A 115,343-nucleotide genomic window follows, 5' to 3' on the forward strand; every position below is an offset into this window, starting at 1 on the left:
CAAAAGGAAATACTTACAGTTGTATCTCAACGAGTTTATTTACAAATTAAACAGACGGTATTTTGGAGACAAACTCTTTGACAGACTAGTAATTGCGAATATAACAGGTGCATAAACGGATAATCAGTAAAACTATGATAGTAATTTTCAATAAATTCAGAATAGGATTGTTTCCACTTCATATTTTGCTGGCAATCCTGATAGGATCAATAACTTTGAGCTCCTGCGATAAAGAAGAGCTGGAAATACAACAAGATTATCCATTTGACGTAAATGTAATGCCAGTTCCTTCTGAAGTAGCGAATGGTCAAACTGTGGAAATCCGTGTTACAATACAGCGTACAGGAAATTACAGAAATAACGCTTACTACATTCGGTATTTTCAGTTTGACGGACAGGGGGCACTTCGTTACTACAATGAACCGCCTTATATGCCTAATGATTTGTACCAATTACCACAAACGCAGTTTCGGTTGTATTATACTTCAGCCTCGACGGTATCCCAATCTTTCGATATATGGATATCTGACAGCTTTGGAAACGAAAAACAGATAAGTTTTCAGTTTAATAGTAGTGATTAAAGGGTTTGTTAACTATTCAATTTACAACGACTTACCTTTCGGTAGGTCGTTTTTTATTTACTGTTAATTTGTATATGGTTTCATCAATATTTGCTAAATTTATCTTCATGATATTGAAATAGATTGATTATGGAAACATTGGTTTTAGGTATAATAGCATTGGTCTTTGGGCTTGGTCTTCGTTACTGGATCAATCGTCGCAAATTTTATAGAAGAAGCTCTACAGGAGCAGAGGGATTCTCAAGTTATGAAAAGTCTGTTGTAATTTCTTTTATTGAACGTATAGGAAAACTAGCAAGCATCGTACTTATCATATTCGGCATTTTATTTCTGTTTACATACTACGGGTCAAAAAAAGATAAAGATAAATCTGAAAGATTAAAATCTAATACTTCTATACAACAGCGATAAGCCAAAATCTACCTCTCATAGCCAAACAAACCTTCCAAAAGTATAAGAGTAATTATCCTTATTAAATTCACTGTTCACAGCAAAATGAAGAACAGTTATGGAAGTAATCGCGATACAAAAATCGGCTTTTAAAAGTCTAACTCAAGAGTTAGATGATATGCTTGAACTTACTCAGACGGTAAGTCAGGCATATGCATCCATTTTCAAAGAAGAAAAGTGGCTGGATAATCAGGAAGTATGTTTGATGCTAAATATCACTAAAAGGTCATTGCAAACTTATAAGGATAAAGGTTTATTACCTTATTCCAAACTCAACAGAAAGAACTATTTCAAGCTGTCAGATGTAAAGGCTTTGCTGGAATTTAATAAAAGCATTAAAGAGGAAAGACATGGAACTACTGACTGATGATGCTATGGAACTGGCATCCCACAGAAAAAAACTGGAAGAGCTTAGGGAAAATATAGAGTTGATACTGCAAAATTTCCGGCCAGTAATGAACGGTGAAATATACCTGTCAGGACAGGACGTGTGTAAGTTACTGCATATAAGTAAACGCACTTTACAACAGTACCGGGACGATAAAATTTTGCCCTTCGTTCAGATTGGGGGCAAAATCATTTTTAAGCAATCGGATATTGCGAACGTATTGGAACAAAACTATGTGATGAATAAATAATAATCTGTAAGCTGAATAAGCATTTTGATAGTTGTATAACATTGTGAACATTATTATCTTTGCTTAGTAAAATATAAAAATCTTAAAGTGTTTTTGCTTTAAGTCTTGGTACTGAAAACTGGTAATTTTTAAGACGACAAGACAATAAGTAGGAACGCTCACGCTATAGGTGTGGGCGCTCGCTTATTCGTTGTCGGGTATACCAGTGCCTCAGTATCGATAAGTTGTAGTGGCCTGCACTTTCTTTTTTTTGCAGTACTCTACTTAATCGAATAAATAATTTGATATGGATACTGACACAAAACAAGACAAAGTTTCGATTGCATTTATCAATGACAAAAGTCCGATAATAGATAAAATATGTACTGATTTATTAAGTGCAAAATTTGAAATTTTATTCCAAACTGAAAACATTGAAAACGCAATATCTGAATTAGAAGTGATCAAAAAATTACCAGAGATCTGTATTATTGATCTTGATTTTTATGATAAGAGTATATTAAAGCAACTTCAAAAATTAAGAAACCTTTATCCAACTATTCAACTGATCGCACATAGTGATATTGATGATGAAAAAATCGCAAAAGATATAATTGATATTGGTTTTTTAAGCTATTTCTTACTTGGTACTGATATAGATGATTTAAAAAAGGCTCTTATTGATTCTGTGTAGACGGTAAAAATGTTTTCAATTCCTTTAAATTAATCGAAAATCTTGGGAACTATCATAATAAAACATCTCAATTTCAGTAGGTTGCACATTAATAGATTGGTAACCGTCCTGATCTAATCTACATGCTTTTGGATTACATAGTGCATGGAATGTAGATACAGCTATTTTGCCCCATGGATATTCATAGAATGTATTTATCTTATTTGGGTTTAGTGTGCATTTAAGAATCATGGGAATTCCTAAATTATTTATTTTAGCAGAAATAGAATCCATCTCGAAAATTGGCATATAAATTTGTTCTCCTCCAAAATTCACCAGCAATGGTTCTGCACCGCCATTGTAAAGAGCAGAAGTTGTGAAATTAAAGAATAAATAATTATCTCTTGACTCTTTTTGTCTATAATCAAAGTGCTTGTTCCAAGCTTGTAGTACAGTTTCCAGTTCATTACTTGAAAGTAAGTTGCCGTGATTATTGATAAAGCATTGTCTTATCTCCTCGCCGGTTCTACACCTAAGCCCCTGTTCAATAATATGCTCTGGAATTGCTCTCGTGTAATGAAAACCATAAATACTCGCTTTAAGGCAAACTTCATTGATTTCCTTTACCAGCTGATTGATCTCTTTACCTTCTAAGATATGCTCCAAGAACTCGTTGTCTAAAAAGGTTTTTTTATGTTTTTCAAGCTTATCTATATAAATCTTAGGAATGCCTATTAGATTATTGAGATTTATATTTTTTTTCATAAACGGAACTTATTATTAAAACGTCAACCAGTTCAATTTCCATAAAAAAGAAAATAATTCTACCTGCAAATAGTCTTTAGTTTCTCGATAGTTTTCAACATCATATTGGTAGATGAAATCATCAAGTAATTCATTTTCATATGCAAATTGTGTTGCGAGAAAACTACCAGATTGAATTTCGGCCACATTCCTAACAGCACGTGACAATTTACTCAGATTAGACAAAGCTCCTTCAGAAACAAATTGTCCCTTCTGTATTCTCATATCTTCAATTTGTGATAAAAGATCCTCCTGATCAAAGCTTTCATACTCAGGATTTGCTACACCTTTTATACCACCTCTGTCAAAGTACCATTTTTTATGACCTCTAAGTAAGGATACTTTTGGAAATGTAGAATTTGCTACAATAGTCTGCCCAGAAGTATGATTGTAAAGATCTTGCTGTTTGTGGAATACTGGAGCTGCATATATAACTAAGGCATCCGTACCAAGTTCCTTCTCTAACAATTCTAGAGCAGTCTGTTGGTGAGGTGTAATTTCAAAATACCAGTGTGCTCCTTTAATGTGCGGTTTAAGACCTTTTTTTGATCTCGATGAATAATCGGAACGCTTTGCTTGTATGAAGAGATTTAGATTGAAATCAGGTAATATTTTTTTAGGTTTTGATGTATTCCAAATATATCTAAACTTTCTTCTGTGAAGTGATAAACCACCTAGGGGAGAGCTAAATCCATGTAAGTTCCATAAATAATCGTTAATACATAGCGAGGCTCTATCAATGCCTACTATTTTTTCAAAGACCTGTCCTGGTTCCCATAATAGATTACTACCTTTTTCAAGCTGGTTGAATAATGGGCCTCTAAATTCGCCCTCTTCAAATTCTGTCATATATTGTATGTAGATTATAACTGATTTAACTCTTCTTCTTTTATTATCCTGATTTCGTTGCCGAACTTCTGTTTGAGTTCATTATCTGTTACTGAATGTGGGAAAGCCATTGCTAATAGATGTCTTGGTCGAGATAATGCCACATATATTAATCTTTTGGTTTCATCAGGAAAGCCATTGTCAATATTTGATATGTTATCAAATGTGATATTATCTTTATGTTTCCTTTCGTTGAAAAAAACAAGAATAGAATCCAAAGTTTGTCCCTTTACTTGGTGTATCGTAGTGATGGGGATATTGAACGTAGAAAAAGATTTTTTAAAATGTTGGCTTACAGTTTCAGCAAGCGTAGATTTTTCTAAATATTTCGATTTTCGACTCCGTAGATTAAAATCTACTTCATGGCTAAGGCCTAATTTACTTTTTAAAAACTGCTGAGTAGCAGCTGTCCAATCTTGAATTGTTTTACTAAAAGCTGGTAATTCATCTAAAATAGTAATCATCAATGAATTAAAGTAAGGATCTATACTTTTTTCTTTCTCAATCTCTTTCAATAAATGATAATCAGCCTCATCAGAATGCATTAGGGGTATACAAATGGTTCTGATTTCTTTTATTGCATTTTTAATATCACCACTTGTGTAAAGATTTTTAGCATATATAATTTGTTTTGGCAAGTCTATACCCCAAGGTCTCTGTTCTGTTTTTGCTCCTAACAATGCGTCTTTCAACGAATTTCCTCGAACAACAATACAGCTACTGATGTATTTTTTCATTGAACAAGAGTCATCATAATGTTTAATAATTAATTGATGATTCACGTTTGAATATTTATAAATTACAATCGAATCCGTTATATTTTCACAATCTACGCTATTGATTTTTAAATCATCTGATCGACGAACTTTTGAAAATATATCAATTATACTTTGAGGTGATCGTCGGTTATCAGTTAAGTCGTAAGAGTTCCATGTTGCGTCATTTTCGTACTTTCTTAAAAATTCAGAAGGCTTTGCATCTCGCCACTCATATAAGCTTTGGTAAGGATCTCCTATCAGTTCAATATTGTTAAGGCCTTGCTTCACTAATTCTTCAAATATGGCATGCTGCATTAGTGAATTGTCCTGAGCCTCGTCTATAATAATAAAAGGAAATCTTAAACTAAGCCATCTGCAAATTTTAGGATTATTTTTCAGTAGGTGAAGGGCTATAAATGCTGAATCTCCAGTTGAAATTAATCCTTTTCGAAATTGAGCATTCTTGATGAGTTTACAGTAGTTGTCAAAATTAACTTTTTCAACTTTATCAGATGATGGTTGATTTCCATTAATAGAAAAAGATCCATTTGGCTCAATTCTAATTTCACTGGGAGGATATAGATGATAAATACTTCGATTATTCTTTGCCTTGTATTCTGGATTATTAAGTGGTCTTAGTAAGCCTTCAAGTGTTTTGCCATTTTTAACATAAGTGGTCTTCCACATATCATCTAAGATCGTTGTGTGGTCGAGTATTTTTGGTCTATTAAAGTCTCGATTAAGTAGGTTATAAAATGGAAGAGTAATATACTTATTTATAAAACTATCAATAGTTGATACATGATTAGGGAATTGAAGTGATTTACCCGCCAGTTTCCTATAGGCTTCATTGATTTCATCTTTAGCAGAGTTAGTAAATGATAAACAAGCTACTCCCGAATGCCCTCCAACTTCTTTTAAATTCTCTAAATTTAATATCTTCTTTGCGATAGTAGTTGTTTTTCCGCTTCCAGGACAGGCATTTAAAATAACTTTTCCTCTAGCTTGTAAGTAAGCCAGTCTTTCTTCATTTTCATAATACATTACAATCCATTTTTTAAATGAGTTAACGCGTTCAATATATATACCGGAACTATAAATGAGGCTTTTGCCTCTTCCAAATTATCAATTAAATGAATTGAGAAATCCTGTGCAAATTCAGCTTTGTCAGGGAACGTTTTCCATAAGAGAATCGCAACTTTTCTTTTTTCCTGTTCAGACATCAAATCTGCTGGAAACGTTGACATGTATGTGACTATATTGCTGATTTTATCACTTACTATCATGTCAAGATACTTCACTAAAAAGTTGTCCTTAAAAGCACTTCTGTCATTGTTTACGTTATGCGATGCTATTTCATATTCCAAAGTTTTAAATGACTCAAAAATCTTTATATTTTCAGCCTTGTTTTTAACAGAGTTTAAATTCCTAATTCTTGATACAGCGTTACCTTTTTGGATACAATCATCTAAAAGATCTAGCACGGTGGTATCATTTATCAAATTCTTAAAGCTATAATCAGATTTTTTTGAGTCAGTAAACCTGTCATCGTCTGTAATGATGGAAATAGGCTTGTTTATTCGTTTCAGTACATCTGAGTGATTAAAAAGGTAAAGGAAGGGATAAAATGAAGTTCCTTTTACGTTTACAATTTCCGTCCGGTAATCTTCAAGTTTATAGTCCTCTAAAAGAGTAAATGCTGATATCAAAAGTTCCTCTGATATTCCCTCAATGAATAAAATGGATTTTGCGAATAGAAGCTGAGATTTGGTTACGTCAATGTACCTCTGAAGTTTCTTCATTCTATTCTCAAAATCTGTATCCAACAATTCTTTGCTTTTAGTAGTATCTTCAATTATTTTTTCAGATTCTCTATTTTGAAATTGTTTATCCAGTTTTGTTGCTTTACCACAATCTAATAAAATAAGATTTTTAAGGGGTACTTTTGAAGTCAACGTTGGTGAATGGGTAGTTATAAATAGCTGGCTGTTTTCAGTCGCATTTGCATTATTTAAAAAGTTATAAAGGCTTAGCTGTAATTGTGGGTGAAGGTGAGATTCGGGTTCTTCGATTAGAAGTGCAAAATGAGGTAGGCCATTATCCTTAATCTGTTCTTTTATATCACCTAGAACAACTGCTATATAGATTAGATTGTTCAATCCTAAACTATTTTGCCATAAATGAAACCCCTCATCCATCAAAGTAGCTCTATTATGTGGAAGATAAGGTTTGATTGCATTAACTATATATTCTGTTTTTGCTTCCTCAATTCTGACGCCGATTTTATTGTCAATAACTCTCTTAAAAATACTTTCGAGATTCGTGTTAACACCATCTCGCGTATTTTTAACTTCATCACGTTCTAACAGCTGAGAATTTGCATCTTTTATTATCTGTTCTATTTGCAATTCCGACTTTTCTCTCTTTACAAATCGTCTTATAACTTTGCCCAAAATATTATTTCTAGTACTCAACAGATCCTTGGTACTATCCCTTAAAGCTCCTAAATAATAATGCTGAAAAAGTTCGAAGGTTTTATAGTCTGCTTTTTGACCATCAATATTTCCGGTATTATAAGTGAAATATGGATATTTTCCGTCTTTTTCTTCATAAGAGATGGATATTTTAGCATAATCTTCCTCAATATTATTGGGATCAATTACCATATATTCATAAAACCCTCCTTTTTGAGCGGTAGATAATCCTTTAAAAATATAAGTAATGGTTATTAGGGTAGATTTATTAAGTGTTTTATGACCATCATTGTCGATTGCTTTTTGATGGAAATCATCGGATGAAACTGATAACTCCCTTATAGGTTCTCCAATATTGTATAGTAAACGTATGGCATCAATAACAGCTGATTTACCGCATCCATTTTCACCAATAATAATATTTAGTTTTGGATCAAATTCGGTTTCAATTACCTCAATTCCTTTGTAGTTTTCAATCTTTATATAAGCTAAATGCATTTTTTACGTTAATTTGGTTTAATCTAATAAAAGATCGACAAGCTATTAACGCATCAATTTAACTGAAACATAGATAGCATTTTAATGCCTTAGGCTAATTTAAAAAAAAACAATAAGGAATAATGCATTAAGTAGAAAAATTGAACAAGATTTTAAATTCCCACAGTAGATTACTGAATTTACTTCTTTCCACATCTGGACTAGCACCGATGTATTCTTGGGATATGCTCTTATTATCTCTGTAATATATTCTTAATAATTAGTTGGATGAGAAAAATGTTGAAGTGTTAATGTTTCTGTACTATTACATATCTCACAATTATTTTTAATGAATTCAATTCTTCTTTCTCTCCAATCTTTAGAATGCCACAATCGCTGTCCACCTTTGAAATCAATCCAGTATTGTGATTTTGCAATTTCTAATGTGATTTCATTATTTTCCAACTTGTCTTTTAATTGGATAATTTCGTTATATGTCAGCATGATATTTTGGATTTATTACTCGACGAATATAACTAATACTAAAGCCCGTACTGTGAGAATTGGTGGTTAAAAAAGCACTGTTATCTGTATTACTTACGCAAAATTAAATAACACTAACTCAACCAATATTTTCTTATTTGGATCATCCGGATTTTTAAACGAGAAAGTGAAATTTGTTTGTGCTCTTTGATTAACCAAACCTTCACACAGTTCATGTGCTAATATTGCGTTTCTCGATTTTTCTATTACATCGGTAAAATTCTTAGTATCACGATTGAAAATTACCAAAGCAACTTTTTCATCTCTCCAATTCACATAATTTGATAGTAACTGATTTAACCCATCAATTAGGTACTTTTCACCTTTCCATAATTTACACTCTGCAATAAAAAGATTATTCCCATTATTGTCGAACATTAAAATATCTGTTTTTCCGTTTCTATTAAAAACTTCACCTTTAGCAGAATGATTCTTTGAAATAGAGTTTAAGAAAGGAATAAAGTAATCTCTGTATCTTTCTTCATCAAAACGAACATTAAGAGATTTGAAACCTTCTAAATTTTTACCGAGAATATTCATATAATCAATAACTTGGTAAAATGCTTTTTCACTGACGCCAGTAACGGTTTGGTCAACGAATTGCGGATCAACAGGAGAACCATTAAAATAGTTTTCAAGTGTTAGAGCGACTTCATCTTGTGTTTCTTCTATTTCGTATAATTTTGATGGATATATTGTTAAGTCAATATTACCACTTTTTTGCTTCGTAACATTTGACTTATGTACTGAGGCTAATTGTTGTAAATGATTAGCAATATTTTCAGGATCAATTCCATCTTTTAGAAATACTTTTAAATATTTCTTTCCAAAAGTTTCTCTAATTTCAAATGTATAATTTTTGGGCATATCGTTAAAAATAGTATTGAAGGGAACTAGCCATAGCCTTGCAAAAGAGTGAACTTTATAAGATCGAACGTTCAATTTTGCACTTGCGTTAGCAGAACCATTTTTCGTTTTTGCTAAAATACAAAAAAGAGGAACCGAAAATGGTTTTTACGGATAAAAATCATGAATCATGATTCATGAATCTTGAATTAAAAAAAGAAAAACAAAAAGCAAGTGGTTTTTTCGAAATAGGGAGCCGAATCGTTTAAATTGCTCTTAACTTTGCTCTTTTGCCAAATTGCATGTTAGTAGCTGGAATGCTTATAATCTTCGTCTACGCTTTCTATATCCAATAATTGGAATTCCTCTCCATGAATATATTCCTCTATTTGATGAGTACAATGTTTGTCGATTTTCTCTTTCTTTTATTTGGTCTTGCTTTCTAAATTCATTTATGAATTCCTGAACTCTCAAAGTCCATTCACCATTTGTGGTTGTATTCAAAAAAGCTTTACGTGAGATTTCTGCAACTTTTGCATGTCTACCAACCTGTGGAAATAAACAGTAAAGATTATTTCGTAAATCTTCTGTATCATCTATTGAACTGTTTCCTCGAAAATCAAAGATTACAGGTACAGAACTTTTAAGCCAAGCTTCTGGAAAACAAAACTCTGGAAAACAAACCTCAAAAATCCCCGACTTTTCAGTTTGATGCACTTCACTAATTCCGTCTCTTTTCCATTCCTTTAAAAAACGAGGATAATCTCTTTTTAGTCGCGTGCCATCCACTATCCAAACCATGTTTTTATAAAACTGTTCTCGTGCAGTTCGCTCTTGAGGATTAATGTTCGAATGTTGAAACTCTATTACGAGGCTATGAGCGGTACGAACATCAGCAATATGTTTTTCTTTTGTTCCATTATCAAACAAAGATATTTCTTGCCAATCGGATGGATAATTGTTTTTCCAAGTTCGGTGCCACTCTGTTTCTGGTTCCCACCAATTGTCACAATCCGTTTTGCTTTTATGTGCCCAATGCCATATTTTTCGTGTACCACATTTTGCAATAACTGGCTTCGAACAACAACAACACAATCCGTTAAGTTTCGGTTGAGCTTCTGTCCGATTATTATCTATTAAAGCAAAGCGCATTTTTTATAGTCAGCTATCAATACATTGTTTTCACTTGCAAATTTACTCAAATAAAAATATCCTTAGGAATCGTTAAGGTAAAAACCAATAATAGCCAAGCGACTTTCTTTTGCTTCTTTTCTTTGGTCGCAGATGTGGAAAGAAAAAAAGTATTTACAAGGCAAAAGAAAATTTGATTTGCATCTTTATCAAACAAAATATAGTAATTATAATTTATTTAATACTTGCAGTCGGTGTATTAAATGCTCAAATAATTCTTTTGTAATGTCAAACTTTGACACATGTGGCAAATATTTATTTCTTATTAAGACTTCTGTAAATCCATCATTATTAGATTTAGTATCATCATTAATATTTCTAATACAGGCGTCTAAACAGTCAACAGCTTTAGCAAATTCAGCTTCTCGTGTGGCTCTTTTTTCATATTCACTGACAATTTTTTCAAATCTTAATTTATTAGGAATAAGTGTTTTGATTTTTTCTAATGCTTGTTCTTCTTTTTGATGTTTGAGTTTCATTTCCTCTGGATTATTGAATTTGGCATCTCCTGCATAAACTTCAACAATATCATGGTAAATTAAATACTCAATAACTTTTAATCTGTTTAATGGTTCTTCAACATAATCGATTAGAATATCCGCAATCAGCAAACAACTCCAAGAGTGTTCTGCTGTACTTTCTTTTCTTCCCTTTACATTGGTACCACGTTCAACATATTTTAACTTTTCTAATTCGGTTAATGCTATAATCAATTTTTCCATTCAATGTAAATTATCTATTAAATATCCTTTTATTACAAAAATATAAATTAAAGTTGCCTAACAGACACTGCTTAAACTAAACTGTAAAAATAACAAAAGGGATATTGTCGTCCATTTTTCTAACGGTTCAGATTGGTACGGTCACTGTTAAGATTATGCTTAACTCTAAAGCGAACGCAATGAGCATTCTTTATAGCCAGTTATTCATACATTGTATTTACTAGCAAATTTACTCAAATAAAAATATCACTAGGAATCGTTAAGGTAAAAACCAATAATAACCAAGCGGCGTTCTTTTGCTTCTTTTCTTTGGTCGCAGATGTGGAAAGAAAAGAAGTTCGCTAAAACAACGAAAGGGATACTGGAATATCCCTTCAAAAACAGATCGCAACCTGTTTGATAAAATGTGAAGTGAGGACGGTGCGTAGCCTTACATTTTGGCAAAGGGGTTGTACCGCTTAAATGCAAAAAGACTGCCCCGACCATCGGAGGGAGTGTCTTTTTGCGGCCCGATTTTGGCTATCGGGCGACTGGAATAGGCTGTGACCTAAAATCTTTCAGATTGAGAAAAAAACCTCTGTATTCGGTCAATCCATTACGAAATAAACCCCATAACAAAGAACTACCCATTTGAGCCAATGACGAATTGATATATAAATCCTGTTTTTCCAATGCTTCAGCTAAACTGCAACTTGGTGTATCGTCTTGCTGTTCGGACTGCTTTAACAAAGCACCAAATTCATCTGTAACCATTGGCAGATTAGCTACCGTTTCATATATATCGGAATTGGGTTGTTTTATATCTCCAATAGTTGATAACAATACTTGTCCTGTATATTGGCTGTTACCATAATCCAACCAGTATTTTGGTTTATGATGATAATATTTTCCGTTATCCAGTGCTTTTAATATTTCAGCAATACCAAATCTTGCCTTTACACTATCTACACAGGTAATAAAGATAGTAGCCTGTGCGTTTTCGGGAAGTTTGCCCAAACTGTCCTTTTCAAACTTCTGCGTTTCGGCTTTCCAATTTGTACCTGAAAAGCGGTTGGCTCGGTTGATTAGAGCAGCAGATTTATACAATCCTACTTCGCATTCTGCAAAACGCTGTCTGCCCAAATTAGCTTCCGTAATAACATCATCATCCCAAAGGCGAACGGACAATCCTGCGTGACCTAACGCAATCAAACTATGGTTCATTTCCATTAAGGCGGTCAAAACCTTTGAGCCTGTACCACCTGCACCGATAAGGTTTACCGATATAGGATTGGTTGCATTTATTAAACTATTGTCCGTAAAATGGACTTTTATTTTTTCGGTATTCATCGCAATATGTCTTTTAAGGTTAGATTACTTTTTGTCAATACTTCCATTGGAAAAGCTTCGCCTGTGGCAATTAAATTTTCCCAAAGGCTTACGCAATTTCCTTTTATCGGGTTATGACCGTGCATTAAATGACTGAAATAACTGTTAAAGAAAAAGCCTTCCCATTTGTTTGTAAATTCTTCCAATGAAGCGGTTTTCTTTATGCGTACATCTACTGTACCCATACATACATTGCCGTCCTCGTACACATTAAAAAAAGGAGCGTTGTAAAGCTTTGTTTTTATCGTAGGTCTTCTGCCATTTATTAAAGCGAAAACGGCTAAACCGCTTCGGTTCGCTACCCACAGCATAGGCGGTACATTGGCTTTGCCTTTGGGTATTCCCAGACTTTCAATAAAATACATTTCCCTTTGTGTGGCTTTGGTAAACCAAACCACTTTGTTTCCTGTCGGCTCAAAGTATAAAACCTGATTGCTCAATACTCCCTGCGGTTTCAATAGCGGTTCTTTTTCCTCTTTGGCGGTCTTCAAAGCCTTTGCCAATTGGTTCGCTTCTTTTACGGTCAAAGGGTGTGCATTAATGGGCATACCGTTTTTATCCATATCAAAATGCTCTACATAAGTATCGTTACCCTTTCCAGTAGTCTGATAAAATACCAATGCTGATTTTGGATAGTACAGCATTCCGAAATCCTGTGTTATATCGTTCATAGTTTTGTTTTTAAAAATTATTTAAAATGTAGGTCAGTTCGTTTATCATCGGTAACAAACGGTTTTCAAACTCCAATGTATTGGCGGTTATATCGCTTCCGTCAAACCGTTTGATAATAATCGGTTCTTCCATCTGTCCGTATTCCTGTAATTCGTTATTTACAGATTCTACTACATTATCCATTAGCCACCCTGTACCATCTGCACAGAAGGAAACATATTTCTCCATAGATATAATGTTTTCCATATCTTCTTCGTTGGCTTCGCCATTTGGTCGGGCATTGCGGAAGACGGTTGCATTGGGGTACTGCTCATAAATTGCATAGGCTTCCTGTGCTACTTTATAGCAATCAGCATCAATCTTATCTTTTGGTTTAAAGCGGTTTAAACGGTCTTTAAAGAGCCTTAAATTGGCTTCGTTATATATCTTCTGTTCCATACGGTCGCCAATCCATTCCGCTTGTGCAAATTCACTAAGATAGGTTTCTGTGTCTTCTCCATAATCGTCCTCTGTTACCCAATCTTTATGCATCTCATACATCCAGTACAGATAACTGCTTTCCTGTCTGTAATAGGGAATGTCGGCAATGTGGTACAGATAACTACAAACCGATATAAGCAGTTGAGCGGTATGTTTTCGCTTTGGGTCTTTCAACCAACGAAATAAGGGTACTACAGGAATATAATACAGCGTTGCACCTGTATTATATCTTTCCTCACTTGTAAAAAACACTTTCTTACTATCCTGTATCAGTTTGATTTCTTCCCAATCGCTTACTTTAAGTTTTAACTGTTCTTCTATATCTTTTAAAGCCAATGCGATATTGTACGGATATCCTAAAGCCTGCGTTGGTTTCGGAATGATACCGTAATGCTCTGCTAATTGAGAAAGGGAACGATAAAAATCCCTTTCCATTTTGATATTATCCCTGCAAGCCTGTACAGTTTCCGTTTCTTCCAGTCTTGGGAGAAACGAAGTTCTTAGAAAACCATTGGCAACATAGTTACTGGTACAGACTTTTGTTTGTCCTTTTGGATTTCGTTTGCGTCTTTCGGTCGTTGCATCCAGTTTGCGAACTCGCTCAACTGACGATGTAATTGCTTTTGCTTGGGTTCTTGGGGCATTTGGAATGTTCCCGATACGGTATGTCGTTGCATAAGTCATTGTTTTACTGTTTTGGTTTAACCTTTTGTTCCCATAGCACTTTCAAAGCGGTACTGTACGGTATCGTCTTTGATTTGTGGTGCTGATACTTTTGCGGTGGTCAGAATGGGGTATGTATTGGAATAAAAATTCATTACTGCCTGTACACTCCATTGCGGTTCGGGGTCGTTCAGTTTAATTTCCTGCCCCTTGTTATTTAATATGAAAACTCGTTGTAATTGCGTTGCTAATAACATAACATTTAATTTTTTGGTTAACACTTTTATTCTTCTTCACCTGCTTCATCAATGGGGTAATCCTCTGTAACTACAGTCGATTGTATCGGTTCGGGTGTTGTTTCTTCTGTTGCACCGAAAAGGCTCGGTGTGGCAAATTTGTCCGATAGTGAAGTTTTGCGTTTGCGTATGGCATCGGCATAGTCGGGAAAATCGGCAGGGTTCGGCACTTTCATCCACGCTTCACGGAATTTGCCCTCTTTTTCCAATTCGTCAGCCTTTGCCATAGCTTCTTTATACTTCTTGTCCCTGGCTTCTTTTTCTTTCTTCTCCTTATCGGCTTTTTCCTTTTCCATTGCCGATTGCTTTTTGACTTCCTCCATTTGTTTTAGAAACTTTTCCATATCTACCATCATGCCCGAAACGGTTTGTACTGGTGCGGTTATCTGCTCAAAAAATCCCTCGTCAAACTCCTGTGCGGTAGCATTGAATGTAAGGGGTGGAATAAGGTTTTTGGCGTTATCTCCGCACTCATCATTGTTAAGCATAACCGATACTATTAGCTTGGTTTCTGTTCCCTTTGAAATGTTCAGTTGCAATACTCCTGTAAAGTCCAACTGCTGTATCTGATTGAAAAAATTTGTATTCATCGTTCTAATTTTTTTGTTTGTCCTCTAATCGTTTTTTCTTTGCTGTCAGTTTATTGTACATATCTGTCCAATAAGCGTTCTGTCTTTTGTCGAACTCGGAGAAACTTTCGTCCTCGTGTCTGTAACCAGTGTACCGTTTGCTAATCTTTATGGCTTCATCAAGGTCAGTGACTTCGATAGAGCATCCGTTCAAATCCGTTACTTTCATGTTTAATAATATAAGGCTACCACCGTTTGCAAGGCGGTAGCCTGTGGTGTAATTAATTAAGTTGAAAAACCTCTTCACCGACTTTCTGAAAAGAGGTACACAGTTCAAATGCTTTCTGTGATTTGAGTTGAGCAGTACCGCCCATTACAATACTCTGTAACTTGGCTTCGTTGTCTTTGTAGCTTCTTACGTTCTGATAGTAGCCTGTTACTGCATTATATGCCCCGAACAATGTGCCTTTGGTGGTGTCCATTTGTTGGGTATCGCTTACCATTGCATAAGCAAAAGCATCTTCAACCACGTTTTTGAATACGGTGGAAACTTCATCTTCCGCACCTTTTTTCAGTAATTCCAATGTTTCCTTATTCGGACAAAGTGCCAGTTGGATTAGCTTTTTAACCTCTTGGTCTGATACTTTGACTTTCGTCCACTCATTGAAAATACCCTCTAACTGGTCGCTAAACTGGTTAGCCAATCCCATAACTTTATGAGCATTGTCCAAACGTTGTTTTGCTCCTGCGGTGTGCTTGATGCGTACCACATTGCTCATATTACGCAAAGAAGCGTTTAAGGTATTTTGGCAAACGATACGGATAGGTGTAAAAGCGGCTGTAATACTTCCGCTACCGTCGTGCGAAGTTGTTAGGAAGATGTATTTTTCTGTCACATCATCGCCATTGCCCACACGGATATAACTCGGCAATTTGGCTGTAATAAAAATGCGTTCCCCATTACCTAAAGCTCCTGCGGTTTCGTATAAAATACCGTCTGTACCGCCTACAATACTGTCAAAGAATGAAAAAGCATCCCTGTTTTGTACGATATGGTAGTCTTTACCCACCACACCCAATACGGCATTGTTATCGGTGCGTATGTTGGCGAAATAGTTATGTACTTCCAGTTCGCTACTGCCTATCTCTATGCCGTTAGTGGTTTCGATAATACCCGAACCTTTGGTAAAGAGTGGAGATTTTACCACTTCATAATCTAACCCTGCGTGTCTGATAGCCTGCTCGCTTGTCGGATAATCCTGTACGATTTGCCCCAAACCGTGCCACGCTTTTTCCTTTACACTAAAGAATGAGTAACGTCCTGTCTTGCTGTTGAAATTGATATTATGTGCCATGATATTGAAATTTTAAAAGTTTGAAAAATGAATATTTGATTGTTGTTAAAATGGTAGGTCGTCTTTGGTCTGCTCCGCTGTAACCTTACCTTTGTTATTATTAGTAGCCTGTACGGTTTCTGTTTTCCTGCTACCTCCGTGCAGTTTGATTTGTGAGGTATGAAAATTCAGTCCTGCTTTTGGCTCTCCGTCATTTCCTGTCCACGCTCTTGTACTTACTCTGCCTGTTAGTTCTACCAGTGTGCCTTTTGTGAGTAGTCTGGCTACGTTGGGAGTTATCCAGTACGAGCAGTCGAAATAGGTGGTTTGCTCTATGCGTTCGCCCTGCTTGTTTTTGTAGCTGTCGTTTGTTGCTACTGAAAAGTTTACTACTTGTTTGTCCTGTGACGTTGTGCGTACTTCCGCATCCCTTGTCAATCTTCCTGTGATGTTCATGATTTTCGATTTTTACGTTGTTAAATTCCTGTTTGATTTTTTTTGATTTGATTTATTCGGCAATGAGAGGAGGTGCTTGTTTTCGTTTCACTTTTTCCATTTCCAATGCTGATATTTTTCATTTCTGACATTTTTTTTATTCGTGTAAAGAGCCGGAGTATGCTTTGTTTCGTTTCACGAGCATAAAAGGTTAGTGTTTAGCAGCAGCAAGGTTTTGTCAAAAAAATACGACCCGTATGGGTGGAGATTATTTTGCAAACCCGGAGGGCATGATCTTGCTGTTGCGTTAAGAACACTGAAATACCTTTGCTCTTGAAATGGGACAAAAACAGCATACCGGTTCTTGGATAAAAAATAATGTGGAAGCCATTGGAAAAGGCATTGAGCAAATGGCTGATTAGATTAGAATACAGGCATCACCTGCACGAATTTTAAACTGTTTTCTTAAAACTCGTGGCTCCTAAGAGTCACTTAAAAGAGAGATGGAAAAACAATGTTTTGGAAGTAGACAGGCATTTTGGAATTTGTCTTTTTCAAGAATATCCAGTGAAGCTCTTTTATGGTAGGATATGGGGAGGGTAAATGTGCTTTACGGATTTGTAGAGGAAAAAAAACCGAGGTTTATCGACCTCGGCTCAGTTATAATAGGTAATGTTTACACAAACTTGAAAATGTGTTCATGAATAAGATTTGTTTGCCCTACACTATGTAAATTTTGGTACGCATAAATAATAGCAGCAAGATGGTCTTTATTACAGCAGACGACATACTTTTTTGCCTGATGAAACATTGCTAAATCTTTATTTACATAAAAAGCTATACTGTTGACCTTCTTGTTACCCGAGTCACTGCAAATGAAAGTTTCTTTATTACCTAGAGGTAAAATGAAGTTCCCAAAATCTTCTATATCGGAACGTTTGCTTTCAATAATTGGTGAATCTCCTAGGATAGATGTAATTATCTCATTTGAATCAATATAGCTGTTCTGATGTAATTTTGATAATTTATCTTCTGCTATTTCATAATTATTATAGAATGGTAAGAACGGAAAGATTAGTCGTTTTGTACGGTTGAAAATTTCAGAATTGAGTAGATGCTCGATAGCCTCCGTATTTTGAGAGCCATCATCATTTATGGCCTTTATCGAGATCGGTAATTTATCGTATGTATACTGTCTATCTTTATCATAGAACAGTTCATCATTAACGGGTAATCGCCATTTTAATGAAGAAACCATTACAAGTAAAGAAGTAAGCCCTTCTTCAGTGATATTTTTAGTCGCAATTATTTCTGTCAGATCACGGGAAAATTTTTCGTCAAGTTCAGCATACAACTTTTCAAGATTATCGTTTGCTGTTCCGCCAAAATCAAGGATATTCCTATTCATCTCAAAGAATATAGATTTGGGGCTTCTCTTTTCCTTTGCAAAGGTTTTTTTTTCTTTATCATACAGATAAAGCATATTGTCCGAATCAGCAAATTTCTTGATAAGGAACTGCGGAATATAATGATGACGTCTTGAAATACCCATATCTAACTATTCTTTTGTTTAAGGTCATCCAACTCTTTAAGATATGGGCCATATAGGTTCAATTCGTTAAGAGCAAGCCTGAATACTATACCGTTAATAGGGGGTGGAGTAAATTTTTCAAGATTGTCGCACTCAGGATCGCCGTCAGGGAAGCTATATTTTGCTTTCTGGTGTGCAGGTCTTGATGCGATTCGGTTTGTCCTTATACTTTCAAAAATTTCATAGGTAGCCAATATCAATACGGTAGCTTCACCGAAAGTGGTCAATTTATCAATATAAAAAAACTGCTTGTCTTTTAGTATAACAGGAGGTGTAAAAAGGTTTATTATTCTTGAAAGTTCAAGAAGAAACTTTTGTTTGTAACTAATAGTATCCTTACCGTTGGCAAAGAAGGGTCTAACAAAATAAAAGAAGTCATTTTCTTTTAGTTTTTGTGCCATATAAAATTTATCGTAATAATATTTCAATGCCTGTGAGATATGTATACGTCCTTGTTCGTATGTTAGATCGGCAAAGTCCTTAATGTTTTTAAGAACATCATTGTACTGAGGTACTTCTAAAAAATTAGTAAGCAAATATATTTCGGGATTCTCCTGAAATTGTTCATAGCCACCATCTTTTAATTTTTCAAGTATATCAATTAAAATCACTGGCGGGTTTGATGAGTTCAAGGCAAAGTATGCAATAAGAATTTTCTCAAATGCCGGGGCCCTTTTAATCCCGTAAAACGAAAGCAATTCATCAAAGAAACCATAAGGATAAAAGGGTCTTCGACTAAGCATACTTGGGTTAATATCCGATAAATTGTTCTCATACATATACTCGTCAATTGTAGAACTCAGAAACTCATCAATAGCACCAAATGTTAAGTAAAAGCTATTAATATTAATAAGTTCTGTTGTATATATCTTAATCAGAATCCTCGCTCCACTATACTTAACACCATTTACAACGACTTCCATTGGTTTTTCGGTTCGTTCTATCGATGCTATACCAAATTTTTTACTAGGCGTTTTATCAGTTTCTTCGACCACATTATAGTCAATATCATCCTCATTCAATATGGCTGTTATCTCGTTCCAATAATCTACCATATTCTTACAGCTTTCAAAGGTGTTACTGTTTATTGGATAAGCGTTAAGCCCTTCTTTTGACGTCAAGATGGTTGATGCTCGGAACCTATCACAAAAATTAAGGTTAAATTGACGTATTCCAGAGAATGTAGCAATGTTGGTAAGGTAGTGGTAGTATTCATGAATGAATATAGATTGCTCTTGACCGATTTGTAGGTCAGTTATAAAAGTGGTTAAGTTATCAATATCAAATCCATCTAGGCAGATATAAAATCTGTCAGGGTAGTATTTTATTTTAGTCAAGTCAATTTCTGCCATTTTATAAGGATTTTTTAACGACACTATAGGTCAAGTTTGTTTTGTAAATATAAAAAATAACAGGTGGCTTTAATTTGCATAAAGAGGTAAATAAAAAAGCAGAATTATAAAATCCTGCTTTTCAATAAATATTACACCATTAAGTGACCAGTTCTAATTCATCTTCAACTATTATGAAATCGGGCTGTGAAGGCGTATCTGGTTCCATTGAAATGAATGCTGTTTCCAGAGAAGCAAATTTCGGAGAAACCAAATCCATATCCTTGCTGATCTTCTGACTTGTAATCTTAGCATAAATCTGAGTGGTAGAAATATTCTTATGTCCCATCATCTTACTAAGGCTTTCAAGAGGTACTCCCTCTGTTAAAAACATTGTTGCAAAAGTATGTCGTGCCGTATGGAACGTCACTTTTTGTTCAGTGACAATTTCAGCTTCTTCAATCAGTTTAGCTACATGATTATTACATGTTGCATTGGATGGAACTGGAAATATGAAATCATTTCTTGTAATACCTCTGTATTTTTCAATGATCCGTTTGGGAATTTCCATCAAACGAACATTTGATGCAACATCCGATTTCTTTCTTCGGCTGATAATCCATTGATGACCGTCAAAGAAGGATTGAATGTTGCTCCACTTTAGCTTTTTAACGTCAATGTAAGACAACCCTGTAAAGCAACTAAAAATGAAAATGTCTTTAACCAGTTCATATTTCGGCTTAGAGGGTTTTAAGAATAACAATTTTTCCACAGCCTCCTTCAAAAGATAGCTACGATCAGTTTCCTGCATGCTTATTTCGTAATCCTCAAATGGATTTTGACGTATCAATCCTTTTTTAATAGCTAGGTCAGCTAAAGCTATAACAGGCATTGTATAAACCCATACCGTATTGTGTGTACATTCTTTATCAATGCGAAGGAAAAAATCGAACTCCCTGATAAAATCAGATGTAAGCTCACGAAAAGCCATATCATCCCGATGATACCTAGCTTTTATAAATTCCGTCAGATGATTGAAAACAACTTTGTACTTATAATAAGTGTTTGACGAGCGCTTACCTTTTGCCACCATTTTTTCAAAATCCTCATTTTGTTCTTTGAAAACTTTGAGTACTGCATCATCCATCACACCGACACCTAAAAAAGAGAGCTTAACTTTCTGTGAAGTAGCAAAACCTTCATCTTTAAGCATATCATCATAAATCTTATTGATACGTACACGAATTTTATCCAATTTTTGATTGGTAGTTAGTGCTGTTGTGCTTTTTCCCTGTACGCGTCCGTGTTTTAAATCCCAAGTATTGGGATCAATTTCCAGTTTGGTTCCAAAAGTTTTTGGTGTACCATCAATAGTAATACGTCCCATTACAGGTACATTACCATTTTTTTTGGGTTCATTTTTCTTCAAGTAAAACAATAGCTTGAAAGTGGATCTTTTAACTGTCTCCATAACTCAAAATTTTAATGTTTAAAATTAAATTTTAGCGAGTTACAAGGAAAGATAAAAAAGAGTGCAAAATGCTGAAATATAGCTAATTATACTATCTTGTACAATCCAAAACAGGTAATGATTTAGTAACCTATCTCTGTCTTTTTAAGCCCAAAACCTGATGTACACTACCTTCCAAATTCAGACCGTCAATTTATAAACTACTGCATAGTAACGGTTTTAACCGTTTTTCTTAATTTTACTTTTGTTCAATCTTTTTTATTAAAAAATCTACAGCGGCAGCAATATCCTCTGCATAATTCGCTGAAGTATCATTGATATTTCCTTCGCTGGAACTGCCAACTCCACGGTCATCTAGTCTTAAAGTTCCAATTCCTTTTTTCGCAAAATCATCAGCAATAACAGCAAAAGGCTTATGTCCGAATAGTTCTTCATCTCTATTTTGTTTTCCAGAACCAGTTATTAAAACAACGATAGGGAAGTTTTTTTTGTCTTTTGGGAGGATTAAAGTCCCTGCTAAAATATTTTTATCATTTGGGTTTACAAAACTTACTTCTTCCATAGGATAATCAAATGGAGGTTTTGGAGTTTGTGGACGGTTAAAAACAGAAGTGTTTTTAGTGTCAAATGGGGTTAATATAAGATCAAAACTCAATCCACTTTGCATAAACTTCCCATAGATTTTATTGTCTTTTAAAATTCCTAAATACGTAATGCCTAGGTTTTCTGCATTAATATTAAGTTGTTTACCAATAAAACTTGCTTTTTGTATTGGGATATCTTTTGCTCTTTGCATTGGGCTGTCCATAGTAGCTTTTAGATTGTCTGGACTTCCTGTTAGATTGAAAATTAAGGTTAATTTTTGTCCAGAAAATTCAATTTCCCCTTTCCAGCTACCAATAATATTTTGGGCATTTATAAAAAACACCGTCAATAAAAATGCTAATATTAAAAATTGTTTTTTCATAATTCTGAATTTATAAAAAAGAATGAATGATGAATTTGCTTAAAATCTCGCAAAGGATAAATACACCAACAAAAGCCAAATAATGCCAAGCTTTTTTAGCATTAGTCGCTGTTTTGAATCCCATAAATAAAATTGCAATCGCATATGCAAGAATGGCAAGGCTGATGCAGGAGAAAATAATAAGCATTGTCATTTCGTCGGATGAAAACTGAAGATCTTTGATGCTCATCATTGGTTCATTAATCTTAGCTTCGATGCTTTTCATGCTTGGAAAACTTGTAACAAACGGAATAATATAAATTGGAATTCTGTACAGGAAAGAAGTGTTAAGAATATCAATCATTCTAGTTTTTGGATTGATAAATCGCCCCAGAATAAATAAAAACACACAAGGCAAAATAATATTGACCAAATTAGCTGTAATGGCTTGCGCATAAGTAAGTAAATGATAGGTATGCGCATCAATTAACCCATCAAATATTGTGTGATTGAATTGGGAAATAAATGAGCCAATAACGGCACTAATAATTCCAACAAGAAGAACGGGTTTTGCCGGAAGTTTTGCTAAAGGGTTGAAGAGTATTGTCCAATTCATGGTTTTAAGATTTTAATGAATTTATTTTTTCGATAAGGTCGTCCAATTTGTTGCGCATTGTAGGGTAGGAGATATTGGCTTGTTTCGCCATTTCTTTAATGCTGCCGCTGCTCAAGAAAAATTCTAAGATGAAATTTTGCTCTTCTCTATTAAGTTTTAGATACAAAGGCAAATCAAAATCGCCATTCACAGTGGTTGGACAATTATTACAAGTCATTTGAGAAACCCGTAATGCAGATTCGCAACTGGGACAAAAAATAGGAAGTTTCATTTCCATAGTTTGATTTTTACTTTAACAAAGTTAAAAAATATTTTAATTAAATTAAACCTTTAATTAATAAAGTTTAATTAATATTATAAAAAAAAGCCTTTCGCGATGGAAAGGCTTTGATAAGCTTCTATTGATTTTGTTGCCAGAATTCTTCTTTATAAGTTCTGATGGACAGTTTTGTACACTTCTTAGAAGATAAAACCAACTGGATTGTTTCTATTGGATTTTCATCCGAATAGGAAAACTGAGGATTTTTCTCCTTAGATTCTATTTTTTCAGCATTTTTTAGTGTGCTAATCCAAGTGTAAGAAAAGTCGGGATTGTCTTGCTCGGGTATCAAAATAAGTTTTCCCAAAGCATATTTTACTTCTGTGTAATTTAGGTTTGGTATATCACAAGTCTTTTCATCAATAGGTTCTGGATGTTCATCAAACACTTTGTGATCCGCGACAGCGATGTCAATGTGACGGCTGCATTGCTCAATGCCAGATGTTGTTAAAACCGCTAAAGATAAAACAACATTCGCTTCTCTATTTGCTACAATATCGATTGCGCTCTTTCGTGCGTCACCCTTAATGAAATCCTTATTTTCTTGGATTGCCCATTTGTAGCAATTCGTACATTGTGCATTTTCGGTTTCGATGCGATAGCTGGCTTTCTCATTTGTTTTGATGATACCAGGACCAATGATATTACATTGTGCAAAAGCAAAGAGGCTTAGGTTAATACAAACCAAGCTTAAAGTTTTTTTCATATTGTGTTTTTTATTGTTGTTGTGTTATTCCTAAACTTGTATCACACCTAGATTGAATTTTTCTGTTATTGGTGCATGGTTAGCGGCTTCTATACCCATGCTTATCCATTTTCTGGTGTCTATTGGGTTGATGATTGCGTCTGTCCATAATCTTGCTGCTGCATATTTTGGATCAATTTGTTTGTTGTAGTTAGCAACAATTTTGTCTAAAATCTCTTTGCGTTCTTCTTCTGTAATCTGTTTTCCTTGTTTTTTAAGTGCAGATTCTTGGATCTGGAGAAGAACAGTTCCTGCCTGTTGTCCGCCCATAACAGCTAGCTCTGCCCAAGGCCAAGCAACGATTAATCTAGGATCGTAAGCTTTTCCACACATGGCATAGTTTCCTGCGCCGTAAGAATTTCCTGTGATGACGGTGAATTTCGGAACCACAGAGTTGGAAACGGCGTTCACCATTTTCGCACCATCTTTAATAATCCCGCCATGCTCAGATTTAGAACCTACCATAAAACCCGTAACGTCTTGTAAGAATACCAAAGGAATTTTTCGCTGGTTACAGTTGGCGATAAAACGCGTTGCTTTATCTGCAGAGTCCGAATAAATGACACCTCCAAACTGCATTTCGCCTTTACCGCTTTTTACTAATTTTCTTTGATTGGCGACAATGCCTACACTCCAGCCATCGATTCTTGCGGTACAACAGATAATGCTTTTCCCATAGTCTGGTTTGTATTCTTCGTATTCGGAATTGTCAACAAGGCATTTGATAATATCAAACGTGTCGTATTGCTCAGAACGACCAACAGGCATAATGCCAAAAATGTTGTCTGGGTTTTCTTTTGGTGGAAAGCTTTCGCATCTGTCAAAACCAGCTTTGTCGTAGCTGCCAATAGATTTCATAATCGTTTTGATACGGTCCAAAGCGTCTTTGTCGTCTTTAGCTTTGTAGTCTGTAACGCCAGAAATAGAGCAATGTGTCGTTGCGCCGCCTAGGCTTTCGTTGTCTATGGATTCGCCAATTGCGGCTTTTACAAGATAGCTTCCCGCTAAAAAAATACTTCCTGTACCATCAACAATCATGGCTTCGTCACTCATTATCGGAAGGTAAGCGCCACCTGCAACACAACTTCCCATAATCGCCGAAATCTGTACAATGCCTGCAGAACTCATTTTTGCATTGTTGCGGAAAATCCGCCCGAACATCTCTTTGTCAGGGAAAATCTCGTCTTGCATAGGAAGATATACACCTGCAGAATCTACAAGATAGATAATTGGCAATCTGTTTTCCATAGCGATTTCTTGTGCACGAAGGTTTTTCTTTCCTGTTATCGGGAACCAAGCGCCTGCTTTTACGGTAGCATCGTTGGCAACCACGATACATTGTTTTCCAGACACATAACCTATTACCACGACAACGCCAGCAGAAGGGCATCCGCCGTGTTCTTCATACATATCATAGCCAGCAAAAGCACCTACTTCTATGCTGTCTGTGTTTTTGTCCAAAAGATAGTCGATACGTTCGCGGGCTGTTAATTTGCCTTGGTCGTGTTGCTTTTGTAAAGCCTTGTCACCGCCACCTTTTTTGATTTTATTATAGTGCCTGTTTATTTCTGAAAGTTTCAGCTTGTTTTGGTCTTCTCGTTTATTGAATTCTAAATCCATTATTTATTTTTATTGCTTTAAAAATACTCGTTTTTATAGATACGGACAAAATTTGAAGCTTTAATTAAAATTTATTGCTTATAATTTGGGCTTATATACGTGATTTTTGTGGTTGAGAACATATCCGTTGTGGTTATAGATAGATGTGTTGGCGTAAAAAATACAAGCCTTTGGCTTTGTGAACTCAAAATTTGGGGTTCTGGACCAGAAATTTTGGTTTATGAAGCCTGAATTTAAGCTTACTTACCCAAAAATTAAACGCTATTAAGCGCAAGTTTTCGGTTATTAACCTATAATTTTCATTAATTAACAGCAAGGCTTCTATTTTGAACCTAAATCTAAAGGTCGGCGAGTCCAAGATTTGGGTTGGAGGATTTTTTAAACTTTTAAAAACAACAAGAAATTTAATTAATATCTAGATCGAATTCCTTAAAATTAAAATTATGTGGTTCTGTATTTTTCAAATTGACATTACATGATTGTTGAACGTAGAGCTTATAAAAAAAGTCCCCACTTGTCAACGGAGAAAGTGGGGACTATGCTTTGATTTTAAATTTAAGCTTTTTTCTTACGCATTCTCATGTTGAGGAATTCGACAACGAGAGAGAAGAATATGGCAAAATACAAATAGCCTTTTGGCACTGCGCCAACTTCTTGTCCGCCAAGAATAGCGCCTGATAGGTGCATACTTTCTGTTAAAAGCATAAAACCAATCAAAATTAAAAAGGCCAAACCTAATATCTGGATAGATGGATTTTGATTAACAAAATTACCGACTGGCACCGCGAACAACATCATAACACCAACGGAAATGACAACTGCAGTTATCATAATAGGTAGTGCGCCCTGTACGCCATTGGTCATCCCGACTGCCGTTAAGATGCTATCAACCGAGAATACCAAGTCGATTAAAAGGATTTGGAAAATGATATTTGCGAAAGATTTTGCGCCAGAACCTGTGGCTAATTCTTTTTCATGTTCGCCTTTGTTGTCCACTTTTTCGTGGATTTCTTTGGTGCTTTTATAAATCAGGAATATACCACCGGCAAAAAGTATCAGGGCTTGTCCCGTGAAGTCTGCGCTGAACCAACCCCAATTGATGCTAAAGAGCGATGCTTTCATAGCGATGAGCCAAGTGATCCCAAATAATAAAGCGATACGCATAAACATGGCAAGGAAAAGTCCTATTCTGGTTGCACGCTTGCGTTGGTCTTGTGGTAATTTTCCAGTAACTATTGAGATGAAAATAATGTTGTCTATCCCGAGGATTATCTCGAGAAAAGTTAAGGTGAGTAGTGCGATGAGCGCATCTACTGAGGCGAATATTTGTAGAAATTCCATACTTTTATTTTTGCAAAAATACTTTTATTATTTATAAGTTTGCATTAAGTTTTTACAATACTTTTATATAATGTTAAGTTCGCATCTCGTTAGATTACACCTCATTGTTTTTTTGTGGGGATTCACTGCTATTTTAGGAAAATTAATTCAGATAGATGCTGCGTTATTGGTATTTTATAGGATGCTTTTTACAGCATTTTTTTTATTTATTTATTTAAGATTTATTAAAAAAGAAAGTCTGAAAGTCGATCGCAAAAACTTGCTGAGGTTAATTGGTATTGGTAGCGTAATGGCGGCACATTGGTTTTTCTTTTTCGAGTCGATAAAGGTGTCGAATGTTTCTATAGCCTTGTCGTGTTTGTCCTTATCAACATTGTTTGCCGCTTTTATTGAGCCTATTGTATTTCGTAGAAAAATAGATTGGCTGGAAATATTGATTGGGATTGTTATTGTTGGCTGTATTTTGCTCATTTTCAATGCGGAAATGAAATACAAATTGGGAATTTTCTACGGTATTATTTGTGCTTTGTGTGGAACTGTTTTTTCTGTTTTTAATGGTAAAATGTATGGCAAAGTATCGTCTGGCAATATTATTTTCTATGAGATATTTGGTGGATGGGCGATTATTTCATTGTTTTTTTTGCTAACAGGACAATTATCTTTCCTTAACGAAATAAGTATGCATGATTATGCGTTAGTAATTTTATTGGCGAGTTTGTTTACGGCGTATCCGATGTTTGAAAGTATTAAACTGATGAAGTATATTTCACCATTTACGTTGATATTAACAGTTAATCTTGAACCGGTCTATGGGATTATATTAGCTTTTTTTATCTTTGGCGCGTCAGAACATATGAGTCCGATATTTTATATCGCTTCTGCTGTTATGATTTTATCCATCGTAGTTAATGGTTTGATAAAGTCCAAAAGAAGAAAAAAACTAGCAACAGTCGAAGCCAACAAGACAATAGATTAATGAAGAAACATTTATTTTTTATATGCCTTTTGCTTATTAGTTTGTCGAATGCCCAAATCATTCGTAAGTACTCTAATGAATTTTTAAACATTGGCGCTGGCGCACGTGGTCTTGGTATGGGCGGTGCGGTAATCTCAAATCAAGAAGATGTCTATGCGCCGATGTGGAATCCCGCAGGGCTTAATGGCGTAGAACGCGATTGGCAAGCCTCCGCAATGCATGCCGAGTATTTTGAATCGATTGCCAAATACGATTATGTTGCTTTTGCCAAATCTGTTGAGAATGGTGTTTTTGGGATTTCTTTGGTACGTTTAGGGGTTGATAATATTCTTAACACAACCCAAATGATCGATCCAGAAGGCAATATCGATTATGATAAAATTTCATCTTTTTCGACTGCAGACTACGCCGCGATTTTGTCTTATGCGTTTAATCCATCTGGAAATCACCGATTGAATATCGGGGTTAATGCAAAAGTCGTGTATCGTAATATCGGAAAATTCGCGAGTGGCTATGGATTCGGGTTCGATCTTGGTGCAATTTATAAAACAGATAATGGTTGGAACTATGGTGCAATGTTGCGCGATGCCACGACAACAGTCAATTTCTGGACGATTAACGAAAAAGAATTGTCAACTATTGTCAATGGGGAAGAATTTAACCCAGCGCCAGCCGACAAGTTGGAAATTACAATGCCAAAGCTGAATGTCGGAGCGAGTCGCCTTTTTGAAATCAACCGAGATTTGAAACTTTTGCCAGAAGCTGGACTTAATATTGATTTTGCTAAAACGCCTTCTTTAATATCAACAGATTTTGCAAGTATTACACCTTATGCTGGTGCAGAGCTGGCATTCCAAGATATGGTTTTTGTGAGATTGGGTGTTAATCAGTTCAGTAATATTACAGATATTGAAAGTTTAAAAAGGAAAGTTTCTTTTCAGCCAAGTGCTGGTATAGGTATTAAATATAAAGGCCTTACTTTGGACTATGCGATTACGAATTCCGGAATTGGAGGTTCCAATTTTTATTCAAACTTCTTTTCTCTAAAGCTTGATATGCAAGCTTTCCGAAACTAATTTTTCGAGTTTTCATATTTTATTTTATTCTCAATAGTTTTTGTTGAGAAATATCATGTTTTGTTTGTGTTTGAAAATCAACTACTTGCGTTGTTGTCTGTGTTTTTATTTAGAATTGTTAAAAATAAATTTGTCTAAAAGTTAATAATTCCTAAATTCGCATTGTTATTTTAACTCTTTCTAAATAAGTATAACAATGAATAAGAATATAATTGCATTAGGTTTAATCACAATTTCTGGTTTCGCATTTGGCCAGATGAAATATGAAGCGGTAAGCGATACAGCAAGGATTCAACAGATTGAAGATGTGCTTTTACATAAAACAGGTAATCCAAACAAAGCAAAACCATTATCATCGAAGGCTAATCTTACGATGATGGAAACGCCACAACCTATTGCAATTGTAACCCATGAAGTTATTGAAGAACAACAAGCTAAACAGTTAAGCGATGTCTTACAAAATGTAAATGGCGTTTATATCACATCATCTCGTGGTAATGCACAAGATAGTTTTGGTGGGCGAGGTTTTATTTTAGGAAACGACAATATTTTCAAAAACGGAAGTCGCGTTAACAGTGGTGTTTTTCCAGAGGTTTCTGGATTAGAGCGTGTTGAGGTTCTTAAAGGTGCCAACGCGATGATGTACGGCAATACCGCTGCTGGTGGTGTTATTAATATGATTACTAAAAAACCTCGTTTCCACTTTGGAGGAAGTGCTAGTATGAACGTGGGAAGTTGGAATAGCTACAAGCCAACCGTCGATGTCTATGGACCACTTTCTAAAAATGTTGCTGCGAGAATCAATATGGCGTATGAACATGCTGATAGTTTCAGAGATATTGTTAGTTCGGATAAATTCTATGTTAATCCATCATTTATATTTAATCTTGGAGAGAAATCCCAATTGATTGTTGAAGCGGATTATCTTAAAAATGATTCAACGCCTGATTTCGGAATCGGAAGTATCATTAATACCGATAAGAGTTATAAACTGAATGATATGCTTCCTATAAATGCTTTTTTGGGAACACCTTGGCAGTATCAAAATGTTCAACAAACGTCAACCACTGTTACTTACAAACGCCAGTTAAGCGATAAGTGGACGATAGATGCAATTGCATCTTACCAAAATTATACGAAAGACTATTTCTCAACAGAGCGGGTTTCTTGGGAAACAACGGCTGATAACAGATATAGATATAAAAGAAATCTTTCCAAAACATATAGCGAACAAAACTACGGATCTGTTCAGGTTAACCTAAATGGAGAATTTAATACAGGAAAAATTGGGCACAAAGTTCTAATAGGTGCCGATGGCGACTTTGGACAATCGGATTCGTTTACGTTCTTTAATCCTGCTAATAATAAAGAATACGGAACATCCTATATCTACGGGAATAACGGAAGCCCAACAGACTTGCTGTATCTGGATGATCCATCAACTTGGGTTTCTGGAACCATGCCAGACTCAAAAACTTTTGGCAAAACCAGAACAACATCAAGAAGACTCGGTGTTTATGCACAAGATTTCATTAGCCTTAGCAAAACCTTCAAAGTTATTGCAGGACTTCGTTGGTCGTATGTTGAAAACATGCCGTCTTTAAAAACACAATATGCCGCAGCAGGAAAGGCGTATGGTAAGACAATTGTCAAAAATTCACAAACCTCCGACCAGGCTATTTCTCCTAAACTAGGACTTGTATATATGCCGAATGATAACTTGTCCATTTTTGCAACTTATACCAATTCCTTTTCAAATAATGTTGGGATAGATATTAATAATGAAGGTTTGAAACCTACCAATATCGATCAGTACGAAGTAGGCGCGAAAAAGAATTTTTGGAACAATGCAGTAGCGCTCAACCTTTCTGTTTATCAAATTATTTATCAAAATTATTATCAAAATGCTTTGGATGAAAATGGCAACCAAATTGATCCATCGGGCATGTTAAAAGAATACTCAGGCAAAATGAGAAGCCGCGGTGTAGAACTGGATATTACAGGTAACCCAACAGCCAATCTTTCAATAATAGGAGGTTTCTCCTACAACAACGCTGTCTATCTGGATACGCCCGAAGCAACAGGCTATGTCGAAAAACAAAGATTGGTGAGAACACCAGCTACGACAGCCAATTTGTCGGTGTTTTATAAATTCACAGACCAGCTAAAAGGACTTAAACTGGGTGCAGGAGCCTATTATATCGGTGATCGTCTTGCCGGGTGGAACGATACCAAAAACGGTGGCTCTTCTAGCCTGGATGGCCGTAATGGTGTAAGTCGCATTTTTGAACTGAAAGACTATACGACGGTCTATTTCTCAGCAGGCTACGAGTGGAAGAAATTCATGATTCAGGCCAAAGTTAATAACATTTTTGATGTCGTTAATTATAACGTACACGAGAACTACTCGGTTAATCCAATTGCACCACGTAATTTCTATGTTAGCTTGACGTATAAGCTTTAATATTTACTATATCTACACTATATTTATAAACCTCAAAGTTCTCTTAAAAGCTTTGAGGTTTTATTTTTTTTAAGCCTAAAAATATGTCATTAAATTGTTTTTTAAAATCAAAAATTAGCCCTTCTGTAAAGCCCTGCTAGAGCGGCTTTGCGAGGGTCAAAAAATAGCAAGCTTGTCATGACCCGATGACAAGCTTGCTATTGCCCATTAACAAGCTTGCTTTTGATGGATACCAAGCTTGCTATTTTCGCATCTCAAGCGTTTGTTGTTAAAAAAAGCTGACAGCAGTGATTAATTTATTGAATAAAAAACTTTTTTATATAGCTTAAAAAGTAATACTTTTGGCGCATAAAAGAAGTGCGGCTTGTTGAGAATCCTTCGGGAGGCTAGGAAAGTCCGGACACCACAGAGCAGCATAGCGGATAACATCCGTCACGCGCGAGCGTAGGACAAGTGCAACAGAAAGCAGGTACAGTTCGGCTGTAGTGAAACCAGGTAAACTCTATGCGGTGCAATGCTAAGTATATCGCCAGTTAAGGTCGGCTCGGTCGTTGGCGAGGGGTAAGCAGCTAAAGTTGCAGAGTAATTTGCAAATCAGATAAATAACAAGCACCCTCTTTTGGGAGGGCACAGAATCCGGCTTATAGCGCTTCTTTTATTTTTTTGTTAAGAATTAAATTCTCTTTCCCACTCTTCGGCAGCGTACGTTAGGTTTTGATAAAACTCGGTGCCATATTTTCTTGTCAAAGGTTCTTTAAGGAACTGATAAATTTTAACCTTTAATTCTTTTCCTAGTGTACAAGCGTCGTTACAAATAGGCCACTCGTGGTAGTTAAGTGCTGTGAAGGTTTTGTAATTGGTAACACGTATGGGATAGAGGTGACAGGAGATCGGCTTTTTCCAATCGATAATCCCGTCTTCATAAGCTTTTTCGATGCCGCATTTTGTCCAGCCTTTTTCATCAAAAATAACATAAGCACATTCTGCATTGTTAACCAATGGCGTTACAAGATCGCCTTCGTTATCGATAACATGCGTGCCTTGTTCTTCTATTGCCAAAACGCCTTCTGGTCGTAGATAAGATTTTATCTTCGGGAAAATCTCTTTTAAAATAGGAAGTTCGTCTTCATCAAGCGGTGCGCCAGTGTCACCATCTACACAACATGCACCTTTGCATTTGGAAAGGTTGCATACAAATTCCTCAGAAAAAATATCTTCGGAAATTAATTTATCATCTAACTGAATCATATCTAAATTTGAAATATATAAGGTGCTATTTTAAACAAAAACAGCGACATAATTATGGTCCAAAGTCCAAGTTCTTGCATCCAATATTTAGGAAAAAACCTTAGCATTCGGCTTAAAATAATACTTACAGGAAGACCTAGTACCAATAGCATTTCGTAATAAGTTCCCATGTACAAAATTATGGATATTAAAAATGCGGAGGAAAAAAGCAGCAAAAAAGTATATTTATATTTGCTGGTAGGACTTTTCTCATTGAAATGTCTGAAGTGGTCCAACACCGCATAGATTATCATTAAAATAATAGGCGTTATAAAATAGAGATTCGAAAACTCGTTCACCATTTTGAAATTGGCGCTCAAAGGCCAATATTTATTATCCCAACTTTCGTAATCCATCCAGTACATCACGCTGAAATAGATGATTAGAATCAACAAAGCTCCAAAAAATAAGCGAAACAAATTGGCCAAAGCCTTTCCAGAAGTTACAAAAATATGGATGATGACAAAGAAGATTAAAGGCCAAAAAATGGGTAGAAACAAATAGTTGATGCACAACAAGGCGCCAACCAGAAGATAAGAGCCTTTTCTGAGCTTGTCGCTGGTTGAGGTTAATATTAAAAGTAAAAAAGAGTTGATCAAAAGTGTGATAGCCAGACCAATGCTGAGGTCTCCTGGATAAAAGGCAAACACATAAAAAGTGTAAAGGAATAAAGGTAAATGTGTCTGATAGGTAAGGTCCAGCTTGTTAAATAAAAAATATCCCAACGAAATCCCAGCAAATGTAATAACAGCGGACATGATGTCTAGTCTGCTGATATCCATAGCGTTAAACGCGATAATGATAAGCAGTAGAAAACCGATATAAACGGGAATTGAAAAAATATTGCTTTCTTTAGAAAGTAATCGAAACATTTTTTATAAATTTGTGCAAAGTTAATTTAAAAAAAGAAAAGCAATGACATCTTTCTGGTTGTTCTTAGGTAGTGTTTTCACATGGACTTTCGGGTTCTTTGATTTTGCAGGTAATTTCCTAAACTGGGTACTATTTATCGTAGCATCTGGATTTTTCATTTATTGGTGCTACATTTTGGTAGTTACTTTAGGTGGTGATAAGGATAAAGAGTATCATTCTGAAACAGAAGGCAAATTCCCTTACTACGATCCCAAACTTTACAAAAACGAAGGTTAAATAAATTGATTATATTAAATATAAGCCTACATTATTAATAATGTAGGCTTTGTTTTATCTATTAGGAATATGGTTTTAGTAGCACTATTTTTCTTTTCGACATGGGACAACAACGACAGGGATGTTTGCGTTTTTAGTTAGATCTTTTGTTAATGAACCTACAAAAACATCATAAATCCCACTTCTTCCATGAGAACCCATGACAATATAATCTCCATTTTTTTCTTTGACATAATCCATAATAACTTCCGCTGCATTACCTTGTTTTAGAATATGGGTTGCATCAATATCTTGTGCAATTACATATTGTTCTAGTCGGTTGAGTTCTTTTAATTCGTATTTCAACTCGTTTTCCTCAACCTCGGGGAAGTATTGATAGCCCATGTCGCTTATTACAAATCCAATATCAGTTGGACTTACGTGGATAAGATGGATTTTTGCAGTCACATCTTTAGCAAAAGAAATAGCATAATCTATAAGCTTGTCGGTGCTATCAGAAAAATCGATTGGAAGAATAATATTTTTCATGGTGAAATATTTTTCAAGGTTATAACTATTTGAAATATTTGATGTTAATTGCGAATTAATAATTTAATACTATTAATTTTTAATTAATCATTTTCTCTTTATAAAGATAGTAATTCTTTATTAAATAATTATTGGATACGAAGTGATATAAGTTTTTTGTGTTCTAGAAAACCTTCTAAAATATCGTTTTCTTCAACTTTTCCGACACCTTTTGGTGTTCCTGTAAAGATAAGGTCGCCCACGCGTAATGTGAAATATTGAGAAGCAAATGCAATAATGCTGTCGATATCAAAAATCATATCACTCGTGTTGCCATCTTGGACTTTTTCGCCGTTTTTCGATAAAGAGAATTGAAGCGATTCTAGATCAAAATCCTCTTTATTCAGAAATTCAGACACAACAGCAGAACCATCAAAAGCTTTTGAAAGTTCCCAAGGAAGACCTTTTGCTTTCAGTTGACTTTGGAGATCACGCGCTGTAAAATCGATGCCCAATCCTATTTCATCATAATGTTTGGAAGCATTATTTTTTTGGATATATTTTCCGCCTTTTGAGATTTTAACAACCACTTCCAATTCGTAATGCACATCGTTGCTGAATTCGGGAATATAGAAGTCTGTATCTTTTTTAAGAACCGCTGTGTCGGGTTTTATAAAGATGACAGGATTCTCAGGAACTTCGTTTCCTAGCTCTTTGGCGTGTTCAGAATAGTTGCGGCCTATGCAGATTATTTTCATGATTGGATTTTAAAATTTGCTCATCAATTGGATTTTTGTCCATATCTTTTTCGTGTACAATGGGAAGTCCGCATTTTGCAACCAACCGTAATAGCCATGGTCTTTTTGGAAAACGCTTTTTACCGTTTGTCCTTTGTATTTTCCGAAGTTGAAAGTTTCCTCATTTTTATCATTATAACCGATAAAACCAGCTAAGTCAGCATTTTTTTGATGGAAAGAATATTCGCTGAGACCTTGGATGTCATTTGGAAGATCCTCGTATTTTGCGATTTGAGCATCTAAAACTTCGAAAGTTGCTAAAGTATCCGCCTCGGCAGAATGTGCATTTTCTAAAGTTTTTCCACAATAGAATTGATAAGCTGCGCCAAGATTACGTGGTTCTTTTTTAAAGAAAATCGTTTGTGCATCAACAAATTTGTGCTTGTTAAGGTCAAAATCCATTCCTGCACGAAGTAATTCTTCAGCCAAAACTGGAATATCAAAACGGTTAGAGTTGAAACCACCCAAATCCGAATCTTTTATCATTTCTAAAATTTTTGGAGCGATATCTTTGAAGCTAGGCGCATTCATCACATCTTTGTCATAGATGCCGTGTACCAAGCTTGAAGCTTCCGGAATTGGCATTCCAGGATTTACCAACCACGTTTTGGTTTCTTTAGAAGCGTCTGGATTAACTTTTAGAATAGACATTTCAACAATTCTGTCGGTAGAAACATTGGTTCCTGTTGTTTCTAAATCGAAAACGCAAAGGGGTTTATATAATTTGAGATTCATTCTTTTTTAGTTATGAATTATGAATTAATTTTTTTAGACTTTAGATCTATTTAAGTTGTTTTTGAAATACTAACGAAATGAGAATATAATAAATCACCAAAAACGGAATAGCATTGACGCCTAATGCAATTAACAAGATGATTCCGCCAATTAATAAAGCCAATTTTGGATGGTTGTCTTCCAATTTCATCGACTTGAATTTCATTGAAATCATTTTAATAGGACTTACCAAAAGCCAGCTACAAATGATGGTTAAAACGATTAATATCTCTGCATTTAGAATATTATTTAATTCTAAAAAGGATGCTGTGTTGCTTGCGATTTGATTTTGATTTAAAAAGTATAAACCAAATAAAAATACAGTATTAGTCGGCGTATTAAGACCTTTGAAATAATAGGTTTGCTCTTCGTCCAGATTGAAAATAGCCAATCGTAAACACGAAAATAAAGTCACAAAAAATCCTAGATATTTGATCTCAAAAGGAAAATCGATTCCGAAAGCTGTGTGACCGTAGACTTCCAAAAATTTGTAAAGGACAACACCCGGGAAAAATCCGAAACTCACCATGTCCGCTAACGAGTCCAGTTGTACGCCAAGATTGCTGTTGGATTTTAACGCACGCGCTACAAATCCATCGAAAAAATCAAGCACCAAAGACAGGATTAGACAAAAGCCTGCTGTTTTGTAATCGTTGTTTAATAAATGGATGACACCTACGCAACCAGAAAATAAATTGGCAAGCGTAAAAGCGTTGGCTAGGTTGTTTTTAATGAAATTCATGCGACAAAAATACAAAATATTGAGTTCGGCCATCTAAGAATTCTGTAAAGAAAATAGATGATTCTGTTTCTAAAATACTAAAATCTGTATTTTTGCAAGATGAAAGATGTTAGATGGCAGGAATTTTTGGTCCTGATATATCGCCTTGCGTTAGTGTTTTTTTTCTATCAAATCGCAAGATTTTTGTTTTGGATTTTTAATAAAGATTTGTTGCCGATAGATAGTATTGGCGATTATTTTAGCATTTCATATTACGGTACGGCATTCGATACAACAGCGATTTTCTATGTCAATTCGGTGTTTGTCTTGCTGAGTTTGGTTCCTATTGTTGTCAATACAAAAGCTGGATATCAAAAATTTTTGTGTTGGTGGTATTTTATCACAAACGGAATTGCATATTCTTTCAACTTTGGTGATTTTGTTTATTTTAAATTCAGTCAATCACGTTTAACATCGTCGGTTTTGTCTGTTGTAGAACACGAGTCAAATCTTTGGAAAGTTTTTTTCAATGGGATTTTGCAAAGTCCGCTTGTGCCGATAAGTTTTATAGTTTGTATGGTGCTTTGGGTGTTTTTGTATAAACGTGTTAAAGTCAATTATCGAAAGCCTCAGAATTTAGTTGTTTATTTTGTGTCAAGCATTTTGATGTTGTGTGTAACGGCGACTTTGGTTGTTGGTGGTATTCGCGGCGATTTTAAACACAGTACAAGACCCATTAATCTGGTTGATGCTAACAAACATGTCAAAAATCCAACTTTAGCAAATGTTGTTCTCAATAGTGTTTTTTCGTTTTTTAGAACTATAAATACCAATAGTTTTAAGCTCGTACATTTTGTTGATGAAGCGTTTATTACTGAGGAGATTCAGCCATATAAACATTATGAACGCGAAGTTGAGGAAAAGCCGAATATTGTTATTTTTATTGTAGAAAGTTTTGGAAAAGAATATTCTGGCGCTTTTAATAAAGAATCAAATATTAAAAATTATGTGTCTTACACGCCGTTTGTGGATAGTTTGGCGCAGCATAGTTTAATTTTCACTAATGCTTTTGCTAATGGTCGTCAATCCATTCATGGGATGAGTTCTATTTTGGCAGGTATTCCTAGTTTGACGGACGCTTTTACGTCTTCGCCTTATTCCAATCAAAAAATTCAATCTATCGTTTCTGTAGCGAATGATATGGGGTATGACACGAGTTTTTATCATGGTGCGCCCAATGGCAGTATGGGATTCCAAGGTTTTGGAAATATTCTTGGTTTCAAACATTATTTTGGGAAAGACGAGTATAATAATGATGAGGATTTTGATGGGATTTGGGCTATTTGGGACGAGCCTTTCTTCCAGTATTTCGCAAATAATATTGGGAAAACGCAACCATTTATGTCAACGATTTTCACAGCATCTTCTCATGATCCATTCAAGATTCCGGAACAATATAATGGGAAGTTTAAAAAAGGACCTTTGGCAATTCATGAGCCGATGCAATATACCGATATGGCTTTGAAGAGATTTTTTGAAACGGCTTCTAAAAAACCTTGGTTCCAAAACACAATTTTTGTGATAACCGCGGACCATACCAATATGATACATTATGATGAATATCAAAAAGCAATGAACCGTTTTGCAATTCCGATGTTGTTTTATTCCCCAAATCCGAAATATAAACTAGAAGGTGTTGACAAGCGTTTTGTACAACAAATTGATATTTACCCAACTTTAGCAGATTTGATGGGGTATAAAAAATCAATACGAAGTTGGGGAAGAAGTTTGGTGTCCGATAAAGAAGAGCCAAATATTATTGTGAACTCTAATTCGATACAAGAACAAATGATTATCGGCGATTACATTTATGCTTTCGATGGCAAAGATGTAATTGGTATTTATCAAAAAGAAGATTTGGGATTAACAAAAAATCTGATTAATCAGCCAAGGTCTAAACAGCAAGAGTTTGATCTGTTAAAGGTAAAAGCTTGGTATCAAGATTATATGGATCGTGTTATCAATCGAAAATTGTATTAGTAGCATATCATTTTTAGATTCTATAATTAAAAAAAGCTTGTAGGTATAGAATATTTATTTATTTTTATCCAAAGTTAATTTAACTTTAACAAGATCCCTTTATCATAACATTGTTATAAAATTTAAAATTATGAAAAAAATCATGCTTGCTTTCGCAACAATATTCATTAGCGCAATGTCTTTTGCGCAAATCGAAGGAAAATGGAAAACGATTGATGACGAAACAGGAAAGGCAAAATCCTATGTTGAGATTTTTAAAAAATCCGATGGAAAGTATTACGGAAAAGTTGTACAGTTGCTGATAAAACCTGCAGATCCTAATTGTACAGGTTGTAAAGATGACAGAAAAGGAAAACCAATTTTAGGTATGGAAGTTGTCCGCGGTTTATCAAAAGATGGAAGCGAGTTCACAGGAGGAACAATTACAGATCCTAAAAATGGAAAAACCTATAAGTGCACGATTACAAGAGATGGCGATAAGCTTAATGTAAGAGGTTATATGGGGATTTCTTTATTAGGAAGAACTCAAACTTGGCAAAAAGCAGATTAATATTGCGTTTTATAGAAATTTAGCAAGCTCTTTTTGGGCTTGCTTTTTTATGTTAGGTGAATAATAAAAAAAAATCTATATTTTTGTAGTCTAAATTTTTCAATACATGAAAGAATATACTTTTCGTGAAGTCATTGCTCAAGCTATGAGCGAAGAAATGCGCAAGGACGAATCCATATATTTAGTAGGAGAGGAAGTAGCCGAATACAACGGAGCTTACAAGGCTTCAAAAGGTATGCTGGACGAGTTTGGTCCAAAAAGAGTTATCGATGCGCCAATTGCGGAACTTGGTTTTACTGGTATTGCAGTAGGTTCTGCGATGAATGGTAATAGACCAATTGTGGAATATATGACCTTCAACTTCTCTATGGTTGCGATTGACCAAATTATCAATAACGCTGCTAAAATGTACCAAATGAGTGGTGGACAATGGAATATCCCAATTGTTTTCCGTGGGCCCACTGCTTCTGCAGGACAATTAGGAGCAACGCACTCTCAGGCTTTTGAAAGTTGGTATGCCAACTGTCCAGGTCTTAAAGTTGTGGTGCCATCTAATCCCTACGATGCAAAAGGACTTTTGAAAACAGCAATCCAGGATAACGATCCCGTTATTTTTATGGAGTCAGAACAGATGTATGGTGACAAAATGGAAATTCCAGAAGAAGAATACTACATCCCAATTGGAAAAGCAGATGTCAAAAAAGAAGGTAAGGATGTAACTTTGGTGTCTTTCGGAAAAATTATGAAGTTGGCGATGCAAGCTGCTGCAGATTTAGAGAAAGATGGAGTTTCTGTAGAAGTTATCGACCTTAGAACAGTAAGACCTTTGGATTATGATACTATTTTAGAATCTGTGAAAAAGACGAACAGATTGGTGATTTTGGAAGAAGCTTGGCCATTTGCGTCCGTAGCATCAGAAATTACCTATATGGTTCAGCAGAAAGCCTTCGATTATTTGGATGCGCCGATTAAGAGAATTACCACGCCAGATGCTCCAGCACCATATTCTGCAGCTTTGTTTGCGGAGTGGTTTCCAAAACTTGAAAAAGTTAAAGAAGAAATAAAAAAAGCGATGTACATCAAAGCATAAAGTCAATAAAAACTCTTGAGAAATCAGGAGTTTTTTTATGGCGTGTCCCTTTGTTATCCTTAGCAAAGCCTTTGGCTTCCTAAGCAGTTAACATGCGGGTCGCTACGTTCGCTACAATCTTTTGGGGTGACGCTCGGACGGCTCCGCTACGCTCCGCCGCCTCGCGCCACCCCCCAAAGGATTTTCGCTAGCATCGCTCACGCAATTTGCAGATAATTATAGAAAATACTCAAAAAAATAAAATAAAATTTGTAAAGTCAAAAAATATTAATACTTTTGCAACTCAAAATGAGATGTAAAATATGTTAATAATTCCAGTAAAAGACGGAGAGTCTATCGACAGAGCTTTAAAGAAGTACAAAAGAAAATTTGATAAAACAGGTGTTGTTCGTAAACTAAGAGCAAGACAACAATTTATTAAACCTTCTGTATTGAACAGACAAGCACTACAAAAAGCAGCTCACAAACAAAGAGAACAAAGCAAAGAAGAACAAGCTTAAAACTTCTTTAGCTACGCATATTAATCACTCTCAAATTCGTATATTTGAGAGTGATTTTTGTATTTATACCCATCACATATTCTCATGTTAGAAAAATTTATCGACTACATTTGTGTCGAAAAACGATATTCGCCTCATACCATAACTTCTTATCAAAAAGATTTAGAGGATTTTTTCAATTTTGTTTTAGAAACAGAAGCAACAACAGAGTTGCAGCATGTTGACAAAAAAGTTATCCGAAATTTTATTGTCCGGCTTAGTGAAGTGCAACTCAGCAAACGAAGCATTAATAGGAAATTGTCATCATTGCGAAGTTTTTATCTCTATTTATTAAGAATCGGTGAGATCGATATTTCACCTATGGAAAGTATCTCATCCTTGAAGTTTTATGCAGAAAAACAAAGCCCTTTTTCTCTGGAGGAAATGCAAACTTTAAAAACAGAAATAGAAGATAAAACAACAATTCCCCTTTTAGACAAGTTAATTATAGAAACGTTGTACCAAACAGGAATGCGGAAGGCAGAATTGTGTAATCTTTTATTTTTAAATGTAGATCTTACGGCTTTAGCGTTTAAAGTAACGGGTAAAGGGAATAAGCAACGCATAATCCCTATTTCTGAAGAATTAAAAAAAGAGCTTTTAAATTATCTACAAATTCGTCGACCAAATGCCGAACATCAGGATTATTTTTTTGTTAATAAAAAGGGCAAAAAACTCGGAGAAAGATTTGTTTATTCAGTCGTAAATAAGTACCTTAGTCTTGTTACTACAAAGGAGAAAAGAAGTCCTCATATTTTGCGACATAGCTTTGCTACACATGTTCTTAATAACGGGGCAGAGATTTCGAAAGTAAAAAAACTCTTGGGACACTCAAGTTTAGCATCGACACAAGTCTATACTAATGCTAATATTGAACAGCTGAAGAAGGTCTTTAATAATGCGCACCCAAGAGCGCTCAAAAAACAGGGAGAAAGTGATACACCCTCACATCCATAATATTAATTTTTAAAACAAATGTTGTTATGAAAATCACAGTTCAAGCAATGGGGTTGACACCTCACGAACCATTAGAAGAAAGAATTGAGAAAAAATTAAACAAACTAGATACGTTTTATGACAAGATTGTCGAGTGTCAAGTGTTCTTAAAAGTTGAAAATACCTCCGACAAAGAAAACAAAACAACAGAACTTATTGTAAAAGTTCCAGGAGATGATATCGTTGTTAAGAAGACTTGCGCTAGTTTTGAAGAGAGTCTAGACCTGTGTGCAGAAACAGCTAAGAAATTGTTAATCAAGAAAAAAGAATTAGCTTAGAAAAAAAGTTTGAAAAAACTTAAGAAAAAATTTGGGGATTTCAAGAAATCTATGTTATATTTGCACTCGCAAAACAGAACATAAGATCTTTTGGAATCCTCAGTTTTATTAGCTTTTAGAACGATTTCTAAAAAATAATAAATAAAAAAACTTTAAAAATTTTTTGGAAATAAGAAAATAAGTTTTTATATTTGCAACCGCTTAACCAAAGCAAGATAAGAGTTCTTAAAAATAAAATGCCTCCATAGCTCAGTTGGCCAGAGCACGTGATTTGTAATCTCGGGGTCGTGGGTTCGAATCCCTCTGGAGGCTCTAATAAAAATAACGCGGGGAGATTCCAGAGCGGTCAAATGGGACTGACTGTAACTCAGTTGCTTCGGCTTCGCAGGTTCGAATCCTGCTCTCCCCACATTTTTATTAAGTTTGCAAATTAAAAATTTTATTTTAAATTTGCAGCGTTACCAACATTTTTGGAAACAAAATTGCGGAAGTAGCTCAGTTGGTAGAGCGTCAGCCTTCCAAGCTGAATGTCGCGGGTTCGACCCCCGTCTTCCGCTCCATAATCACAAACCTTTCAGGAATGTGATTTTTTTTTACCCAATCGCCGATATAGCTCAGGGGTAGAGCGCTTCCTTGGTAAGGAAGAGGTCTCGGGTTCAATTCCCGATATTGGCTCTCAAAATCCTAAATTTTTATTTAGGATTTTTTTTATGCGCTTATTTTTGTTAATTTGAAGAAAATTTTTTGGATGAAAGTATTGATATTAGAAGACGATTTGGTTTTATCAGAAGAACTTTGCAAATTTTTGACGTCGCATAATTTTGTCTGTGACAAAGTCTATGATGGCGAATCTTTTTTAGCGGAAGCTCAAAATGAAAACTACGACTTGTATTTGCTTGATATTAATGTTCCCAAAATTAATGGTCTTGAAGTTTGTGAGATAATTCGTAAAGCCGATATAAAAACGCCAATAATTATTTTGTCCGCTTATGGTGATCTTTCTGATAAGAAGGAAGCTTATGCTAGGTTAGCAGACGATTATTTGGTGAAACCCTTTCAGTTTGAGGAATTGTTGATGAGGATCAATTCTTTGTTGAGACGACAGATTGCCACTGTTACCCCTGCGGAAGAAATTATTACAATAGGTGATCTTAAAATTAATAAGACGGATCATAAAGTTTTCCGTGGAGATCAGGAAATTATTTTAACGGTGAAAGAATTCCAATTGTTGGTTTTTCTTGCAGAAGCGCAAGGTCGTACAGTGTCGAAACAGCAAATTACGGAAGAGGTGTGGGAGCATAATTTTAGTACCAATACCAATACTGTAGAAGTGTATATTAATTTCCTACGCAAGAAGATTGATAAGGCTTTTCCTGTGAAGCTTATCCATACCAGATCTGGATTTGGGTATTACCTTAGCTTGGTGCAATAGATGACGTTAAAAAGGAAAATAGCGTTTAATCTAAGTTTTGCCTTTTCAATATTATTTGGATTGGTAATGGTGATTATTTATATTCTTTTTAATGGTTTTAGAAAAGACGAGTTCAAAGATAGATTCAGAAAAAGATTAGATTTCACAGTAACTTTTATTGAAAAATCAAAAAATTTTGAAGAAGAAGCCCCTTTGTTTTTTGATGAAAATTCTGATAATGTCCTGCTCAATGAGAAAATTTTGATTTTTGATGCTAATAAAAAATTGATTTATAGTACAATTAAAGATCAAAATGTCGAATGGAACGAATCGCTTCTCGATGATTTGGATCAAAAAAAAGTGGTATATGACGAATCATCTCATCCTGAAATTTATGCGGTGCTTAGCAACATCAATAGCAAAAATTATTATATTGTAACAACTGCAATTGACGTTAACGGAAATTCTAAATTACAGTTTTTAAAATACCTCCTTATTTTCTCGTATTGCTTGAGTTGTCTTTTGCTTTGGTTATTCTGCTATTATATTGTTGGACGACTTCTGCGCCCTTTGGAGGATCTTAATGAGCAAGTTTCTGATATAACAGCACACAAATTAACAACGCAAATTCCAGAGCAAAATTCTAAAGACGAAATCGGTGTTTTGACAAAATCTTTTAACACCATGATTGCACGACTTAATGATGTTTTCCAGTCTCAAAAAGATTTTACAGCAAGTGCCTCACACGAGATTCGCACACCATTGACGAGAATGTCTTTTCAGTTAGAAAATCTATTGCGACAGGACATACAAGATCAAGAGGTAACGCAATCTCTGAAGCAGATGCAAAAAGATGTACACCAATTGTCCGATTTGACAAAATCGCTTTTGTTATTAACCAGGTTTGATAAAAAAAATATCAGTTCAATTTATGAATTGATAAGAGTTGATGAAGTTATATTCGAATCTTTCGAAAAAGTAGAAAAGAATTTTCCTGAACTTCAAATGGATTTTCAAATTTCTAATACAATTTCCGAATTAGATATTCTGGAAATTAGAGGGGTTAAGTCTTTGTTAGAAATTGTTTTCATTAATCTTTTAAAAAATGCAGCCATTTATTCCATAAATCACAAAGTTGAACTTCTTATTTTAGAAATAGAGGGCAGATTGGTGGTTGATGTTTGTTCTAAAGGAAAAACGCTCAGCAAAGACGAACAACAAAGACTTTATGAGGCTTTTATGCGTGGTGATAATTCTCAAAATACCATTGGCTCTGGACTCGGACTGCGTATTACCAAACGAATTTTGGAATACCATAATGCGGATATTGTCTATAAAGTAAAATCGCACAATGAAAACTTATTCAGATTGATGTTTTAAGTGGCTGTAATATAGTTGTTTGCCTTTGTCTGCTTTCTGTTTTTAATCTTATTTTAATTTGTTTTTAAGGCGCTTTTAAGATTATAAGTGCTTTTTTGTCTCAAAAGAGATGAAATGAAACGGGTAAAATACCTTTTGTTTGTAGTCAGTACAACGCTGCTTGCTCAGCAAAACATGACAATTCGAGATTGCGAGGCTTCTTTCGAAAAGAATAATTTGCAATTGTTAGCGCAACAATATAATATTAGCATGAGCGATGCCGATATTATACAGGCCAAAATCTGGGAACTCCCACAAGCTAGCGTTCAGTTTAATGCTATAAATCCAGAGGATAAAAAGATTTTTGATGTTGGACGTTCCAAAGAGGCGCAAATTTCTCAACTTATTTATCTCGGTGGAAAGAAAAAGAACGAAATAGCTTTTGCAAAATCCAATAAAGAGCTTGCGCAATTGCAATTTACCCAACTTTTAGTTGATTTAAGAACTCAACTTCGAACCAATTTTTACAATCTTTATTTCGAAAAACTGAAGCTCGACAATATTACCAGGCATTTAGGTTATATGAATGATTTGCTTTCGGCTTATAAAATTCAGACTAAAAAAGGGAATATTTCTTTAAAAGACGAGGTTCGTTTACAAACTGAAGTCATACAATTAAGAAGTGATAAAGTTTCTAGCAACAATTCCATTTTAGAATATCAACAAAATTTAAAACTTTTAACGGGCATCACAGAAAATATAGATCCCGAAATTTCGGAAACCGAAGCGCAAAATTCCTTACTAGTAGAACCCATCGGCGATATTGAAGATCTAAAAAGAAAAGCACTTGAGTACAATGTCGACTACCTTTATAATCTAAAATTGATAGACAACGGAAGGTTATACGCACATTGGCAAAAATCATTGAACACACCTGATATTAACCTCGGTATGGCGTACAGTCAAAACGGAGGAACTTTCAAAAATGAAGTTGATATGGTGGTTGGGATGCCAATTCCGTTGTGGAAAAGCAATAAAGGGAATGTAGAAAAAGCAAAATTTGCCATAGAGCAACATCAAAAAAATGCAGAATTGCAAAAATTCTCTATTGAAAATCAAGTAGAATCTGCTTACCAAACCTGGAAGAATAACTACCAACAGTATTTTCAGTTGAGTATTCAGGATTTGGATGATTTAAACATGGTGTATAACGGTATGCTGAAAAATTTCAGAAATGGAAATGTTAGCCTGATCGATTTTACAGATTTTATGGACAGTTACCGAAAAACTATTCTCCAAGTTTATGAAATGAAGAAGCAGATCATCATTTCCAAAGAACAGCTCAACCAACTGGTACAAACTCAAATATTCTACTAAAAAATGAAATCAAATTACTTTTATATAATCTTTGCACTTTTAACTATATTTTCTTGTTCCCAAAAAGAAGAAGCCAAACCCGATAAAACCAAATCAAAAGGTTTTGAACTTAGCAATACTATGCTTCAAACAATGACTTTTGCTGATGTTGAGAAAAAATATGTTGAGGATGAGTTTAGTTTTTATGGAAAAATTAGCGCCGATAAAAATTCTTATATCGATGTTTACCCTTTGGTGGGTGGAAATGTATTGAGCGTAAATGTAGAACTCGGCGATTATGTGCATAAAGGTCAGGTCTTGGCAACCATTAGAAGTACGGAGTTGGCGGGAGTTCAACAGGATGTGAGTAACGCCAAAACAGATCTAGCGGTAGCCAGAAATAACCTTCGCGTGGCAAAAGAAATGTATGCAGGAAAATTAAATACCGAAAAAGACGTCATCGAAGCGCAAAGTCAAGTTACAAAAGCAGAAGATCAATTGCAGAGAGCATTAGCAGTAAGTACTGTTTACAATGTTAAAAAAGGAAATGTGTACAGTGTTCTCGCTCCAATTAACGGATATATAGTTCAAAAAAATATCAACAAAGATATGCAACTAAGAAGTGATCGCTCCGATAATATTTTCGATGTTGCTAATACTAAAAACGTTTGGGCAATTTTAAATGTTAATGAAGCCGATATCGATAAAATAAGTCTAGGTATGGAAGCTGAAGTTACAACCTTAACTTACCCCGACAAGGTTTTTTACGGAAAAATAGATAAAATTTTCAAAATCATAGATCCGCACACCAATGCCATGCAGGCGAGGCTAGTTTTGGATAACTCAAATGGACTTCTCGTTCCCGATAGTAAAGCTACCATAAAAGTTAAAAGACAAGAAAACAATCAATCTCTTACGGTGCCTTCCAATGCGGTAATTTTCGATGACAACAGAAATTTTGTAGTGGTTTTTAAATCACGAACAGATGTAAAAGTTCGAGAAATTAAAGTTTTAAAGCAAGTTGGAGAGGTTACTTATGTTTCCGAAGGCCTTCAAGAAGGTGAAAAAGTCATTACCACCAATCAATTGTTAATTTATAAATCTTTAACCAGTTAATTTTTTGAGTAATAAGACATGAATAAGTTTATTAAAAATATTATTGCATTTTCGCTCAAGAATAAAGTCTTCACCTTTATTTGGGTGGGTTTGTTAGCTGTTGCAGGATTCATAAGTTTTAAAAACATGCCCATTGAGGCATTTCCAGATGTTACCAATACTCAAATTGTCATTATCACCCAATGGAATGGCAGAAGTGCAGAGGAAGTTGAACGTTTTGTAACAACACCCATAGAACTTGCGATGAGTCCCGTTCAGAAGAAAACAAGTGTTCGAAGCACCACAATGTTCGGACTTTCAATCGTGAAAATATTGTTCGATGATGGTGTAGAAGATACTTTCGCAAGAAATCAAGTCAATAACCAACTTCGAACTGTCAATTTACCTGATGGTGCAGAACCAGAAGTTCAACCACCTTATGGTCCAACAGGCGAGATTTTTAGATATACTTTAGAAAGTAAAACTAAAGATTCTAGAGAGCTATTAACGATTCAGAATTGGATAGTTGATCGAGCTTTGCGTGGCGTTCCTGGTGTGGCAGATATTAATGTTTTTGGTGGACAAGATCGTATTTTCGAGTTGAGTATAGACCCGCGAAGATTAGATAAATACAACCTTACGCCACTACAAGTGTATGATGCGGTTACAAAAAGTAACCTCAATGTTGGTGGAGATGTTATCGAAAAAAACGGACAAGCCTATGTTGTTCGCGGAATTGGTTTATTAAAATCGATAAGCGACATCGGTAATATTACGATAGAAAATGATAACGGAAACCCTATTCTCGTAAAAAATGTTGCAGATGTTATAGAAAGCGCAATGCCTAGAGTAGGCCAGGCTTCATTAAATAATCAACCCGATGTTGTGGAAGGTATTGTCGTGATGAGAAAAGGAGAAAATCCCAGAGAAGTTCTTGTAGGTGTAAAAACAAAAATTAAAGAACTAAACGAAAAAATACTTCCAAAAGGTGTTAAGATGGTGACTTTCTATGACAGAGATACCTTAATGGATTTCACAACGCATACAGTGATGCACAATCTAATAGAAGGTATCGTTCTTGTAACCCTTATCGTTCTTATTTTTATGGCAGATTGGCGTACTACAGTTACGGTGTCCATCGTTATTCCACTGTCACTTCTTTTTGCATTTTTGTGTTTGAAGCTTGCGGGGATGAGTGCTAACTTACTATCTTTGGGCGCTGTAGATTTCGGAATTATCATCGATGGTGCCGTGGTTATGGTAGAAGGTATTTTTGTGATGCTGGACCATAAAGCCAAAAAATATGGTATGGAACGCTTCAACAAAATGGCCAAAGGCGGTTGGATTAAGCAAACCAGTACAGGATTAGGAAAATCAATTTTCTTTTCAAAACTTATTATCATTACTTCCCTGATTCCCATCTTCTCTTTTCAAAAGGTTGAAGGTAAAATGTTTTCGCCATTAGCGTTTACATTGGGCTTTGCATTGTTGGGTGCTCTTATTTTCACACTTACTTTAGTTCCTGTTCTCGCACATTTGTTATTGAATAAAAATGTAAAAGAAAAACATAACGTTTTTGTGAATTTTTGGGACAGAGTTGTTTTAAAAGGTTTCAATAGTGCCTTCAAGAATAAAAGAACGAGTTTAATTATAGCGATTTCCACTTTAGGTCTAAGCTTGTTTTCGGGTAAATTTTTGGGGACAGAATTTTTACCACAGCTTAATGAAGGTTCACTTTGGGTAACCGCCGAAATGCCGATGAGCACTTCTTTAAAAGAATCTTTGAAAATGGCTGATGAACTTAAAAAGGAAATTATGAGCTTCCCCGAAGTTACGGGAGTTCTTGCCCAAACGGGTAGAAGTAATGATGGTACAGATCCCAACGGTTTTGGTTTCGTGCAATTTGCTGTTGCTTTACAACCTCACGATGAATGGAAAAGGAAGATAACTTATGATGAACTCATCGAGGAAATAGACAAAAAACTAAGAAACTATCAGGGGATAACGTTCAATTATTCTCAACCTATTTCCGATAACGTTGCCGAAGCTGTGGCAGGTTTTAAAGCAGAAAACGGAATAAAAATCTACGGAGATAATCTACAAACGCTAGATGAGTTGGCAGAAAAAGTAATAACCAATATTAAAAATGTAGAAGGAGTAAAAGATGCCGGAATTATTAAAAATATTGGTCAACCAGAAGTAAGCGTAGTTTTGGATCGAGATAAAATGGCAGCTTACGGCGTAATGCCCGTAGATGCACAAGCTGTTTTAGAAATGGCTTTCGGAGGAAAAACGGCTTCAGAAATGTATGACGGTGAAAGAAAATTCCCTATTCGTTTAAGATATGCTCAAGAGTATAGAAAAGACGAAAACGATATTGCCGCTTTAATGGTTCCTACAGAAGACGGAACGAAAATTCCGCTTAAAGAAATTTCGAATATTGTAAAAGATAATGGTGCTGCCTTTATTTACAGAGACGATATAAAACGATATATAGGTATTAAGTTTTCCGTTAGAGATCGAGATTTAGGAAGTACAATTGCCGATGCTCAAAAACAAGTCGCAAAAATGAAAATGCCAGATGGATATTCCGTGGGCTGGACAGGGCAGTTCGAAAATCAAGAAAGAGCCACTCATCGTTTAGTACAGGTTGTTCCCATCAGCGTTTTAATGATTTTCTTTTTACTATTCATCCTTTTTGGTAATATGAAAGACGCTCTGCTAGTTCTTGCAAATGTTCCGTTTGCACTTATCGGCGCAATCATAGCCTTGCATGTCACAAGAACGAATTTTGGTATTTCGGCAGGAGTAGGGGTAATCGCCTTAATGGGGATTTGTATTCAGAATGGCGTAATCCTTATCACAGAATTTCATCAAAACATTAAAAAAGGCTTGCCTTTAGACAATTCTATTTATGAAGGAGTTAAAGTGAGAACCCGACCTGTAATTATGACAGCCTTGATGGCTTCCATAGGATTAATGCCAGCAGCACTTTCCACAGGTATTGGTTCAGAATCTCAGAAACCCTTGGCCATAGTAATTATAGGAGGATTAATTACCGCAACACTTTTAACATTATTGGTATTTCCAATTATATTTTGGTTGTTTTATAAAAGTCCAAAAACAACGTCTTTTAATTAATTTTGAAGTAATTAATAATAAGTTTTTGAAAATGGAATTTTTTTGTAAATTTGCATCTGAAAAATGAATAGGAAAAAATATTGAGGGATTTTTTTAAAAAAATATCAAAAAATATTTTGGTATTGAAAAAATTGCTATATTTGCACACCTAAAAATTGAATTGTAAATAATTAAATATTAAAGTCATGGCAAAGGAAACGTTTAATCGTAACAAACCACACTTGAACATTGGTACTATTGGTCACGTTGACCATGGTAAAACTACTTTAACTGCTGCGATCAGTAAAGTATTATCTGATAAAGGTCTTGCTGAGAAAAGAGATTTCTCTGCGATTGACTCTGCACCAGAAGAAAAAGAAAGAGGTATTACTATTAATACTTCACACATCGAATACGAAACTGAAAACCGTCACTACGCTCACGTAGACTGTCCAGGTCACGCCGATTATGTTAAGAACATGGTAACTGGTGCTGCTCAAATGGATGGTGCTATCTTGGTGTGTGCTGCAACAGATGGTCCTATGCCTCAAACAAGAGAGCATATCCTACTTTGTCGTCAGGTAAACGTTCCTAGAATCGTTGTATTCATGAACAAAGTTGACATGGTTGACGATGCTGAGCTTTTAGAGCTTGTTGAATTAGAATTAAGAGACTTATTGTCTTCTTACGAATATGATGGTGATAACTCTCCAGTTATCCAAGGTTCTGCTCTAGGTGCACTTAACGGTGAACCAAAATGGGTTGCAACTGTTGAAGAATTAATGGCTGCTGTTGATACTTGGATCGAGCAACCAGTAAGAGATCAAGATAAACCATTCTTGATGCCAATCGAAGATGTGTTCTCAATTACAGGTCGTGGTACTGTAGCTACAGGTAGAATTGAATCAGGTGTTATCAACACTGGTGATCCAGTTGATATCGTAGGTATGGGTGACGAAAAATTAACTTCTACAATTACAGGGGTTGAGATGTTCAGAAAAATCCTAGACAGAGGTGAAGCTGGTGATAACGTAGGTCTATTGTTGAGAGGTATTGAAAAAACTGACATCAAGAGAGGTATGGTAATCGCTAAGAAAGATTCAGTAACACCACACAAAAAATTCAAAGCAGAGGTTTATATCCTTTCTAAAGAAGAAGGTGGTCGTCACACGCCATTCCATAATAAATACCGTCCTCAGTTCTATGTAAGAACAACAGACGTTACAGGTGAGATCTTCTTGCCAGAAGGTGTAGAAATGGTAATGCCAGGTGATAACTTGACAATTACAGTAGAATTGTTACAACCAATCGCTCTTAACGTAGGTCTTAGATTTGCGATTAGAGAAGGTGGTAGAACAGTAGGTGCTGGGCAGGTAACTGAAATTATCGACTAATATCGAAAAATATATAAAAGTTCCGTAAGGAAGCTTACGGAACTTTTTAATCTACGGGCATCGTCCAATGGTAGGATACCGGTCTCCAAAACCGTTGATCAGGGTTCGAATCCTTGTGCCCGTGCTAATAAGAAAATTTTATGAGTTCACTAATCAGTTTTTTAAAAGGTTCTTACACAGAATTTAAAGATAAAGTTGAATGGCCAAAGTGGCCAGACTTGCAATCTTCTACGATTGTTGTTGCTATTGCAACAGTTATTTTATCTTTGTTTACATTCGGTGTTGACTCTTTGTTTAGTGTTACAATTAAGAATTTTGTGTCTTCTTTAATTAATATGTTTAACTAAATTTTCTGCAATGAGTGAGTTGAAATGGTACGTGCTAAAGGCGATCAGTGGGCAGGAAAACAAAGTTAAAAACTACATTGAAAACGAAATGAGACGCCTTAATATGGAGTCTTATGTGACGCAAGTAGTTATCCCTATGGAAAAAGTAATCCAGATAAGAAACGGTAAGAAAGTTCCGAAAGAAAGACCTTACTATCCTGGATATCTAATGGTGGAAGCTAATCTTATCGGTGAAGTTCCACACATTATTAAAAATATCCCAGGGGTTATATCGTTCTTAAGTTTGACAAAAGGCGGTGATCCAGTGCCAATGCGTAAATCTGAAGTTAACAGAATGCTAGGTAAAATGGATGAATTGTCAGAATTTGCTACAGATGTTGAAATTCCTTTTGTAGTTGGAGAAAGCGTAAAAGTTATTGATGGACCATTCAATGGTTTCAATGGAACAATAGAAAAAATTCTTGAAGACAAGAAAAAACTTGAAGTGTCAGTTATGATATTTGGTCGAAAAACACCAATGGAACTTAACTTCATGCAAGTTGAAAAAGTATAAGAAAAATACTCTTTATAGTTAAACCACCTTTTTAGAGTGGTTTTTTTATGCTTTAGTTTTTAGTATTCGATTTAATAAAAACTAAAGTTCTATTTCATATTAATATAAGCTTGGTTTTAATACTTAAATATTTGATTGAGATTAAACCCATGTAAAATAGGTGTTTTTTAATTAACAGTAAAAACTTATTGATTTTTAATAGGTTGTTATTTGTAGATTCAAAAATATTTTATAATTTTGCAAACCAAAATACCATCTTGTTATGTGAGATGATAGGTGGTATGAATAAATAATGCTTCCAAATTCATTAATTATTCAACAAAAAAAACAAATTTAAAATGGCTAAAAAAGTCTTTAAAATGGTTAAACTTCAGGTGAAAGGTGGCGCTGCTAACCCTTCTCCACCAGTAGGTCCAGCTTTGGGTTCTGCAGGGGTGAACATCATGGAGTTTTGTAAACAATTTAACGGAAGAACGCAGGACAAGCCAGGACAAGTTTTACCAGTTGTGATTACAGTTTACGAAGACAAATCTTTCGAATTCGTAATCAAAACACCTCCAGCAGCTATTCAGTTGATGGAAGCATCTAAGGTAAAAAAAGGTTCTGGAGAACCAAACAGAAACAAAGTAGGATCTGTATCTTGGGATCAAGTTAAAAAAATCGCTGAAGATAAAATGGCAGACCTTAACTGCTTTACTATGGATTCAGCTTTAAGTATGGTTGCAGGTACTGCAAGATCTATGGGATTGAAAGTAACAGGAACTAAACCAACAAACGCGTAAGAATTATGGCAACATTAACAAAAAAGCAAAAAGAAGCTTTAGCAAAAGTAGAAAAGAATAAAATTTATTCTTTAGAAGAAGGTTCTGCTTTAGTAAAAGAAGTAAACACTGCAAAGTTTGATGCTTCTGTAGATATCGCTGTAAGATTAGGCGTTGATCCAAGAAAAGCTAACCAAATGGTAAGAGGAGTTGTATCTCTTCCTCATGGTACAGGTAAGGATGTTAAAGTTCTTGCGCTTGTTACTCCAGATAAAGAAGCAGAAGCTAAAGAAGCTGGTGCAGACTACGTAGGTCTTGACGAATATTTACAAAAGATAAAAGATGGTTGGACAGATGTTGACGTTATCGTTACGATGCCAGCAGTTATGGGTAAATTAGGTCCATTAGGGCGTGTATTAGGACCAAGAGGTCTTATGCCAAACCCTAAATCTGGTACTGTTACTATGGAAGTTGGTAAAGCGGTTGCGGAAGTAAAAGCTGGTAAAATTGACTTCAAAGTTGATAAATATGGTATTATCCACGCTGCAATTGGTAAAGTGTCTTTCGATGCTGCTAAAATCAAAGAAAACGCACAGGAATTAATCCAAACTCTTATGAAGTTAAAGCCAACTGCGGCTAAAGGTACTTATGTTAAGTCTATCTACCTTTCTTCTACAATGAGTCCTGGTATTGCCATTGATACTAAATCTGTTAACTAAAATCTGAAAGACAATGACAAAAGAAGAAAAAGTATTAGTAATACAGGAAATTAAGGATTTGTTACAAGATGCAAAAGTAGTTTACGTAGCAGATCTAGAAGGATTAAATGCTGGTCAGGCTTCAGATTTCAGAAGACAGGCTTTCAAGCAAAATATCAAAGTAAAAGTTGTTAAAAATACACTTTTACAAAAAGCTATGGAGCAGATTGAAGGAGTAGATTATTCTGAAATGTTCCCAACTTTTGTTGGTAACTCAGTAGTAATGATCTCTGAGACGGCTAACGCTCCTGCAAAATTAATTCAAGGATTCAGAAAAAAAGCTGAAAAACCAGCTCTTAAATCTGCATTCCTACAAGAAACAATCTATGTTGGTGATAACAACCTAGATGCTCTTGCTAACATCAAGTCTAAGGAGGAGATGATTGGAGAAATCATTGGATTACTTCAATCTCCAATCCAAAGATTGGTTTCTGCATTACAAAACAAAGCAGAAGCTGCTACAGAAGAAGCGACTCCTGCAGTAGAAGAAGTAAAAGCAGAAGAAGCTCCAGCTACTGAAACGCCAGAAGCTAGCGCAGAATAATTAAACTCAAAACAATCAATAAAGTTCAACAAAAAAAACATTAATACAATGTCAGATTTAAAAAATTTAGCGGAAACGCTTGTTAACCTTACAGTAAAAGACGTAAACGAATTAGCAACTATCCTTAAAGATGAGTACGGTATCGAGCCTGCTGCTGCTGCAGTTGTTGTAGCTGCTGGTGGTGCTGGTGATGCTGCAGAAGAAAAAACTGAATTCGACGTAATCTTGAAATCAGCTGGTGCTTCTAAATTAGCAGTTGTTAAATTAGTAAAAGATTTAACTGGGGCTGGTCTTAAAGAAGCTAAAGACATCGTAGATGGTGCTCCTTCTCCAATCAAAGAAGGTGTTTCTAAAGACGAAGCTGAAGCTCTTAAGAAGCAACTTGAAGAAGCTGGTGCTGAAGTAGAATTGAAATAATTCTGGTTTACACTAAATAATATGAATCCCGAGCTTTTGGTCGGGATTTTTTTTGTGCATTTTTCCGATAACATTTCTTTATCTTCGCATTTCTTTAGATTTCAAAATGACAAAACAGCAATACATTCATCAACTTTCACAGATTTCAGAAAAAAATATTCAGTCCACTTTGCAATTGCTTTCCGAGGATTGTACCATTCCATTTATTGCGCGATATCGTAAGGATAAAACAGGAAATTTGGATGAAGTTCAAATTGAGCAAATTGCTAAAACCTCAAAGCAGTTTGATGAATTGGTCAAAAGAAAAGAAAGTATTTTAAAATCTATTGAAGAACAAAATGCTTTGACTCCAGATTTGAAAGAAATAATTGAAAATTCTTTTGATTTGCAGTATTTGGAAGATTTGTATTTGCCGTTCAAAAAGAAGAAAAGTACAAAAGCTGATGTGGCGAGAAAAAAAGGCTTAGAACCCTTGGCGAAAATTATTATCGCTCAAAATGCCAACAATATTGAATCTATTGCTTCAAAATATATTAATTCTGAAATTTTCTCTGAAGAAGAAGCTTTGCAAGGCGCTCGAGATATTATTGCAGAATGGTTGAACGAGCATTTGTACATCAGGAAACAGCTTCGAAATCTTTTCCAACGCAAATCTGTGATAACTTCAAAAGTGGTGAAAGCAAAAAAAGAAGAGGAGTCGGCACAAAAATTCAATCAGTATTTTGATTGGGAAGAAAGTTTGTTCAAAATTCCTTCTCACCGTTTGTTAGCGATGTTAAGAGCGGAAACAGAAGGGTTTGTAAAAGTGAAAATTGAAATCGATAAAGAGGAAGCTCAAAATATTATCGAAAAATCTGTTATAAAATCAAAAAACGAGTGTTCTGAGCAAATTCAAGTTGCTGCCAAGGATTCATTCAAAAGACTTTTAGAACCTGCATTATCTAATGAAGTTTTACAGGAGGCTAAACTCAAAGCCGACATTAAAGCCATTGATGTTTTTTCTGAAAATCTTAAACAGCTTCTTTTGGCTTCTCCGCTCGGGGAAAAACGAATTTTAGCCATCGATCCAGGTTTTAAAACGGGTTGTAAAGTGGTTTGTTTGGACGAAAAAGGAGATTTATTGCACAATGAAAATATTTATCCTCATGCGCCGCAAAACGAGTCTGGAATGGCGATGAAAAAAATTCGTTCCATGGTAAATGCTTATAATATTGAAGCGATTTCTATCGGAAACGGAACGGCTTCCCGCGAAACAGAATTTTTCATCAAGAAAATTGCTTTTGATAAACCGATTCAGGTTTTTGTGGTTTCTGAGGCTGGGGCATCGGTGTATTCTGCGTCTAAAATTGCTCGTGATGAGTTCCCGAATTACGATGTTACGGTTCGTGGTGCAGTTTCTATTGGGAGAAGACTGTCGGATCCATTGGCCGAATTGGTGAAAATTGATGCTAAATCTATTGGAGTAGGGCAATATCAGCATGATGTGGATCAAAGTTTATTGAAAGAAGAATTAGATTCTACGGTTACGAAATGCGTGAATTCTGTTGGGGTAAACTTAAATACGGCAAGTAAATCACTGTTAAGTTATGTTTCTGGAATTGGTGAAAAAATGGCTGAAAACATCGTGAATTTTAGAAGCGAAAATGGAGCATTTACATCAAGGAAAGATTTGAAGAAAGTTCCTCGTTTAGGAGAAAAAGCCTTTCAGCAAGCGGCTGGTTTTTTAAGAATTCGCGATGCTAAAAATCCTTTGGATAATTCTTCGGTTCATCCTGAAGCCTATTCTGTTGTGGAAAAAATGGCTAAAGATTTAAAAATTCCTTTGGAAGATTTAATTTCCAATAAAGACAAAATTGCTCAAATTCAACCTGAAAAATATATTTCCGAAAATGTGGGTGTTTTGGTGATTCAGGATATTTTAAAAGAATTAGAAAAGCCAGGTTTAGACCCTAGAAAAGCAGCAAAAGTTTTTGAATTTGATAGCAATATCCGAAAATTAAGCGATGTGAAAATCGGAATGATTCTTCCTGGAATAGTCAATAATATCACGGCTTTCGGGTGTTTCGTGGATATCGGAATTAAAGAAAGTGGACTGGTTCATATTTCTCAACTCAAAGAAGGTTTCGTTTCGGATGTTAATGAAGTGGTGAAGTTGCATCAACACGTTCAGGTAAAAGTGGTAGAAATAGATGAACAACGAAAAAGAATTCAGCTGAGCATGATTTTATAATATTTTAAGAGTTATTTAAAACATTAATGTTTATTGTTTATAAAATATCTTTGGATGTTTCATTATTAAAAGTATATTTGAATGATTTTTTATTTTGTATCATATATAATAAAAAGTTAAATCTATTAAGTCCTTGCAATTCAATTCAAAAAGATGTATCTTTGCACCTCATTTTGGGCTTAAAAAATAAATTTATTTAGTGACAATTTTTTGTAAAACTCTTGTGTCTTCGGTTACAAGGGATTTTGTCGTTTTTATAAGTTTTTATTTAGTTCCCAAAATTTAATTAGAAAAGAATATTTTGCATTACGCTGTGAAAAGATATACCAGCGTTGCTTAAGGATTTGAAATTAGAAATTAGAAATTAGAAATTAGACCAATTCTGATAGCCCAAAATCATGAGTCTTTTTCTTTTTCTTCTTGTTCTTAACTTCTCATTTCCAATATTTTTGAGATAAACAAAATATTTTTTAACCACTTTTTCTTGTAATTTTATGAGTAAAACACAGGCAAATTCAAAAATTAAAGGGACCGAAAGAATCAACTTTTCTTTAGCGAAAGGTAAGATTGTTACGCCTGACTTTTTGGATATCCAAATCCAGTCTTTCAAGGATTTTTTCCAGCTAGACACGCTTCCTGAACAACGTCTTAATGAATCACTTTATGGTACGTTCCAGGAAAATTTCCCAATTACAGACTCTAGAAACCAATTCGTTTTAGAGTTCTTAGACTATTTAGTGGATTCTCCACGTTATTCTATCGACGAGTGCGTTGAGAGAGGTTTGACGTATAGCGTTCCGTTAAAAGCTAGATTGAAATTGTATTGTACAGATCCAGAACACGAGGATTTCCAAACGGTTGTACAAGACGTTTATCTAGGACCAGTGCCTTATATGACGCCTTCAGGATCTTTCATTATTAATGGTGCTGAGCGTGTTATTGTAACGCAATTGCACAGATCTCCAGGTGTATTCTTTGGTCAAACTTACCACGCGAACGGTACGAAGTTGTATTATTCAAGAATTATCCCTTTCAAAGGATCTTGGATGGAGTTTACAACCGATATCAACAGCGTAATGTATGCGTATATCGACCGTAAGAAAAAGTTACCTTTAACAACTTTACTAAGAGCTATTGGTTACGAATCTGATAAAGAAATTCTTCAGATTTTCGATTTGGCAGAAGAGGTTAAAGTTAACAAAGCAAACCTTAAAAAAGTACAAGGTAGAACTTTGGCAGCGAGAGTTTTGAACACTTGGTTCGAGGATTTCGTAGACGAAGATACAGGTGAGGTTGTTTCTATCGAAAGAAATGAAATTATCTTAGACCGTGAGACTGTTCTAGAAAAAGAACATCTTGATATTATTTTGGAATCTGGCGTTAAGACCATCTTAATCCACAACGAAAATTCTAACGAATTCTCAATCATCCAAAATACATTACAAAAAGACCCAACTAACTCAGAGAAAGAAGCGGTTGAATATATCTACCGTCAACTTCGTAATGCAGATGCACCAGATGAGGAAACAGCAAGAGGAATTATTGAAAAATTATTCTTCTCAGAGCAACGTTATTCTCTAGGTGAAGTTGGTCGTTACAGATTGAACAAAAAATTAGGACTTAATATTGCTGAAGATATTCAGGTTTTAACAAAAGAAGATATCATCTCTATTGTTAAACACTTGATCGAGTTGGTTAACTCAAAAGCAGAAGTTGATGATATTGATCACTTATCTAACAGAAGAATTAAAACTGTTGGTGAGCAATTGTCAGGACAATTCGGTGTTGGTCTTTCAAGAATTGCAAGAACAATTAAAGAAAGAATGAACGTTCGTGATAATGAAATCTTTACACCGCTTGACCTTGTTAATGCTAAAACATTGACATCAGTTATCAATTCATTCTTTGGTACCAACCAGCTTTCTCAGTTCATGGACCAAACTAACCCACTTTCAGAAATCACGCACAAGCGTAGACTTTCTGCACTAGGGCCTGGTGGTTTATCAAGAGAAAGAGCCGGTTTCGAGGTTCGTGACGTTCACCATACGCACTATGGTCGTATTTGTCCTATCGAAACGCCAGAAGGACCAAACATTGGTTTGATCTCTTCATTAGGGATTTATGCGAAAATTAACCAATTAGGTTTCATAGAAACCCCTTATCGTAAAGTAGAAAACGGAAAAGTGGATCTTGATAGCGCTCCAATTTATCTTAATGCTGAAGATGAAGAAGATAAAGTAATTGCGCAGGCTAACGTAGATATGAAGGAGGATGGTGCTATCGCTACAGAAAGAGTTATTGCTCGTCTAGATGGTGACTATCCAGTTGTTGAGCCTCAGCAAGTTGATCTAATCGATGTGGCACCTAACCAGATTTCTGGTATTTCGGCTTCGTTAATTCCATTCTTGGAACATGATGATGCGAACCGTGCGCTGATGGGATCTAACATGATGCGTCAGGCTGTTCCACTTCTTAGAGCCCAAGCGCCAATCGTGGGTACAGGTCTAGAGAAGCAAGTTGCTAGAGATTCTAGAATCTTAATCAATGCGGAAGGTACAGGTGTTGTGGAGTATGTTGATGCTAACAAGATTACAATTAAATATGACAGAAACGAAGATCAAGATTTGGTATCTTTCGATTCTGGAACGAAATCATATAAATTAACTAAGTTTAGAAAAACCAACCAAAGTACAACCATTACTTTGAAGCCAATCGTAAGAGTCGGTGACGTCGTAGAGAAAGGTCAAGTTCTTTGTGAAGGCTACGCAACAGAAAATGGTGAATTAGCACTTGGTAGAAACTTGGTAGTTGCCTTCATGCCTTGGAAAGGTTACAACTTCGAGGATGCCATTGTTATTAATGAAAAAGTAGTTCGTGAGGACTGGTTTACGTCAATCCACGTTGATGAATATTCTCTTGAGGTTCGTGATACCAAATTAGGTATGGAAGAACTGACAGCAGATATCCCGAACGTTTCTGAAGAGGCTACTAAAGACCTTGACGAAAACGGTATGATCCGTATTGGTGCAGAAGTTAAGCCTGGTGACATTTTGATCGGTAAGATTACACCAAAAGGTGAGTCGGATCCTACACCAGAAGAAAAACTGCTTCGTGCCATCTTCGGTGATAAAGCTGGTGATGTTAAAGATGCTTCTCTTAAAGCAGATTCTTCTCTTAGAGGAGTTGTTATCAACAAGAAGTTGTTCGCTAGAAACATCAAAGACAAAAAGAAAAGATCTGAAGAGAAAATTAAACTTGAAGAAATCGAAAATACTTACAAAGCGAAATTCGATGATTTAAGAAATACATTAATCGAAAAACTTAACATTTTAGTATCAGGAAAAACATCTCAAGGTGTTAAAAATGACCTAGAAGAAGAAGTCATCGGTAAAGGTGTTAAATTCACTCAGAAGCTTTTAACAAGTGTTGAGGATTATGTTAACATTAGCGGTTCTGACTGGACAGTTGATGCTGACAAAAATGAATTAATCAAACAATTAATCCACAACTATAAAATTAAGTATAACGATATCCAAGGTGTGAAAAACAGAGAAAAATTCGCACTTTCTATCGGAGACGAGCTTCCTGCAGGTATCATGAAGTTGGCTAAAGTTTACATCGCTAAAAAGCGTAAACTTAATGTTGGTGATAAGATGGCAGGACGTCACGGTAACAAAGGTATCGTATCTAGAATCGTTCGTGAAGAAGATATGCCGTTCTTAGAAGACGGAACACCAGTAGATATCGTATTGAATCCACTTGGGGTACCTTCTCGTATGAACATCGGTCAGATCTATGAAACTGTATTAGGTTGGGCCGGTCAAAAGTTAGGATTGAAATTCGCGACGCCTATCTTCGATGGTGCAGAGCTTGATCAGATTACCGAGTACACAGAAAAAGCAGGACTTCCAGCTTATGGTAATACTTACCTATATGATGGTGGCACAGGTGATAGATTTACACAACCTGCAACAGTTGGGGTAATCTATATGTTGAAGCTGGGACACATGGTTGATGACAAGATGCACGCACGTTCTATCGGACCATACTCACTAATTACGCAACAGCCATTAGGAGGTAAAGCGCAATTCGGTGGTCAGCGTTTCGGAGAGATGGAGGTTTGGGCATTAGAAGCATTCGGTGCATCTAATATCCTTAGAGAAATCTTGACAGTTAAGTCGGATGACGTGATTGGTAGAGCGAAAACGTATGAAGCAATCGCGAAAGGAGAAGCAATGCCAGAACCAGGTATTCCGGAATCTTTCAACGTATTACTTCACGAATTGCAAGGTCTTGGATTAGACGTAAGACTTGAGGAATAAGTTCCATTTGAAATTAATTTATTTGAAATTTGAAATTCTGCTTGCAGATTTCAAACAAAAAATTCAAACCAAAAATTTATGAGGTATTAATCTCAAATTTCAAATGTCAAATCTCAAATTTAAAAACAATGTCAAATAAAAATAAATCAAGTAGATTTAATAAAATCACCATCGGTTTAGCTTCACCAGAATCTATTCTACAAGAATCGAGAGGGGAAGTTCTAAAACCAGAAACTATTAACTACAGAACACATAAGCCAGAAAGAGATGGTTTGTTTTGTGAAAAAATCTTCGGACCTGTAAAAGACTACGAATGTGCTTGTGGAAAATACAAACGTATCCGTTATAAAGGTATCGTTTGTGACCGTTGTGGAGTAGAAGTTACTGAGAAAAAAGTAAGACGTGAGCGTATCGGACATATCGGATTAGTTGTTCCAGTAGCTCATATTTGGTATTTCCGTTCTTTACCGAACAAAATAGGTTATTTATTAGGTATTCCGTCTAAGAAATTAGATATGATTATCTATTATGAAAGATATGTTGTTATTCAACAAGGTATTGCGAAGAAAGCAGACGGTTCAGACTTCGACGACAAAGAATTCCTAACAGAAGAAGAATATCTAGATGTTTTGGAAACACTTCCAATCGAGAACCAATATCTTGACGATTCTGACCCTAACAAATTTGTTGCTAAAATGGGTGCAGAAGCGGTTGAAGAATTGTTGAAAAGAATCGATCTTGACGCATTGTCTTTCGATCTTCGTCACAAAGCGCACAACGAAGGTTCAAAACAAAGAAGAACCGAAGCTCTTAAAAGATTAAATGTTGTTGAAGCCCTTAGAGGTGCTAATACAAGAATGATCAACCGTCCAGAGTGGATGGTAATGCGTGTACTTCCAGTTATACCACCAGAACTAAGACCATTAGTTCCGTTGGATGGTGGACGTTTTGCAACTTCAGATTTGAATGACCTTTACCGTCGTGTAATCATCAGAAACAATCGTCTTAAGAGATTATTGGAGATTAAAGCTCCTGAAGTAATCTTGAGAAACGAAAAGCGTATGCTTCAAGAATCTGTAGATTCATTATTCGATAACACAAGAAAATCTTCTGCTGTTAAATCGGAATCTAACAGACCATTGAAATCGCTTTCAGATTCATTGAAAGGTAAACAAGGTCGTTTCCGTCAAAACTTATTAGGTAAGCGTGTTGACTACTCAGCTCGTTCGGTAATTGTTGTAGGTCCAAGCCTTCAGTTACACGAGTGTGGTCTTCCAAAAGATATGGCAGCAGAACTTTACAAACCATTCATTATTAGAAAACTAATTGAAAGAGGTATTGTAAAAACTGTAAAATCTGCTAAAAGAATCATCGATAGAAAAGAGCCTGTAGTTTATGATATCCTAGAAAACGTAATGAAAGGTCACCCTGTTCTATTGAACCGTGCACCTACGCTTCACCGTTTGGGTATCCAAGCTTTCCAGCCTAAGATGATCGAAGGTAAAGCAATCCAACTTCACCCATTGGTAACAACGGCATTCAACGCCGATTTCGATGGTGACCAGATGGCGGTACACTTACCTTTAGGTCCAGAAGCAATTTTGGAAGCTCAGTTATTGATGTTAGGTTCTCAAAACATCCTAAACCCTGCGAATGGTTCTCCAATTACGGTACCTTCTCAGGACATGGTTTTGGGTCTTTACTTCATGACAAAACAATTAGACTCTACAGATACCATGAAAGTAAAAGGCGAAGGTCTTGCTTTCTATTCTCCAGAAGAAGTAGAAATCGCTTATGCAGAAGGACAAGTTTCTCTTAATGCTAAAGTAAGATGTCGTCTTCCTATTAAAGAAAATGGAGAATTGGTTACAAAACTTATCCCGACAACAGTAGGTAGAGTTTTGTTCAATCAAATTGTTCCTAAAGAAGTTGGTTATATCGATGAATTGTTGACTAAGAAATCTCTTAGAAATGTTATTGGTAGAATCCTTGCAGATACAGATTTCCCGACGACGGTTAAGTTCTTGGATGATATGAAAGACTTAGGTTATTCAAACGCATTCAAAGGAGGTCTTTCGTTCTCATTAGGGGATATCGTAGTTCCTGAAGAGAAGAAAACAATGATTGCTACGGCTATCGAATCTGTTGACGAAATTAAGGCTAACTATAACATGGGTCTTATTACCGATACAGAACGTTATAACCAAGTTATTGACGTTTGGACAAATACCAATGCGTCTTTAACAGAAATGATTATGAGCAGAATGAAAACCGACCAAGGTGGTTTCAACTCTGTATATATGATGCTTGACTCTGGTGCGAGGGGTTCTAAAGAACAGATTCGTCAGCTATCAGGGATGAGAGGTTTGATGGCAAAACCACAAAAAGCAGGTTCTGTTGGTGCCGAGATTATTGAAAACCCAATTATCGCGAACTTTAAAGAAGGCCTTTCGATTTTGGAATACTTTATCTCTACCCACGGTGCTCGTAAAGGTCTTGCGGATACCGCTCTTAAAACGGCCGATGCGGGTTACTTAACTCGTCGTTTGGTAGACGTTGCACAAGATGTTATCGTAACAGAAGAAGATTGTGGAACACTTAGAGGTACAGAAGTTACACCACTTAAGAAAAATGATGAAGTTGTTGAAAAGATTTCTGAAAGAATTTTAGGTAGAGTATCTCTTCATGATATTTATGATCCAGAGACTGATGAAGTTATCGCAGAAGCTGGTGAGTTGATTAACGAAGCATTAGCAAAAGCTATCGAAACTGCTGGTATTGAGTCTGTAGAAGTACGTTCTCCATTGACTTGTGAAGCCAAAAAAGGTATCTGTGCTAAATGTTACGGTAGAAACTTAGCAACAGGTAAGATGATTCACATGGGTGAAGCTGTTGGTGTTATTGCGGCGCAATCTATTGGTGAGCCTGGTACACAGTTAACCCTAAGAACTTTCCACCAAGGGGGTACTGCAGGTAACATTTCAGAGAATCCATCTATCGTAGCTAAGAGAGACGGTATTGTTGAAATGGACGAAGTTAGAACGATTCAATCGGAAGATGAAAACGGAAATATAGCAAACATCGTTGTATCACGTTCAACAGAATTCCGTTTGGTAATGGATAATGAAGCGCGTACGCCAATCATGGTAGCTAACATTCCTTACGGTTCATCTCTTGCAGTGAAACCAGGCGAGAAAGTTGCTAAAGGTACATTGATCGCTAAATGGGATCCATATAACGCCGTTATTATTGCAGAAACAGCAGGTAAAGTAGAATACGAAGATATTGTCCAAGGGGTTTCTTTCCAATTGGAAATCGATGAACAAACTGGTTTCGAAGAAAAAGTTATCTCTGAATCAAGAAACAAAAAAGCAGTACCAACGCTTAAAGTGGTAGACTCCAAAGGTGTTGAGCAAAAAGCATATAACCTTCCAGTAGGTGCCCACCTTATGGTTAACGATGGTGAAAAAATTAAGTCTGGTAAAGTCTTGGTTAAAATCCCAAGAAAATCTGCTAAAGCAGGGGATATCACAGGAGGTCTTCCAAGAGTTACCGAATTATTCGAAGCTCGTAATCCATCCAACCCAGCGGTTGTTACAGAAATCGATGGTGTAGTATCTTACGGTAAGATTAAGAGAGGTAACCGAGAATTGGTTGTAGAAGCCAAAACTGGTGAAATCAAGAAATACTTGGTGAAACTTTCTAATCAAATTTTGGTTCAGGAAAATGACTTCGTTACGGCAGGATCACCGTTGTCAGACGGATCTGTTACACCAGACGATATCCTTCACATCAAAGGACCAACTGCGGTACAAGAATACTTAGTAAACGAGATCCAAGAAGTTTACCGTTTACAAGGTGTAAAAATCGATGACAAACACTTCGAGATTATCGTTCGTCAGATGATGACAAAAGTATCAATCGTAGATGGTGGAGATACACAGTTCCTAGAAGCTGCACTTGAGCACAAATACGACTTCTTAGAAGAAAACAACAGAGTATTTGGTCTTAAAGTAGTTGTTGATGCTGGAGATTCTAAAGACTTGAAACCAGGTCAGATGATTACAGCAAGAGAACTTCGTGACGAAAATTCTAAGTTGAAGCGTGAAGACCTAGCTTTAGTACAAGTTAGAGAAGCACTTCCTGCAACAGCAACTCCAGTATTACAAGGTATTACAAGAGCAGCCTTACAGACGAAATCCTTCATGTCTGCAGCATCCTTCCAGGAAACGACGAAGGTACTTAACGAGGCAGCTGTGTCTGGTAAAGTAGACTTCTTAGGCGGTCTGAAAGAAAACGTTATCGTTGGTCACAGAATCCCTGCTGGTACAGGTCTTAAAGAGTATCAAAATGTTATCGTAGGTTCTACCAAAGAATTCGAAGATATTAACTAAATTCACTATTTGAAATTTGAGATTCGAAATTATTTTCCTATTTTCACCATCTCAAATTTCAAATTTTAAAAACAAAATAATTAAAAATGGACAACAATCAAAACCAAGATCCTAACAACATCAACATCCAATTGAACGAAATGATCGCTGCAGGCGTATATTGTAACCTTGCACTAGTTAACCATTCGCCATCAGAGTTCGTTGTAGACTTCATTCAATTAATGCCAGGTGTACAACAAGCTAACGTAAGATCAAGAGTTATCCTTGCACCTCTTCACGCTAAGAGAGTATTGGCTGCTCTTCAACAAAACGTAGCTAACTACGAGCAACAATTTGGAGAAATCAAAGAAGTTGAGCCTTTCGTATTAGGAGGTAACAACGTACAAGCTTAAGATTTTTCTTAACATACGCAAAGTCCTGACTCTTAGTAGAGTCAGGACTTTTTTATTTTAGGCGTGCCGCTACGGAGACTTGTTAACGCGCTCACTTCGTTCGCGCGCAACGCGTCACCTTGCGTCGGTCTTCGCGCAGTCGCTGTTTTTATGAGGTGTCAGCGGAGCTCCGCTCCGCTGACACCTCAAAAAAACGAGCTCCAACAATGCGCTTCGCCCTCACGCATATAGTAAGAGATTAAGACAATCAAAAGAAAAAAAACTCACATACATGAAGCTTCTATAAGTTTTAATCTTTTATTTTAGACCTGAATTTTCGTTGATAATCATCCCATTGCTGACGCGTCTTTATATTTTTATAATTCTGCGAGGTAATCATGGAGAAATAAGGCTCAACATCTTTTGCAGACAAAGCGCCCATAAGACTGATAATTGGCGAAGATTGTTCATCCAAAAATATTAATGCGGGCACTTTAGAAATGTTCATATACTTTGCAAAGGGATGGAGAGTAGATTTCAGACTATCTTTCCATTCGAAGATACGACCATGGAAGTTGACTTTTTCTTTGCTATCTGTAAAAAATTTGACAGGATAAAAGTTTTCAGAAATAATTTTAGCAATAATAGGATTTTCAAAAGTTTGGTTTTCCATCTTTTGACAAGTATCACAATTGCTCTCTGTAAAAGAGATGAAGATTTTTTTCGGGACTTTTTTTTGAGCTTCTAAAGCTTCGCCAATTGTCATCCAATGTACTTGTGCAAAGGAAAAGTTAGACATTAGTATAAAAAGTACTTGGAAAAAAATCTTCATCATCTGTATAGGTTTTATGAAGAAATAGAAAAATATTATTTCACTTCTTGCATTAATTTTTTAATAAGAGGAGATATCAAAATTAATACCACACCAGCAATTAACGCATAGACACCCAATTGTTTGTAACCATCTGTATAAGTTAATAATGATTCTGCTGCGCCTGCATTTTCTCTTGCTTCAGCCATATTGGCACCAATTAGTCCTGCAACATATTGTCCATAAGCAGAGGCTAAAAACCACATTCCCATCATAATTCCTTGAAGTTTTGCAGGTGAAAGTTTGGTCATAATGGATAAACCAATGGGTGATAAGCAGAGCTCACCAATGGTGATAACAAGCAAAGCTGTTGTGAAAATATCTAAAGACGACACGCCGTCTGTTGCAAAAAATCGTGTTGCAAACAAAACATAATAACCCAAGCCTAGAAAGATAAATCCTAAACCAAATTTAATAATCGTATTGGGTTCTAATTTTCGTTTTCCTAACCAAATCCATAACAATCCAAATAAAGGTGCTAAAAGAATAATGAAAAATGCGCCTCCAGAGTTATTGACGCCGTTGGGATCAACTGTTAATCCTAATAAAGAATCATTTAGATTCTTTGCGGCAAAGATGCTTAGTGAGCCTCCACTTTGTTCATAGATTCCCCAAAAAACAATCGAGAAAATAATGAATACCAAAGCAGCAATCAGTTTTTTACGTTCTGCAACCGAAACTTTTGACATCTCGTAGAATAAATAGACTAAAGTTGCTGGACCAATGATGTACATGAAATAATCGGTGTATTCTGTTTTAGAAACCATCACTTGGATTAACGGAATCAAAAGCAATGTGCCCGCATACACCGCGTATTCTGCCCATTTTGGAAGAGCTTTGGCTTTTACAATCGCTTCTGGATGTCCAGGCTGTAGGCCAATAGGTCCTAAAGATTTTTTAGTAAAATGAAAATTAATAAGACTTACCAACATCCCCACAGCTGCCAACCCGAATGCGACATTCCAACGATGTGCCTCATCAATAACTGAAGAAAGCATGTATCCTTTACCAATGGCAACACAAATGTAACCTCCTAAAAATGCTCCTAGATTAATCCCTGCATAAAACAGAGAGAATCCTGCATCGGTTCTGTTATCGCCTTCTTTGTAAAGCTCGCCGACCATAGTGGAAATATTAGGTTTGAAAAAGCCTGTTCCAATAATGATAAAGGCTAAACCGAAATAAAAGAAATCGTGCGGATCTGTTGCCAACAAGCCACTTCCGACAATCATTAATAATCCACCCCAGAAAAGTGATTTTCGGAAACCTAAAATTTTATCAGCGAAAAGTCCTCCAATAAAAGTAAAAGCATACACAAATGCCTGTGTTGCACCGTATTGTAAATTGGCTTCTTTTTCCTGAAAGTTAAGTTGATGAATCATGAAAAACACCAGCATTCCACGCATTCCGTAGAAGCAAAAACGTTCCCACATTTCAGAGAAAAATAAACTCCAAATTTGTTTGGGATACTTTCCTTTAAAATCTTGTATTTGTTCTAATGTGTACATAAAATAAGAAGCTGCTTCTACTAATGAAACAGCTTCGCTAATGTATAAAAAAACCTCTGAAATGTCAGAGGTTTTATTGTTTTATTTGAGTGGATACTCAATGTAATTATTTAACACCGTGCATCATTCTGCTGATATATTTACTTAAAAGTAAAAGTAATAAACCGCAGACAATTACAAATCCAGAGATGTATGTAAATACTTCACCTGCTCCTAAAGTTTCAACAATTGAAGCTACAAATCCACCGATAAAGTTAGCTACGGAAGATGAAAGCATCCAAACTGCCATTAAGATAGATGCTAATTTTGGAGGTGAAAGTTTAGTAACAACTGACAAACCAACTGGGGATAAACAAAGTTCGCCAATAGTGTGTAGTAAGTAAGTCATAATCAACCACATCATCCCAGCTTTGTTAGCGATATCTGCGATGTCACCGTTAGAATTACGTTCAGCAACTGCTCCAAGCATAAACCAGAATCCGATACCTAAAATAATCATACCCACACCCATTTTAACAGGGGTAGAAAGTTTTTTACCTAGTTTAGAACTCCAGAACATGGCGAATAAAGGCGCTAATGTTACAATGAATATTGGGTTGACAGATTGGAACCATGAGGTTGGAATTTCAAATCCGAAAACCGTTCTATTAATAAATTTATCGGTATATAAAGATAAGGACGAACCTGCTTGCTCAAATCCTGCCCAGAAAAATACTGCAAACAAGAATAAAATAAAGATAACAGAAATTCTTTGCTTTTCTTGAGGTTTTGTTAAAGCTTCTCCAGTTTCTGGATTAATGGATTGTAAATGTTCCTCAGTATTTTCGTTGTTAGAAATAGCACCAATAGGTTTTTTACCTAAATCGCCTAGATATTTTTGAGCTAAAACATTAAATACCAATTGTCCCAATAACATACCAACACCTGCTGCAAGGAAACCATATCTGTATCCAAATGCTACTGTACCATCAGCATTTGTGGTAGCGAATAAATTATCTGTAAAATAACCTACAATGAAAGGCGCAATTAATGCTCCTAGGTTAATCCCCATATAGAAAATAGAGAATGCAGAGTCTCTACGGTCGTCTCCATCCGCATACAGTCCACCAACCAAGGTTGATATATTTGGTTTAAAGAATCCGTTACCAATAATTAGTAAGAGTAGGCCGATATAAAGCCCCGTCATGTTGTTCATTCCGAACAGTACAAACTGCCCAATCATCATGGTAATACCTCCTATGGTAATCGCTAATCTTTTGCCTAGGAATTTATCTGCAAGCCATCCACCAATAAGTGGTGTGAAGTAAACAAGACCTGTGAAATAGCCATATAACAAAGTTGCATTTTGTTCGTCCATTCCTAATCCGCCTTCTACCAATTTTTTTGTAAGGTAAAGGATAAGGATTGCACGCATTCCATAGTAAGAAAAACGCTCCCACATCTCAGTGAAGAACAAAAGGTATAATCCTTTAGGATGCCCTTTCTGTTGTACTGTATTCATATTTATTAATGTTAATTTTTTGTTAAGACTCACAAATATAGTTTTTTTTGATGTTTTAGCAAGTTTTTCGACTATTAAAAACAAAAAAACCACATCCTAAGATGTGGCTTTATATTATTTAAAAATAAATTACTTAATTCCGTGCATTAATTTTTTAATTAATGGATTCAAAAGCATTACCAATAAACCTGCTCCTACTGGAATTGCTGTGAACAAAAAGAAGAAATGGCTTAATGAATACTGGGCTTGGATTGTTTCTACTTGTCCACCCAAAACGGCAGCTAACTTTTGTGCAATGGCGATGGCTAAATACCAAATTCCAAACATAAATGCCAACATACGTGCGGGAACCAGTTTAGAAACATAAGATAATCCTACTGGTGAAATAAATAATTCTCCTAAAGTGTGGAATAAATAAGTTAACACCAAGAAAATCATTGAGATTTTTACCCCTTCTGAAATGCCCATTGATCCTAATCCTAAAATTAAGAAACCAATAGCTACCAAAATAAGTCCAAAACCATATTTGAAGGCCGCAGAAGGATTGTATTTAGATTCCCAAAGTTTTGAAACGGTGGATGCTAAAGCGATAATAAAGAATGAGTTAAGCGTTGAGAACCAAGAAACCGTAATTTCTGAAGCTTCTTTAGAAAACTCATTTTTCAACATCCAAAGTGCTGCTCCCCAAATAAGAACAAAACAAAGAACAAGAATAACATTAGATAATGCAATTCTCTTCCAAGTGTTAGCCGCTAACTTCACCAATACCCAAGAAATAATAGCCAAAGGAACTATTGTAAATGCTGTATTTACCATATTGAAGATGGTTAAGCTAGAACCTGTTAAACTTCTATCAATATAATCTCTTGCTACTAAAACCAAAGAAGTGGCTCCTTGTTCAAAACTCATAAAGAAGAAAATAAGGAAGAATGCCAATAAAACTACGGCAAACATTCTATCACGAACCACTTTATCGTAACGAAGAATACGCGAAACAATAAGATAAATAAAGATGATTAAAGCTAAAATAATCATGATATATTGTCCACGTAGGAAAGGCGTGTCCAAACTTGAGAACATATCAATAATTCCGTTTTTAGACAATGGATCGTTGAAGGCGTACAATAAACCAATTACCCCAACAATTCCGATTAGAATATAATCTAGCGTCGTAAAAGGATTTCTTTTGTCGGTGTCTTCTGTAGATTTTATTTCTTTGGTTTCTACAGTTTCTGGCTCTTCTTTGGATTTATCCAATACGCCTAAATTCCCCATTAAAGGTTTTGCAAAAGCGAATTGCAGCGTTCCCAACAACATGAAAATTCCAGCTAACCCGAATCCCCAATGCCATCCTTGCGTTTCTGCAATATATCCGCAAAGCATCATTCCGAAGAAGGCTCCAGCGTTTACACCCATATAGAAAATGGTGTAGGCACCGTCTTTCTTTTCGGGTAGATCTTTGTACATTTCCCCTAAAATAGAAGGCATATTAGGTTTGAAAAATCCAGTTCCTATTACCAAACACGCCAAACCAATAAAAAACATGGTAGGGGTGTCAAACGCCATGGAAGCATGTCCAATAGTCATAATTGCGGCGCCAATAATTACCGCCATTCTAGAACCAATATATTTATCAGCGATAATTCCCCCAAAAATTGGAGTTAAATAAAGCATCATAGCATAAGTTCCATAAAGAGCTCCTGCTTGTTCTGCGCTCCATGCCCAGCCAGATTTTGGATCACCTGAAATTACTGCTGCTGTTAAAAACTGAATTAAAAGTACACGCATTCCGTAGAAGGAAAAACGTTCCCACATTTCTGTGAAGAAAAGGACAAATAGACCTGATCTTTGTCCTAAAATTTCGGATTTATAAAAATCTTTCTGCGTTGCTTCCGTTGCCATTAATTTAAATTTTACATTTTTTTTGGAGCCGAAAGATAACGAAATTATTCAATTTGGAGGGGTAAATTTTGATGTTTAAAACTAAAAACCCCTTCAAATTTAATATTGAAGAGGTTTTATTTTTATAAAAGTGAATTAAAATTAATGTCCTTTTTCTTTCATGATTTTATTAAGTCGTTTCAGCATGGAAAGACCTAAAAGCGTTGCAAAAATCAACAAAGCAAAATTAACTAAGAAGTAATTGGCCTTGTTTTCGTAACTGTACCAAGTACTTGCTAAAATCCCTGAAAGCTTGTTCCCAACAGAGTTGGCTAAGAAAAATCCACCCATCATTAAAGCAGTGATTCTTGCTGGCGAAAGTTTAGACACGAAAGATAATCCCATTGGTGAAAGGCAAAGTTCGCCCACTGTAATTACACCATAACTCGCTACCAACCACCATGGCGAAACCTTCATACTTCCGTTGTCGCCTGCATGAACCGCCCAAACCATTACTATACAAGAAAGTGCAGAAATAAAAAGTCCCAAAACAATTTTTGATGGAGTGCTAGGTTCTTTTCCTCTTTTTCTTAAAAACATCCAAGCTCCTACAATTATTGGGGTAAGAACGATTACCCAAAAAGGATTTATCGATTGGAAAAGCTCGGTGTTGTAAAGGAATATTTTAGAATCTGGTTTTGCTTCAATTGCAGATTTTTGTTCAGGAGAAATATTATTAAAATATACATTCTTGCCAATGGCTTTTACCGGTTCTCCATTTTCTTTTTTAGCTCTAAATTGATCGTCATAAACAGGAATTGGCTCTTTAGAATCAGCATAATCAATTCCTTCCACCATGTAGATTTTTTCTAAAGGTTTTTCTGCAGCAGCAGGAACACTTCTATCTGTATAATAATTGGCCCATCTTGTTAAAGCTGTTCCATTTTGTTTGAAAACTGCCCAAAAGAACATCGAAATTAAAAAAATGGAAAGTAACGCTCCTATAGAAGGTTTTTCTTCTGGTTTTGATTTAAAATAAAGAGAAACATAGAAATAAATAACCGGAATACACGCAAAAATAAAGGCGTCTGTAGAATCACTTCCTATTAAATTTCCTGGGATAAACCAACCAATAGCTCCGGCAATAATGGCAGGAACAAACACTTTTAATAAAATCTGCGAAAGTTTGGTATCACCTTCTTGTACAGGTTTCATTTCTGCAGCGTGTTTGTAATGTTTTAAACCAATACTGAAAATAACTAAACCTAAAAGCATTCCCACTCCAGCGGTAATAAAGGCTTCTCCCCATCCGAATTTATTACGCATAAAAGCAGCAATAATATTACAAATGAATGCTCCAATATTAATTCCCATATAGAAAATATTGTAACCAGAATCTTTATTGGCCTTGTAAGGTTCCTCTGAATATAGATTTCCTAAAAGGGTAGAAATAGTAGGTTTAAAAAAGCCGTTTCCGACAATTATTAACGCTAAGGAAGCATAAAACAAAGACATCTCTTTGAAAAGTCCCAAACCAATATATCCTGCCGCCATTAAAATTCCACCGAGGTAAATAGATTTGATGTATCCTAAAACTCTATCCGCCAAAAATCCACCAATAAAAGGGGTTAAGTAAGTTAATGCGATATAAGTCCCGAAAATATCATCCGCATTTTTGTCGGTAATTCCTAAACCGCCGCCCATTCCTTGAGGTTCTATAAGGTAAAGAACGAAAATTCCAAGTATTAAATAATAACCAAATCTTTCCCACATTTCTGTGAAAAAAAGATAGGGAAGTCCTTTAGGATGTTTTGATTTCATATTTTTATTTTTCGAATTTTCCAAAAATAATATTTTATTTCAATAGATAAAATAAATAATATTGATGCATCTAGTTTTTTTTGAAAAAAACACCTTTCATGGATAAGAAAGATGTTGGTATGGATTAATTAAAGATTCTCTAAAATAAAATTCGTCATTTTTTCGTAGAGTTGAGGTCTGGTTTGTCCGCCGTAAATACCATGATTTTTGTCTGGATAAGCCATGAATTCAAATTGTTTTTTATTTTGAATTAAAGCTTCAGAAAACTCCATAGAATTTTGGAAATGTACATTGTCATCGGCTGTTCCGTGGATTAATAAAAACTTGCCTTTTAATAATTGAGCATATTCTGTTGGCGAATTTTTATCATATCCGTCAGGATTTTCTTGAGGTGTTTTTAAGAAACGTTCTGTGTAAACGGTGTCATAATATCTCCAGTTGGTTACTGGTGCAACGGCAATTCCCATTTTAAAAGTGTCTGCCCCTTTTGTTAAAGCCAAAGATGACATGTAGCCACCAAAACTCCACCCGAAAATTCCGATTCTAGATTTGTCGATATAAGATTGTTTTCCAAACCATTTTGCAGCAGTTATTTGGTCTTCAATTTCGTATTTTCCTAAATTTAAATAAGTTACTTTTTTGTATTTAGAACCTTTAAAACCAGTTCCTCTTCCGTCAACACAAGCTACGATATATCCTTTTTGAGCCAACATTTCAAACCAAATGGTATTTCCGTTATCCCAAGAATTGGCAACAGATTGTGAGCCAGGTCCCGAATACTGATACATGAATAACGGATATTTTTTAGAAGGATCGAAGTTTTTAGGCTTAATTATCCAAGCGTTCATTTGGTCACCTGCTTCATTCGGAATGGTGATGAATTCTTTATCAACAAAATTATCGGCTTTTAATTTTTGCAGCTGTTCGTTGTTGTTTTGTAATTCTTTAAGCTGCTTTCCGTCATTGTTTTTTAAAACATAAGTGTATGGTTTTGCTGCTGTAGAAGAAGTTTCTATGAAATATTGATAATTTTTACTAAAATTCCCAGAATTATTCCCTTCGAGATTAGAAATAATTTTAGACTTCCCATTGTCGATATTAATTTTTGAAATTACTTTATTAATGCTTCCTTTTTCTGTAGTTTGTACATAAACTTCCTTAGATTTTGGGTTGAAACCGTAATAATCTGTAATCTCCCAATTTCCTTTCGTAATCTGTTTTTTTAGCTTTCCGCTTTCATCATACCAATATAAATGACGGTTTCCATCTCTTTCAGATCCCCATAAGAATGAATTATCCTCCAAGAATTCCAAGGTTACATTATCGGTTTCTATCCAAGCAGGATCTGTTTCTGTGAAAAGTTTTTGTACGTTGCCTGTTTTCGTATTTACTTTTAAAATATCTGAAGCATTTTGAGTTCTTTCAGAAGTGATGAGTACAATTTCGTCCGCTTTTGCTGTTTTGTATACATTTGGAATATAATAATTTTTGAAAGATTTTAAATTTAAAGCTGTTGTTTTAGCATTATCTAAACGGTATAAATTTGCAGAAACAATAGAGTTTTTTTCTCCAGCTTTAGGGTATTTAAATCTCATTTCCTGAGGATAAAGATTTTTCCCGTAAATAGGAATATACATTTCTGGAACTTCGGTTTCATCGGATTTTACAAAAACAATGGCATCGGAATTTTTGGTCCATTCATATTGTTTTGCGTGTCCGAATTCTTCTTCATACACCCAATCTGCTAAACCATTAATTATGGAATTTTTCTTTCCATCATGTGTTATTTGAGTAATTTTTCCTGAATTTAAATCCTGATAAAATAAGTTATTATTTGAAATGAAAGCCACTTTTGTAGCATCTGGAGAAAATGTAGGCTCTTGAACGAAATCCCCATTGTTTAAACTCGTTGTTTTTCCGGATTTTAAATCCTTAATATCGAATTTTCCTAAAAAAGAATGTCTGTAAATGGGCTGACTTTCCTTTAGTAATAAAATTTTGGATTCATCTTCTGAAAACTGATAGCTTTCAAAATTTCCATCCACAATATTTCCCTCTTTTTGAAAGGATTTATAAGAATATTTTGCAATTCCTCCTTGCTCTATCACTGCATAGTTTTCACCGTTTTTTAAAGAGGAGATTCCTGAAATTCCTTTTCCGCGATAGTGGCCGGAATATATTTTGTCTAAAGTAATGTTTTGTGCGCTAACATTGTAAAATGTAGCCATTAATAGACTCGATAGAATTATTTTTTTCATTATAAATTATTAGAATAAACTTTCGTAAAGATACATTTTTTGTGTATAATTTAACGATTTGAACGTAGAATTGCGACTTGCTTGGCAACATTCTTGTATTTATACGATAACACCAAAAATTGTTTACTATGAAAAATACAGATATCAGAAGTCGTTTGACAAAATTTCAATTTGAAAACGATGTGCTTTATACCATGTTTAATTCTTTTGAAGAAGCTGAACAATTTGCAAGAGATAATCATGGTACATTAACAGAAGTCGGTTTTTTGGATGGTAATGATAATCCAGTGTTCGATGATGCAGCGGGGCTAATTGCAAAAAAAAATTATTTTATGGCAAAGTCTAGCTTGGATTATGATATTGTCCATTCTGGAAATCCTTTATTTAAAAGTCTTGTTGCGCAATATATAGAACGCACTGCTGAGATTAAAGAGAAAAGCATCGAAGAAGAATTAATGTCAGATTCTGACGCTTTAATTTCTGAAGACGGTGTTTTTGTGGTTGACAAAAAAGGAGAAATCCAGAGTGTAACCTCGCGCGAGCGTGTCCGCTATTTGATGCATACCAAAGTTTATGAACTTGGTGTTTTAATTCCAAAATCATAAAATAATGACAACAAAAAAATATTCTAAAAAAGCACAGGAAAAGATTGCAGAAGTAATGCATGAGTATAAAGAAGGTGAGCTTAAAACCAGTTCGGGTAAAAAAGTGACCGATAGAAAACAAGCGGTTGCCATTGGGATTTCTGAAGCTAGAGAAAAAGGTTTGAAAGTCCCAAAAGAACCTATTGAAAATAAAAAGCCAACTAAAAAGTCAATTTAATTGGCTTTTTTTGTGTTTAAACTCATTTTGAGATTATTGGATTTTATTAGTAATTTTGCAACCTTATGACAGAACGACAACAACAGCCTAACACGGTGGCTTTCCATACTTTAGGTTGTAAGCTTAATTTTGCAGAAACATCAACTATTGCGCGCCAACTGGTGGATGCAGGTTACGAAAAGGTGGACTTTGACCAGCCTGCAAAGGTTTATATTATCAATACATGTTCGGTTACTGATAATGCTGACAAAGAATGCAAATTTCATGTGAAGCGTGCAATGAAAGCTAATCCAGAAGGTCTAGTGGCTATTATTGGATGTTATGCGCAGTTAAAACCTGAAGAAATCTCAGATATTGAAGGTGTAGATTTGGTGCTTGGTGCCAAAGAAAAATTCAACATTTTAAGTTATCTCAGCGATTTAGAAAAATCAGAAAGCTCGGCAGAAATACATTCTTGTGAAATTGATGAAGCCGATTTTTTTATAGGTTCTTATTCGATTGGCGACCGCACACGTGCTTTTCTTAAAGTTCAGGATGGTTGCGATTACAAATGTACCTATTGCACAATTCCGTTAGCTAGAGGGATTTCGAGAAGTGATACCATCGATAATGTTGTGAAAAACGCACAAGAAATTGCTGCTAAAGATATTAAAGAAATTGTGTTGACGGGTGTCAATATTGGTGATTACGGGAAAGGAGAGTTTGGAAACAAAAAGCATGAACATACTTTTCTGGATTTAATTTCAGAATTGGACAAAGTTGACGGTATCGAAAGAATTCGTATTTCTTCAATTGAACCCAATCTTTTAAAAGACGAAAGCATAGATTTAGTCTCAAAAAGCCAAAGTTTTGTGCCGCATTTTCATATTCCGTTGCAAAGTGGAAGCGATGATCTTTTGAAGCTGATGAAGCGCCGTTACCTTACCAAAATTTACTCGGATCGGGTGTCAAAAATTCGTGACGTTATGCCAGACGCAGCAATTGGTGTCGACGTTATTGTTGGTTTTCCTGGAGAAACGGAAGAACTTTTTATGGAAACTTATAATTACATTAACTCTTTACCCATTTCGTATTTGCATGTTTTTACGTATTCTGAAAGAGAAAATACCGAGGCGGCTGATATGGAAGGCGTTGTGCCAATCCCTGAACGAAAAAAGCGTAACAAAATGTTGAGAATTCTTTCTGAGAAAAAGAAAATGGCTTTTTATCAAACCCAGTTAGGTAAAACTTTGCCTGTACTTTGGGAGCATGAAGACAAGAATGGTTACATGTACGGATTTACAGAGAATTATGTTCGTGTGAAAAAAGTTTTTGACGAGCAGTCGGTTAATCAAATAGAATTATTAAAACTTAATAAAATAGATGAGGACGGCGTCGTGTCTGTTGAGTCGGTTTTTGAAGATTTTTTAGCTAAGATTTAATGATATTTAAACTTCTAGAAACAAAAAAGAGAATCAATACGATTCTCTTTTTTTATATTTTGAAACCAAAAATTAAGGTTTTGGTCTGGTAATGCTTTTGTAAACTTGGAAGTTAAATACGAAAGTTCTGTTTCGTAAAGAATATGTAGGATAAGATGGAGCATGGTAATAATCATCTCTGGCAAAAGCTGCTCTAGAAGGTACAATGATTACACCTTGTAAGTTTGGCGTAACAGAATCCTCTATTTCCCAAGATTTAAAATGTTGCAAAGCTTCTTGGAAACCTTCCATTTGATAATAATTACGGTTTGTATTCTTATTATCGGCCATGAATTTTTCTGTCACATAATAGTAAGGCGGGTCAACTTGTGGATTGCCGCTTCCGTAGATGTCATTAGAAAATACATAACCATAGCGGAATTTAACTTCGCTCTCTTCATCAGTCGCCCAATAAGCAGTTGTTGTACTCATGATTCTTAGACTGTCTGTTGGTGCAATCGTTTTTCCTTCTGTAGGTTGTGCGCCAGGTCTTTTAATAATAATGGTGCCGTTAGCTAAAGTTTCTTTTTCATAGCTAGATAGCTTTGGTTTGTCATCATCGCTATCATCTTTATCGCTAAAAGCTTTGATGTTTCCTTGTGTATCAAAATAATTAGTGTCTAAAAATTTAGATATTGCTATATCGTCATGCTCATTTTGCAGTTCGATCGTTGGTTCGGTATAAACTTCTTCCGCATCATTGTCTTTCTTACAACTTTGTAATGCAAGTGCTAACACTGCAAAACCGAATAATATTTTTTTCATTTTTGATTTAATCTTAAATTGCCGATTATTTAACGGAGCAAAAGTATAAAAAAATATGCGAATTGATAAATTTTTGTGGAGTGTAAGATTTTATAAGACCAGAAGCATTGCTGCAGAAGAGATAAAAAAGAATCGTGTTAGTATAGGTGCATCAACTGTAAAGTCTTCAAAAGAGGTTAAAGTAGGAGATATTATAAAAATCAGAAAAAATCAAATCGATTATAAAATCGAAATTCTGCAAATTCCCAAAAGCCGTATCGGTGCCAAATTGGTTTCTCTACACGTAACAGACAAGACAGATAAAGAGCAATACGAAATCCTGAAAATGCGTCAGAGTTCTCAAAACTATTATAGACAAAGAGGAGAAGGGCGACCAACCAAAAAAGACCGACGAGAAATTGAAGGTTTTCTCGATACCGATGAGGAAAAAGAAACCGCTGGGGTGGGCGATGAGGAATCTTGGGATTTGTACTTTAAAGAGCTTAATGAAGACGAGGAAGATTAATTCCCCCGTCTTTTTTTATTTTAAATCTAAAGCTAACATGATTTCATCAACAATATCTTCTGGGCTTTTATTATTTGTATTAATAATAAATTCTGCACGGTTATAAAAGGCATTTCGCTCAAACAAATGCTTAGCTATAAATTCTGGTAGATCCTCATCAGGCAAGCGGGCTATTAAAGGGCGTTTGGCTTTTTGTCGCAAAAGACGATCTGTCAAAGTGCTAACAGATGCTTGTAAAAATACACTTTTGGATTTCGATTTAATCAAATCCATATTGTTATAATATACAGGTGTGCCGCCGCCAAGGCTCAATACAATGTCGTTATCAAGTTTCAAAATATCTTCCAGAACTGATTTTTCTTCTTTCCTAAAGAAGATTTCGCCATGCTCAGTGAAGATTTCGGAGATTTTTTTTTGATGTTTCAAAATTATTTGATGGTCTAGATCAATTAGTTTGAAGTTAATTTTTTGGCTTAAGAGTTTGGAAATGTGTGATTTTCCGCTTCCCATGTAGCCGATTAGGGAAATTATCATGTTTTTATTTTCAACAAATTTCGAAAAAAAATTTTGAGAATCAAAAAAAAGATATATCTTTGCACCACTAAAAACAAAGGATAATACTTAGAGATAAGAACAAGCTTTGTTAAAGTGGCCGACTCGGTAGCTCAGCTGGTAGAGCAATACACTTTTAATGTATGGGTCCTGGGTTCGAATCCCAGCCGGGTCACTAGCAATAAGATTGAAAGATCTTTTTGCCTGCGTGGTGAAATTGGTAGACACGCCATCTTGAGGGGGTGGTTTCCTAAGGATGTGCTGGTTCGAGTCCAGTCGCAGGCACTGCAAAAAAACTTTGAATGTTACATTCAAGACTCGGTAGCTCAGCTGGTAGAGCAATACACTTTTAATGTATGGGTCCTGGGTTCGAATCCCAGCCGGGTCACAAATTTACCTCATAGTAAATTTTTTTCATATTAATATTTTGTGATTTGGTGTTTAGAAGCCTCCTGAATAAGGAGGCTTCTATGTTTTTGTACATTATGCCAAAAAAAATCTGGATTACTCCAGATGTATATTGTCAATCAATCTTACTTTTCCGACGTTAACAACGATAAAAGCTCTGTAGTTTTTGTCCTTGTAGAAAAAGTCTGTTTCTTTCAGGTTTTCTTCGTCGGCAATAAGAAAATATTCTAATTCCATATTGTCCTGTTTTTCAAAAATTTCGACAACACGCTCCTTAATTTCAGGAATACTAATGACACGGAACCAGTCATTGACTTGTTTTAAAGTTTTGTAAATGATGGTAGAGGCATTTTTTTCTTCGTTGTTAAGTCTTGCGTTTCGCGAGCTCATTGCAAGTCCATCTTCTTGTCTGTGGATGGCGACACCATGGATTTTAACAGAGAGTTTTAAATTTTTAACTAAAGTTTCGATGATTTTTAATTGTTGATAATCTTTTTCGCCAAAATAAGCATCATCTGGTTGTATTTGGCCAAATAAGGCTTCGATGACAGTTCCGACGCCATCGAAATGTCCTGGGCGGGCTGCGCCTTCCATTTCGTTTTCCAAGCCGTTGAAGTTGTATTGTTTGCTCGCTAGCCCATTAGGGTAAATGTCGTTAACAGTTGGTATATAGACTGCATCAACCAATTCAGAATTTTTTAATTTTTCAATGTCATGCGCAATGGTTCGTGGGTATTTTTCTAGATCTTCAAGATTGTTGAACTGCGTGGGATTTACAAAAATGGAAGAGATAACAATGTCATTATTTTCTCTTGCAACTTTATATAAAGATAGATGTCCGTTATGTAAAGCGCCCATAGTTGGCGCGAAACCGATGTTTTTGTTTTGCTTTTTTATGTCAGCGACAAAGTCTAGCAATTCGGCCTTGTTGTTTAAGATTTTCATACTTACATTAAAATAGAATGTAAAGTTAGAAAATGTATTTATAACAATATTTTTATTTGTTAATTATTTGTAAAATAATTTGTTAAAATGTTGATTTTCTGTAAGAATAGTCCGGTTCGAGTCATAAATTTACTTAAAAATTATTAAAACAAAATAAATGCAATAAATTTTTGTAATTTTGCAGAATAAAGTGTTTATACTTTTTAGACAATAAAATATATTATGCCGAATCAAAAGATTTTGTACGTTACGACAGAGATGTATCCTTACCATGAAGGTTCTAACATGGGAAATATGGTCAACCAAATGGCGTTGAAGATGCATCAAGAAGGTAACGATGTGCGGGTTTTCATGCCAAGGTTTGGACAAATAAGCGAAAGAAAATTCCAATTACACGAAGTTATCAGACTATCAGGGATGAATATTATCATCAATGATCTAGATCAACCTTTAATTATTAAAGTGGCGTCTTTGCCAGGAGAAAGACTTCAAGTTTATTTCATCGATAACGAAGAGTATTTCAAAAGAAAGCAATTGTACTTCGATGATGAAGAAAAAGCTTTTGAAGATAACAACGAAAGAGCCGTATTCTTCGCAAGAGGTGTTATAGAAACAATTAAAAAACTTAATTGGGTGCCAGACGTTATTCATATCAACGGTTGGATGGCCTCTTTAATACCAATCTACTTAAAAACGTATTATAAAGATGATACTTATTTTAATGATACAAAATTGGTCTTGTCTCTTTATAATGAAACGGATGCTGAGCTAGGAAGCAACACAAAAGAAATTTTGACTTTTGATAATATTACTGAGTTATCTTCGTTAGATAATCCAAGGTTTTTAGGATTTGTGAACGATGCTATGGCTTATGTTGATACTATTGTTAAAGGTGATGAATTCTTAATAGACTCTTTGGATGCGGCTTATGGTGAAGCTTCAGTAGAAAAGTCAGACTATCTTAGTGTAGATGTTATTTCGCAAGTATATTAAATCGAAAAAACAAGAATGATAAATAAATTTAAAAACCTAATCAAATTAGGTGGGGTGCTAGCTTTGACTCTAGTAGCTGTAAGTTGCGAATCCGAAATGGATAACCTTGGAGAGCAACTTTTCGATGGGAATAGTGCAGAAGGTGTTGAGAAAACTTTTGGTATTGTTGCCTACAATATTAATAACGGTGATGTCATTCGTACCGATGCTAGCCAGCTAGCCTATGCAACTTTAGGAGCTTTTAATGAACCTGCTTTCGGAATGCAAAAATCAAGTTATGTCAGCCAAGTTAGAATGTCAAGCGATAATTTTGATTTCGGGACAAATGCAGTTTTGGATTCTGCAGTTTTGGTTATGACGCCATTATATAACTCAGATTCTCTGGTTACAACAACCAATGAGGATTATATTTATCCAGATGGAAATGTTGCTGCAAAAAAAGTTGTGAAAACTTATCCAGTAACAAAATATGGCAAACTCGAAATCGGTGGTGAAAAAACTAAATTTAATATCAAAGTTAGAGAGGTCGAAGATTTTTTAGGAGCTTATTCAGATAAAGTGAATTCTAACAAAATGGTCAATGTGAACGCTAATGTAATAGGGGCAAAGGTTTTTGATGGGACTATTAATTCTGTAGTGATAACAAAAGATGATGGCGGATCAGAGTTGCTTAATAGAGATGTTAGCCTACGTATTCCTTTAGATAAAGATTTTTTTCAAACTAAAATTATTGCTAAGAATAAACAACCAGAGTTAGCAAACGCAGCTAGTTTTATTCGTTATTTTAAAGGAATTCAGATTTCGGTTGATGAAACAGACGGTTATATCTTCAAATTCACGCCGGCAGGTAATTCAATTAAATTATATTACAAAAAAGATGTTCCACAATCTGACGGAACTGTGAAAAGAGAAAGTTTTGATTATGAGTTAAGCTTGGCTGGCTCCAATGCTAAATTCAATCAAATCGAATATAATAGGTTAGGAACGCCTTATAAGGCAGCCATGGAGACTATTTCACAAGATGGTCAGCCGCAGTTGTTTGCACAAGGTATGGGAGGTAGTAGCTTTGGACTAAAAATACCGGCACAAACTGTTGCCCAATTACGTGACTTGTATAAAAACGATAAAACAGCCATTGTTACTGCTAAAATTAGAATATATACCGATACGTCTATTTGGGCGAATGCTTACGAAAAGCCACGATATTTTACGGTGAAAGAAACTGGTTCTACAGAATTGCTATCTGATATGAGCGTATTGGCTAATACCAATTATTTACTTATTAAATCTTATGATTTGGATAAAGAATTGGCCTATTATGACATCGGAATCACCAAAACGCTTAAAGATATTATTGAACAGGGTAAAGAAGCTAAAGATTTAGTTGTTGATTTAGGGTCGTATCTTAATAGCGCTTCAACAGGAGAAATTCTTGGAGTTGATTACACGGATAGAGCTTATACACCTAATAGAATGATTTTTAAAGGAACGGATTTCGATAATATTGGTAAAGAAATTAGTAATTCGCAATTTGTTCAATTAAAAGTCGCTTATTCAAAAAAACAAACAAATTAATAACACAAATAAATTAAACATATAAAATTATGTGCGGAATTGTTGGATATACTGGTTTTAGAGATGCTTACGATATCGTAATTAGTGGACTAAGACGTTTAGAATATAGAGGTTACGATAGTGCAGGAATTGTACTTGAAAATAAAAATAATGATTTTGAAGTTCAAAAAACCAAAGGAAAAGTTGATGATTTGGTGGCTATTTCAGAATCAATGAAAGGAACTTCCCACATCGGTATGGGGCACACCCGTTGGGCAACACATGGTGTACCTAGTGATAGAAACTCGCATCCTCATTTATCAAACGATGGCAAAATTGCTTTAGTACATAATGGGATCATCGAAAATTATGATACCATCAAAACAATGCTTGTTGGAAATGGTTTTGAATTTAAATCAGAAACGGATACTGAGGTTTTAGTCAACTTAATTCAATATTTCACAGATAAAAATCCTTCAGCTGATTTCGCTTCATCTGTTAGAGCTGCACTTAACGAAGTTTATGGCGCTTATGCAATTACAGTGATGCACGAAGATTTCCCAGGAGAATTAATCGTTGCAAGATTGGGATCACCACTGGCAATAGGGCTCGGAGAAAATGAGTTCTTTATAGCGTCCGATGCTTCACCTTTTGTAGAATATACAAAAGAAGCTGTATATCTTGAAGAAGGACATATGGCAACCATTTCATTGGAAAAAGGTGTGGATATCTACACTATCAAAGACAACGAAAAAATAGAACCCGCTATTCAGGAACTTAGATTAAATCTTGAGCAAATTGAAAAAGGAGGCTATGAACATTTCATGTTAAAAGAAATCTTTGAACAACCAAAATCAATTCTTGATACCATGAGAGGACGACTTTTGGTTAACGAAGGTATTATTAAAATGGCTGGTATCTGGGATCACCTTGATCGTATTAATAAAGCGGAAAGAATTATCATCATTGCTTGTGGTACTTCTTGGCATGCTGGTCTTATTGGTGAATATCTTATCGAAGAGTTTGCAAGAATTCCTGTTGAGGTAGAATATGCATCAGAATTTAGATATAGAAACCCCATTATTGGTCCGAAAGATGTCGTTATAGCGATTTCTCAATCTGGAGAAACAGCCGATACAATGGCGGCTATCAAATTAGCCAAAGAGAAAGGCGCTTTTGTGTATGGTATTTGTAATGTTGTAGATTCTTCTATTGCAAGAGTAACAGATGCAGGATCTTACACGCATGCTGGTCCAGAGATAGGGGTGGCTTCTACAAAAGCCTTCACTGCTCAGTTAACAATTTTGTCTTTAATCGCTCTTAAATTAGGAAAGCATAATGGCAACTTAGGCAATGCAGAGTTTATGCGTTTAATTACAGAATTAGATGCTATCCCAGTTAAAGTTGAAGAAGTATTGCAATCTTCTCACGAGGTTACCAAAAATATTGCTAAACAATTTGTTGATGCGACCAACTTCTTATATTTAGGTAGAGGCTATAACTTCCCATCTGCATTAGAAGGGGCACTTAAACTTAAAGAAATTTCTTACATCCATGCCGAAGGTTATCCTGCAGCTGAGATGAAGCACGGTCCAATTGCGTTGATCGACGAGAACATGCCTATCGTAATTATTGCGCCAAAACAAGGACATTATGATAAAATCGTAAGCAACGTACAAGAAATTAAAGCTAGAAAAGGTAAAGTTATCGCTGTAGTTAACAAAGGCGATCAGCAAGTTGCAGAGATGGCAGATTATGTTATCGAAATGCCAGAAACTTCAGAATGTTTCTCGCCAATAGTAGCTGCAATTCCATTACAATTATTGTCCTATTATGTTGCGGTCTATCGTGGTGCAAATGTTGACCAACCAAGAAATCTTGCAAAATCTGTAACAGTTGAATAAATATTCGTTACATAAACAATATTAATAATTAAAATACGTTAAGGAAAAGTAATAGTAGTTTTAAAAAAAATTATATATTTACCGCTTAATTTCTGAATAGAGAATGAAAAGGATATTTCTAATATTATTGTCTTCTGCAGTTGTTATCTCATGTTCCAAAGGGGGTGGCAAATCCGCAGGTAGACCTGGAGCTAAAACTAAAGGAGAGTTAATCCCTTCAAAAACAGCCAAAACCTTTACTGCTGAAAGACCTTATGGAATGGTTCCTATTCCAGGGGGATCTTATGTTATGGGTATGACAGATATGGATTTTACAGGGATGCCCGAAAAAGCTAATCCTAAAACTGTAACAGTGTCTTCATTCTTTATGGACGAAACGGAGGTGACCAACGGAGAGTATAGAGAGTTTATCAACTATGTGAGAGACTCTATAGCAAGAACACTTTTAGCAGAAGCTGCTGGAACAGGAGGCTCAGATAGCTCTACTGGAGCTAGCATTTCAGATTATGCCTATGCTGCGCAGAAAGGAGGAGATGATGTTACACCATATCAAACTTATCTGGAATCGCAAGGCGGGAGAGATGGCTACAGCGAAGCAAAAAAATTAGATTGGAATGTTCCATTGCATTGGAATACTTCAGCATATCCCGATGAACAATACGCAGAGGTTTTAGAGTCGATGTATATCGCTCCCGACAAAAGGATTAATAACGAAAGATTATTAGATGCTAACAAACTTCAGTATTCTTACCAATGGGAAGATGTAGCCTCTGCTGTGAGAGATAAAAATAGAGATGCTTCTTATCTTAAAAAAGAAAGTATTAAAGTTTATCCAGATACAACCGTATGGGTAAGAGATTTTAACTATGCTTATAATGAGCCCTTGTTTGATCAATATTTTTGGCATCAAGCTTATAAAAACTATCCTGTTGTTGGGGTGACTTGGGATCAAGCCAGAGCTTTTTGTAATTTTAAAACTAAAATTAAAAAAGACTTCAACAGTAGCTTGAAAAAGAAAAAGCAAAAACCTATGAACTTCCGTCTGCCAACTGAAGCAGAATGGGAATTTGCAGCCAAAGGAGGTATCGAAAATGGAGCATATCCCTGGGGAGGACCGAATCTTCAAGACGATAGAGGTTGTTATTTAGCAAACTTCAAACCGAAGAGAGGTAACTATATAGAAGATGATAAAAAAGGAGATTATGTATATACAGCTCCAGTTAAAAAGTTCCCAAGAAATGGTTACGGTCTTTACGATATGGCGGGTAACGTTTCAGAATGGACAGAATCACCATTTAATAATTCGACTTATCAATTTTCTTCTACGTTAAATCCAAATTTATCAAATCAAGCCTATAGAGAACTTAAAAAAACTGTAAGAGGTGGTTCTTGGAAAGATGCAGGTTATTTGTTAATGACAGGTTATAGAGACTGGGAAAGAAAAGACTCTGCAAGAAGTTATATTGGATTTAGAACAGTACAAGATATTGCGGCTGGCTCTGCTAAATTCAAAAAGAAAGCGACTAACTAACAAAGAAAATAAACTAACTATTACTAACTTAAATTTTTTTAAAACGCATGTTTAAAACTAAAGAAGCCAAGATGAATTTCTTCTATTCTATTGGCGCAGCTATCGTAATCTTGGGTGCATTATTTAAAATGACACATTGGAGTCTAGGTCCTATTTCTGGTAACGTTGCATTAGCTGCGGGGCTTATTATGGAAGCGATTGTATTTATCGTATTCGCATTTGATCCACCAAAAACTGAAGAAAACTATCATTGGGAAAATGTATATCCAGAATTATTAGACGAATCTGCTGAAAGAAAATCAAGAAAAGTTGTTAATCAAATTGCTGAAAACAAGGATTTAGAACTTTCTTTGTCAGACAAACTAGACAAAATGCTTGCTGACGCAAAACTTGACGTTAACTTATTTGAAAGACTAAGAGGCGGTATCGAAAAATTCGGAACTTCTGTTGACCAAATCAACCAAACTGTTGACGTATCTGCTTCAACACAAAAATATAACGAGCAGATGAATCTTGCTGCTAGCCATTTAGAAAGTATGAATGCGCTTTATGCTTTGCAATTAGAGCACGGAAAAAAACAGTCAGAATTCAGTAAAAAATATGTTGAAGATATTCAGAAGTCAGCAGCACAATCTGAAAAATTCAACGAAGAATTACAAGGTTTAACTTCTAACTTATCTAGTCTTAATAGAGTATATGGCGGAATGTTGTCTGCTATGAAGTCTTAATTTCCAGTACATTTTATTTATTTTATTTAATTATTAAAAATTTTTAAGAATGGCACAAGGAAAACAGACGCCTCGTCAGAAGATGATTAACCTGATGTATTTGGTTTTCATCGCAATGCTTGCGATGCAGATTGACCAAGAAATCATCAGGTCATATAAAGATACCAACCAGTCTCTTACTGATACAAGAGTTATGGTGGAAGAAAAGAATGACAAAATCTTCGAAAAAACATTACAAGCAAAAGCCACAGCTTCTCCAGAAGTGTATGGTCCTCTACAAGACCAATACAAAGGACTAGAAGCTAAGACTGATGATCTTGTTAGTTTTATCGATGGATTAAAAAGTAAAATGAGTACTGAAGCTGAGTATAACCCAGAACTACCTTCAGAAGAAAGTTTCACAGCACTTAATAACACAGAGCCTGCAACAAAATTATTTTTTAATGATGGAGATGAAAAGAATCCATCTAAAACAGCTGCAGAGTTAAAAACGAAAATGGATGATCTAAGAAATTATATCACCACAACTTTCGCTTCTAACCAACAATTTGCTGATATCGCAAAAAGAGCTTCTAAAACTTTAGTTCCTGATTTTGCGAAAGGAGATAAAAGAGCTCAAGGCGGAAAGAATTGGATTCAGTATAAGTTTTATAATCAGCCTTTGATTGCTGCTTTGTCTAACTTAGAAGTTATCCAGTCAGAAGCTAGAAATCTTCAGTCTGATGCAATTTCTTCTATGTTGCAAGAGAAAGTGGACGCAGATATCAAGTTTGATGCTTATGAAGCTCTAGTACAAGGACCAAAGCAAGTTCTTCAAGGACAACCTCAAGAAGTTAAAGTGGCAATTGGTACAAGAGCTAGTGCTATTCCAGGATTAGAAATTACTGGTGTTAGTAGAGTAGAAAATGGTCAAGGTATCGCTACCCTTAATGCTGGAGCGGTTGGACCACAAGCTTTAAGAGGAGAAATTAAATTTACTGATAAAAATGGAAAAGTTCATTCTTTACCATACGAGCATACTTATGATGTAATCGCAGGCGTACAAGAACTTAAAGCTCAAAAAGGTGCTTTACTTTCTGCTGATAAAATGAATGTTTTATATAGAGGATTACCTAACCCTGTTTCGGGATCTATCTTAGGTGCTTCGGGTAATATTTCACTTTCTGCTTCTGGTGCTTCTGTTGGTGGAGGTAATGGTAAATGGACGGTAACACCTTCTTCAGGAAACGAAGTGACTTTAACAATTTCTGGAAAAGATCCAAAAGGGGCAACAATTTCTCAACCTTTCAAATTTAGAGTTAAGAATGTACCGCCACCAGTTGGACAAATTAGAGGTAAAAATGTTGTGGCAATGCCAGCAAGTTCAATCCCTAACCAAACAGTATCTGTGTCGATGCCAGACTTCGACTTCCCAGTTAGCTTTAGTGTTAATAGCTTTATGTTTAAAGTTCCAGGAAAAGCAGCTATGAGAGTTAATGGTAGTTCACTTAGCGCTGTCGAAGGTTTAACAAAAGGCCTTAGATCAGGTGATATTGCAATTGTATTCGATATCCAAGCTACTGCAACCGGATTAGGAGGACAGGTTCTTCAAAACATTCCAGGTATTGCAATAAATGTTCAATAAAAACGTTATTTTAAAATAGTATTTGATTGGTTTTTAATCAATATTAATGATTTATATGAAAAAGATAGTTTTAAATTTTCTATTATTATCCTCAGGATTTGCTTTTGCACAGACGAATGTACTTAATGCAACATCGCCAGAAAAGTTTCGTGAAGAGCGCGAAGCTAGAAAAGACAGCGTGGCTGCACCTATTAAATATGGCTTTATAGAGGATAAAGATGTTCTTAAAAGTATGGTTGTATGGGAAATCATTGATATGAATGATAAAATCAACCAACCATTCTACCACAATAATGATGGTCTTGTATCTCAAAATCATTCTTTGTATCAGATTTTGATCGATGCTGTGACTTCTGGTAAAATTGAAGAAGTATATTCTGATGAGAATTTTACAACGAGATTAACACCAGAAGGAATTGCCGCTTCGACTTCCGCTATTAACGTTGATAACTATTTTGTTCAACTGATGAACGAAGGCAAAATCGATGATAAAGCGGTTACAAAATCTTTAAAAGGTTACAAATCTGTAATCAATGAAGAGGACAAAAGTATCAACGCGCTGAAAGGTTATTACGGTGCAAGATTACAAGATGTCTATAAAGATAACAAAGACAACGTTATTGTTAAATTAGATGGAAGTCACTTTAGAGTAACTCAAAATGATATCGTGGCAAACGTTGACCAGATTAAAACAAGTACAGAAAATGTAAAGTTGTTGAAAATTATGGGACAATGGTATATCGACAAACGTGATACACAGCTTAAATATAGACTTCTGGGTCTTTGTGCAATGGGTCCCGACCTGAATGGTGCAAAAGCGCAAGCTTCTATTGCAAGTTCTCAAATAGAGAGTGGTATTACGCCAGAAGCTGCTACACCCGATTCTATCGACTTATTTTGGATTTTCTATCCAGATGCTAGAAAAGTATTAACAAGCAATTATATTTTTAATTCTAAAAATACAAGTTCTGATATTACTTTTGATGACGTGCTTAATGCGAGAAGATTTTCTTCAATCATTTACAAGTCAGACAATGGTCAAGGTAGAGGCGGTAGTGGTATAATCGACGATTACGTGCCAGAAGATGCTGATGGTCAACTAGACGAAAGCGACAGAATTAAGGCTCAAATCCTGCAAATGGAAAATGACCTTTGGAATTATTAGAAAAATATTCGTTCCTATACACAAAACCTGAGTATCTTTACTCAGGTTTTTTTATTTATGAAGTTAGATTATATCATTGTTGGTGGCGGTTATGCAGGACTCATGTTTGCGCACCAACTTATTAAACATAAGAAGTCATTTGTTATTATAACAGATGGGAGAAAATCGGCATCCGAAATCTCTGCAGGCGTTTGTAATCCTGTTGTATTAAAACGTTTTACAAGTGTTTGGAATGCGCAGAATGAGATTGATGCTGTCCTTGATAATTTTAAAGAAATAAAATCTTATCTCGGCGAAAATTTTGTAATTAACGAACATCTTGTTCGGATTTTTCATGATAAAACCGAGCAAGAACTTTGGCTGAAAAAATCCAATAAAGACGATTTAAAGGAATTCTTAAATACAGATTTAATTAAATTAAAATCCGTTAAAAATGAGTTTTTGTCAGCTAAGGTAAATCACAGCCTTAGAATTAACGTCCCATCTTTTTTCAACGCTTTTTATGAATATTTTGAAGAACATCATCTGATTCTTAAAGAAAGTTTTGCGTTTGAGGATCTTGATATCCAAAATAAGACTTACAAAGATTTAGAATTTGAAAATATTGTTTTTTGTGAAGGTGTTCATGTTAACAAGAATCCCTTTTTTTCCGACATTCCTGTGAAAGGCAATCGTGGCCATTCGATGGTAATTTCTTCTGACACGGACATCGATCCTTATATTATTAAAAAGAAATTCTTCTTGTTTAATACTTTTAAAAATCATTTTTTTGTTGGTGGAACTTATGAACGGGACGAAACGAGCTCGGAAATCAACCAAGATTCAGTTAACAAATTAAAAGCAGGTTTAGAAGAAATTTTTGATAAATCTTATAACATCGAAGAAGTCAATGTGGCATTTCGTGCCGTTGTTCCTGATCGTCGACCGATAGTTGGATCCCATCACAAACACCAAAATATGTTTATTTTAAATGGAATGGGTGCACGTGGCGTTATGAATTCCAATTACTTTGCAAAACAGCTCTTTGAGCATATTGAACATGGAACTCCTATTTTTCCAGAAGTTGATATCAAAAGATTTAAGTAAATAAAAGCGACAAATTCTTGCCGCTTTTTATTTTTAACCTCTCCCACGTTCCAGCAAAATCATCATCATAAGACTCAATGCACAAAGCGTTTCTTGTTCATCAGGAATATCAATGAGTCTGTCGAGTTCAAAGCGTCGCCCCAACAAAGAAGGTGTTTTTTTGAGCCTGAAAATTATTTGGTTATTTGGATCTTTAATGATATAAGCAGGATTGAGAAAATAACCTGTAAACATGCCTATTATCGGTAATTCACCAACGAAAGAATCCCACATTTTCACCCACGGATTTTCTTCCGTAATTGTAAACAACTTTTGACCATTGTTGTCAAAGATTTCGTAGGTTGCTCGCCAAAAAGAGCGCATGCCTTTTCGCGCAACTTTCCCTAGTTCTGTTCCTGTTCGAGGTTCTGTAATCGAATATGACGCATTGAAATCAATCCATTGGTTAGCATTGATGTTATACAAAACGTCACGTTTGGCATCGCTTTCATAGATTTGTACACTTTCCTTAAACTTAAATAGTTTTTGCCTTGCATAAGCTTGTATTTGTCCAGATTGATCTGTAATTGTGAAGTCACTGGACAAAGTTGTTATTTTAAATTTAAACTCGAGTGGATATTGTAAATTTTTCATTCTGATTGTTTAGTGGATTAAATATAGAATATTTCTTGATATTTGCACTTTATCTATAGTTAGCATTCTGTAATTTCTTTTACATTGTTTATCTTTGCAAGGTAAAATTTTAGAATGAATAAGTATATTAAATTTGTAATAGCAGCTGTACTCATTGGCTTAGGAATATATCTCATGTTCAATAGAAATATTGGTTGGGGAATTGTTTTGGTTATTTTGTCCTCGCTTCCGATTCTTTTATTTTTTAAAAATGAAAACATTCTATTAGCATTTTGGCAGTTAAGAAAGCAAAATTTTGAAGGCGCTTACAAGCATTTGTCAAGAATTAAAAGCTTTGAAAAAGAGCTTCACAAAAGCCAATATGGATATTATCATTATTTAATCGGATTAACCACTGCGCAAGATAATAATCCTGCAAAGACCGAAGCTTTAATGAAAAAAGCATTGGATTATGGCTTGAATATGAAACACGATCGCGCTATGGCAACGCTTAACTTAGCTGCAGGTGCTTTGTCTAAAGGTAAAAGACAAGAAGCTCAGAAATTACTAGAAGAAGCAAAAAGATTAGATTCTGCAGGTATGATGACCGATCAAATAAAAATGATGAAGGAACAACTAAAAATGCCTTCGATGCAGAAGCATATGCACAATCCTAATATGAGACAACGAGGAAAGTTTCACTAAAATATAAAGGTTCGATATCATATCGAACCTTTTTTATTTTACATTTCAGAATTGTTGGGTGTATCGTAAAATTTCGGTATTTGCCAATGGTATTTGACAGCGAAAGTTCTTATGGCTACAATTAATAGAATGGTTAATATCTGTACAAAAGTATATGAAAGATTGGTGTAAGTTGCAAGAATCAAAAATACGGCGCCACCAATAATACAAGCGGTTGCATAGATTTCTTTTCTAAAAATAAGCGGAATACGATTCAATAAAATATCCCGAATAATTCCACCAAAACAGCCTGTAATAGTACCTAGAATAATACAAATCATAGGATGAAGTTCTGCTGTTAATCCTTTTTGTACCCCGATGATTGTGAATAGTCCGAGCCCAAAGCTATCAAATATAAATAAGGTGACCTGGAAGTTTTTTTCAAGAGATTTAAAAATCATGGAAAAAATACTGGTTATCAAAATCAATGTACACATGCGCAAATCGTGCATCCAAAAAACAGGGACGTCCAATAACAAATCCCGTACGGTACCACCGCCAACAGATGTGATAAAGGCTATAATAAGAACGCCAAAAGGATCAAGTCGCTTTTGCATGGCCGCAAAACTTCCAGACATCGCAAAGGCAATTGTTCCTAAAACTTCTATTAAAAAATTAAATTGTTCGTGCAAAGTACATGTATTATTTCAGTTCGACAACAACAGGACAATGGTCAGAATGTTTCACTTCTGGTAAAATCAAAGCGCGTGATAGTCTTGATTCCAAAGTTTTGGATACCATATTATAATCGATACGCCAACCTTTATTTCGCTCGCGCGAAGCGGCTCTATAACTCCACCATGAATATTGATCGGGTTGATTATTGAAAAATCTAAAACTATCAATGAGCTCACATTCGTCCATAAACTTGGTCATCCATTCGCGCTCCATTGGTAAAAATCCAGAAACATTCGCCAGTCTAATAGGATCATGGATGTCAATCGCTTCGTGACAGATATTATAATCTCCAGAAATTATAAGATTGGGAATCGTTTTTTTTAATTCTTTAATATAATTTAAAAAATCATAGCAGAACTGCATCTTGAACTCCAGTCGGTCGATATTCGAGGCAGACGGAACATAAACCGAAATTACCGAAAAATCATCAAAATCTGCACGGATAATTCGTCCTTCGTTGTCAAAGCTTTCGATGCCACAGCCATAGACAACATGCTTAGGTTTTATTTTCGAAGCGATACCAACGCCGCTATAACCTTTTTTGACAGCAGAATGCCAATAACTATGATAACCTGCTTTTTCGAAACTATCGATGTCTATTTGGTCATTTCCGGCTTTACTTTCTTGGATACAAATGATATCTGGATTTGCCAAAGTTAGCCATCCGATAAAATCTTTGGTGAAAGCTGCGCGTATTCCGTTAACGTTATAGGAGATAATTTTCATAGTGTCCATTTAAAGGCAAAAATATCTTTTATTCGATTTTAAAAAAAATAAAAAGGCGGAAAAAATCCTTGATTTTTTCCGCCAAGTACCCAAATTTAAATAAACTATGAAAAAATTATTTGGGTTCTAAAATACTTATCGGAATAATCATTTCTTCTAGCGAAATTCCACCATGTTGATAGGTTTCTTTGTAATAGTTAACAAAATGATTATAATTTTTGGGATAAGCCAAGAAGATGTTATTCTTAGCAAAAATATATTTTGAACTTAAATTTCCTTTTGGAAGGAAAAGTTTTTCCGGATTATTAACTGCCCATACATCGCTGTCATCGTAGGTCAAACTACGGCCTGTTTTGTAACGGATATTGGTGGATGTCTCGCGGTCGCCGACAACTTTACTCGGTTTTTTGACATATACAGTGCCGTGATCTGTTGTTATAACAAGTTTGAACCCATTTTCTGCAGCTGTTTTTATAATTTTTAAAAGCGAAGAATTCTCAAACCAATTGTAAGTTAGCGACCTGAAAGTTTTGTCATCACGAATTAATTGGTCAACAATATTGTTATCCGTTTTTGCGTGGGAAAGGATGTCGATAAAGTTGTAAACGATTACCAAAAGGTCGTTGTTTTTGTGTTGGTTAAAATCATCAAGGATTTTTCTCTCGAAGTCAGCGTTTAATATTTTTAAATACTTCATCGATTTTGATGACAAACCGAGACGTTTCATTTGGTCTTCCAGAAACTCTCTTTCATGCTCATTTTTATTGCCTTCTTCGTTATCGTTAAACCATTTATCAGGAAAACGTTTTTCAATTTCGGATGGCATAAGTCCTGCGAAGAAGGCATTTCGCGCATATTGTGTCGCCGTTGGAAGAATTGAGAAATAATAATCCTCCGAGGTTTTGTTATAAAACTTGGTGAAAAGTGGTTCTATAACTTTCCATTGGTCATAACGCAAGTTGTCAACCATCAATAACAAGACTTTGTCGTTAACAAGTTCTGGCTTTACTTTATCTTTGAAAAGCGTATGACTCATGATTGGTTTGTCTTGGTCATAGAGCCAATCTTCGTAATTTTTTTCAATAAATTTTGAAAACTGAATGTTGGCTTCTTCTTTTTGAGATTGCAAAAGATCTGCAAATTCACTATCAAAAACCTTATCGAATTTGATTTCCCAATTCAATATTTTCTTGTAATGCTCTGCCCAATCCTGGAAAGTTCTAAGATAAGAAAGCTCCATACTCAAGTTTCGGAATTCTTGCTGATATTCAGAAATGGTTCTTTGTTCTACAAGATTCTCGCTTTGCAGATTTTTTTTTAATGACAATAAAACTTGGTTGGGATTAACGGGTTTTAGAATATAATCGGCGATTTGAGAGCCAATGGCTTGTTCCATAATGTGTTCTTCCTCGCTCTTGGTTACCATAACGATTTTGAGACTGCTATCTTTGTCTTTTATCATGGGAATGGCTTCCAATCCAGAAATGCCTGGCATGTTTTCGTCTAATAATGTCAGCTGAAATTTTTCTTTTTCTATAAGTTCTAAAGCTTCATTAACATTGTTAACTGGGGTGACGCTGTAGCCTTTACTTTCTAAAAACACAATGTGCGGTTTTAGCAAATCAACTTCATCATCTATCCATAAAATTTTCTCTGACATAGGTTGTTTATATTTTGTATTCGGTTTACATCAAAATTACGACCAAAATCTCTTAAGTTTAAATTAAAAAGCCTTTGTTTATCGTTAAAATAAGTTAATGTATGCAAAAGAAAAACTCAGACTTGGTCTGAGTTTTAGTTGGAATAAGACATCAATTCTTCTTTTTGTGAATTGACGAGCTTGAATTCTAAGTACTTGAATGAATCTCGTGGGATAATGGTTACCCATTTTTTGTATCTCAAGAACCATCTGTTTTGGATGCTCATAAGCCCTTTGGTAAGGTAAGCTTCTACGAATGGATGGACGTGGAGATACACTTTGCCCTTTTCCTTTTGGATAATGTTTCTGATAGATTCTTCTAGGCGCTCCACAATAACGATTGGCGCAGCAATTTCTCCGTGTTTATTCGGATTTTCTTCCTTGGTTTCAATATATTTTTCTGGACGTACCCTTTGTCTTGTCATCTGGATAAGCCCGAATTTACTTGGTGGTAAGACTTTATGTTTTGCCTTATCACGTTTGAGCTCTTCTCGGAAATGCTCATATAATTCTTTACGATGTTCTGGGTCTATCATGTCAATAAAATCAATGACGATGATGCCTCCCATATCTCTTAATCTTAGTTGTCGTGCAATCTCTGTCGCAGCCATTTTGTTAACATTAAGAGCGTGCGATTTGTTAGTTGCAGCGGACGAAATATTGTTTCCAGAATTGACGTCTACAACGTGAAGCGCTTCTGTATGCTCTATAACAAGATAAGCACCTTTAGAACTCGGGATATTGACATTTTTCCCGAAGCTTTGCTTTAGTTGTTTCTCAACATTATAATATTCTAAAAGTGGAATGTGAGAATCGTAATACTGAACAATGTTTTTAGTTTCCGGCGAGATAACTTCCAGATAGTTTTTCATATCGCGCACCATAGCCTCGTCATCACAGATGATGCTGACAAAATCCTGATTAAAGTTGTCTCTTAATATAGATGATGCTTTGTCCTCCTCGCTAAGGACTTTGCTAGGAACTTTATTTTTCTGAATGTTTTTAAAACAATCTTCCCATTTTTGGATCAGCTGATTCATATCATTATGCAGTTCCGCAACTTTTTTGCCTTCTGCAACCGTTCTGATAATAACCCCGAAACCTTCTGGGCGTATGCTTTCTATTAAAGTCCTAAGTCTTTCTTTTTCTGCTGAATCTTTTATTTTTTTTGATAACGAAATTTTATTATCAAATGGAATTAATACCAAAAATCTACCTGTTAATGATATCTGTGTCGATATACGAGGCCCTTTTGTTGAAATAGGTTCTTTGGTGATTTGGATAAGAACAAGATCTCCAGCGGTGGCAACTTTGTCAATAGTGCCATTTTTGTCAATGCTTTTTTGTACCGCAAAATCCTTCAGTTTAGAAGTGTTTTGCCTTTTTGCAATACTATCCTTCAAAAATTTTTGATAGGATAAAAATTGTGGTCCCAAATCTTGATAATGCAAAAAAGCGTCTTTGCCGTATCCGATGTTGACAAAAGCGGCATTAAGGTTGGGAGCCAGTTTTTTTATTTTTCCAAGGAATAAATCTCCAACGACGAAATCAGAATCTGATTCGAGCTCGTGGAGTTCGAACAATCTACCGTCTTCTAACAGGGCAATCTGTGAAGAATCATTCTCATGCGAAATGATTAATTCTTTCTTCATAAATTCTTATTTAATAATTGCCTTTTACGAAAGACATCAATAGTCAATATTATGCCATCTTTATGGCGTTGTTGTTGGCATATACAGAAAACAAAATATAGTCGGCGAAAAACACCAACTATATTTATATGTATATGACTTTCCGAGAAGACTATTTCTTCTTCTTGTGTCTGTTTTGTCTTCTTCTTTTCTTTCTTTTGTGGGTCGCAACCTTGTGTCTTTTTCTTTTCTTTCCGCTTGGCATAATTTAGAAATTTTATTATGTGTTAATATTAAATTAATTAGTTCTTTATTGCTACTTTTGTTTTTACTTTTTCAACAAAAGTTTTCGATGGTTTGAATGCCGGAATATTGTGTGCCGGTATTTCAATTGCAACATTTTTAGAAATGTTTCTTCCCGTTTTTGCTGCTCTAGTCTTAATAACGAATGATCCAAAACCTCTTAGATAAACATTATCTCCGTTATACATTGATGTTCTTATCTCTTGCATAAATGCCTCGATAACTTTCTGAGTATCATTTTTTTCTACGCCTAATTTATTTGAGATGATGTTTACCAATTCTGCCTTTGTCATTTCCTTTTTTGTTTATATTTTTGGTGTGCAAATATAAAACATATTTTTGAAAACTTACAAACAAAAGACTGACTTTCTTTATATTGGCAGTAAGCTACTTATATGGTATCATACTAATAAAAGAGACTTGCCATGGCGCAAAAATACAAATCCTTATAATATATGGATCAGCGAAATTGTCCTTCAACAGACGCAAGTGAAACAAGGACTTCAGCATTATATTAATTTTGTAGCGCGGTTTCCCAACGTGCAAAGCCTTGCAAATGCCGATGAAGAGGAGGTTTTGTTGTATTGGAAAGGCTTAGGTTATTACTCGAGAGCGCTTAATCTTCACAAAGCTGCAAAACAAATTATAAATGATTATGACTCCGAATTTCCCAATCAATATTCTCAGCTTTTAAAATTAAAAGGCGTTGGGAAATATACGGCTGCAGCAATCGCCAGCATTGCTTTTGAAGAAAAAATCCCTGCAGTAGATGGTAATTTTTACAGAGTTTTGTCGCGGCTATTTGCTGACGATTTTGATATTTCTAATTCTAAAGCATCACAATATTTTTCTCAGTTGGCGGAATTGATTATGCCAGACGATAATCCTGGTTGTTTCAATCAAGCCATGATGGATCTAGGATCCGCAATATGTAAGCCTAAAAATCCTATGTGTGGTGATTGTCCTTTGCAGGAAGATTGTCGCGCTTTTGCGGTTGGGGAAATCGAACAATTCCCAGTTAAATTGAAGAAAACGAAAGTCGAAAATTTGACATTGACATATCAATTTATTCATCACGATAATCAATTTTTGGTCAAGCAACGGGATACTTCCGATATATGGAAAAAATTGTTTGAGTTCCCAAAAAATATTGATCTGAGTGATTTTCCCCATGAAGTTGAAAGCGAAAAATTAATTCGGCATAAGTTGACGCATCGTAACTTAGAAATTTCAATATTTAAAATTAATATTCCAGATTTTTCTGATTTTGAAAATTTAAAAAAAGAATTTGTTTTTTTAAGTTTAACAAAAGATGAAGCCGATCAAAAATCGTTTCCAAAACCGCTTCATGATTTTTATGTGAAATATTTTTCATAATCATTTGATTTAAAAGAAAAACTTTATTTATTTTTGCATTATTGGTTTTCGAAAATCATATTTCGAAATTAAAAGGGAATGAAGTGTGAGTCTTCAACTGTCCCCGCAACTGTAATTCGCGAACAAAAGATGTCATCATTAACCATTGTTAACACGAGAAGGGATGCCATCTGCGAAAGTCAGGAGACCTGCCAATATTAACAAAAAATAATGAGGCTTTCGGGAGAAAAGCGGTTGGTATGAAGCATTTATATTTTTCTTTTTCGTTCTTTTTTTCGGTAGTAAGTTTTGCGCAAGAAGCAGTTATTGACACTGTTTTTATCGATCAGCAACTTCCCAAAGCAGAACAATTTTCCAAAATCCAAATTGTGAAATCCGATGAGATCCTCAAGAATGCAACATCGCTTTCAGAATTTTTAAGTTTTCAAACGCCAGTTTATATTAAAGAAAATGGGCGCGGAATGGTGTCTTCGCCTTCTTTTCGTGGAACTACCGCGCAACAAACCGCTTTTGTCTGGAATGGCATTAATATTAATTCTCAGTTTTTAGGTCAAGGTGATGTTAATAATATAAGTCTATTAGGCTATGATAATATTGCGATTAAATACGGTGGCGGAAGTATTTTGTATGGTTCTGGAGCGATTGGCGGCTCGATACATCTCAACAATTTGTTTTCATATAACAAAGGATTTAAAAATCAAATCTTTGCAGAATATGCTTCCTACGGGACATTTAATTCATTATTAAAAACTAATTATAGCAATGATAAATTGAGTGTTCAGTTTTCTGTAAATCATAATCAAAGTGATAATGATTTTGAGGTTGAAGAACAATATTATGTCAATAGAAATGCAAAATATAAAAATACGGGAATTAACCTCGGTTTTGCGCTACGACTAGATCACCACAACGAAATCTACTCACAAAGTCAGATTTTTGATGCGGAACAAAATTATCCTTTGTTGTCTGAGTTTTCCACGCCAAGTAAATATTTGAGTCAAACTTTTCGAAGTCTTGCTGGTTGGAAGTTGAAAACCTTGAAAATAAATAATGATGTGAAAGTGGCCTATCTCACGGATGATTATCAGTATTTTATGAATTCTAAAATCCCTTCCACAAAATCTGGCGGCGGAACCAAACAATATTTAATTAAAAACGATTTTAATTTTAAAATTAATTCTGATTCGGAAATCAATTTTTTAGCTGAAGTTAGTAAAATTGAAGCGCTTGGTTTTGAAACTGGAATTAGCAATGTTTCTCGCCATCAAGGTTTTGCAGCTTTGTTGTACAGAAATTATAACATCAAAAATTTTGATTGGGAAGTTGGTATTAAAAAGGAATTTGTAGAACATGTCAGCAGTCCGTTTTTGTTTTCCGCGGCAGGACATTATAAAGCTTCGGATTTTTATAATGTCAAAATTAGTGCATCAAAGAATTTTCGAGCGCCAACTTTCAATGATTTGTATTGGGAGCCTGGAGGAAATCCAAGTTTAAAGCCGGAAACTTCGTTGCAATTTGAGTTTTCACAAGAACTAAAATGGAAGTTTTTACATGCAAGTGTGACGCCATATTTTATGGATATCAAAGATATGATACGTTGGATTCCTGGTGCAAACGGAATTTTTCAGGCAGAAAATACCGAACGTGTGAAATCTATGGGGATTGAAGCACAATTGGGCGCCGAGCAGAAGTTTGAAGATTTTAGTTATCGCACATTTTTCTCTTATGCTTATACAAAATCGGAAGATCAGGCACGAAAAAAACAATTGCCCTATGTACCTTTTCATAAAATTAATTTGGGCGCGGATTTTAGTTATAAAAGGATAGGATTACATTTGCAAACCATTTGGAATTCCAAAATTTTCAGTGATGCAGATGAGTCAAAGATGTACACGATGGATTCGTTTTATGTTATTAATCTTGGTTTGGATATTTCCGTTTTGAAATCGTTGAAACTTGGATTTAAAGTTAATAATCTGACATCAGAAGTGTACAGAACAGTCTATGGCTATTGGATGCCGAAGCGCAATTATGCCGTTAATATGAATTTTAATTTTTAAAAATAGTTATTATGAAAATCAGAAGTTTGCTAGCGAGCATGTTTGCCGCAAGTTTGCTGTTTATGACAGCTTGTAAAGATGATCAAGAAGTCATCGTTGACAACGGCGCTTACGAAGGTGGCGTTTTGGTAAGTGTAGAAGGTGGGTACAATAAAAATCAAGCGGAAGTGTCTTATATTTCTTCTGATTTGTCGCAAGTTGCGCAGAATATCTATGCCCTGAATAATGACAACCAAGTTTTAGGCGATGTTTTACAGACAATTGCTGTTAAAGATGATAAAGCTTTTTTGGTAGTCAATAATTCCAATAAAGTTGAAGTTGTTAATCGTTATTCTTTCAAAAAAATGACAACAATTTCGACAAATATCAATAATCCGAGATATGTCGCTTTTTCTAAAGATTACATTTATATCACAAATGATGCATATTTAGGAGAGAAATATGTGGCTGTATATAAGTTAAGTGATTTTAGTTTTGTTAAAAAAATTAATATTGAAGATGTTGCAGAACGTGTCGTTGTAGCTGGTGATAAAGTCTATGTGCAAAATGCTAGTTTTGGTTATGGTAACAAAATTAGCATCATCAAAACTTCAGATAATGCTTTCCAAACCACAATTAGTGTTCCGAATGGTGATATCAAAAAAACAATTGGTTATGGTGATAATGTGTACAGTATTACCTCGGATGGTGTAGATTCTTATATTTATAGAATAAACGCTGGTGCAACAAGCATTGCTAAAGAAATAAAATTAAAAGGGATTGCAGATGCTAGCAATTTGGAAATTGCCAATGATGTTGCTTATTTTTCTTCAGCTAACAAAGTGTATTCGCTTCCGTTGAACGACGTTATCCCGCAATATTTATTCTCTGCATCACAATCGAATGATGGGACTTTGTATGGTTTTAATGTTATTGATGGGAAAATTTTCACAGCGAACGCTAAAGACTTCAACTCGCCAAGCGAAATTACAGTGTACTCAATCATTGGGTCAGAAATTAGAAAAATCAATGGAGGTATTGGTGTTAATGGTTTTTACAAAAACTAATTTAAGGTCAAATTAAATTTAATAGAACGACAACTTATGGGTTGTCGTTTTTTTATTGTACAAATTTTGAAGCATGAATTTTGCTATTCTTTAAAGCAGAAAAAATGAAGTATTTTTGTATAAATTTTTAAACGATGATTAGGGAGAAAATTGTAATAATAGGAGGCGGATTTGCGGGATTGCAACTCGCCAAGCAGCTTAACGGAAAAGCAGACAAAAAAGTCATGGTTATTGATAAAGTTAATCATCACATGTTTCAACCCTTATTCTATCAGGTTGCCAGCGGTAGGATAGAGCCTTCTAATATTTCGTTCCCATTCAGAAAAATATTTCAAAGGTCAAAAAATATTCAATTCCGAATGACCGAAATTAAAGAAATTGTGCCTTCTGAAAACAGAATTATTGCAGATGAAGGTACATTTACGTACGATAAATTAATCATTGCAACGGGCTGTAAAACCAACTTTTTTGGAAATCAAGTCATGGAGGATTTGACTTTTGGAATGAAGAATACGCAAGAAGCCATTAGTATTCGTAATCACATTTTGTTGACTTTTGAAAAAATGATTATCGAAAAATCCCGCACAGATGATGGCAACTGGAATATCGTAATTGTCGGAAGCGGCGCTACTGGTGTAGAATTAGCAGGTGCTTTTGCGGAAATGAAACGCGAAGTTTTGCCGAGAGACTACCCTCACATGAATTTTGATGAACTCAAAATAATTTTGATTTCTTCTGGCGCAAAACCTTTGGAAGCCATGAGTGTGGAATCCCAGAATAAAGCCGAAGAATATCTTCTAAAATTAGGTGTTACTTTCATGACCGAGGAGCGTGTGACCGCTTATGATGGCGATGTTGTGTTCTTCGAAAGTGGAAAGCAAATTCCGAGTAATAATGTCATCTGGGCGGCTGGTGTAACAGGTAATGTGATTTCGGATTTTAACAAAGATAATCTTATCCGCAACCGTTACAAAGTGGATCGTTATAATCGTATTTTGGGTTATGATAATATTTTTGCCATCGGTGATATAGCCTATATGGAAACCTCGAAATTCCCTCAAGGACATCCACAGCTTGCCAATGTGGCTATTAACCAAGGAAAAAATTTAGGAAAAAATCTTTTAAAACCTAATATCTCCAATTGGAAAGAATTTGAGTACGAAGATCTTGGCTCTATGGCAACCATCGGAAAACACCGTGCAGTTGTAGATTTACCTAAATTTAAATTTCAAGGTTTTTTTGCTTGGTATTTCTGGATGTTCTTACATTTGATGCTTATACTAAGTGTCAGAAACAAATTGGCAATATTTTTCAATTGGATGTGGAGCTATTTTAATAAAGATTCATCCCTTCGTTTAATCATTGTCCCTTCAAATCAAAATTCAACAGAACAATAATGAGAATTGATATTATAAGTGTCCTTCCAGAATTGATGCAAAGTCCTTTCCAAACTTCAATTTTAAAACGTGCCATGGAAAAAGGTTTAGCAGAAATTCATTTTCACAATGTAAGAGATTTTGCAACTAATAAACATCGTCAAATAGATGATACGCCTTATGGCGGTGGTGCAGGCATGGTGATGATGGTGGAACCATTGGATTTGTGTATTTCTAAATTGAAAGCTGAAAGAAATTATGATGAAATCATATATTTAACACCAGACGGAACGACTCTTACACAGCGTATCGCTAATAGATTGTCAACTTTTGAGAATTTAATTTTTCTTTGTGGGCATTATAAAGGTATCGATCACCGTGTTCGCGATTTACATGTCACACAAGAGATTTCTATTGGTGATTACGTTTTGACGGGTGGCGAGTTGGCGGCTTGTGTATTAGCAGATTCTGTTATTAGGCTCTTGCCTGGTGTGCTCAATGATGAGCAAAGTGCGTTGACAGATAGTTTTCAGGATGATCTTTTGTCGCCACCTATTTTTACACGACCAGAAGTCTATAAAGGTCTAGGTGTGCCAAAAGTTTTATTAAGTGGTAATTTTGGAGCCATTGAAGAATGGCGCCATGATGAAGCTGTGAGAATTACAACAGAACGTCGCCCAGATTTATTAGAAAATAATTAATTATTTCTCGGTATTCATTAATCCTGAATTGAAGATTTATAATGAATTTAAATTAATGATTATTATGTATTAAATTAAAAATTATAAGTGATTATTTTTTGAAAATCGTATATTTACTCCATTGTTAACGAAAAATATTTAATTATTATAAGTTTTATCGCAATTTTAGGTTGAGTTATTTTTTAAAGATAACTCATTTTTTTTAGTAAATATTTTATGTAATGATAGTGATGACTATTTATTAGAAAGAGCTTTTATTAAATTTGTACAGATATTTAATTTATATACATTAGATTCGTAAAGTTTCATCTGTTTTGTAAAAATTAATAATAATGAAAAATGCTACACACTATGGTTATCAACTCGACAGCGTTGATAAGGAGATTATCTACATGTTGATGGATAATGCAAAAACATCTTTGGCGCAGATCTCCACAAATGTTGGTATTTCTACCACCGCGGTGCATCAGCGTATAAAAAAATTAGAACAAGCTGGCGTTATAGAAAATTCAATTTCTTTTCTTAATCCTCGAAAAGTTGGTTACAAAGTCGTGTCATACATTGGTGTTTATTTAGAAAAACCAAGTCATTACAAAGATGCTGTTGACGCTTTTCAGAAGATTAACGAAATTATCGAGGCGCATTATACAACGGGTAATTATACGGTGTTTTTAAAAGTTTTGTGTCGTGATAATGATCACTTAATGGATATCATCAATCAGATTCAGGCTTTGAAAGGCGTTACCAGAACAGAAACATTTATCTCTTTGGAACAAAGTATCAATCGTCAATTGAAAGTATAATATACTTTTTTATAAAATCAAAGAGCGCAGAAAATGACGCTCTTTTTTTATCTTTGTAATTCAAATTTAATATTATGGAAATCAAAAATTATCTTGACTCAACATATCTTAAAACACCTGCACAGTCAGGGCTTTCAGAAGAAGAAACTATTAAAAAAGTTAAGGAATTAACCGATGAAGCCATCGCGAACAAAATTTTTGCAGTGATGATTCGTCCTGATTATGTGGCGGAAATCAGAAAATATATCGATGCTAAAAACGCGAATGTTGTATTAGGAACTGTTATCGGTTTTCATGAAGGCACATATTCTATAGACTCAAAATTAGAGGAAGCTAAAAAAGCCATTGCTGATGGTGTGGACGAGTTGGATTTTGTAATTAATTATGAAGCCTTTAAAAATGCAGATCTTGAGCTCGTTAAAACTGAGTTTTTGAAGTGCACGCAATTGGCTTTAGAAAACAGAAAAATTGCAAAATGGATTATCGAGATTGCAGCTTTGACAGATGCTCAGATTGCTGATATAACAGCCAAAATTTGGTCTTGGTCGCAAGAAAACTTTTTGCCAGAACAATTCAAAAATATCTTTGTTAAATCTTCAACAGGTTTTTATCAAACTGAAGCAGGGAAGCCAAATGGCGCAACTTTCGAAGGAATCCAAATCATGCTAGATAACGCAGGAGAATTACCTGTGAAAGCTGCAGGCGGTGTAAGAACGCATGAAGATGCTGTTAAGATGATTAATCTTGGTGTTAAAAGAATTGGAACGTCATCAGCTTTGGGATTAATAGAGGATACAGCTTCAGATTCTTCTTATTAAAAGATTAACAAAATTGATACACAAAAAAACCTCAGTCGATTAACTGAGGTTTTATATTTAAAAAAAATTATTGTTTAATAATCTGCGTTACCCTTTGCGTATTATCATCAAGAGTATAACGCATGAGATATTTACCAGGACGAAGTTTGTCCAATCTTATCTCAGCAGCATTCATATTAACACTGTATTCCAAAACTTGTACCCCAAGTATTGAATAAAATGTTACTGTTTTTATCTTAGCCTCATTTTCTTTAGCCTTTATAATGATAAAATCTTTAGCTGGATTGGGATAAGCTACCAAAACCCCATCATCACTTTTGGAAAATCCAGAGTTGATGTTGTAACTCGCTTTACTAACCTGAGCATTCATCTTTGTGGAGAATGTCAGGGAAAAGCCCGTGAATAATATAAATAGTAAAAATTTTCTCATTTAAATAAACTTTATTGAAAGTCCTAAACACAAATGTATTTAAATCATTTCAATTATACAATAATTATTCCATAATTGTGACGTAAATTTGCAGTAAAAATTTTACTGATGTTTACAAGAAATAGAAGACTTAGAACCAACGCGTCTATTAGAAGTCTAATTCAGGAAACGCAAATCACTACCAACGATTTTGTTTTACCAATGTTCGTCATGGAAGGTGAAAACAAAAAAGAAGCCATTTCTTCAATGCCCGGAGTTTTTCGCCAAACTTTAGATTTAACAGTTAAACAAATCAAAGAAAATTATGCATTAGGAATTAAAGCTGTTAATCTCTACATGAAGGTTTCCGATAACCTAAAGGATAATACCGGTAAAGAAGCTTGGAATCCAAACGGATTAATGCAAACGACGATTAAAACTATAAAAGATGCCGTTCCAGAAGTGGTAATTATGCCAGATGTTGCACTGGACCCGTACTCAATTTATGGACACGACGGCATTATCAAAAACGGAAAAGTAGACAACGATTCAACTTTAGAAGCGCTCGCCAATATGTCAGTATCTTTGGCAGAAGCAGGAGCCGATTTTGTAGCACCAAGTGATATGATGGACGGTCGTGTTTTGCTAATTCGAGAAGCATTGGATGATGCAGGATTTACAGATTGTGGAATTTTATCTTACGCGGCGAAGTATGCAAGTTCTTTCTATGGACCTTTCAGAAGTGCTTTGGACAGTGCGCCAGTGGACGCCACAGACATCCCCGAAGACAAAAAAACCTACCAAATGGATTTTCATAATTCCAAAGAGGCCATTACAGAAGTTTTGGATGATGTGGCAGAAGGTGCAGATATTATTATGATAAAACCCGGAATGCCTTATTTGGATATCGTTTCTAAGGTTCGAGAATTAATTACGCAGCCCATTGCAGTTTATCAGGTAAGTGGCGAATATGCAATGTTGAAAGCTGCTGCTCAAAATGGCTGGTTGGATAACGACAAAGTACTTATCGAAAGTTTGACATGTATCAAAAGAGCGGGCGCAGACATGATTTTCACTTATGCAGCGCCAGAAGTAGCCAAATTACTTAATAGATAATTATTAGGAGCTTTTTCCCGCTGTCCGCTGTATCTTTTGTTTCGCCGACTTCGCTTCGCTCAGCCGCCTCAACAAAAGGATGCCGCTTCCATCAGGGCTAAATAACAAAAAAGTTTCAGGATTTCCCTGAAACTTTTTTGTTACACTTCTTTAGATGTTTCGGTCATGCCATTGGACAGTTGTTTTTTATTTTTCAAACCGAGTTTTCGAAGTTTTTCAGTTTGTAAAACCAAGTTGTCGTTACCTGTTGATAATTGTTTGTAAGCTTCATCATAAGAGGATTGCGCTTGGTCGATACTTTTTCCAATCTTTTCCAATTTGTCCACAAAACTCACAAATTTATCATAAAGTTTGGCGCCACGTTCTGCAATTTCCATAGCGTTTTTATTTTGATATTCACGCTTCCAAAGATCGGCAATTAGCTTTAGCGAAGTGATAAGATTGGTAGGACTTAGTAACAAAATCCGTTTGTCGTAGGCGTAATTCCATAACTGCGTGTCCGCTTGCAAAGCCGCGTTGTAAGCCGCTTCGCTCGGAACGAAAAGCATCACAAAATCTAATGATTTGTCAAAGTCATCATAAGCTTTGTTGCTGAGCTCGTTGATATGGTTTTTAATAGAAGCAAGATGTTGATTTTGTTTAATTTTAAAAATGTCAACGTCTTCCTCATTTGCCATCTCGATAAAAGCGGTGAGCGATACCTTGCTGTCGATAATCACATTGCGTTGGTCTGGATATTTGATAATCGCATCGGGACGCATTTTTTTACCAGAAAACTCAGAATAGATTGGGTTTTTATGATCGTCTCGCAACTCGTGTTCTAGAAAATATTCTCGGTTTTTTGTTAATCCAGATTTTTCCAAAATACTTTCGAGAATCATTTCGCCCCAGTTGCCTTGGGTTTTGCTTTCGCCTTTCAGAGCTTTGGTAAGTTTGTTGGCTTCTTGCGAAATTTGTTGGTTGAGAAGTTTTAGTTCGTTCACTTTTTCGCCTAATGAAAATCGTTCTTTACTTTCTTTATCGTAGGTTTCGTGTACCGTTTTTTTAAGGTCGTCCAGGTTCTTACCAAATGGTTCCAAAATGGATTTGAGATGTTGTTGGTTGAGGTTGGTGAATTTTTCGGTTTTCTCTTCCAGTATTTGGTTCGCCATTTTTTCAAAATGAAGTTGGCTTTGCTTTTGTAATTTTTCTATTTCTTCTTTTTGGTTTTTAAGAAGGATTTCAAAATTTTTATTTTGAGCGTTTAATTCTGCATTTTGAGCAATTAAAGTTTGTTTGTCATTTAGCAAAACTTCTTGTTTGTCTTGAAGTTGTTTTAAATCAAATTTAATATCATCCAATTGTTGAACAAGATTGAGATTGTCTGCATTTTGTTCTGCTAGTTTTTGGTGATATTCAAAAACTTTGGACTCGAGATCATCATTTTTAAGTTGGAGATTTTCTTTTTGCTTTTCAGAATTTTCAAGATTTGATTTTGAAAAAGACACTTCCGAATGCAGACTCGAAATTTCTTTTTCAAAACTTAAAGTTTTTGTACTGATTTTAGTTTGATAATAAAAATACAAAACCAGTATCCCAATGATTATGCCAGCTACAAGTCCCACCAACAATGATAACCAATCCATTTTAAAATTTTATTTTTCGTTCTCTAATTCTATTTTTGCTTTTTGTAGGGCTTCTTTTTCTTCTTTGTTAACTTCGGGGAATTTAAGATTCATATTTTCCAAAGTCTCGATAATAATCTGCAGCGCAGAAAGTCTAGTGTACCATTTTTTGTCGGCTGGGATAATATGCCAAGGGGCGTAATCTGTGTTGGTTGCTTGGATGGCTTCTTCATAAGCTTTCATGTAGTCCTTCCAATAACCGCGTTCAACAACATCGCCACTGGCAAATTTCCAATTTTTATCCTCTTCGTTGATGCGATCCAGAAAACGCTGTTTTTGTTCTTCTTTAGAAACGTTTAAAAAGAATTTAATAATTTTGGTTCCGTTGTTGGTCAAATGTTTTTCAAAATTTCTGATGCTTTCGTAGCGGTTTTCCCAAAATTTCTTATCAAAATCCTTAACATTATCCCATACGCGTTCTTTAAGATTGTATTCAGGATGAACTTTGCAGACCAAAACACTTTCGTAATGCGAGCGGTTGAAGATACCAATTTTGCCTTTTTCTGGAATAGCTAAATAATGGCGCCATAAAAAATCATGATTGTATTCTTTAGAACTTGGTGTTTTAAAACTGGTTACGGTGCAACCTTGTGGATTAACACCGCCGAAGACATGTTCTATAAGGCTGTCTTTTCCTGCTGCATCCATCGCTTGGATAACAATTAAAAGTGATTGGCTATTATCGGCATAAAGTTTTTCTTGTAAGTCGTAAAGTTTTTCTTTCTCGATGTGGAGAAGTTGCTGGCCTTCTTCTTTTGGTATGTCGGCTTTGTAGTCGGTTTTGTGATCGGATAATTTAAAATCTTTCTTACTGACTAGAAAATCTTTGGTTTCTATGGGCTTCATAATTTGCTTTTTGGTTAAAAGTAATAAAAAAACCGCTTAAATAAAGCGGTTTTTTTAATTTTATAAATAGTTACTAATTATTTTTTAGCTTCTAATGCAACAGGTGTTGCCGATTTTAAAGCTGCTTTTTTAGCTGGTGCCGCTTTTCTTGATTGCATAGCTGGTGCCTGTGCAGCTTGTGCTTTCATAGGTGCAACTTCTAACTGTTGGCCTGCTGCGCCAATGATTTCGCCTTTTATGATTAATACTGATCTTGGGTTTTGGGCATCGTTAGAAAATACTTCGATAGGCTTGCTAAATGCTCCGTTTAAATTTGTATTGTATCCAACTTTTATTTTAGTAGATTTTCCTGGAAGAATTGGATCTTTGCTCCATTCTGGTGTTGTACAACCACATGCTGGTTTTACGTCAGATAAAATAAGCGGTTCTTTACCAGTGTTGGTGATAGTGAAGTATGTGTGACCATCAGCACCATGTGCTACTTTTCCGTAATCGTGAACTGTTTTGTCAAAAGAAATTGTTTGTGCAGATGCTAATCCAAAGCTTAATAGAGCTACCAATCCTAAAAGTGTCTTTTTCATATTATTTCTTGTTTTGTTAATTTAATTTTAAAATTACTAAGAATCAAAGTTATAAATATAATTTAAATATTTCTATAAATAATTTTGTTTATCTTATTTTTGCAAATAATAAGCCAAAAATTATTAATAATGCAGATTGCAAATAAATATAACCCACAAGAGACAGAACAAAAATGGTACAGTTACTGGTTAGAAAATAATTATTTTCATTCAACGCCAGATGATAGACCACCTTACACAATTGTTATTCCACCACCTAACGTTACAGGGATCCTTCACATGGGACACATGTTGAATAATACCATTCAAGATGTTTTGGTGAGAAGAGCAAGAATGCAAGGTTTCAATGCTTGTTGGGTGCCAGGAACAGACCACGCTTCTATTGCAACCGAAGCTAAAGTTGTTGCTAAACTTAAAGAACAAGGTATTTCTAAAAAAGATATTGGTAGAGAAGAATTCTTAAAGCATGCTTGGGATTGGACCCATCAATATGGAGGAACGATTTTGGAGCAGCTCAAAAAACTTGGTTGTTCTTGCGATTGGGATCGTACGCGATTCACAATGGAAGATAATTTGTCAAAATCGGTTATTAAAGTTTTTGTTGACTTATACAACAAAGGTCTTATCTATCGCGGTTACAAGATGATTAACTGGGATCCAGAAGCTAAAACAAACATTTCTGATGAAGAGGTTATTTTCAAAGAGCAAAACGGAAAATTATTCTATTTAAAATATAAAATCCTTGGCTCGGATGAGTTCTTGACCGTGGCGACAACGCGTCCAGAAACTATTTTTGGGGATGTTGCGGTTTGTGTCAACCCTGCTGATGAGCGCTATCAACACCTGAAAGGTCAAAAAGTTATTGTGCCAATTGTTAATCGCGAAATCCCTATTATTGAAGACGATTATGTTGATATTGAGTTCGGGACTGGTGCGCTTAAAATTACACCAGCGCACGATCTTAACGATTATGAAATTGGTAAAAAACACGATTTGCCAATGATAGACTCTATGGATGATGATGCTAATCTTAATGACCATGCATTGCATTATTCTGGAAAGAATCGTTTTGTTGTAAGAAAAGAAATTGCAAAAGAGCTTGACGAAAAGGGACTTCTTTTAAAATCAGAAGATTATACCAACAAAGTTGGAACTTCCGAAAGAACTGGCGCCGTTATTGAACCGAAAATTTCTGTTCAGTGGTTTTTGAAAATGAGTACTTTGGCAAAACCTGCTTTGGATGTTGTAATGGATGATGAGGTGAAGTTTTATCCAGAAAAATTCAAAAATACTTACAGACATTGGATGGAGAATGTTCACGACTGGAACATCTCGCGTCAATTGTGGTGGGGACAGCAGATTCCAGCTTTCTATTATGGAGATGGAGAAAATGATTTTGTTGTAGCAGAGACAATAGAAGATGCTTTGGTTTTAGCAAGAGAAAAATCTCAAATCTCAGATCTTCAAATCTCAAATCTAAAACAGGACGAAGACGCTTTAGATACTTGGTTTTCGTCTTGGTTATGGCCAATTTCTGTTTTTGAAGGGATTTTAGAACCCGACAATAAAGATATTAACTATTACTATCCAACTTCAGATTTGGTGACTGGTCCGGATATTATTTTCTTCTGGGTGGCACGTATGATTATGTCTGGATTGGAGTATAGAAAAGAAATTCCTTTTAAGAATGTATATTTCACGGGAATTGTACGCGATAAACAACGTCGCAAAATGTCCAAATCTTTGGGCAACTCACCAGATCCTATTGATCTGATAGATAAATATGGTGCAGATGGCGTTCGTGTAGGGATTTTATTAAGTTCTGCGGCGGGTAACGACTTGTTGTTTGATGAAGATTTGATGCTTCAAGGACGTAATTTTGCTACTAAAATCTGGAATGCCTTCAAGTTAACGCAAGGTTGGACAAAAGATGAAAATATGGCTCCTAATGATGCCGATCAACAAGCGATTAATTGGTTTGCACAACAGCTTAATAAGAGTATCGCAGAGATGGATGACCATTTCTCTAAATTCAGAATTTCTGATGCGTTGCATGTTTTATATAAATTGATTTGGGACGATTTCTGCTCTTGGTATTTGGAGGCGATAAAACCAAATTTTGGCGAAGCGATTAGTGCGGAAGTTTATAACCAAACGCTTAGTTTCTTTGAAGAATTAATGAAATTGTTACACCCATTCATGCCATTTTTATCAGAAGAAATTTGGCAAATCATAGCAAAACGGGATGTTAATAATGCTTTGATAGTTGTTCAACAAAAAAAAGCTGAAAAAGTTGACTATAAAATAATTGCTGATTTTGATTTTACTAAAGAAGTCATTTCGGGCATTAGAAACTATCGTCAATCCAAAGCAATTTCGCCAAGAGAAAAAATTGAATTATTTACCAATGTTTCAAATTTCGAAAATGCAGCGGTAATTCTCAAACTTGCGAATATCGAAAATATTCATTTCAATGAAAAGACCGATAAGCCTAGCTTTAGTTTCTTAGTTGGTTCAACAGAATGTTCTATTCCGTTGAGTGAAAATTTAGATTTAGCTGAAGAAAAAATCAAAACAGAAGAAGAATTAAAATACTTAAAAGGTTTCCTTATTTCTGTGGAGAAAAAATTATCAAATGAAAAATTTATGGCTGGCGCACCACAACAAGTTGTGGATAACGAATTGAAGAAAAAGAATGATGCTATGGAAAAAATAGCGATTTTAGAAGAAAAATTAAAAACATTATAATACTAAAGAATTATTCTTTACTTTCACAAGAATGAATCATATAGAAAATATCACGAAACTATTTTCAAAATCATTTGTAGAAAACCCGCTTCTAGAAAGCTTTGAGGCGGGTGTTCTACATTTGTCGTCTGGACGATTGGTTGCGTGCGATCCCATTATAACACCGGACAAAACTGCTTTTAACCAATTGTTTCCGAAAGGAGATTTTTCCATTATGATCCATAAGGAGATTAGCAGCAATTGCGTCGCTTATTCGGAAATTATTTTTGAATCGGGAGATGTTGATAGTTGGGTGATGGCATTGTGCGATAACCAAAAATTAGAAGATTTAGAAGAGGGTGAAATCTTTGGTTTTCCTGTAGAATCGGGGATGGCAGCACTTATGGATTTGGACTCTCAACAAAGATTAAATGACTACGAACAAGAACTTTTTCACAAGAAAGGCGTTGACTTTTTAGGCATTTACGAAGAGTTTTTCCATACGTATTTTTACGATAGCAATGGCGCGATTGATCAATTCGCGATGATGAAACCATATCCAGAAGAGAAAGCTAATCTTTTGGCCTTCGAGGCGGGTTACGGTGAAGGTTTTTATGCCTCTTACATCGGTTACAACAAAGCGAAACAACCTATAAAATTTGTTACAGAATTTATAGAAATTCAATAAATACAAAAGTATGATAAAAGTTATACAAAAGCGTCCTTTAATTGTTGTAGTAGGAAGTTCATCTATAGATTTTGTTTTAGAAACATCCAAAATTCCACAGGCTAATGATACCATTTTAGCATCGGAGTCCAAAAGTTTTCTTGGTGGAAAAGGAGCTAATCAAGCCATTGCTACTGCAAAGCTCGGCGCGAATGTCTATTTGGTAAGCTGTGTCGGCATGGATCCTTATGGGCAACAGGTTATCAGAAATCTCGATGACGAAGGGGTTAATGTCGCTTTTGTTAACGAAACAGATGAGCCTACAGGAACAGCTTATGTTACAACCTCCAAAGAAGGCAACGCTATTGTGGTAATTCCTG

General features: G+C 35.3%; 105 protein-coding genes, 8 tRNA genes, 1 other RNA gene, 1 pseudogene and 1 riboswitch (1 of these 116 running past the window's edge). Of the genes and pseudogenes, 65 read left to right on the plus strand and 50 right to left on the minus strand.

The features are described from left to right. From ACVFVN_RS08705 to ACVFVN_RS08730, 6 genes and pseudogenes are all read left to right on the plus strand, one after another. Positions 1-115, plus strand: a pseudogene (locus tag ACVFVN_RS08705) (IS1595 family transposase); the annotation flags it as partial. A gap of 19 nt (positions 116-134) precedes the next feature. After that, positions 135-581, plus strand: a complete 447-nt coding sequence (locus tag ACVFVN_RS08710; RefSeq protein WP_058699749.1) for a DUF3872 domain-containing protein — start codon at positions 135-137, stop codon at positions 579-581. Positions 582-710: 129 nt separating this feature from the next. Then, positions 711-992: a molybdenum ABC transporter permease gene (locus ACVFVN_RS08715; protein WP_221630283.1), complete on the plus strand. Its 282-nt coding sequence runs from the start codon at positions 711-713 to the stop codon at positions 990-992. 97 nt (positions 993-1,089) lie between these two features. Then, positions 1,090-1,398 (plus strand): helix-turn-helix domain-containing protein, encoded by a 309-nt coding sequence (locus ACVFVN_RS08720; RefSeq protein ID WP_058699748.1) that lies wholly within the window; start codon positions 1,090-1,092, stop codon positions 1,396-1,398. Beyond that, on the plus strand, positions 1,382-1,669 hold the full coding sequence (locus ACVFVN_RS08725; protein ID WP_058699747.1) for a helix-turn-helix domain-containing protein: 288 nt from the start codon (positions 1,382-1,384) through the stop codon (positions 1,667-1,669). Before ACVFVN_RS08720 ends, ACVFVN_RS08725 begins: the two co-directional genes overlap by 17 nt. Positions 1,670-1,955: 286 nt before the next feature. Then, positions 1,956-2,342: a response regulator transcription factor gene (locus ACVFVN_RS08730; protein ID WP_058699746.1), complete on the plus strand. Its 387-nt coding sequence runs from the start codon at positions 1,956-1,958 to the stop codon at positions 2,340-2,342. Positions 2,343-2,366: 24 nt separating this feature from the next. Here ACVFVN_RS08730 and ACVFVN_RS08735 read toward each other — a convergent pair whose 3' ends face one another. The 25 genes from ACVFVN_RS08735 to ACVFVN_RS08855 form a co-directional block, all read right to left on the minus strand. After that, entirely contained in the window at positions 2,367-3,086 is a 720-nt protein-coding gene (locus tag ACVFVN_RS08735) for a hypothetical protein (RefSeq protein WP_058699745.1), read from the minus strand. A 15-nt stretch (positions 3,087-3,101) separates the two neighbouring features. Beyond that, positions 3,102-3,974 (minus strand): hypothetical protein, encoded by an 873-nt coding sequence (locus ACVFVN_RS08740; RefSeq protein WP_058699744.1) that lies wholly within the window; start codon positions 3,972-3,974, stop codon positions 3,102-3,104. A 14-nt stretch (positions 3,975-3,988) separates the two neighbouring features. Beyond that, on the minus strand, positions 3,989-5,815 hold the full coding sequence (locus ACVFVN_RS08745) for an ATP-dependent helicase (RefSeq protein WP_068791507.1): 1,827 nt from the start codon (positions 5,813-5,815) through the stop codon (positions 3,989-3,991). Beyond that, positions 5,815-7,743 (minus strand): AAA family ATPase, encoded by a 1,929-nt coding sequence (locus tag ACVFVN_RS08750; protein WP_058699743.1) that lies wholly within the window; start codon positions 7,741-7,743, stop codon positions 5,815-5,817. The genes ACVFVN_RS08745 and ACVFVN_RS08750 overlap by 1 nt, the downstream gene beginning before the upstream one ends. Before the next feature lie 252 nt (positions 7,744-7,995). Then, on the minus strand, positions 7,996-8,226 hold the full coding sequence (locus tag ACVFVN_RS08755; RefSeq protein WP_058699742.1) for a hypothetical protein: 231 nt from the start codon (positions 8,224-8,226) through the stop codon (positions 7,996-7,998). 93 nt (positions 8,227-8,319) lie between these two features. Continuing rightward, entirely contained in the window at positions 8,320-9,132 is an 813-nt protein-coding gene (locus tag ACVFVN_RS08760; protein WP_058699741.1) for a hypothetical protein, read from the minus strand. A 300-nt stretch (positions 9,133-9,432) separates the two neighbouring features. Then, positions 9,433-10,263: a competence protein CoiA gene (locus ACVFVN_RS08765; protein WP_058699740.1), complete on the minus strand. Its 831-nt coding sequence runs from the start codon at positions 10,261-10,263 to the stop codon at positions 9,433-9,435. A 206-nt stretch (positions 10,264-10,469) separates the two neighbouring features. Next, positions 10,470-11,024 (minus strand): HD domain-containing protein, encoded by a 555-nt coding sequence (locus ACVFVN_RS08770; RefSeq protein WP_058699739.1) that lies wholly within the window; start codon positions 11,022-11,024, stop codon positions 10,470-10,472. Between the two features lie 519 nt (positions 11,025-11,543). Further along, positions 11,544-12,353, minus strand: coding sequence for a PRTRC system ThiF family protein (locus tag ACVFVN_RS08775; RefSeq protein WP_058699738.1), 810 nt, complete (start codon positions 12,351-12,353; stop codon positions 11,544-11,546). Then, on the minus strand, positions 12,350-13,063 hold the full coding sequence (locus tag ACVFVN_RS08780) for a PRTRC system protein B (protein WP_058699737.1): 714 nt from the start codon (positions 13,061-13,063) through the stop codon (positions 12,350-12,352). Before ACVFVN_RS08780 ends, ACVFVN_RS08775 begins: the two co-directional genes overlap by 4 nt. A gap of 10 nt (positions 13,064-13,073) precedes the next feature. After that, entirely contained in the window at positions 13,074-14,228 is a 1,155-nt protein-coding gene (locus ACVFVN_RS08785; RefSeq protein ID WP_058699736.1) for a hypothetical protein, read from the minus strand. Positions 14,229-14,245: 17 nt separating this feature from the next. Then, complete coding sequence (locus ACVFVN_RS08790) at positions 14,246-14,464, minus strand: PRTRC system protein C (RefSeq protein ID WP_058700045.1); 219 nt, start codon at positions 14,462-14,464, stop codon at positions 14,246-14,248. Between the two features lie 26 nt (positions 14,465-14,490). After that, the gene (locus tag ACVFVN_RS08795) at positions 14,491-15,093 is read right to left on the minus strand and encodes a PRTRC system protein E (RefSeq protein WP_058699735.1); all 603 of its coding nucleotides are present in this window, start codon (positions 15,091-15,093) and stop codon (positions 14,491-14,493) included. 4 nt (positions 15,094-15,097) lie between these two features. Further along, a complete protein-coding gene (locus ACVFVN_RS08800) occupies positions 15,098-15,379 on the minus strand; it encodes a hypothetical protein (protein WP_456234973.1) in 282 nt (93 codons plus the stop codon). Beyond that, positions 15,354-16,427 carry a DUF932 domain-containing protein gene (locus ACVFVN_RS08805; protein WP_058699733.1) on the minus strand — a complete coding sequence of 358 codons (1,074 nt, stop codon included), beginning with the start codon at positions 16,425-16,427 and terminating at the stop codon, positions 15,354-15,356. Before ACVFVN_RS08805 ends, ACVFVN_RS08800 begins: the two co-directional genes overlap by 26 nt. A gap of 45 nt (positions 16,428-16,472) precedes the next feature. Beyond that, positions 16,473-16,862: a single-stranded DNA-binding protein gene (locus ACVFVN_RS08810; protein ID WP_058699732.1), complete on the minus strand. Its 390-nt coding sequence runs from the start codon at positions 16,860-16,862 to the stop codon at positions 16,473-16,475. A 655-nt stretch (positions 16,863-17,517) separates the two neighbouring features. Then, positions 17,518-18,393, minus strand: a complete 876-nt coding sequence (locus ACVFVN_RS08815) for a DUF4238 domain-containing protein (protein WP_058699731.1) — start codon at positions 18,391-18,393, stop codon at positions 17,518-17,520. A 2-nt stretch (positions 18,394-18,395) separates the two neighbouring features. Continuing rightward, complete coding sequence (locus ACVFVN_RS08820; RefSeq protein ID WP_058699730.1) at positions 18,396-19,784, minus strand: hypothetical protein; 1,389 nt, start codon at positions 19,782-19,784, stop codon at positions 18,396-18,398. Between the two features lie 139 nt (positions 19,785-19,923). After that, entirely contained in the window at positions 19,924-21,234 is a 1,311-nt protein-coding gene (locus tag ACVFVN_RS08825) for a site-specific integrase (RefSeq protein WP_058699729.1), read from the minus strand. A gap of 238 nt (positions 21,235-21,472) precedes the next feature. After that, entirely contained in the window at positions 21,473-22,201 is a 729-nt protein-coding gene (locus tag ACVFVN_RS08830; RefSeq protein WP_456234974.1) for an alpha/beta hydrolase family protein, read from the minus strand. 10 nt (positions 22,202-22,211) lie between these two features. Continuing rightward, positions 22,212-22,796: a hypothetical protein gene (locus ACVFVN_RS08835; RefSeq protein WP_456234975.1), complete on the minus strand. Its 585-nt coding sequence runs from the start codon at positions 22,794-22,796 to the stop codon at positions 22,212-22,214. A 4-nt stretch (positions 22,797-22,800) separates the two neighbouring features. Next, entirely contained in the window at positions 22,801-23,073 is a 273-nt protein-coding gene (locus ACVFVN_RS08840) for a DUF2089 family protein (protein ID WP_456234976.1), read from the minus strand. A 121-nt stretch (positions 23,074-23,194) separates the two neighbouring features. Further along, positions 23,195-23,821, minus strand: coding sequence for a hypothetical protein (locus ACVFVN_RS08845; RefSeq protein ID WP_456234977.1), 627 nt, complete (start codon positions 23,819-23,821; stop codon positions 23,195-23,197). A gap of 30 nt (positions 23,822-23,851) precedes the next feature. Next, positions 23,852-25,480: an acyl-CoA carboxylase subunit beta gene (locus tag ACVFVN_RS08850; RefSeq protein WP_165133660.1), complete on the minus strand. Its 1,629-nt coding sequence runs from the start codon at positions 25,478-25,480 to the stop codon at positions 23,852-23,854. A 555-nt stretch (positions 25,481-26,035) separates the two neighbouring features. Beyond that, on the minus strand, positions 26,036-26,821 hold the full coding sequence (locus tag ACVFVN_RS08855) for a TerC family protein (RefSeq protein WP_456234978.1): 786 nt from the start codon (positions 26,819-26,821) through the stop codon (positions 26,036-26,038). Positions 26,822-26,891: 70 nt separating this feature from the next. Between ACVFVN_RS08855 and ACVFVN_RS08860 the strand changes: the two genes are divergently transcribed. From ACVFVN_RS08860 to rnpB, 4 genes are all read left to right on the plus strand, one after another. After that, complete coding sequence (locus ACVFVN_RS08860; protein WP_165133654.1) at positions 26,892-27,797, plus strand: DMT family transporter; 906 nt, start codon at positions 26,892-26,894, stop codon at positions 27,795-27,797. Further along, positions 27,797-28,873, plus strand: coding sequence for a putative type IX sorting system protein PorV2 (locus tag ACVFVN_RS08865; RefSeq protein ID WP_456234979.1), 1,077 nt, complete (start codon positions 27,797-27,799; stop codon positions 28,871-28,873). Before ACVFVN_RS08860 ends, ACVFVN_RS08865 begins: the two co-directional genes overlap by 1 nt. A 196-nt stretch (positions 28,874-29,069) precedes the next feature. Continuing rightward, positions 29,070-31,337 carry a TonB-dependent siderophore receptor gene (locus ACVFVN_RS08870; RefSeq protein ID WP_456234980.1) on the plus strand — a complete coding sequence of 756 codons (2,268 nt, stop codon included), beginning with the start codon at positions 29,070-29,072 and terminating at the stop codon, positions 31,335-31,337. Positions 31,338-31,688: 351 nt separating this feature from the next. Beyond that, positions 31,689-31,997: RNase P RNA component class A (rnpB, locus tag ACVFVN_RS08875), an RNA gene on the plus strand. A gap of 6 nt (positions 31,998-32,003) precedes the next feature. Here rnpB and ACVFVN_RS08880 read toward each other — a convergent pair. Both ACVFVN_RS08880 and ACVFVN_RS08885 read right to left on the minus strand, forming a co-directional pair. Beyond that, positions 32,004-32,585, minus strand: coding sequence for a DUF3109 family protein (locus ACVFVN_RS08880; protein ID WP_456234981.1), 582 nt, complete (start codon positions 32,583-32,585; stop codon positions 32,004-32,006). Positions 32,586-32,587: 2 nt separating this feature from the next. Beyond that, positions 32,588-33,496 (minus strand): DUF6427 family protein, encoded by a 909-nt coding sequence (locus ACVFVN_RS08885; protein ID WP_456234982.1) that lies wholly within the window; start codon positions 33,494-33,496, stop codon positions 32,588-32,590. Positions 33,497-33,539: 43 nt separating this feature from the next. Between ACVFVN_RS08885 and ACVFVN_RS08890 the strand changes: the two genes are divergently transcribed. Continuing rightward, positions 33,540-33,773 carry a hypothetical protein gene (locus ACVFVN_RS08890; RefSeq protein WP_456234983.1) on the plus strand — a complete coding sequence of 78 codons (234 nt, stop codon included), beginning with the start codon at positions 33,540-33,542 and terminating at the stop codon, positions 33,771-33,773. An 84-nt stretch (positions 33,774-33,857) separates the two neighbouring features. Here the strand turns inward: ACVFVN_RS08890 and ACVFVN_RS08895 are convergent, their stop codons facing one another. From ACVFVN_RS08895 to ACVFVN_RS08910, 4 genes are all read right to left on the minus strand, one after another. Continuing rightward, complete coding sequence (locus ACVFVN_RS08895; RefSeq protein WP_165133637.1) at positions 33,858-34,301, minus strand: universal stress protein; 444 nt, start codon at positions 34,299-34,301, stop codon at positions 33,858-33,860. 128 nt (positions 34,302-34,429) lie between these two features. Further along, positions 34,430-35,038: a fumarylacetoacetate hydrolase family protein gene (locus ACVFVN_RS08900; protein ID WP_456234984.1), complete on the minus strand. Its 609-nt coding sequence runs from the start codon at positions 35,036-35,038 to the stop codon at positions 34,430-34,432. A 9-nt stretch (positions 35,039-35,047) separates the two neighbouring features. Then, positions 35,048-35,812: a 3'-5' exonuclease gene (locus ACVFVN_RS08905; protein ID WP_165133631.1), complete on the minus strand. Its 765-nt coding sequence runs from the start codon at positions 35,810-35,812 to the stop codon at positions 35,048-35,050. 46 nt (positions 35,813-35,858) lie between these two features. Further along, positions 35,859-36,593: a CDP-alcohol phosphatidyltransferase family protein gene (locus ACVFVN_RS08910; protein WP_409508546.1), complete on the minus strand. Its 735-nt coding sequence runs from the start codon at positions 36,591-36,593 to the stop codon at positions 35,859-35,861. Positions 36,594-36,692: 99 nt separating this feature from the next. Here ACVFVN_RS08910 and ACVFVN_RS08915 point away from each other — a divergent pair, with 99 nt between their 5' ends. The 27 genes from ACVFVN_RS08915 to ACVFVN_RS09045 all read left to right on the plus strand — a co-directional run bounded on the left by ACVFVN_RS08915 (position 36,693) and on the right by ACVFVN_RS09045 (position 66,518). Further along, positions 36,693-38,612: an LTA synthase family protein gene (locus ACVFVN_RS08915; RefSeq protein ID WP_456234985.1), complete on the plus strand. Its 1,920-nt coding sequence runs from the start codon at positions 36,693-36,695 to the stop codon at positions 38,610-38,612. A gap of 130 nt (positions 38,613-38,742) precedes the next feature. Beyond that, entirely contained in the window at positions 38,743-39,162 is a 420-nt protein-coding gene (locus ACVFVN_RS08920) for a DUF2147 domain-containing protein (RefSeq protein WP_165133622.1), read from the plus strand. A gap of 106 nt (positions 39,163-39,268) precedes the next feature. After that, on the plus strand, positions 39,269-40,252 hold the full coding sequence (locus tag ACVFVN_RS08925) for a pyruvate dehydrogenase complex E1 component subunit beta (RefSeq protein ID WP_456234986.1): 984 nt from the start codon (positions 39,269-39,271) through the stop codon (positions 40,250-40,252). A 302-nt stretch (positions 40,253-40,554) separates the two neighbouring features. Further along, positions 40,555-40,752: a 30S ribosomal protein S21 gene (rpsU, locus tag ACVFVN_RS08930; RefSeq protein WP_165133616.1), complete on the plus strand. Its 198-nt coding sequence runs from the start codon at positions 40,555-40,557 to the stop codon at positions 40,750-40,752. 84 nt (positions 40,753-40,836) lie between these two features. Continuing rightward, complete coding sequence (locus tag ACVFVN_RS08935; protein ID WP_456234987.1) at positions 40,837-41,748, plus strand: tyrosine-type recombinase/integrase; 912 nt, start codon at positions 40,837-40,839, stop codon at positions 41,746-41,748. 26 nt (positions 41,749-41,774) lie between these two features. Continuing rightward, positions 41,775-42,065: an HPF/RaiA family ribosome-associated protein gene (locus ACVFVN_RS08940; RefSeq protein ID WP_165133610.1), complete on the plus strand. Its 291-nt coding sequence runs from the start codon at positions 41,775-41,777 to the stop codon at positions 42,063-42,065. A gap of 238 nt (positions 42,066-42,303) precedes the next feature. Next, positions 42,304-42,377, plus strand: a tRNA-Thr gene (locus ACVFVN_RS08945). Positions 42,378-42,393: 16 nt separating this feature from the next. After that, positions 42,394-42,474 (plus strand) — tRNA-Tyr (locus ACVFVN_RS08950). 75 nt (positions 42,475-42,549) lie between these two features. Continuing rightward, positions 42,550-42,625: transfer RNA gene (locus tag ACVFVN_RS08955), tRNA-Gly, on the plus strand. A gap of 43 nt (positions 42,626-42,668) precedes the next feature. Beyond that, positions 42,669-42,740 (plus strand) — tRNA-Thr (locus tag ACVFVN_RS08960). A 73-nt stretch (positions 42,741-42,813) separates the two neighbouring features. After that, positions 42,814-43,497, plus strand: coding sequence for a response regulator transcription factor (locus ACVFVN_RS08965; protein WP_165133607.1), 684 nt, complete (start codon positions 42,814-42,816; stop codon positions 43,495-43,497). After that, the gene (locus ACVFVN_RS08970) at positions 43,498-44,856 is read left to right on the plus strand and encodes a histidine kinase dimerization/phospho-acceptor domain-containing protein (RefSeq protein WP_456234988.1); all 1,359 of its coding nucleotides are present in this window, start codon (positions 43,498-43,500) and stop codon (positions 44,854-44,856) included. A 114-nt stretch (positions 44,857-44,970) separates the two neighbouring features. Continuing rightward, positions 44,971-46,212: a TolC family protein gene (locus tag ACVFVN_RS08975; RefSeq protein WP_456234989.1), complete on the plus strand. Its 1,242-nt coding sequence runs from the start codon at positions 44,971-44,973 to the stop codon at positions 46,210-46,212. A gap of 3 nt (positions 46,213-46,215) precedes the next feature. Continuing rightward, entirely contained in the window at positions 46,216-47,307 is a 1,092-nt protein-coding gene (locus ACVFVN_RS08980; protein WP_456234990.1) for an efflux RND transporter periplasmic adaptor subunit, read from the plus strand. Positions 47,308-47,325: 18 nt separating this feature from the next. Then, positions 47,326-50,427, plus strand: coding sequence for an efflux RND transporter permease subunit (locus ACVFVN_RS08985; RefSeq protein WP_456234991.1), 3,102 nt, complete (start codon positions 47,326-47,328; stop codon positions 50,425-50,427). A 185-nt stretch (positions 50,428-50,612) separates the two neighbouring features. Next, positions 50,613-51,800: an elongation factor Tu gene (tuf, locus tag ACVFVN_RS08990; RefSeq protein ID WP_165133595.1), complete on the plus strand. Its 1,188-nt coding sequence runs from the start codon at positions 50,613-50,615 to the stop codon at positions 51,798-51,800. Positions 51,801-51,853: 53 nt separating this feature from the next. Further along, positions 51,854-51,924, plus strand: a tRNA-Trp gene (locus tag ACVFVN_RS08995). 16 nt (positions 51,925-51,940) lie between these two features. After that, positions 51,941-52,147: a preprotein translocase subunit SecE gene (gene secE, locus ACVFVN_RS09000; RefSeq protein ID WP_165133592.1), complete on the plus strand. Its 207-nt coding sequence runs from the start codon at positions 51,941-51,943 to the stop codon at positions 52,145-52,147. Positions 52,148-52,157: 10 nt separating this feature from the next. Next, a complete protein-coding gene (gene nusG, locus ACVFVN_RS09005; protein ID WP_165133589.1) occupies positions 52,158-52,700 on the plus strand; it encodes a transcription termination/antitermination protein NusG in 543 nt (180 codons plus the stop codon). A gap of 338 nt (positions 52,701-53,038) precedes the next feature. Further along, positions 53,039-53,482: a 50S ribosomal protein L11 gene (gene rplK / locus ACVFVN_RS09010; protein WP_165133586.1), complete on the plus strand. Its 444-nt coding sequence runs from the start codon at positions 53,039-53,041 to the stop codon at positions 53,480-53,482. A gap of 5 nt (positions 53,483-53,487) precedes the next feature. After that, the gene (gene rplA, locus ACVFVN_RS09015) at positions 53,488-54,180 is read left to right on the plus strand and encodes a 50S ribosomal protein L1 (RefSeq protein ID WP_165133583.1); all 693 of its coding nucleotides are present in this window, start codon (positions 53,488-53,490) and stop codon (positions 54,178-54,180) included. A 13-nt stretch (positions 54,181-54,193) separates the two neighbouring features. Continuing rightward, a complete protein-coding gene (gene rplJ, locus ACVFVN_RS09020) occupies positions 54,194-54,763 on the plus strand; it encodes a 50S ribosomal protein L10 (RefSeq protein WP_456234992.1) in 570 nt (189 codons plus the stop codon). Between the two features lie 48 nt (positions 54,764-54,811). After that, complete coding sequence (gene rplL / locus ACVFVN_RS09025) at positions 54,812-55,180, plus strand: 50S ribosomal protein L7/L12 (protein WP_079667294.1); 369 nt, start codon at positions 54,812-54,814, stop codon at positions 55,178-55,180. Between the two features lie 106 nt (positions 55,181-55,286). Further along, positions 55,287-57,410 (plus strand): Tex family protein, encoded by a 2,124-nt coding sequence (locus ACVFVN_RS09030; protein ID WP_456234993.1) that lies wholly within the window; start codon positions 55,287-55,289, stop codon positions 57,408-57,410. Positions 57,411-57,904: 494 nt separating this feature from the next. Further along, on the plus strand, positions 57,905-61,732 hold the full coding sequence (gene rpoB, locus ACVFVN_RS09035; RefSeq protein WP_456234994.1) for a DNA-directed RNA polymerase subunit beta: 3,828 nt from the start codon (positions 57,905-57,907) through the stop codon (positions 61,730-61,732). Between the two features lie 128 nt (positions 61,733-61,860). Next, positions 61,861-66,126, plus strand: coding sequence for a DNA-directed RNA polymerase subunit beta' (gene rpoC / locus ACVFVN_RS09040; protein ID WP_165133571.1), 4,266 nt, complete (start codon positions 61,861-61,863; stop codon positions 66,124-66,126). 86 nt (positions 66,127-66,212) lie between these two features. Then, the gene (locus tag ACVFVN_RS09045) at positions 66,213-66,518 is read left to right on the plus strand and encodes a DUF3467 domain-containing protein (protein ID WP_165133568.1); all 306 of its coding nucleotides are present in this window, start codon (positions 66,213-66,215) and stop codon (positions 66,516-66,518) included. Positions 66,519-66,807: 289 nt separating this feature from the next. Here the strand turns inward: ACVFVN_RS09045 and ACVFVN_RS09050 are convergent, their stop codons facing one another. The 6 genes from ACVFVN_RS09050 to ACVFVN_RS09075 form a co-directional block, all read right to left on the minus strand. Beyond that, entirely contained in the window at positions 66,808-67,332 is a 525-nt protein-coding gene (locus ACVFVN_RS09050; protein ID WP_456234995.1) for a thioredoxin family protein, read from the minus strand. A gap of 32 nt (positions 67,333-67,364) precedes the next feature. Further along, on the minus strand, positions 67,365-68,876 hold the full coding sequence (locus tag ACVFVN_RS09055; RefSeq protein ID WP_456234996.1) for a peptide MFS transporter: 1,512 nt from the start codon (positions 68,874-68,876) through the stop codon (positions 67,365-67,367). Between the two features lie 106 nt (positions 68,877-68,982). Further along, positions 68,983-70,377, minus strand: a complete 1,395-nt coding sequence (locus ACVFVN_RS09060; protein WP_456234997.1) for a peptide MFS transporter — start codon at positions 70,375-70,377, stop codon at positions 68,983-68,985. A 129-nt stretch (positions 70,378-70,506) separates the two neighbouring features. Further along, positions 70,507-72,279: a peptide MFS transporter gene (locus ACVFVN_RS09065; RefSeq protein WP_456234998.1), complete on the minus strand. Its 1,773-nt coding sequence runs from the start codon at positions 72,277-72,279 to the stop codon at positions 70,507-70,509. Positions 72,280-72,420: 141 nt separating this feature from the next. Beyond that, a complete protein-coding gene (locus tag ACVFVN_RS09070; RefSeq protein ID WP_456234999.1) occupies positions 72,421-74,079 on the minus strand; it encodes a peptide MFS transporter in 1,659 nt (552 codons plus the stop codon). 128 nt (positions 74,080-74,207) lie between these two features. Continuing rightward, a complete protein-coding gene (locus ACVFVN_RS09075) occupies positions 74,208-76,337 on the minus strand; it encodes a S9 family peptidase (RefSeq protein WP_456235000.1) in 2,130 nt (709 codons plus the stop codon). A gap of 128 nt (positions 76,338-76,465) precedes the next feature. Between ACVFVN_RS09075 and ACVFVN_RS09080 the strand changes: the two genes are divergently transcribed. The 3 genes from ACVFVN_RS09080 to mtaB all read left to right on the plus strand — a co-directional run bounded on the left by ACVFVN_RS09080 (position 76,466) and on the right by mtaB (position 78,580). Beyond that, positions 76,466-76,942: a hypothetical protein gene (locus tag ACVFVN_RS09080; RefSeq protein WP_456235001.1), complete on the plus strand. Its 477-nt coding sequence runs from the start codon at positions 76,466-76,468 to the stop codon at positions 76,940-76,942. Positions 76,943-76,946: 4 nt separating this feature from the next. Continuing rightward, entirely contained in the window at positions 76,947-77,159 is a 213-nt protein-coding gene (locus ACVFVN_RS09085; protein ID WP_456235002.1) for a DUF6496 domain-containing protein, read from the plus strand. Between the two features lie 65 nt (positions 77,160-77,224). After that, positions 77,225-78,580: a tRNA (N(6)-L-threonylcarbamoyladenosine(37)-C(2))-methylthiotransferase MtaB gene (gene mtaB / locus ACVFVN_RS09090; protein WP_456235003.1), complete on the plus strand. Its 1,356-nt coding sequence runs from the start codon at positions 77,225-77,227 to the stop codon at positions 78,578-78,580. A gap of 72 nt (positions 78,581-78,652) precedes the next feature. On the opposite strand, the gene ACVFVN_RS09095 is transcribed toward mtaB, so the two are convergent. Next, a complete protein-coding gene (locus ACVFVN_RS09095; protein ID WP_165133539.1) occupies positions 78,653-79,384 on the minus strand; it encodes a hypothetical protein in 732 nt (243 codons plus the stop codon). A 55-nt stretch (positions 79,385-79,439) separates the two neighbouring features. Here ACVFVN_RS09095 and ACVFVN_RS09100 point away from each other — a divergent pair, with 55 nt between their 5' ends. Further along, positions 79,440-79,889 (plus strand): RNA-binding S4 domain-containing protein, encoded by a 450-nt coding sequence (locus tag ACVFVN_RS09100; RefSeq protein ID WP_165133536.1) that lies wholly within the window; start codon positions 79,440-79,442, stop codon positions 79,887-79,889. Positions 79,890-79,904: 15 nt separating this feature from the next. On the opposite strand, the gene ACVFVN_RS09105 is transcribed toward ACVFVN_RS09100, so the two are convergent. Then, positions 79,905-80,423, minus strand: coding sequence for a shikimate kinase (locus ACVFVN_RS09105; RefSeq protein WP_165133533.1), 519 nt, complete (start codon positions 80,421-80,423; stop codon positions 79,905-79,907). 120 nt (positions 80,424-80,543) lie between these two features. Here ACVFVN_RS09105 and ACVFVN_RS09110 point away from each other — a divergent pair. From ACVFVN_RS09110 to ACVFVN_RS09120, 3 genes are all read left to right on the plus strand, one after another. Beyond that, positions 80,544-80,616: transfer RNA gene (locus ACVFVN_RS09110), tRNA-Lys, on the plus strand. Positions 80,617-80,643: 27 nt separating this feature from the next. After that, a tRNA-Leu gene (locus ACVFVN_RS09115) sits at positions 80,644-80,726 on the plus strand. Between the two features lie 30 nt (positions 80,727-80,756). After that, positions 80,757-80,829: transfer RNA gene (locus ACVFVN_RS09120), tRNA-Lys, on the plus strand. A 116-nt stretch (positions 80,830-80,945) separates the two neighbouring features. Here ACVFVN_RS09120 and panC read toward each other — a convergent pair. Continuing rightward, positions 80,946-81,794: a pantoate--beta-alanine ligase gene (panC, locus tag ACVFVN_RS09125; protein ID WP_456235004.1), complete on the minus strand. Its 849-nt coding sequence runs from the start codon at positions 81,792-81,794 to the stop codon at positions 80,946-80,948. A gap of 222 nt (positions 81,795-82,016) precedes the next feature. Between panC and ACVFVN_RS09130 the strand changes: the two genes are divergently transcribed. The 8 genes from ACVFVN_RS09130 (at position 82,017) to ACVFVN_RS09165 (ending at position 92,379) form a co-directional block, all read left to right on the plus strand. Continuing rightward, a complete protein-coding gene (locus tag ACVFVN_RS09130) occupies positions 82,017-82,787 on the plus strand; it encodes a glycogen/starch synthase (protein ID WP_165133527.1) in 771 nt (256 codons plus the stop codon). A 15-nt stretch (positions 82,788-82,802) separates the two neighbouring features. Next, positions 82,803-84,362: a DUF4270 family protein gene (locus ACVFVN_RS09135; RefSeq protein WP_165133524.1), complete on the plus strand. Its 1,560-nt coding sequence runs from the start codon at positions 82,803-82,805 to the stop codon at positions 84,360-84,362. 29 nt (positions 84,363-84,391) lie between these two features. Further along, positions 84,392-86,245 (plus strand): glutamine--fructose-6-phosphate transaminase (isomerizing), encoded by a 1,854-nt coding sequence (gene glmS, locus ACVFVN_RS09140; protein WP_456235005.1) that lies wholly within the window; start codon positions 84,392-84,394, stop codon positions 86,243-86,245. 103 nt (positions 86,246-86,348) lie between these two features. Further along, positions 86,349-87,776 carry a T9SS ring complex lipoprotein PorK/GldK gene (porK, locus tag ACVFVN_RS09145; protein WP_165133518.1) on the plus strand — a complete coding sequence of 476 codons (1,428 nt, stop codon included), beginning with the start codon at positions 86,349-86,351 and terminating at the stop codon, positions 87,774-87,776. A gap of 47 nt (positions 87,777-87,823) precedes the next feature. Continuing rightward, positions 87,824-88,504 carry a type IX secretion system motor protein PorL/GldL gene (porL, locus tag ACVFVN_RS09150; protein ID WP_165133515.1) on the plus strand — a complete coding sequence of 227 codons (681 nt, stop codon included), beginning with the start codon at positions 87,824-87,826 and terminating at the stop codon, positions 88,502-88,504. Positions 88,505-88,553: 49 nt separating this feature from the next. Next, a complete protein-coding gene (gene porM / locus ACVFVN_RS09155; RefSeq protein ID WP_456235006.1) occupies positions 88,554-90,128 on the plus strand; it encodes a type IX secretion system motor protein PorM/GldM in 1,575 nt (524 codons plus the stop codon). A 55-nt stretch (positions 90,129-90,183) separates the two neighbouring features. Then, positions 90,184-91,293 carry a type IX secretion system ring subunit PorN/GldN gene (gene porN, locus ACVFVN_RS09160; protein WP_456235007.1) on the plus strand — a complete coding sequence of 370 codons (1,110 nt, stop codon included), beginning with the start codon at positions 90,184-90,186 and terminating at the stop codon, positions 91,291-91,293. Positions 91,294-91,350: 57 nt separating this feature from the next. Next, positions 91,351-92,379 (plus strand): NAD(P)/FAD-dependent oxidoreductase, encoded by a 1,029-nt coding sequence (locus ACVFVN_RS09165; protein WP_456235008.1) that lies wholly within the window; start codon positions 91,351-91,353, stop codon positions 92,377-92,379. Between the two features lie 33 nt (positions 92,380-92,412). On the opposite strand, the gene ACVFVN_RS09170 is transcribed toward ACVFVN_RS09165, so the two are convergent. Then, positions 92,413-93,012 carry a hypothetical protein gene (locus ACVFVN_RS09170; protein WP_456235009.1) on the minus strand — a complete coding sequence of 200 codons (600 nt, stop codon included), beginning with the start codon at positions 93,010-93,012 and terminating at the stop codon, positions 92,413-92,415. 114 nt (positions 93,013-93,126) lie between these two features. Here ACVFVN_RS09170 and ACVFVN_RS09175 point away from each other — a divergent pair, with 114 nt between their 5' ends. Continuing rightward, positions 93,127-93,696, plus strand: coding sequence for a DUF2892 domain-containing protein (locus ACVFVN_RS09175; RefSeq protein WP_165133503.1), 570 nt, complete (start codon positions 93,127-93,129; stop codon positions 93,694-93,696). Between the two features lie 38 nt (positions 93,697-93,734). On the opposite strand, the gene ACVFVN_RS09180 is transcribed toward ACVFVN_RS09175, so the two are convergent. The 5 genes from ACVFVN_RS09180 to ACVFVN_RS09200 form a co-directional block, all read right to left on the minus strand. Continuing rightward, the gene (locus ACVFVN_RS09180; RefSeq protein ID WP_456235010.1) at positions 93,735-94,367 is read right to left on the minus strand and encodes a trimeric intracellular cation channel family protein; all 633 of its coding nucleotides are present in this window, start codon (positions 94,365-94,367) and stop codon (positions 93,735-93,737) included. Positions 94,368-94,377: 10 nt separating this feature from the next. Continuing rightward, entirely contained in the window at positions 94,378-95,139 is a 762-nt protein-coding gene (locus ACVFVN_RS09185; protein ID WP_456235011.1) for an exodeoxyribonuclease III, read from the minus strand. Between the two features lie 115 nt (positions 95,140-95,254). After that, on the minus strand, positions 95,255-96,799 hold the full coding sequence (gene porX, locus ACVFVN_RS09190; RefSeq protein ID WP_456235012.1) for a T9SS response regulator signal transducer PorX: 1,545 nt from the start codon (positions 96,797-96,799) through the stop codon (positions 95,255-95,257). A gap of 134 nt (positions 96,800-96,933) precedes the next feature. Then, positions 96,934-98,490 (minus strand): Rne/Rng family ribonuclease, encoded by a 1,557-nt coding sequence (locus ACVFVN_RS09195; protein WP_456235013.1) that lies wholly within the window; start codon positions 98,488-98,490, stop codon positions 96,934-96,936. A 281-nt stretch (positions 98,491-98,771) separates the two neighbouring features. Beyond that, entirely contained in the window at positions 98,772-99,065 is a 294-nt protein-coding gene (locus tag ACVFVN_RS09200; protein WP_165133488.1) for an HU family DNA-binding protein, read from the minus strand. Between the two features lie 46 nt (positions 99,066-99,111). Between ACVFVN_RS09200 and mutY the strand changes: the two genes are divergently transcribed. The 7 genes from mutY to deoC all read left to right on the plus strand — a co-directional run bounded on the left by mutY (position 99,112) and on the right by deoC (position 106,953). Then, a complete protein-coding gene (mutY, locus tag ACVFVN_RS09205; RefSeq protein ID WP_456235014.1) occupies positions 99,112-100,149 on the plus strand; it encodes an A/G-specific adenine glycosylase in 1,038 nt (345 codons plus the stop codon). A gap of 25 nt (positions 100,150-100,174) precedes the next feature. Next, a riboswitch (cobalamin riboswitch) is annotated at positions 100,175-100,359 on the plus strand. 29 nt (positions 100,360-100,388) lie between these two features. Next, complete coding sequence (locus tag ACVFVN_RS09210; protein ID WP_456235015.1) at positions 100,389-102,209, plus strand: TonB-dependent receptor plug domain-containing protein; 1,821 nt, start codon at positions 100,389-100,391, stop codon at positions 102,207-102,209. Positions 102,210-102,220: 11 nt separating this feature from the next. Then, positions 102,221-103,255 (plus strand): YncE family protein, encoded by a 1,035-nt coding sequence (locus tag ACVFVN_RS09215; RefSeq protein WP_456235016.1) that lies wholly within the window; start codon positions 102,221-102,223, stop codon positions 103,253-103,255. A gap of 134 nt (positions 103,256-103,389) precedes the next feature. Then, positions 103,390-104,652 carry an NAD(P)/FAD-dependent oxidoreductase gene (locus ACVFVN_RS09220; protein ID WP_456235017.1) on the plus strand — a complete coding sequence of 421 codons (1,263 nt, stop codon included), beginning with the start codon at positions 103,390-103,392 and terminating at the stop codon, positions 104,650-104,652. Beyond that, entirely contained in the window at positions 104,652-105,332 is a 681-nt protein-coding gene (gene trmD / locus ACVFVN_RS09225) for a tRNA (guanosine(37)-N1)-methyltransferase TrmD (RefSeq protein ID WP_456235018.1), read from the plus strand. Before ACVFVN_RS09220 ends, trmD begins: the two co-directional genes overlap by 1 nt. Positions 105,333-105,664: 332 nt before the next feature. Next, positions 105,665-106,135 (plus strand): Lrp/AsnC family transcriptional regulator, encoded by a 471-nt coding sequence (locus ACVFVN_RS09230; RefSeq protein ID WP_165133470.1) that lies wholly within the window; start codon positions 105,665-105,667, stop codon positions 106,133-106,135. Between the two features lie 71 nt (positions 106,136-106,206). Further along, positions 106,207-106,953, plus strand: coding sequence for a deoxyribose-phosphate aldolase (gene deoC, locus ACVFVN_RS09235; protein ID WP_456235047.1), 747 nt, complete (start codon positions 106,207-106,209; stop codon positions 106,951-106,953). Positions 106,954-107,020: 67 nt separating this feature from the next. Here the strand turns inward: deoC and ACVFVN_RS09240 are convergent, their stop codons facing one another. Further along, complete coding sequence (locus ACVFVN_RS09240) at positions 107,021-107,383, minus strand: T9SS type A sorting domain-containing protein (RefSeq protein WP_165133467.1); 363 nt, start codon at positions 107,381-107,383, stop codon at positions 107,021-107,023. 108 nt (positions 107,384-107,491) lie between these two features. On the opposite strand from ACVFVN_RS09240, the gene hemB reads away from it, so the two are divergent. Further along, positions 107,492-108,478, plus strand: coding sequence for a porphobilinogen synthase (gene hemB / locus ACVFVN_RS09245; protein WP_456235019.1), 987 nt, complete (start codon positions 107,492-107,494; stop codon positions 108,476-108,478). A gap of 140 nt (positions 108,479-108,618) precedes the next feature. On the opposite strand, the gene rmuC is transcribed toward hemB, so the two are convergent. From rmuC to ACVFVN_RS09260, 3 genes are all read right to left on the minus strand, one after another. Further along, positions 108,619-110,103 carry a DNA recombination protein RmuC gene (gene rmuC, locus ACVFVN_RS09250; protein WP_456235020.1) on the minus strand — a complete coding sequence of 495 codons (1,485 nt, stop codon included), beginning with the start codon at positions 110,101-110,103 and terminating at the stop codon, positions 108,619-108,621. 9 nt (positions 110,104-110,112) lie between these two features. Continuing rightward, a complete protein-coding gene (locus ACVFVN_RS09255; RefSeq protein WP_456235021.1) occupies positions 110,113-110,988 on the minus strand; it encodes a polyphosphate kinase 2 family protein in 876 nt (291 codons plus the stop codon). A 77-nt stretch (positions 110,989-111,065) separates the two neighbouring features. Continuing rightward, entirely contained in the window at positions 111,066-111,569 is a 504-nt protein-coding gene (locus ACVFVN_RS09260) for a DUF1573 domain-containing protein (protein WP_456235022.1), read from the minus strand. Between the two features lie 129 nt (positions 111,570-111,698). Here ACVFVN_RS09260 and ACVFVN_RS09265 point away from each other — a divergent pair, with 129 nt between their 5' ends. The 3 genes in view from ACVFVN_RS09265 to ACVFVN_RS09275 are tightly spaced (at most 31 nt apart) and all read left to right on the plus strand, a layout consistent with a single transcriptional unit that may run on beyond the window. Next, complete coding sequence (locus ACVFVN_RS09265; RefSeq protein WP_456235023.1) at positions 111,699-114,317, plus strand: valine--tRNA ligase; 2,619 nt, start codon at positions 111,699-111,701, stop codon at positions 114,315-114,317. A gap of 31 nt (positions 114,318-114,348) precedes the next feature. Continuing rightward, complete coding sequence (locus ACVFVN_RS09270) at positions 114,349-114,984, plus strand: DUF4241 domain-containing protein (RefSeq protein WP_456235024.1); 636 nt, start codon at positions 114,349-114,351, stop codon at positions 114,982-114,984. Positions 114,985-114,994: 10 nt separating this feature from the next. Further along, positions 114,995-115,343, plus strand: the 5' portion of a protein-coding gene (locus tag ACVFVN_RS09275) for a PfkB family carbohydrate kinase (protein ID WP_317164549.1). 539 nt of this gene lie beyond the right edge of the window; only the first 349 of its 888 coding nucleotides appear in the window; it begins with the start codon at positions 114,995-114,997; the stop codon falls past the right edge of the window.

It is taken from the genome of Soonwooa purpurea, from assembly GCF_053891095.1.

Bases quoted from the DNA above. Each gene is read 5' to 3' on its own strand.
- ACVFVN_RS09080 (WP_456235001.1), top strand. From the start codon at position 76,466: ATGAAAAATACAGATATCAGAAGTCGTTTGACAAAATTTCAATTTGAA.
- ACVFVN_RS08820 (WP_058699730.1), bottom strand. From the start codon at position 19,784: ATGGCAGAAATTGACTTGACTAAAATAAAATACTACCCTGACAGATTT.
- ACVFVN_RS08780 (WP_058699737.1), bottom strand. From the start codon at position 13,063: ATGAACGATATAACACAGGATTTCGGAATGCTGTACTATCCAAAATCA.
- ACVFVN_RS09220 (WP_456235017.1), top strand. From the start codon at position 103,390: ATGATTAGGGAGAAAATTGTAATAATAGGAGGCGGATTTGCGGGATTG.
- ACVFVN_RS09130 (WP_165133527.1), top strand. From the start codon at position 82,017: ATGCCGAATCAAAAGATTTTGTACGTTACGACAGAGATGTATCCTTAC.
- ACVFVN_RS08900 (WP_456234984.1), bottom strand. From the start codon at position 35,038: ATGAAAATAATCTGCATAGGCCGCAACTATTCTGAACACGCCAAAGAG.
- ACVFVN_RS08975 (WP_456234989.1), top strand. From the start codon at position 44,971: ATGAAACGGGTAAAATACCTTTTGTTTGTAGTCAGTACAACGCTGCTT.
- ACVFVN_RS09270 (WP_456235024.1), top strand. From the start codon at position 114,349: ATGAATCATATAGAAAATATCACGAAACTATTTTCAAAATCATTTGTA.
- ACVFVN_RS09030 (WP_456234993.1), top strand. From the start codon at position 55,287: ATGACAAAACAGCAATACATTCATCAACTTTCACAGATTTCAGAAAAA.
- ACVFVN_RS08710 (WP_058699749.1), top strand. From the start codon at position 135: ATGATAGTAATTTTCAATAAATTCAGAATAGGATTGTTTCCACTTCAT.
- ACVFVN_RS08890 (WP_456234983.1), top strand. From the start codon at position 33,540: ATGACATCTTTCTGGTTGTTCTTAGGTAGTGTTTTCACATGGACTTTC.
- ACVFVN_RS08720 (WP_058699748.1), top strand. From the start codon at position 1,090: ATGGAAGTAATCGCGATACAAAAATCGGCTTTTAAAAGTCTAACTCAA.
- ACVFVN_RS08730 (WP_058699746.1), top strand. From the start codon at position 1,956: ATGGATACTGACACAAAACAAGACAAAGTTTCGATTGCATTTATCAAT.
- rmuC (WP_456235020.1), bottom strand. From the start codon at position 110,103: ATGGATTGGTTATCATTGTTGGTGGGACTTGTAGCTGGCATAATCATT.
- ACVFVN_RS08855 (WP_456234978.1), bottom strand. From the start codon at position 26,821: ATGGAATTTCTACAAATATTCGCCTCAGTAGATGCGCTCATCGCACTA.
- ACVFVN_RS08825 (WP_058699729.1), bottom strand. From the start codon at position 21,234: ATGGAGACAGTTAAAAGATCCACTTTCAAGCTATTGTTTTACTTGAAG.
- ACVFVN_RS08840 (WP_456234976.1), bottom strand. From the start codon at position 23,073: ATGGAAATGAAACTTCCTATTTTTTGTCCCAGTTGCGAATCTGCATTA.
- mtaB (WP_456235003.1), top strand. From the start codon at position 77,225: ATGACAGAACGACAACAACAGCCTAACACGGTGGCTTTCCATACTTTA.
- ACVFVN_RS08940 (WP_165133610.1), top strand. From the start codon at position 41,775: ATGAAAATCACAGTTCAAGCAATGGGGTTGACACCTCACGAACCATTA.
- ACVFVN_RS09135 (WP_165133524.1), top strand. From the start codon at position 82,803: ATGATAAATAAATTTAAAAACCTAATCAAATTAGGTGGGGTGCTAGCT.
- ACVFVN_RS09195 (WP_456235013.1), bottom strand. From the start codon at position 98,490: ATGAAGAAAGAATTAATCATTTCGCATGAGAATGATTCTTCACAGATT.
- ACVFVN_RS08760 (WP_058699741.1), bottom strand. From the start codon at position 9,132: ATGCCCAAAAATTATACATTTGAAATTAGAGAAACTTTTGGAAAGAAA.
- ACVFVN_RS08770 (WP_058699739.1), bottom strand. From the start codon at position 11,024: ATGGAAAAATTGATTATAGCATTAACCGAATTAGAAAAGTTAAAATAT.
- ACVFVN_RS09170 (WP_456235009.1), bottom strand. From the start codon at position 93,012: ATGAAAAATTTACAATATCCACTCGAGTTTAAATTTAAAATAACAACT.
- ACVFVN_RS08970 (WP_456234988.1), top strand. From the start codon at position 43,498: ATGACGTTAAAAAGGAAAATAGCGTTTAATCTAAGTTTTGCCTTTTCA.
- ACVFVN_RS08860 (WP_165133654.1), top strand. From the start codon at position 26,892: ATGTTAAGTTCGCATCTCGTTAGATTACACCTCATTGTTTTTTTGTGG.
- ACVFVN_RS09065 (WP_456234998.1), bottom strand. From the start codon at position 72,279: ATGGCAACGGAAGCAACGCAGAAAGATTTTTATAAATCCGAAATTTTA.
- ACVFVN_RS08765 (WP_058699740.1), bottom strand. From the start codon at position 10,263: ATGCGCTTTGCTTTAATAGATAATAATCGGACAGAAGCTCAACCGAAA.
- glmS (WP_456235005.1), top strand. From the start codon at position 84,392: ATGTGCGGAATTGTTGGATATACTGGTTTTAGAGATGCTTACGATATC.
- ACVFVN_RS08835 (WP_456234975.1), bottom strand. From the start codon at position 22,796: ATGAATTGGACAATACTCTTCAACCCTTTAGCAAAACTTCCGGCAAAA.
- ACVFVN_RS09060 (WP_456234997.1), bottom strand. From the start codon at position 70,377: ATGAATACAGTACAACAGAAAGGGCATCCTAAAGGATTATACCTTTTG.
- ACVFVN_RS09175 (WP_165133503.1), top strand. From the start codon at position 93,127: ATGAATAAGTATATTAAATTTGTAATAGCAGCTGTACTCATTGGCTTA.
- secE (WP_165133592.1), top strand. From the start codon at position 51,941: ATGAGTTCACTAATCAGTTTTTTAAAAGGTTCTTACACAGAATTTAAA.
- ACVFVN_RS08895 (WP_165133637.1), bottom strand. From the start codon at position 34,301: ATGAAAAATATTATTCTTCCAATCGATTTTTCTGATAGCACCGACAAG.
- ACVFVN_RS08735 (WP_058699745.1), bottom strand. From the start codon at position 3,086: ATGAAAAAAAATATAAATCTCAATAATCTAATAGGCATTCCTAAGATT.
- ACVFVN_RS08715 (WP_221630283.1), top strand. From the start codon at position 711: ATGGAAACATTGGTTTTAGGTATAATAGCATTGGTCTTTGGGCTTGGT.
- porM (WP_456235006.1), top strand. From the start codon at position 88,554: ATGGCACAAGGAAAACAGACGCCTCGTCAGAAGATGATTAACCTGATG.
- ACVFVN_RS08725 (WP_058699747.1), top strand. From the start codon at position 1,382: ATGGAACTACTGACTGATGATGCTATGGAACTGGCATCCCACAGAAAA.
- panC (WP_456235004.1), bottom strand. From the start codon at position 81,794: ATGAAAATCTTAAACAACAAGGCCGAATTGCTAGACTTTGTCGCTGAC.
- ACVFVN_RS09240 (WP_165133467.1), bottom strand. From the start codon at position 107,383: ATGAGAAAATTTTTACTATTTATATTATTCACGGGCTTTTCCCTGACA.
- ACVFVN_RS08805 (WP_058699733.1), bottom strand. From the start codon at position 16,427: ATGGCACATAATATCAATTTCAACAGCAAGACAGGACGTTACTCATTC.
- ACVFVN_RS09185 (WP_456235011.1), bottom strand. From the start codon at position 95,139: ATGAAAATTATCTCCTATAACGTTAACGGAATACGCGCAGCTTTCACC.
- ACVFVN_RS08750 (WP_058699743.1), bottom strand. From the start codon at position 7,743: ATGCATTTAGCTTATATAAAGATTGAAAACTACAAAGGAATTGAGGTA.
- ACVFVN_RS09210 (WP_456235015.1), top strand. From the start codon at position 100,389: ATGAAGCATTTATATTTTTCTTTTTCGTTCTTTTTTTCGGTAGTAAGT.
- porL (WP_165133515.1), top strand. From the start codon at position 87,824: ATGTTTAAAACTAAAGAAGCCAAGATGAATTTCTTCTATTCTATTGGC.
- ACVFVN_RS09255 (WP_456235021.1), bottom strand. From the start codon at position 110,988: ATGAAGCCCATAGAAACCAAAGATTTTCTAGTCAGTAAGAAAGATTTT.
- ACVFVN_RS08980 (WP_456234990.1), top strand. From the start codon at position 46,216: ATGAAATCAAATTACTTTTATATAATCTTTGCACTTTTAACTATATTT.
- ACVFVN_RS08745 (WP_068791507.1), bottom strand. From the start codon at position 5,815: ATGTATTATGAAAATGAAGAAAGACTGGCTTACTTACAAGCTAGAGGA.
- ACVFVN_RS08965 (WP_165133607.1), top strand. From the start codon at position 42,814: ATGAAAGTATTGATATTAGAAGACGATTTGGTTTTATCAGAAGAACTT.
- ACVFVN_RS08755 (WP_058699742.1), bottom strand. From the start codon at position 8,226: ATGCTGACATATAACGAAATTATCCAATTAAAAGACAAGTTGGAAAAT.
- ACVFVN_RS08880 (WP_456234981.1), bottom strand. From the start codon at position 32,585: ATGATTCAGTTAGATGATAAATTAATTTCCGAAGATATTTTTTCTGAG.
- ACVFVN_RS08775 (WP_058699738.1), bottom strand. From the start codon at position 12,353: ATGAATACCGAAAAAATAAAAGTCCATTTTACGGACAATAGTTTAATA.
- rplL (WP_079667294.1), top strand. From the start codon at position 54,812: ATGTCAGATTTAAAAAATTTAGCGGAAACGCTTGTTAACCTTACAGTA.
- ACVFVN_RS09265 (WP_456235023.1), top strand. From the start codon at position 111,699: ATGCAGATTGCAAATAAATATAACCCACAAGAGACAGAACAAAAATGG.
- ACVFVN_RS09095 (WP_165133539.1), bottom strand. From the start codon at position 79,384: ATGAAAAAAATATTATTCGGTTTTGCAGTGTTAGCACTTGCATTACAA.
- ACVFVN_RS08830 (WP_456234974.1), bottom strand. From the start codon at position 22,201: ATGAAAAAACAATTTTTAATATTAGCATTTTTATTGACGGTGTTTTTT.
- ACVFVN_RS09045 (WP_165133568.1), top strand. From the start codon at position 66,213: ATGGACAACAATCAAAACCAAGATCCTAACAACATCAACATCCAATTG.
- ACVFVN_RS08790 (WP_058700045.1), bottom strand. From the start codon at position 14,464: ATGTTATTAGCAACGCAATTACAACGAGTTTTCATATTAAATAACAAG.
- ACVFVN_RS08740 (WP_058699744.1), bottom strand. From the start codon at position 3,974: ATGACAGAATTTGAAGAGGGCGAATTTAGAGGCCCATTATTCAACCAG.
- ACVFVN_RS08915 (WP_456234985.1), top strand. From the start codon at position 36,693: ATGAAAGATGTTAGATGGCAGGAATTTTTGGTCCTGATATATCGCCTT.
- ACVFVN_RS08910 (WP_409508546.1), bottom strand. From the start codon at position 36,593: ATGAATTTCATTAAAAACAACCTAGCCAACGCTTTTACGCTTGCCAAT.
- ACVFVN_RS08870 (WP_456234980.1), top strand. From the start codon at position 29,070: ATGAATAAGAATATAATTGCATTAGGTTTAATCACAATTTCTGGTTTC.
- ACVFVN_RS09165 (WP_456235008.1), top strand. From the start codon at position 91,351: ATGAAGTTAGATTATATCATTGTTGGTGGCGGTTATGCAGGACTCATG.
- ACVFVN_RS08850 (WP_165133660.1), bottom strand. From the start codon at position 25,480: ATGGATTTAGAATTCAATAAACGAGAAGACCAAAACAAGCTGAAACTT.
- ACVFVN_RS08920 (WP_165133622.1), top strand. From the start codon at position 38,743: ATGAAAAAAATCATGCTTGCTTTCGCAACAATATTCATTAGCGCAATG.
- ACVFVN_RS08810 (WP_058699732.1), bottom strand. From the start codon at position 16,862: ATGAACATCACAGGAAGATTGACAAGGGATGCGGAAGTACGCACAACG.
- ACVFVN_RS09085 (WP_456235002.1), top strand. From the start codon at position 76,947: ATGACAACAAAAAAATATTCTAAAAAAGCACAGGAAAAGATTGCAGAA.
- rplA (WP_165133583.1), top strand. From the start codon at position 53,488: ATGGCAACATTAACAAAAAAGCAAAAAGAAGCTTTAGCAAAAGTAGAA.
- rpoB (WP_456234994.1), top strand. From the start codon at position 57,905: ATGAGTAAAACACAGGCAAATTCAAAAATTAAAGGGACCGAAAGAATC.
- ACVFVN_RS08905 (WP_165133631.1), bottom strand. From the start codon at position 35,812: ATGAATCTCAAATTATATAAACCCCTTTGCGTTTTCGATTTAGAAACA.
- ACVFVN_RS08935 (WP_456234987.1), top strand. From the start codon at position 40,837: ATGTTAGAAAAATTTATCGACTACATTTGTGTCGAAAAACGATATTCG.
- ACVFVN_RS08845 (WP_456234977.1), bottom strand. From the start codon at position 23,821: ATGAAAAAAACTTTAAGCTTGGTTTGTATTAACCTAAGCCTCTTTGCT.
- ACVFVN_RS08815 (WP_058699731.1), bottom strand. From the start codon at position 18,393: ATGGGTATTTCAAGACGTCATCATTATATTCCGCAGTTCCTTATCAAG.
- tuf (WP_165133595.1), top strand. From the start codon at position 50,613: ATGGCAAAGGAAACGTTTAATCGTAACAAACCACACTTGAACATTGGT.
- porX (WP_456235012.1), bottom strand. From the start codon at position 96,799: ATGTCAGAGAAAATTTTATGGATAGATGATGAAGTTGATTTGCTAAAA.
- rplJ (WP_456234992.1), top strand. From the start codon at position 54,194: ATGACAAAAGAAGAAAAAGTATTAGTAATACAGGAAATTAAGGATTTG.
- ACVFVN_RS08785 (WP_058699736.1), bottom strand. From the start codon at position 14,228: ATGACTTATGCAACGACATACCGTATCGGGAACATTCCAAATGCCCCA.
- rpsU (WP_165133616.1), top strand. From the start codon at position 40,555: ATGTTAATAATTCCAGTAAAAGACGGAGAGTCTATCGACAGAGCTTTA.
- trmD (WP_456235018.1), top strand. From the start codon at position 104,652: ATGAGAATTGATATTATAAGTGTCCTTCCAGAATTGATGCAAAGTCCT.
- ACVFVN_RS09055 (WP_456234996.1), bottom strand. From the start codon at position 68,876: ATGTACACATTAGAACAAATACAAGATTTTAAAGGAAAGTATCCCAAA.
- ACVFVN_RS09230 (WP_165133470.1), top strand. From the start codon at position 105,665: ATGAAAAATGCTACACACTATGGTTATCAACTCGACAGCGTTGATAAG.
- ACVFVN_RS09200 (WP_165133488.1), bottom strand. From the start codon at position 99,065: ATGACAAAGGCAGAATTGGTAAACATCATCTCAAATAAATTAGGCGTA.
- ACVFVN_RS08925 (WP_456234986.1), top strand. From the start codon at position 39,269: ATGAAAGAATATACTTTTCGTGAAGTCATTGCTCAAGCTATGAGCGAA.
- ACVFVN_RS08885 (WP_456234982.1), bottom strand. From the start codon at position 33,496: ATGTTTCGATTACTTTCTAAAGAAAGCAATATTTTTTCAATTCCCGTT.
- hemB (WP_456235019.1), top strand. From the start codon at position 107,492: ATGTTTACAAGAAATAGAAGACTTAGAACCAACGCGTCTATTAGAAGT.
- porN (WP_456235007.1), top strand. From the start codon at position 90,184: ATGAAAAAGATAGTTTTAAATTTTCTATTATTATCCTCAGGATTTGCT.
- ACVFVN_RS08985 (WP_456234991.1), top strand. From the start codon at position 47,326: ATGAATAAGTTTATTAAAAATATTATTGCATTTTCGCTCAAGAATAAA.
- ACVFVN_RS08865 (WP_456234979.1), top strand. From the start codon at position 27,797: ATGAAGAAACATTTATTTTTTATATGCCTTTTGCTTATTAGTTTGTCG.
- nusG (WP_165133589.1), top strand. From the start codon at position 52,158: ATGAGTGAGTTGAAATGGTACGTGCTAAAGGCGATCAGTGGGCAGGAA.
- rplK (WP_165133586.1), top strand. From the start codon at position 53,039: ATGGCTAAAAAAGTCTTTAAAATGGTTAAACTTCAGGTGAAAGGTGGC.
- rpoC (WP_165133571.1), top strand. From the start codon at position 61,861: ATGTCAAATAAAAATAAATCAAGTAGATTTAATAAAATCACCATCGGT.
- ACVFVN_RS09050 (WP_456234995.1), bottom strand. From the start codon at position 67,332: ATGATGAAGATTTTTTTCCAAGTACTTTTTATACTAATGTCTAACTTT.
- ACVFVN_RS09215 (WP_456235016.1), top strand. From the start codon at position 102,221: ATGAAAATCAGAAGTTTGCTAGCGAGCATGTTTGCCGCAAGTTTGCTG.
- ACVFVN_RS09070 (WP_456234999.1), bottom strand. From the start codon at position 74,079: ATGAAATCAAAACATCCTAAAGGACTTCCCTATCTTTTTTTCACAGAA.
- ACVFVN_RS09105 (WP_165133533.1), bottom strand. From the start codon at position 80,423: ATGATAATTTCCCTAATCGGCTACATGGGAAGCGGAAAATCACACATT.
- ACVFVN_RS09100 (WP_165133536.1), top strand. From the start codon at position 79,440: ATGCGAATTGATAAATTTTTGTGGAGTGTAAGATTTTATAAGACCAGA.
- ACVFVN_RS09260 (WP_456235022.1), bottom strand. From the start codon at position 111,569: ATGAAAAAGACACTTTTAGGATTGGTAGCTCTATTAAGCTTTGGATTA.
- porK (WP_165133518.1), top strand. From the start codon at position 86,349: ATGAAAAGGATATTTCTAATATTATTGTCTTCTGCAGTTGTTATCTCA.
- ACVFVN_RS09075 (WP_456235000.1), bottom strand. From the start codon at position 76,337: ATGAAAAAAATAATTCTATCGAGTCTATTAATGGCTACATTTTACAAT.
- ACVFVN_RS08795 (WP_058699735.1), bottom strand. From the start codon at position 15,093: ATGAATACAAATTTTTTCAATCAGATACAGCAGTTGGACTTTACAGGA.